This window comes from Frankia sp. CcI49 (assembly GCF_001983215.1).
Taxonomy (GTDB): Bacteria; Actinomycetota; Actinomycetes; order Frankiales; family Frankiaceae; genus Parafrankia; species Parafrankia irregularis.
Window position 1 is genome coordinate 1 of the sequence record NZ_MOWP01000038.1, and the last position, 115,343, is coordinate 115,343.

The 115,343-nt window shown below is 72.2% G+C and carries 95 protein-coding genes, 1 rRNA gene and 2 riboswitches (1 of these 98 running past the window's edge); of the genes, 21 read left to right on the forward strand and 75 right to left on the reverse strand.

Features of this window, described 5'->3' with window-relative positions:
* The 19 genes from CcI49_RS32665 to CcI49_RS40160 form a co-directional block, all read right to left on the reverse strand.
* A 16S ribosomal RNA gene (locus CcI49_RS32665) occupies positions 1 to 110 on the reverse strand; the annotation flags it as partial.
* Between the two features lie 710 nt (positions 111 to 820).
* Complete coding sequence (locus CcI49_RS32670; protein WP_076833112.1) at positions 821 to 1,531, reverse strand: DNA-3-methyladenine glycosylase; 711 nt, start codon at positions 1,529 to 1,531, stop codon at positions 821 to 823.
* Positions 1,516 to 3,054 carry an argininosuccinate lyase gene (gene argH / locus CcI49_RS32675; protein WP_116437563.1) on the reverse strand — a complete coding sequence of 513 codons (1,539 nt, stop codon included), beginning with the start codon at positions 3,052 to 3,054 and terminating at the stop codon, positions 1,516 to 1,518. The genes CcI49_RS32670 and argH overlap by 16 nt, the downstream gene beginning before the upstream one ends.
* Positions 3,051 to 4,253 carry an argininosuccinate synthase gene (locus tag CcI49_RS32680; RefSeq protein ID WP_076833115.1) on the reverse strand — a complete coding sequence of 401 codons (1,203 nt, stop codon included), beginning with the start codon at positions 4,251 to 4,253 and terminating at the stop codon, positions 3,051 to 3,053. Before CcI49_RS32680 ends, argH begins: the two co-directional genes overlap by 4 nt.
* Before the next feature lie 94 nt (positions 4,254 to 4,347).
* On the reverse strand, positions 4,348 to 4,923 hold the full coding sequence (gene argR, locus CcI49_RS32685) for an arginine repressor (protein ID WP_054566652.1): 576 nt from the start codon (positions 4,921 to 4,923) through the stop codon (positions 4,348 to 4,350).
* The gene (gene argF / locus CcI49_RS32690) at positions 4,920 to 5,873 is read right to left on the reverse strand and encodes an ornithine carbamoyltransferase (RefSeq protein ID WP_076833119.1); all 954 of its coding nucleotides are present in this window, start codon (positions 5,871 to 5,873) and stop codon (positions 4,920 to 4,922) included. Before argF ends, argR begins: the two co-directional genes overlap by 4 nt.
* A complete protein-coding gene (locus CcI49_RS32695) occupies positions 5,870 to 7,099 on the reverse strand; it encodes an acetylornithine transaminase (RefSeq protein ID WP_076833122.1) in 1,230 nt (409 codons plus the stop codon). The genes argF and CcI49_RS32695 overlap by 4 nt, the downstream gene beginning before the upstream one ends.
* A complete protein-coding gene (gene argB / locus CcI49_RS32700; RefSeq protein WP_054566649.1) occupies positions 7,096 to 8,067 on the reverse strand; it encodes an acetylglutamate kinase in 972 nt (323 codons plus the stop codon). Before argB ends, CcI49_RS32695 begins: the two co-directional genes overlap by 4 nt.
* A complete protein-coding gene (argJ, locus tag CcI49_RS32705; protein ID WP_054566648.1) occupies positions 8,064 to 9,227 on the reverse strand; it encodes a bifunctional glutamate N-acetyltransferase/amino-acid acetyltransferase ArgJ in 1,164 nt (387 codons plus the stop codon). The genes argB and argJ overlap by 4 nt, the downstream gene beginning before the upstream one ends.
* Before the next feature lie 148 nt (positions 9,228 to 9,375).
* The gene (argC, locus tag CcI49_RS32710) at positions 9,376 to 10,440 is read right to left on the reverse strand and encodes an N-acetyl-gamma-glutamyl-phosphate reductase (RefSeq protein ID WP_076833126.1); all 1,065 of its coding nucleotides are present in this window, start codon (positions 10,438 to 10,440) and stop codon (positions 9,376 to 9,378) included.
* A gap of 337 nt (positions 10,441 to 10,777) precedes the next feature.
* Complete coding sequence (pheT, locus tag CcI49_RS32715) at positions 10,778 to 13,408, reverse strand: phenylalanine--tRNA ligase subunit beta (RefSeq protein ID WP_076833129.1); 2,631 nt, start codon at positions 13,406 to 13,408, stop codon at positions 10,778 to 10,780.
* A 4-nt stretch (positions 13,409 to 13,412) separates the two neighbouring features.
* Positions 13,413 to 14,516 carry a phenylalanine--tRNA ligase subunit alpha gene (gene pheS / locus CcI49_RS32720; RefSeq protein WP_054567214.1) on the reverse strand — a complete coding sequence of 368 codons (1,104 nt, stop codon included), beginning with the start codon at positions 14,514 to 14,516 and terminating at the stop codon, positions 13,413 to 13,415.
* Positions 14,517 to 14,613: 97 nt separating this feature from the next.
* Entirely contained in the window at positions 14,614 to 15,744 is a 1,131-nt protein-coding gene (locus CcI49_RS32725; protein WP_235497965.1) for a HAMP domain-containing sensor histidine kinase, read from the reverse strand.
* Positions 15,745 to 15,749: 5 nt separating this feature from the next.
* Positions 15,750 to 16,598, reverse strand: a complete 849-nt coding sequence (locus tag CcI49_RS32730) for an RNA methyltransferase (protein ID WP_054567213.1) — start codon at positions 16,596 to 16,598, stop codon at positions 15,750 to 15,752.
* 137 nt (positions 16,599 to 16,735) lie between these two features.
* Positions 16,736 to 17,116, reverse strand: a complete 381-nt coding sequence (gene rplT, locus CcI49_RS32735) for a 50S ribosomal protein L20 (protein WP_006540134.1) — start codon at positions 17,114 to 17,116, stop codon at positions 16,736 to 16,738.
* Positions 17,117 to 17,200: 84 nt separating this feature from the next.
* Positions 17,201 to 17,395: a 50S ribosomal protein L35 gene (gene rpmI / locus CcI49_RS32740; protein ID WP_054566644.1), complete on the reverse strand. Its 195-nt coding sequence runs from the start codon at positions 17,393 to 17,395 to the stop codon at positions 17,201 to 17,203.
* A 112-nt stretch (positions 17,396 to 17,507) separates the two neighbouring features.
* Positions 17,508 to 18,062 (reverse strand): translation initiation factor IF-3, encoded by a 555-nt coding sequence (gene infC / locus CcI49_RS32745; protein ID WP_076833136.1) that lies wholly within the window; start codon positions 18,060 to 18,062, stop codon positions 17,508 to 17,510.
* A gap of 587 nt (positions 18,063 to 18,649) precedes the next feature.
* Positions 18,650 to 19,738 (reverse strand): SseB family protein, encoded by a 1,089-nt coding sequence (locus CcI49_RS32750; protein ID WP_076833139.1) that lies wholly within the window; start codon positions 19,736 to 19,738, stop codon positions 18,650 to 18,652.
* A 46-nt stretch (positions 19,739 to 19,784) separates the two neighbouring features.
* Complete coding sequence (locus CcI49_RS40160) at positions 19,785 to 20,615, reverse strand: cellulose synthase operon protein YhjQ/BcsQ (protein WP_083473237.1); 831 nt, start codon at positions 20,613 to 20,615, stop codon at positions 19,785 to 19,787.
* A gap of 44 nt (positions 20,616 to 20,659) precedes the next feature.
* On the opposite strand from CcI49_RS40160, the gene CcI49_RS42830 reads away from it, so the two are divergent.
* Positions 20,660 to 21,127 (forward strand): hypothetical protein, encoded by a 468-nt coding sequence (locus tag CcI49_RS42830; protein ID WP_198955708.1) that lies wholly within the window; start codon positions 20,660 to 20,662, stop codon positions 21,125 to 21,127.
* A gap of 736 nt (positions 21,128 to 21,863) precedes the next feature.
* Here CcI49_RS42830 and ribH read toward each other — a convergent pair.
* From ribH to pyrR, 21 genes are all read right to left on the reverse strand, one after another.
* Entirely contained in the window at positions 21,864 to 22,346 is a 483-nt protein-coding gene (ribH, locus tag CcI49_RS32760) for a 6,7-dimethyl-8-ribityllumazine synthase (protein ID WP_076833142.1), read from the reverse strand.
* Entirely contained in the window at positions 22,343 to 23,872 is a 1,530-nt protein-coding gene (locus CcI49_RS32765) for a bifunctional 3,4-dihydroxy-2-butanone-4-phosphate synthase/GTP cyclohydrolase II (RefSeq protein WP_076833145.1), read from the reverse strand. Before CcI49_RS32765 ends, ribH begins: the two co-directional genes overlap by 4 nt.
* The gene (locus tag CcI49_RS32770; protein ID WP_054566640.1) at positions 23,872 to 24,543 is read right to left on the reverse strand and encodes a riboflavin synthase; all 672 of its coding nucleotides are present in this window, start codon (positions 24,541 to 24,543) and stop codon (positions 23,872 to 23,874) included. The genes CcI49_RS32765 and CcI49_RS32770 overlap by 1 nt, the downstream gene beginning before the upstream one ends.
* Before the next feature lie 132 nt (positions 24,544 to 24,675).
* Positions 24,676 to 24,806: riboswitch (FMN riboswitch) on the reverse strand.
* A gap of 226 nt (positions 24,807 to 25,032) precedes the next feature.
* Positions 25,033 to 25,740, reverse strand: coding sequence for a ribulose-phosphate 3-epimerase (gene rpe / locus CcI49_RS32775; RefSeq protein ID WP_054566639.1), 708 nt, complete (start codon positions 25,738 to 25,740; stop codon positions 25,033 to 25,035).
* Between the two features lie 145 nt (positions 25,741 to 25,885).
* Entirely contained in the window at positions 25,886 to 27,316 is a 1,431-nt protein-coding gene (locus tag CcI49_RS32780) for a transcription antitermination factor NusB (protein ID WP_076833149.1), read from the reverse strand.
* Positions 27,313 to 28,326 (reverse strand): methionyl-tRNA formyltransferase, encoded by a 1,014-nt coding sequence (fmt, locus tag CcI49_RS32785; protein ID WP_076833152.1) that lies wholly within the window; start codon positions 28,324 to 28,326, stop codon positions 27,313 to 27,315. Before fmt ends, CcI49_RS32780 begins: the two co-directional genes overlap by 4 nt.
* Before the next feature lie 15 nt (positions 28,327 to 28,341).
* Positions 28,342 to 28,494 carry a hypothetical protein gene (locus CcI49_RS42835; protein WP_198955709.1) on the reverse strand — a complete coding sequence of 51 codons (153 nt, stop codon included), beginning with the start codon at positions 28,492 to 28,494 and terminating at the stop codon, positions 28,342 to 28,344.
* A gap of 20 nt (positions 28,495 to 28,514) precedes the next feature.
* The gene (gene def / locus CcI49_RS32790) at positions 28,515 to 29,066 is read right to left on the reverse strand and encodes a peptide deformylase (protein ID WP_006540122.1); all 552 of its coding nucleotides are present in this window, start codon (positions 29,064 to 29,066) and stop codon (positions 28,515 to 28,517) included.
* Between the two features lie 174 nt (positions 29,067 to 29,240).
* Positions 29,241 to 31,544, reverse strand: a complete 2,304-nt coding sequence (locus tag CcI49_RS32795; RefSeq protein ID WP_116437564.1) for a primosomal protein N' — start codon at positions 31,542 to 31,544, stop codon at positions 29,241 to 29,243.
* A 652-nt stretch (positions 31,545 to 32,196) separates the two neighbouring features.
* Positions 32,197 to 33,393 (reverse strand): methionine adenosyltransferase, encoded by a 1,197-nt coding sequence (gene metK / locus CcI49_RS32800; RefSeq protein ID WP_054566635.1) that lies wholly within the window; start codon positions 33,391 to 33,393, stop codon positions 32,197 to 32,199.
* An 86-nt stretch (positions 33,394 to 33,479) separates the two neighbouring features.
* Positions 33,480 to 34,679 (reverse strand): bifunctional phosphopantothenoylcysteine decarboxylase/phosphopantothenate--cysteine ligase CoaBC, encoded by a 1,200-nt coding sequence (coaBC, locus tag CcI49_RS32805; protein WP_054566634.1) that lies wholly within the window; start codon positions 34,677 to 34,679, stop codon positions 33,480 to 33,482.
* Between the two features lie 155 nt (positions 34,680 to 34,834).
* Positions 34,835 to 35,119 carry a DNA-directed RNA polymerase subunit omega gene (rpoZ, locus tag CcI49_RS32810; RefSeq protein ID WP_018503033.1) on the reverse strand — a complete coding sequence of 95 codons (285 nt, stop codon included), beginning with the start codon at positions 35,117 to 35,119 and terminating at the stop codon, positions 34,835 to 34,837.
* 152 nt (positions 35,120 to 35,271) lie between these two features.
* Complete coding sequence (gmk, locus tag CcI49_RS32815) at positions 35,272 to 35,823, reverse strand: guanylate kinase (protein ID WP_054566633.1); 552 nt, start codon at positions 35,821 to 35,823, stop codon at positions 35,272 to 35,274.
* 473 nt (positions 35,824 to 36,296) lie between these two features.
* Complete coding sequence (gene mihF, locus CcI49_RS32820) at positions 36,297 to 36,617, reverse strand: integration host factor, actinobacterial type (protein ID WP_006540116.1); 321 nt, start codon at positions 36,615 to 36,617, stop codon at positions 36,297 to 36,299.
* Between the two features lie 245 nt (positions 36,618 to 36,862).
* Entirely contained in the window at positions 36,863 to 37,741 is an 879-nt protein-coding gene (gene pyrF / locus CcI49_RS32825) for an orotidine-5'-phosphate decarboxylase (RefSeq protein ID WP_054565514.1), read from the reverse strand.
* Between the two features lie 91 nt (positions 37,742 to 37,832).
* Complete coding sequence (gene carB, locus CcI49_RS32830) at positions 37,833 to 41,108, reverse strand: carbamoyl-phosphate synthase large subunit (RefSeq protein WP_076833158.1); 3,276 nt, start codon at positions 41,106 to 41,108, stop codon at positions 37,833 to 37,835.
* Complete coding sequence (gene carA, locus CcI49_RS32835; RefSeq protein ID WP_198955710.1) at positions 41,108 to 42,289, reverse strand: glutamine-hydrolyzing carbamoyl-phosphate synthase small subunit; 1,182 nt, start codon at positions 42,287 to 42,289, stop codon at positions 41,108 to 41,110. The genes carB and carA overlap by 1 nt, the downstream gene beginning before the upstream one ends.
* Before the next feature lie 73 nt (positions 42,290 to 42,362).
* Entirely contained in the window at positions 42,363 to 44,009 is a 1,647-nt protein-coding gene (locus tag CcI49_RS32840) for a hypothetical protein (protein WP_076833161.1), read from the reverse strand.
* Positions 44,006 to 45,361, reverse strand: coding sequence for a dihydroorotase (locus tag CcI49_RS32845; protein ID WP_076833164.1), 1,356 nt, complete (start codon positions 45,359 to 45,361; stop codon positions 44,006 to 44,008). Before CcI49_RS32845 ends, CcI49_RS32840 begins: the two co-directional genes overlap by 4 nt.
* Positions 45,358 to 46,287 (reverse strand): aspartate carbamoyltransferase catalytic subunit, encoded by a 930-nt coding sequence (locus tag CcI49_RS32850; protein WP_054566465.1) that lies wholly within the window; start codon positions 46,285 to 46,287, stop codon positions 45,358 to 45,360. The genes CcI49_RS32845 and CcI49_RS32850 overlap by 4 nt, the downstream gene beginning before the upstream one ends.
* A gap of 43 nt (positions 46,288 to 46,330) precedes the next feature.
* Entirely contained in the window at positions 46,331 to 47,038 is a 708-nt protein-coding gene (gene pyrR, locus CcI49_RS32855; protein ID WP_083473084.1) for a bifunctional pyr operon transcriptional regulator/uracil phosphoribosyltransferase PyrR, read from the reverse strand.
* A gap of 463 nt (positions 47,039 to 47,501) precedes the next feature.
* Between pyrR and CcI49_RS32860 the strand changes: the two genes are divergently transcribed.
* Positions 47,502 to 47,999 (forward strand): transcriptional regulator, encoded by a 498-nt coding sequence (locus CcI49_RS32860; RefSeq protein WP_006540108.1) that lies wholly within the window; start codon positions 47,502 to 47,504, stop codon positions 47,997 to 47,999.
* 318 nt (positions 48,000 to 48,317) lie between these two features.
* Here CcI49_RS32860 and nusB read toward each other — a convergent pair whose 3' ends face one another.
* From nusB to CcI49_RS32930, 14 genes are all read right to left on the reverse strand, one after another.
* A complete protein-coding gene (gene nusB / locus CcI49_RS32865; protein WP_076833167.1) occupies positions 48,318 to 48,815 on the reverse strand; it encodes a transcription antitermination factor NusB in 498 nt (165 codons plus the stop codon).
* Complete coding sequence (gene efp, locus CcI49_RS32870) at positions 48,812 to 49,375, reverse strand: elongation factor P (protein WP_054565519.1); 564 nt, start codon at positions 49,373 to 49,375, stop codon at positions 48,812 to 48,814. Before efp ends, nusB begins: the two co-directional genes overlap by 4 nt.
* Positions 49,376 to 49,586: 211 nt before the next feature.
* Positions 49,587 to 50,696, reverse strand: a complete 1,110-nt coding sequence (gene aroB, locus CcI49_RS32875) for a 3-dehydroquinate synthase (protein WP_054565520.1) — start codon at positions 50,694 to 50,696, stop codon at positions 49,587 to 49,589.
* Positions 50,696 to 51,340 carry a shikimate kinase gene (locus CcI49_RS32880; protein WP_083473085.1) on the reverse strand — a complete coding sequence of 215 codons (645 nt, stop codon included), beginning with the start codon at positions 51,338 to 51,340 and terminating at the stop codon, positions 50,696 to 50,698. Before CcI49_RS32880 ends, aroB begins: the two co-directional genes overlap by 1 nt.
* Before the next feature lie 2 nt (positions 51,341 to 51,342).
* Positions 51,343 to 52,527 carry a chorismate synthase gene (aroC, locus tag CcI49_RS32885; protein WP_054565521.1) on the reverse strand — a complete coding sequence of 395 codons (1,185 nt, stop codon included), beginning with the start codon at positions 52,525 to 52,527 and terminating at the stop codon, positions 51,343 to 51,345.
* A 103-nt stretch (positions 52,528 to 52,630) separates the two neighbouring features.
* Positions 52,631 to 53,293 (reverse strand): A24 family peptidase, encoded by a 663-nt coding sequence (locus CcI49_RS32890; protein ID WP_076833307.1) that lies wholly within the window; start codon positions 53,291 to 53,293, stop codon positions 52,631 to 52,633.
* 5 nt (positions 53,294 to 53,298) lie between these two features.
* A complete protein-coding gene (locus tag CcI49_RS32895; RefSeq protein WP_054565523.1) occupies positions 53,299 to 54,303 on the reverse strand; it encodes a shikimate dehydrogenase in 1,005 nt (334 codons plus the stop codon).
* 3 nt (positions 54,304 to 54,306) lie between these two features.
* The gene (gene mltG / locus CcI49_RS32900; RefSeq protein WP_054565524.1) at positions 54,307 to 55,764 is read right to left on the reverse strand and encodes an endolytic transglycosylase MltG; all 1,458 of its coding nucleotides are present in this window, start codon (positions 55,762 to 55,764) and stop codon (positions 54,307 to 54,309) included.
* Positions 55,761 to 56,390, reverse strand: a complete 630-nt coding sequence (gene ruvX, locus CcI49_RS32905) for a Holliday junction resolvase RuvX (RefSeq protein ID WP_241840370.1) — start codon at positions 56,388 to 56,390, stop codon at positions 55,761 to 55,763. Before ruvX ends, mltG begins: the two co-directional genes overlap by 4 nt.
* The gene (alaS, locus tag CcI49_RS32910) at positions 56,387 to 59,029 is read right to left on the reverse strand and encodes an alanine--tRNA ligase (RefSeq protein WP_076833171.1); all 2,643 of its coding nucleotides are present in this window, start codon (positions 59,027 to 59,029) and stop codon (positions 56,387 to 56,389) included. The genes ruvX and alaS overlap by 4 nt, the downstream gene beginning before the upstream one ends.
* A gap of 94 nt (positions 59,030 to 59,123) precedes the next feature.
* Positions 59,124 to 59,465, reverse strand: coding sequence for a DUF6167 family protein (locus CcI49_RS32915; RefSeq protein WP_076833175.1), 342 nt, complete (start codon positions 59,463 to 59,465; stop codon positions 59,124 to 59,126).
* On the reverse strand, positions 59,465 to 59,962 hold the full coding sequence (locus tag CcI49_RS32920; RefSeq protein ID WP_076833313.1) for a DUF948 domain-containing protein: 498 nt from the start codon (positions 59,960 to 59,962) through the stop codon (positions 59,465 to 59,467). The genes CcI49_RS32915 and CcI49_RS32920 overlap by 1 nt, the downstream gene beginning before the upstream one ends.
* 280 nt (positions 59,963 to 60,242) lie before the next feature.
* Positions 60,243 to 61,682: a replication-associated recombination protein A gene (locus tag CcI49_RS32925; protein WP_076833178.1), complete on the reverse strand. Its 1,440-nt coding sequence runs from the start codon at positions 61,680 to 61,682 to the stop codon at positions 60,243 to 60,245.
* Between the two features lie 42 nt (positions 61,683 to 61,724).
* Entirely contained in the window at positions 61,725 to 62,927 is a 1,203-nt protein-coding gene (locus CcI49_RS32930; protein WP_241840371.1) for an MHYT domain-containing protein, read from the reverse strand.
* A gap of 1,177 nt (positions 62,928 to 64,104) precedes the next feature.
* On the opposite strand from CcI49_RS32930, the gene CcI49_RS32935 reads away from it, so the two are divergent.
* Complete coding sequence (locus tag CcI49_RS32935) at positions 64,105 to 64,953, forward strand: FCD domain-containing protein (RefSeq protein ID WP_226931346.1); 849 nt, start codon at positions 64,105 to 64,107, stop codon at positions 64,951 to 64,953.
* A gap of 724 nt (positions 64,954 to 65,677) precedes the next feature.
* On the opposite strand, the gene CcI49_RS32940 is transcribed toward CcI49_RS32935, so the two are convergent.
* Positions 65,678 to 66,580 (reverse strand): PaaX family transcriptional regulator C-terminal domain-containing protein, encoded by a 903-nt coding sequence (locus CcI49_RS32940; RefSeq protein ID WP_054565530.1) that lies wholly within the window; start codon positions 66,578 to 66,580, stop codon positions 65,678 to 65,680.
* A gap of 548 nt (positions 66,581 to 67,128) precedes the next feature.
* Between CcI49_RS32940 and CcI49_RS32945 the strand changes: the two genes are divergently transcribed.
* On the forward strand, positions 67,129 to 68,202 hold the full coding sequence (locus CcI49_RS32945) for a LacI family DNA-binding transcriptional regulator (protein WP_235497775.1): 1,074 nt from the start codon (positions 67,129 to 67,131) through the stop codon (positions 68,200 to 68,202).
* Positions 68,203 to 68,216: 14 nt separating this feature from the next.
* On the opposite strand, the gene CcI49_RS32950 is transcribed toward CcI49_RS32945, so the two are convergent.
* Positions 68,217 to 68,849, reverse strand: coding sequence for a TetR/AcrR family transcriptional regulator (locus tag CcI49_RS32950; RefSeq protein ID WP_076833184.1), 633 nt, complete (start codon positions 68,847 to 68,849; stop codon positions 68,217 to 68,219).
* 455 nt (positions 68,850 to 69,304) lie between these two features.
* Here CcI49_RS32950 and CcI49_RS32955 point away from each other — a divergent pair, with 455 nt between their 5' ends.
* Positions 69,305 to 71,833, forward strand: a complete 2,529-nt coding sequence (locus CcI49_RS32955; protein WP_076833189.1) for an MMPL family transporter — start codon at positions 69,305 to 69,307, stop codon at positions 71,831 to 71,833.
* A gap of 21 nt (positions 71,834 to 71,854) precedes the next feature.
* On the opposite strand, the gene CcI49_RS32960 is transcribed toward CcI49_RS32955, so the two are convergent.
* Both CcI49_RS32960 and CcI49_RS32965 read right to left on the reverse strand, forming a co-directional pair.
* On the reverse strand, positions 71,855 to 74,341 hold the full coding sequence (locus CcI49_RS32960; protein WP_076833193.1) for a heavy metal translocating P-type ATPase: 2,487 nt from the start codon (positions 74,339 to 74,341) through the stop codon (positions 71,855 to 71,857).
* A 42-nt stretch (positions 74,342 to 74,383) separates the two neighbouring features.
* Positions 74,384 to 75,433, reverse strand: a complete 1,050-nt coding sequence (locus CcI49_RS32965) for a hypothetical protein (protein WP_076833196.1) — start codon at positions 75,431 to 75,433, stop codon at positions 74,384 to 74,386.
* A 328-nt stretch (positions 75,434 to 75,761) separates the two neighbouring features.
* Between CcI49_RS32965 and CcI49_RS32970 the strand changes: the two genes are divergently transcribed.
* Positions 75,762 to 76,478: a Crp/Fnr family transcriptional regulator gene (locus CcI49_RS32970; RefSeq protein WP_063793026.1), complete on the forward strand. Its 717-nt coding sequence runs from the start codon at positions 75,762 to 75,764 to the stop codon at positions 76,476 to 76,478.
* 865 nt (positions 76,479 to 77,343) lie between these two features.
* Here CcI49_RS32970 and CcI49_RS32975 read toward each other — a convergent pair.
* Together CcI49_RS32975 and CcI49_RS32980 are read right to left on the reverse strand one after the other, a co-directional pair.
* The gene (locus CcI49_RS32975; protein WP_076833199.1) at positions 77,344 to 78,327 is read right to left on the reverse strand and encodes a UDP-glucuronic acid decarboxylase family protein; all 984 of its coding nucleotides are present in this window, start codon (positions 78,325 to 78,327) and stop codon (positions 77,344 to 77,346) included.
* 120 nt (positions 78,328 to 78,447) lie between these two features.
* Positions 78,448 to 79,683: a glycosyltransferase family 4 protein gene (locus CcI49_RS32980; RefSeq protein WP_054565537.1), complete on the reverse strand. Its 1,236-nt coding sequence runs from the start codon at positions 79,681 to 79,683 to the stop codon at positions 78,448 to 78,450.
* Between the two features lie 536 nt (positions 79,684 to 80,219).
* Here CcI49_RS32980 and CcI49_RS32985 point away from each other — a divergent pair.
* On the forward strand, positions 80,220 to 80,951 hold the full coding sequence (locus CcI49_RS32985; RefSeq protein ID WP_235497777.1) for an XRE family transcriptional regulator: 732 nt from the start codon (positions 80,220 to 80,222) through the stop codon (positions 80,949 to 80,951).
* Here the strand turns inward: CcI49_RS32985 and CcI49_RS32990 are convergent.
* Together CcI49_RS32990 and CcI49_RS32995 are read right to left on the reverse strand one after the other, a co-directional pair.
* Positions 80,925 to 82,940, reverse strand: coding sequence for an ABC transporter ATP-binding protein (locus tag CcI49_RS32990; protein WP_235497779.1), 2,016 nt, complete (start codon positions 82,938 to 82,940; stop codon positions 80,925 to 80,927). The two genes, CcI49_RS32985 and CcI49_RS32990, sit on opposite strands and share 27 nt — an antisense overlap.
* A gap of 117 nt (positions 82,941 to 83,057) precedes the next feature.
* Positions 83,058 to 85,853, reverse strand: a complete 2,796-nt coding sequence (locus CcI49_RS32995) for an alpha/beta fold hydrolase (protein ID WP_076833202.1) — start codon at positions 85,851 to 85,853, stop codon at positions 83,058 to 83,060.
* 204 nt (positions 85,854 to 86,057) lie between these two features.
* Here CcI49_RS32995 and CcI49_RS33000 point away from each other — a divergent pair, with 204 nt between their 5' ends.
* The 3 genes from CcI49_RS33000 to CcI49_RS33010 are packed head-to-tail and all read left to right on the forward strand — an operon-like array spanning position 86,058 to position 89,022.
* On the forward strand, positions 86,058 to 87,158 hold the full coding sequence (locus CcI49_RS33000) for a 3-dehydroquinate synthase family protein (RefSeq protein ID WP_054565539.1): 1,101 nt from the start codon (positions 86,058 to 86,060) through the stop codon (positions 87,156 to 87,158).
* Positions 87,146 to 88,036 (forward strand): shikimate dehydrogenase, encoded by an 891-nt coding sequence (locus tag CcI49_RS33005; protein ID WP_116437565.1) that lies wholly within the window; start codon positions 87,146 to 87,148, stop codon positions 88,034 to 88,036. Before CcI49_RS33000 ends, CcI49_RS33005 begins: the two co-directional genes overlap by 13 nt.
* On the forward strand, positions 88,033 to 89,022 hold the full coding sequence (locus CcI49_RS33010; protein ID WP_054565540.1) for an ROK family protein: 990 nt from the start codon (positions 88,033 to 88,035) through the stop codon (positions 89,020 to 89,022). Before CcI49_RS33005 ends, CcI49_RS33010 begins: the two co-directional genes overlap by 4 nt.
* A 36-nt stretch (positions 89,023 to 89,058) precedes the next feature.
* On the opposite strand, the gene CcI49_RS33015 is transcribed toward CcI49_RS33010, so the two are convergent.
* The 3 genes from CcI49_RS33015 to CcI49_RS33025 are packed head-to-tail and all read right to left on the reverse strand — an operon-like array spanning position 89,059 to position 92,068.
* Positions 89,059 to 89,709, reverse strand: a complete 651-nt coding sequence (locus CcI49_RS33015; RefSeq protein WP_054565541.1) for an HAD-IA family hydrolase — start codon at positions 89,707 to 89,709, stop codon at positions 89,059 to 89,061.
* Positions 89,710 to 89,759: 50 nt separating this feature from the next.
* Positions 89,760 to 90,905, reverse strand: coding sequence for a Gfo/Idh/MocA family oxidoreductase (locus tag CcI49_RS33020; protein WP_235497781.1), 1,146 nt, complete (start codon positions 90,903 to 90,905; stop codon positions 89,760 to 89,762).
* Complete coding sequence (locus tag CcI49_RS33025; protein WP_054565542.1) at positions 90,902 to 92,068, reverse strand: DegT/DnrJ/EryC1/StrS family aminotransferase; 1,167 nt, start codon at positions 92,066 to 92,068, stop codon at positions 90,902 to 90,904. The genes CcI49_RS33020 and CcI49_RS33025 overlap by 4 nt, the downstream gene beginning before the upstream one ends.
* 349 nt (positions 92,069 to 92,417) lie before the next feature.
* On the opposite strand from CcI49_RS33025, the gene CcI49_RS33030 reads away from it, so the two are divergent.
* Positions 92,418 to 92,855 (forward strand): type II 3-dehydroquinate dehydratase, encoded by a 438-nt coding sequence (locus CcI49_RS33030; RefSeq protein WP_076833205.1) that lies wholly within the window; start codon positions 92,418 to 92,420, stop codon positions 92,853 to 92,855.
* A gap of 453 nt (positions 92,856 to 93,308) precedes the next feature.
* Complete coding sequence (locus CcI49_RS33035) at positions 93,309 to 95,288, forward strand: DUF6461 domain-containing protein (protein ID WP_076833208.1); 1,980 nt, start codon at positions 93,309 to 93,311, stop codon at positions 95,286 to 95,288.
* A gap of 14 nt (positions 95,289 to 95,302) precedes the next feature.
* Here the strand turns inward: CcI49_RS33035 and CcI49_RS33040 are convergent, their stop codons facing one another.
* Both CcI49_RS33040 and CcI49_RS33045 read right to left on the reverse strand, forming a co-directional pair.
* Positions 95,303 to 97,177 carry an MFS transporter gene (locus CcI49_RS33040; protein WP_241840372.1) on the reverse strand — a complete coding sequence of 625 codons (1,875 nt, stop codon included), beginning with the start codon at positions 97,175 to 97,177 and terminating at the stop codon, positions 95,303 to 95,305.
* 5 nt (positions 97,178 to 97,182) lie between these two features.
* Positions 97,183 to 97,653 carry a MarR family transcriptional regulator gene (locus tag CcI49_RS33045; protein WP_054565546.1) on the reverse strand — a complete coding sequence of 157 codons (471 nt, stop codon included), beginning with the start codon at positions 97,651 to 97,653 and terminating at the stop codon, positions 97,183 to 97,185.
* A 388-nt stretch (positions 97,654 to 98,041) separates the two neighbouring features.
* Between CcI49_RS33045 and CcI49_RS33050 the strand changes: the two genes are divergently transcribed.
* Positions 98,042 to 98,716 carry an alpha/beta fold hydrolase gene (locus tag CcI49_RS33050; RefSeq protein ID WP_054565547.1) on the forward strand — a complete coding sequence of 225 codons (675 nt, stop codon included), beginning with the start codon at positions 98,042 to 98,044 and terminating at the stop codon, positions 98,714 to 98,716.
* Between the two features lie 93 nt (positions 98,717 to 98,809).
* Here the strand turns inward: CcI49_RS33050 and CcI49_RS33055 are convergent, their stop codons facing one another.
* Positions 98,810 to 99,460 carry a DoxX family membrane protein gene (locus tag CcI49_RS33055; protein WP_076833211.1) on the reverse strand — a complete coding sequence of 217 codons (651 nt, stop codon included), beginning with the start codon at positions 99,458 to 99,460 and terminating at the stop codon, positions 98,810 to 98,812.
* Between the two features lie 172 nt (positions 99,461 to 99,632).
* On the opposite strand from CcI49_RS33055, the gene CcI49_RS33060 reads away from it, so the two are divergent.
* Positions 99,633 to 100,520: a L,D-transpeptidase family protein gene (locus CcI49_RS33060; RefSeq protein ID WP_054565549.1), complete on the forward strand. Its 888-nt coding sequence runs from the start codon at positions 99,633 to 99,635 to the stop codon at positions 100,518 to 100,520.
* Between the two features lie 92 nt (positions 100,521 to 100,612).
* Here the strand turns inward: CcI49_RS33060 and CcI49_RS33065 are convergent, their stop codons facing one another.
* Positions 100,613 to 100,978: a nuclear transport factor 2 family protein gene (locus CcI49_RS33065; protein WP_076833216.1), complete on the reverse strand. Its 366-nt coding sequence runs from the start codon at positions 100,976 to 100,978 to the stop codon at positions 100,613 to 100,615.
* A 232-nt stretch (positions 100,979 to 101,210) separates the two neighbouring features.
* Here CcI49_RS33065 and CcI49_RS33070 point away from each other — a divergent pair, with 232 nt between their 5' ends.
* The 3 genes from CcI49_RS33070 to CcI49_RS33080 are packed head-to-tail and all read left to right on the forward strand — an operon-like array spanning position 101,211 to position 103,080.
* Entirely contained in the window at positions 101,211 to 102,524 is a 1,314-nt protein-coding gene (locus CcI49_RS33070; RefSeq protein WP_054565551.1) for a DUF2252 domain-containing protein, read from the forward strand.
* 59 nt (positions 102,525 to 102,583) lie between these two features.
* A complete protein-coding gene (locus tag CcI49_RS33075; protein ID WP_054565552.1) occupies positions 102,584 to 102,829 on the forward strand; it encodes a type II toxin-antitoxin system Phd/YefM family antitoxin in 246 nt (81 codons plus the stop codon).
* Positions 102,829 to 103,080, forward strand: a complete 252-nt coding sequence (locus tag CcI49_RS33080; RefSeq protein ID WP_054565553.1) for a Txe/YoeB family addiction module toxin — start codon at positions 102,829 to 102,831, stop codon at positions 103,078 to 103,080. The genes CcI49_RS33075 and CcI49_RS33080 overlap by 1 nt, the downstream gene beginning before the upstream one ends.
* Here CcI49_RS33080 and CcI49_RS33085 read toward each other — a convergent pair.
* Complete coding sequence (locus tag CcI49_RS33085; protein ID WP_241840373.1) at positions 102,994 to 104,199, reverse strand: WYL domain-containing protein; 1,206 nt, start codon at positions 104,197 to 104,199, stop codon at positions 102,994 to 102,996. The genes CcI49_RS33080 and CcI49_RS33085 overlap by 87 nt on opposite strands.
* A gap of 199 nt (positions 104,200 to 104,398) precedes the next feature.
* Between CcI49_RS33085 and CcI49_RS33090 the strand changes: the two genes are divergently transcribed.
* From CcI49_RS33090 to CcI49_RS33105, 4 genes are all read left to right on the forward strand, one after another.
* Positions 104,399 to 104,755: a VOC family protein gene (locus tag CcI49_RS33090; RefSeq protein ID WP_083473201.1), complete on the forward strand. Its 357-nt coding sequence runs from the start codon at positions 104,399 to 104,401 to the stop codon at positions 104,753 to 104,755.
* A 518-nt stretch (positions 104,756 to 105,273) separates the two neighbouring features.
* Positions 105,274 to 106,098, forward strand: a complete 825-nt coding sequence (locus tag CcI49_RS33095) for an alpha/beta hydrolase (RefSeq protein ID WP_241840374.1) — start codon at positions 105,274 to 105,276, stop codon at positions 106,096 to 106,098.
* A gap of 221 nt (positions 106,099 to 106,319) precedes the next feature.
* Positions 106,320 to 106,411: riboswitch (S-adenosyl-L-homocysteine riboswitch) on the forward strand.
* A gap of 118 nt (positions 106,412 to 106,529) precedes the next feature.
* Positions 106,530 to 110,264, forward strand: a complete 3,735-nt coding sequence (gene metH / locus CcI49_RS33100; RefSeq protein ID WP_116437566.1) for a methionine synthase — start codon at positions 106,530 to 106,532, stop codon at positions 110,262 to 110,264.
* Between the two features lie 246 nt (positions 110,265 to 110,510).
* Positions 110,511 to 112,205: a DNA polymerase ligase N-terminal domain-containing protein gene (locus CcI49_RS33105; protein WP_076833320.1), complete on the forward strand. Its 1,695-nt coding sequence runs from the start codon at positions 110,511 to 110,513 to the stop codon at positions 112,203 to 112,205.
* A 71-nt stretch (positions 112,206 to 112,276) separates the two neighbouring features.
* Here CcI49_RS33105 and CcI49_RS33110 read toward each other — a convergent pair whose 3' ends face one another.
* The 5 genes from CcI49_RS33110 to CcI49_RS33130 form a co-directional block, all read right to left on the reverse strand.
* Positions 112,277 to 112,567 carry an EthD family reductase gene (locus CcI49_RS33110; RefSeq protein ID WP_054565556.1) on the reverse strand — a complete coding sequence of 97 codons (291 nt, stop codon included), beginning with the start codon at positions 112,565 to 112,567 and terminating at the stop codon, positions 112,277 to 112,279.
* Positions 112,512 to 113,573, reverse strand: a complete 1,062-nt coding sequence (locus CcI49_RS33115; protein WP_235497786.1) for an adenylate cyclase — start codon at positions 113,571 to 113,573, stop codon at positions 112,512 to 112,514. The genes CcI49_RS33110 and CcI49_RS33115 overlap by 56 nt, the downstream gene beginning before the upstream one ends.
* A 142-nt stretch (positions 113,574 to 113,715) precedes the next feature.
* Positions 113,716 to 113,910, reverse strand: coding sequence for a ferredoxin (locus tag CcI49_RS33120; protein ID WP_035952675.1), 195 nt, complete (start codon positions 113,908 to 113,910; stop codon positions 113,716 to 113,718).
* Positions 113,911 to 114,046: 136 nt separating this feature from the next.
* Positions 114,047 to 114,880 carry a TauD/TfdA family dioxygenase gene (locus tag CcI49_RS33125; protein WP_054565558.1) on the reverse strand — a complete coding sequence of 278 codons (834 nt, stop codon included), beginning with the start codon at positions 114,878 to 114,880 and terminating at the stop codon, positions 114,047 to 114,049.
* A 102-nt stretch (positions 114,881 to 114,982) separates the two neighbouring features.
* Positions 114,983 to 115,343, reverse strand: the 3' portion of a protein-coding gene (locus CcI49_RS33130; protein WP_076833227.1) for a carboxymuconolactone decarboxylase family protein. The gene runs 218 nt beyond the window's last position; only the last 361 of its 579 coding nucleotides appear in the window; its start codon lies off the right edge, out of view — the gene reads right to left on this strand; its stop codon occupies positions 114,983 to 114,985.

Consider the following 115,343-nt stretch of genomic DNA (forward strand, 5'->3'; position numbering starts at 1 on the left):
CCCACGTGTTACTCACCCGTTCGCCGCTAGGAGCAAGCTCCTCGCTCGACTTGCATGTGTTAAGCACGCCGCCAGCGTTCGTCCTGAGCCAGGATCAAACTCTCCATCAATGCTTGAAAGAGATGGCCGGGCCGCCAAGCCCAACCGATCCTGGCAAGACAGATCCTCGTAAGATCGTCTGTCATTGCCAAAGGAATTTCCCACCACAACCAGAACATCAGCCCTGGCCATGGACGGGGGTTTAAAACTAAATGGCACTGACTATTCGGTACGCTGTTGAGTTCTCAAGGAGCAGATGCTGCTGGGATCACGCCGCGAAGCGTACATACCCAGGCAATTTGCTTTTCAAAGTTCTTTTCGGTCAGGTGCGTCGCAAATGCCTCGAAGGCTGCGATCCCGCCCGAAGACCCGACCTTGCGGTCCGATCCCGCGTCCCGAGTGGAGCCACCCTGTTCGGTGTCTGCCGTGTCTCGCTGACAGAGAGAACATTACGGGGGGATGTCCGGGGGCGTCAAATCAATCGGGTCTCAAGATGTGTGACGTATGTCACAGCTACCCAATCGGAGCTTGACGGTGCTGTCTGGTATGCGAGGCTTAGGGTTCTGCGCTCGAACAGGTGATCGGCCTCCGGGCCTGCTCCCAGGCCATCCGGCACCGCTCGGGCACCCCCGTCGGCGTGGGCCGCGAAGCTCCGGCGCCGGCAGCGCGCCGCTGCACGGCACCGGGGCCCCGGCATCCGGTCTGGGCATCGGCACCGGAGCATCGGCACCGGGGCATCCGCAGAGTCAGTCATCCCGGGCTTCCGCGCAACGCGCGCAGCTCACCGCTGCACCCGACGCACCGGTGGCACTCGGCTCACCGATGGCTCGCCCAGGAGCCAGAACCGGTTCGGCAGGTGAGCTCCGGCTCTGATCCCGATGCGCGGTCCACGGCCCACCTCCTCATCCGCGACCGGCGTGCCTCGGTGCACGGTCACGGGCCCACCGCCCGTCAGGTCCGTCCCGGTGCACGTGCCGTCGACGCCCAGCACCCGGGCGAAGCGCCCGGGGCCGGAGGCCACCCGCCGGGCCGCGAGGCCGCCGGCGGCCCGCCCGGAACCAGGCCCCCGGTCACCACGGCCCCGATCCGCGGCCGCCAGGCCCACCTCCGGGCCGAACCGCTCCGAACCAGGCGTGACGCCGCCGAGCGCCTGCGGATCGGCACCGGCCGCGCAGACGCTCCCGGCCCGGACGAGAACCGCCGCCGCCGTTCCCTCCGGGCCACACACGACGTTGAAACACCAGTGCATGCCGTACACGAAGTAGACGTAGGCATATCCCGGTGGCCCGAACATCACCGCGCTGCGTGGAGTCGGACCGCGCCGAGCGTGGGAGGCGGGATCATCCGTCCCGCCGTAGGCCTCGACCTCGGTCACCCGCAACGCGACCGGCCCGTGCCGGATCGTCGTCCCGAGCAGATCTCGGGCGACGACCAGCACGGGCCGGTCGTAGAAGTCTCGGTCGAGGACGGGTCCGCTCAGTTCCCCGCCCAGGCCCGGTCACGGTCCAGCACCGGAGCCAGGTCGCGGATCTGGTCCCGCACCCGATCCGGGGCCGTGCCGCCTGGCGCCGAGCGTGCCTCCAGCGCCCCGCGCACCGACAGAACCGAGCGGACGTCCGCGGTGAGCAGCGGGTTGATCGCCGCCAGGTCCTCCGCGGAGACGTCGTCGAGCTCGGCGTCGTGGGCCACGCACCAGGCGACCAGCTGGCCGACCGCCTCATGCGCCTCCCGGAAGACGACGCCGTTGCGAACCAGGTACTCGGCGACGTCGGTCGCGAGCGCGAATCCGTCGGGCGCGGCCCGTTCGAGCCGCTCCCGGCGCACCCGCATCGTGGCGACCATGCCGGTCATCGCGGGCAGCACGACCAGCAGGGTGTCGACCGCGTCGAAGACCGGCTCCTTGTCCTCCTGCAGGTCGCGGTCATACGCGAGCGGCAGACCCTTGAGAGTCGTCAGGAGAGCGGTCAGCGCACCGATGAGCCGGCCGGACTTGCCCCGCGCGAGCTCGGCGATGTCCGGGTTCTTCTTCTGCGGCATGATCGAGCTGCCGGTCGCGAAGGCGTCATCCAGCTCGACCCAGCCGAACTCGCGGGTCGTCCACAGGACGATCTCCTCGCCGAGGCGGGACAGATGCACGCCCGTGAGCGCCGCCGCGAACAGGAACTCCGCCGCGAAGTCCCGATCCGACACCGCGTCCAGCGAGTTCGCGAAGGCCCGGTCGAACCCGAGCTCCGCGGCCACCCCCGCCGGGTCGAGCGGCAGGGAGGAGCCGGCGAGGGCGCCTGCTCCCAGCGCGCTCACCGAGGCCCGGCGGTCCCAGTCACGCAGCCGGTCGACGTCCCGGACGAACGCCTGGACGTGCGCGAGCAGCTGGTGACCGAACGAGATCGGCTGCGCGTGCTGCAGGTGGGTCATTCCCGGTGCCGGGGTGTCGACGTGCTGCTCGGCGAGGGTGACGAGCGCACTCGACAGCTCGGTGAGCCGGCCCGCGACCTGCCGAGCGTGGTCGCGGAGGTAAAGGCGCAGATCGGTGGCGACCTGGTCGTTGCGGCTGCGCCCGGCGCGCAGCTTGCCGCCGAGGGCGCCGAGGTTCTCCAGCAGCCCCCGCTCCAGCGCCGTGTGGACGTCCTCGTCCTCGACGGTGGGACGGAACCGGCCCTGGGTGACGRCATCCGACAGGTCGTCGAGTGCCTTCAGCATCGCAGCCAGCTCGCCGGCGTCGAGCAGCCCCGCCCGGTGCAGCACCCGGGCGTGGGAGCGGGAGGCGAGCAGGTCGTAGGGCGCCAGCCGCCAGTCGAACTGCACGCTGACCGACAGCCGGGCCAGCGCCTCGGCCGGCCCGCCGGCGAACCGCCCGCCCCACAGCCGCAGCGGCGCGGATCCGTCCGCACCGGGCACCGAGCCCACGTCGTTCGTCGGGCCCGCGTCGTCATGCGCCCGTTCGGGATCCATCGTCACTCGCTCCTCGTCGACCGACGGGTACTCCCCCGTCGCCACCGGACCGACCGACGTCATGGGTGCAGCCGCTGCTCGCGGGCCGCCCAGACCTTGGTGGGCAGGCCCCACAGCTCGATGAACCCGCGAGCGTCGCTCTGGTCGAACTGGTCGCCGGCATCGTAGGTCGCCAGCGCGTGGTCGTAGAGGCTCCCCGGGCTGCGACGCCCGACGACCTGGGCCACACCGCCAGACAGCCGGATGCGCACATCACCGGAGACGCCGGCGCTGGACGAGTCCACGAAGGCGTCCAGCGCGGCCTTGAGCGGCGAGTACCACAGCCCGTCGTAGACGATCTCGCCCCAACGCTGGTCGACACCGCGCTTGAACCGGGCGATGTCGCGCTCGAGGGTGAGGTCCTCGAGGTCCCGGTGCGCCGTCAGCAGGGTGATCGCACCCGGGCACTCGTAGATCTCGCGGCTCTTGATACCGACGAGCCGGTCCTCGATCATGTCGATCCGGCCGACCCCCTGAGCCCCGGCCCGGGTGTTGAGCTCGGCGACCAGCTCGACCAGCGACAGGGCACGGCCGTCGAGCGCGGTCGGCACACCGTCGGTGAACGAGATCGTGACCTCGTCGGCCGGGCGCGGGACGGTCGGGTCGGCGGTGTAGACGAAGACGTCCTCCGGCGGCTGCGCCCACGGGTCCTCGAGGATGCCGCACTCGGCCGTGCGGCCGAACAGGTTCTGGTCGATCGAGTACGGCGACTTCTTCGAGACGTCGATCGGCAGGCCGCGCTCCTCCGCGAAGGYGATCGCCTTGTCCCTCGTCATCCCGGAGTCACGGACCGGGGCCAGCACCCGCAGGCCGGGAGCCAGCGCCATCACGCCGACCTCGAAACGGACCTGGTCGTTGCCCTTGCCCGTGCAGCCGTGCGCGATCGCGTCCGCGCCGTGCTGGCGGGCGGCCTCGACGAGGTGCCTGACGATGATCGGCCGCGACAGCGAGGAGATGAGCGGGTAGCGGTCCATGTAGAGCGCGTTCGCCCGGATCGCCGGGGCGACGAAGTCCGCCGCGAACTCCTCGCGTGCATCGACCACGATCGATTCGACGGCGCCGCAGGTGAGGGCACGCTGGCGGATCGCCTCCAGGTCCTCACCGCCCTGGCCGACGTCGACGGCCAGGGCGATGACCTCGGCGCCGGTCTCGGCGCCGATCCAGCCGATGGCCACGGACGTGTCGAGGCCGCCCGAGTAGGCAAGCACGACGCGTTCGGTCACTGGGTATCTCCTTAGTTCTGGCTCAGGTTCTCTGGTACTGGCTGAGGTTCTGGCTCAGGTTTCGTCGACGCGGTTGTCGTGGACACGGGCTGGCTCAGCCCGTGTCGTCATCCGGGCCCGGCGGCTCGCCGACACCGTCCCGGGGCGTCGGTGCGGCGGGCCTGGCCCGGCCGTCGGCAAGGGACAGCAGCCGGCCGGCGAACTCCGGGCCGGCCGACGAGCCGTTGCGCCCCTGCATCGCCCGACAGACCACGAGAATCGTGTCGTCGCCGGCGATGGTCCCCATCACCTCCGGCAGGGCCGCCCGGTCGAGGGCTGAGGCGAACAGTTGCGCGGCGCCCGGCGGAGTCCGCAGCACAACGAGATCACCGTTGGCCTCCGCCGAGACCAGCAGCTCCTCGCAGAGCCTGGTGAGCGGAATGCGCACGGCCTCGGCCGGGGCCTGGTTGACGTCCACCCGGTAGATGAGGACGCCGTCGGGCCCACGGGCCTTCGTCGCGCCGATGTCCTCCAGATCGCGGGACAGGGTGGCCTGGGTGACCTGCACGCCCTCCGCGAGAAGCAGACGCGCCAGCTCCGCCTGTGACCGTACCGACCTGGCCGCGATCAACCCGGCCAGACGCGCCTGCCGGGCGTGTTTCGTCAGGGGGGCCGCCGCGCGGATCGTCATCGGAGGGCGGCCTCCGACGATGCGTCGTCGAGCAGGACCGCCAGCAGTGCCTTCTGGGCGTGCAGCCGGTTCTCCGCCTGGTCGAACACCACCGACCGCGGGCCGTCCAGCACCGCGGCGGAGATCTCCACGTCGCGGTGCGCGGGCAGGCAGTGCATGACGATCGCGTCCGGGCGCGCGGCCTCGACGACCTTCTCGTCCAGGCGGTAGGGCTGGAAGACGAGCGCTCGGGTGTCCGACTCGTCGTCCTGGCCCATCGACGCCCAGACGTCGGTGTAGAGCACGTCCGCGTCGGTCGCGGCCTCCAGCGCGTCGTGCATCACCAACGCCTCGCCGCCGGTGACCGCGCCGATCTCGTTCGCCTGCCGGACGACCTGGTCGAACGGCTCGTAGCCGGGCGGAGACGCCACATGAACCCGCATCCCGGCCATGGCCCCGGCGAGCATCAGCGAGTGCGCGACGTTGTTGCCGTCGCCCAGGTAGGTCAGGGTCAGGCCCGCGAGGCGGCCGCGCAGCTCACGGATGGTCTGCAGGTCGGCGAGCGCCTGGCAGGGATGGGCGTGGTCGGAGAGCGCGTTGATGACGGGCACGGTGGCCGCCGCGGCCATCCGCTCGACCCTTTCCTGCGCGAACGTCCGGATGACGATCGCGTCCACGTAGCGGCTGAGGACGGCGGCTGTGTCCTCGATCGTCTCCCCCCTGCCCAGCTGGGTGGAGGCGGAGTCGATCACGATCGGGTGGCCGCCCAGCTCGGCTACCGCCACGTCGAACGACAGGCGGGTCCGGGTCGACGGCTTCTCGAAGATCAGCGCGACCGATCGGCCCTCGAGTGGACGGGGGGCCGTGCCACGCTCGCGGCGGGTGGCCTTGAGCCGGTCGGCGAGATCCAGCAGTGCGGCCTGCTCGGCCGAGGTCAGGTCCGTGTCGAGCAGGAAGTGTCGGGCCGTCATGGGCTGACCTTAGAGCTTTCGCCCGGCTTCTTCCCGGCCTCGGCCCGGCCACGGCCAGCCAGGACGCCGGCGGTGATTCCGGGCAGCGCCGACACGAACGCGTCCAGGTCGGGCTGGGTGATCACCAGTGGTGGCGCGAGCCGGACGACGTCCGCGGCGACCGCGTTCACCAGGAAACCCGCCTCGCGTGCGGCGGTCTCCAGCTCGGCGGCGTAGGGCCCGTCGAGCTCGATCGCCCGCCACAGCCCGACGCCGCGTATCCCGGTGATGCCGGCGGCACCGGCGGCGAGGATCCCCGCGCGCAACGACTCGCCCAGCGCGGTCGCGTGGTCGAGCAGCCCGTCGGCCACGATCGTGTCCAGCACCGCGAGGGCGGCCGAGCAGACCAGGGGGCCGCCACCGAAGGTGCTGCCGTGGTCCCCGGGCTGCAGCAGGCGCCCGGCGGCGCCGATGCCGATGCAGACCCCGATGGGCAGCCCGCCGCCGAGCCCCTTCGCGAGGGTGATCACGTCGGGGACGACTCCCGCGGTCTGGTGGGCGAACCAGGCGCCGGTGCGCCCGATGCCGCTCTGGACCTCGTCGAGCACCAGCAGCGCACCGTGCTCGTCGCAGGCCGCGCGGGCCGCCGCGAGGTAGCCGGGCGGCGGCGCCACCACGCCACCCTCACCCAGCGTCGGTTCCAGGAAGACCGCGGCCGTGCGCTCGCTGACCGCCTCGGCCAGCGCCTGCGCGTCCCCGTAGGGAACGAAGCGCACCCCGGGCAGCAGCGGCTCGAAGGGCGCCCGCTTCCCGGGCTGGCCGGTGATGGACAGCGCTCCCATGGTCCGCCCGTGGAAGGCGCCCTCGGCCGCGATGATCTCCGACCGGCCGGTCCGACGGCTGATCTTGATGGCGGTCTCGTTCGCCTCGGCGCCCGAGTTGCAGAAGAACGCCCGCCCGTCCACGCCCAGCAGCTCCATCAGCCGCTCGGCCAGCAGCACCTGAGGCGTGTTCACATACAGGTTCGAGGTGTGGCCGAGCGTGTCGAGCTGCGCGACCACAGCGGCCCGCACCGCCGGATGGCAGTGCCCGAGGACGCTCACCGCCACACCGGCGATCAGGTCCACGTACTCGCGGCCGTCGGCGTCCCACACGTGGGCACCGGCGCCACGGGTCAACGCGATCGACGGCCGGCCGTAGGTGGCCATGACGACGGCGTCCCGCCGGTCGAGCAGGTCGGCGTTCACGATTCTCCTTCGGTGATGTCCGTTCCGGGGCCGGCCGTGCCGGGGCCTGCCCCGTCGTCGGCCCGGATCAGGGTGCCGATCCCCTCGTCGGTGAAGACCTCCAGCAGCACGGCATGAGGAACCCGCCCGTCGAGCACGTGGGCCTGGGGAACCCCGCCGGAGACGGCCCGCAGGCAGGCTTCCATCTTCGGGATCATTCCGGACGACAGGGAGGGCAGGAGCCGCTCCAGCTCGCCTACCGTCAGTTCACTGATCACCTCGTCGCTGGCCGGCCAGTCCGCGTAGAGACCTTCGACGTCGGTCAGCACCACGAGCTTCGTCGCTCCCAGCGCCAGGGCCAGCACCGCGGCGGCCGTGTCCGCGTTGACGTTGTACACCCCGCCGTCGAGCCCGCGGGCCACCGAGGCCACGACCGGGACCTTGCCCGAGTCCAGCAGCGCGTTGACGGTCTCGGGCTGGACCTCGACCACGTCACCGACCAGCCCGACGTCCACGGCCTGGCCGTCGACCATCGCCGGGCGGCGACGGGCGGTGAACAGGTTCGCGTCCTCGCCCGAGAGGCCGACCGCGAACGGGCCGTGGTCGTTGACCAGGCCGACGACATCCCGGTTGACCTGGCCGACGAGGACCATCCGGACGACCTCCATCGTCTCGGGCGTGGTCACCCGCAGGCCGCCGACGAACTCCGAGGCCACCCCGAGCCGCTCCAGGTGCGCGGTGATCTGCGGGCCGCCGCCGTGCACGACCACCACCCGGATGCCCGCGTAGCGCAGGAAGACGATGTCGGCCGCGAACGCCTCCCGCAGCTCGGGCCGGGTCATCGCGTTCCCGCCGTACTTAATCACCATCGTCGCCCCGTGGAAGCGGGACAGCCACGGCAGGGCCTCGATGAGGACCTTCGTCTTCGTGAGCGCGGAATGCCCACGTGCCCGCGCGGCCGGGCCGCGCGTCGACGGACTGTCGCTCATGTCGAGTATGCCGAGTTCTCGTAGACGTACCCGTCGGTGAGGTCGTTCGTCCGCACGACCACCTCGGCGGCGCCCGCGTGCAGGTCCGCGACGATGCTGATCTCCCGCCCGGAGAGGTCGACCAGGTCCCGGGACTCACCCGGAGCGCCGGCCCGGCACACCTGGACACCGTTCATGGCCACGTCGAGCTGGTCGGGCTCGAACGCCGCGGCGGTGGTGCCGATCGCCGCGAGCACCCGGCCCCAGTTCGGGTCCTTGCCGTAAAGCGCGCACTTGAGCAGGTTGTTCCGCGCGATCGCCCGGCCGACCTCGAGCGCGTCCGCCTCGGAGGCCGCCCCGGTGACCGTGATGGAGATCGTCTTCGTGGATCCTTCGGCATCGCCGAGCATCTGGCTCGCCAGGTCCTCGCAGACGGCGGTGACCAGCTCGGTCAGCTCGGCCTCGGGCAGCGCCCGCCCCGACGCACCCGACGCGAGCAGCAGCACGGTGTCGTTCGTCGACAGGCAGCCGTCGGAGTCGACCCGCTCGAAGGTCGTGCGGCAGGCCTCCCGCACGGCACGGTCGAGAGTCGCGGCGTCGGCGACGGCGTCGGTCGTGACGACGACGAGCATCGTCGCCAGCGACGGTGCCAGCATGGCCGCGCCCTTGCCCATGCCGCCGACGGTGACGACGCTCCCGCCCTCCCGGCTGTGGCGGACCGCCTCCTTCGCCACGGTGTCGGTGGTGCGGATGGCCTCGGCCGCGGCGCCCCCGCCGCTCGCGGACAGCGCGGCCACCGCCTCGACCACCCCCGGGAGCAGGAGGTCCATGGGCAGCGGGACACCGATCAGGCCGGTCGAGCAGACCGCGACCTCGCCCGCTCCGATGCCGAGCTCGGCGGCGACCCGCTCCGCGGTGGTGTGGGTGTCGGCGAACCCCGCCGGCCCGGTGCAGGCGTTCGCCCCACCGGAGTTGAGCACGACCGCGCGCAGCCGGCCGCCGGTGAGGACCTGGCGGGTCCACAGCACGGGCGCGGCCTGCACCCGGTTGCGGGTGAACACGCCCGCCGCGGCATCGGCGGGACCGTCGTTGACGACGATCGCGACATCTGGACGCCCGGACGGCTTCAGCCCGGCCGCGACTCCGGCGGCCCGGAAGCCCTGGGCTGCGGTGACGCTCATGCCTGTTCCCCTTCCCCACTCACTCCGACTACGGACCGGCTACCCATGGCCCGGCGAGCCGCGACCCGGCGAGCCATGACCCGGCGTGCCATGACCCGGCGTGCCATGGCCCCGCGACCCGCGGCCCGGCGACCCGCGGTTGACGCGGTCACGGGGCGAGGCCCTGGGCGCTCAGGCCGGTGCCCTCCGGCTGGCCGAGCATGAGGTTGGCGCACTGGAGCGCCTGGCCCGCGGCGCCCTTCGTGAGGTTGTCGATGGCCGCCACGACGACCACCCGGCCGGCCTCGGCGTCCACCGTCGCCTGCAGGTGCACGCAGTTGCTGCCGAGAGTGGACGAGGTGCGCGGCCACCGGCCCGGCGGCAGCACCCGCACGAACGGCTCGCCGTCGTAGAAGGCTCGCAGGATCCCGGTGACCGTCTCGGCGTCCGCGCCGAGGCCGGTGCCCAGATCGTCACCAGCCGCGAGCTCGGCGGACAGGCGGGCGGTGCAGGTCGCCAGAATGCCGCGCGGCATCGGCGCCAGGACCGGGGTGAACGACAACGACACCGGTGACCGCGCGTACCGGGTGAGGGTCTGGACGATCTCGGGCCGGTGCTGGTGACCACCGACCTTGTAGGCGGTCAGGTCACCCATCACCTCACTGCCGAGGAGGTTGACCTTCGCCGACCGCCCGGCACCGGAGGTGCCGCTCGCGGCGACGACGACCAGGTCGGACGGATCCACCGCGCCGGCCGCGATCAGCGGCACCAGCGCCAGGGTGATCGCGGTCGGGTAGCACCCCGGCGCGGCGACCCGGTTGCTGACCCTGATCTCCTCCCGGGCCCCCGGCAGCTCCGGCATGCCGTAGGTCCAGGCGCCGGCGTGTTCGCCACCGTAGGCCCGCCGCCACACCTGCGGGTCGGCCAGGCGGTGGTCGGCCCCGAGATCGACGACCCGCACGCCGGCCGGCAAGGTGGCCGCGACCGCGCCCGACTGCCCATGCGGGAGCGCGAGGAAGACGATGTCGGCGCTCGTGTTTGCCAGGGCCGCGGTGTCGACGAACACCCGCCCGGCGAGATCGGGCAGGTGCGGATGCACCTCGGTCACGTCCACACCGGCGGACGTGTTGGCCGCCAGGTCACCGATGTCGATGCCGGGGTGGCCGAGCAGCAGCCGAAGCAGCTCCCCGCCGCCGTACCCGCTCGCGCCCGCAACCGCCGCAGTCACACCCATGACTGAAAACTTATACACACCCGCCTATGGAAATTCAAGAGGCTGGTCACGCGACCGCACCGGCGACAACCTCCAGAGCGGGGGCACCTATTACCGATTCGTTACGTGAAAGTAAAGGACAGAGCCGACGCCGCCGGGGCACACTTCTACAAAGACCACTCCGGGACAACGAGGTACCGGGGTGGGAAACGGGTCGGGGTGGGTGCCAGCAGCACCCACCCCGACTCATCACCCCGGCATCCGAACCCGGGCATCCGACTCACCCAGCATCCGACGCCTCCGCACCCGCACCCGATCTCCGCCGGGTATGCGCGCGGACGCGGCGGGTCAGCCGCGCTCAGCCACGCAGCACCGCTCCCGTGCGGCTCGCGGCCTCGGCCACCGCCGCGTCGCGGATGTCGTTCGCCTCCCCGGCGGTCAGCGTGCGGTCGGCGGCACGCAGCCGGAGACCGAACGCGAGCGAACGCCGACCGGGGCCGACCTGACCGCCCTCGTAGACGTCGAACAGCGACAGCGACTCCAGCAGCTCCCCGGCGCCGGCCCTCAGCGCCTCGGTCACCGCGGCGACGGGCACCTCGGCACCGGTCACCAGCGCGACATCCCGGTCAGCCGGCGGGAAGGTGGAGATCGCCGGCGCGGCGACCGCCGGCCGTTCGAGCGCCACGGCGATCAGCGCGTCGAGGTCGAGCTCCATGGCGCACGAGCGGGCCGGCAGCCCGGCGGCGCCCAGCACCCGCGGGTGCAGCTCCCCCGCGTGCCCGACGACCCGGCCGTCGACCGACAGCTCGGCGCAGCGGCCGGGATGCCACGGCAGTACGTCACCGGCACCGACCGTGAGCTCCACCCCGACCGCCGCCGCGACGCTGTGCGCGCCGGCGACCGCGTCGCCCCAGTCGGCGGCCCGGCCCGGGCCCCACCAGCCGGCCGGCTCGCGCAGACCCGTGAGGATGACCGCCACGTGCCGCGGCTGGTCGGGCAGGGCACTGTCCAGCGCGCGGATCTCGGCCTCGTTGGGCCGGCGGTCGACGGGCGGCGTGGCGACCGCGACGGCACCCCCTGCCGGCTCGCGGAAGACCAGTCCGCTCTCGAAGAGGGCGAGATCCGTCTGGCCGCGGCCGAGGTTGCGGCCAGCGGCCTCGATCAGCCCGGACAGCAGCGTCGTGCGCAGGAACGAGGCGTCCTGCGCGATCGGGTTGGTCACCCGGACGGCGGCCCGGCGCGGGTCGCCGTCGGGCAGGCTCAGGACGTCCGCGGCGTCCGCACCGACGAACGGCAGGGTCAGCACCTCGACGAAGCCGTCGGCGGCCAGCGCCCGCCCGACCGCCCGACGCAGCCGCTGCGCCTCGGTCAGCCCGCGGCCCGCGGGAACCAGCGGCAGGGTGACCGGGATCGTGTCGTAGCCCTCCAGGCGCACGACCTCCTCGACGAGGTCCGCCGGGCGCGCCAGGTCGGGACGCCACGAGGGCACCGTGACCTCGACCGTGCCCGAAGCGGCAGCACCCGACGCCGCGACATCCGAGGCCGCGGCATCCCAGGCGGGGCCGGAGACGACGGCGCCGATGTCGGCCAGCCGCCGCCGGATCACGTCGACGGGGTAGGGGCGACCGGCGAGCCGCTCCGGCTCACCCAGCGGGAAGGCGATCGTCACCGGTGCCGGCCGGTGGTCGACGTCGGTGCCGCCTGGCTCGGCGCTGGCACCGGCCAGCTCGCCCAGCAGGTCGACGGCACGCTGCGCGGCCACCGGGGCGAGCGCCGGGTCCACGCCGCGCTCGAACCGCCGTGACGCCTCGGAACCGAGGCGGTGGCGGCGGGCGGTCCGGGCGACCACGATGGCGTCGAAATGCGCCGACTCCAGCACGATGTCGGTCGTCGTCGCGGAGATCTCCGTCGCCGCGCCGCCCATCACGCCGGCGAGCGCGATCGGGCCGGAGTCGTCGGCGATCACCAGGTCCTCGGGGTCGAGCACCCGGTCGACCCCGTCAAGGGTGAGCAGACGCTCGCCGGCCCGGGCCCGACGGACGACGATCGGCCCGGAGAGCTTGGCCCGGTCGAAGGCGTGCAGCGGCTGGCCCAGCCCGAGCATCACGATGTTGGTGACGTCGACCGGGGCGGAGATCGGCCGCATCCCGGCCAGCGACAGCCGCCGGGCCCAGCCCAGCGGGGTGGGGGCGTTCGGGTCGACGCCACTGACGACGCGCGCGACGTACCGGTCGCAGGCGGCCGTGTCCTCCACCCGGACCGGGTAGCCGGCCGCACCGGCTTCCCCGCCATCGCCGGTGTCACCGGGCAGCGGGCCGGCGTCCGACGCCAGGCCACCCCACTGGCCGGGATCCCCGAAGGGCAGCCCGAACGCGGTCGCCGTCTCCCGGGCGATACCGCGCACCGACAGCCCGTACCCACGGTCGGGCGTGACGGCGATGTCGAGCACCTCGTCGCTGACGGCGAGCAGCTCGGCGACATGCGCGCCGATCGGCGTGTCCGGCGGCAGCACCAGGATCCCGCTGTGGTCCTCGCCCAGCCCGAGCTCACGAGCGGAGCAGATCATGCCGTCGCTGACATGCCCGTACGTCTTTCGCGAGCTGATCTCGAAGCCCCCGGGCAGGACGGACCCGGGCAGTGCCACCGGAACCCGGTCACCGACCTCGAAGTTGAACGCGCCGCAGATGACGCCGCGCACGCCCGGCTCGGAGACCTCGGCACCCGCCGCACCAGACGCATCCGGCGCACCAGACGCGTCCGCCGCGCCCAGCTCCGCGACGCGGACCTGGCACCAGCGGACGTCCTTCTTCTTCGTCGGCACGACCTCGATGGAGACCACCTCGCCGACCACAACCCCGGCCAGGTCCGAACCGACGGTCTCCAGCCCCTCGACCTCGAACCCGGCGCGGATCAGTGCCTCCGCGACCGCCTTCGCCGGCGGCAGCGGGGCGCCGACCACCTCACGCAGCCAGGACATCACGATTCTCACCGGGTCAGCCCTCGATTCCGAACGGCAGGCCGAAGCGGACGTCGCCGTCGACGAAGTCCCGGATCTCACGGACGTCATGCCTGGTCATCGCCGCGCGCTCCAGGCCCATCCCGAACGCGAAGCCGCTGTAGCGGGTGGGGTCGACGCCGCAGGCACGCAGCACGTTCGGGTCGACCATGCCGCAGCCGCCGGCCTCGATCCAGCCCTCGTCCGAACAGACCCGGCACGGCTGGCGGCCCGCGTCGCCACGGCAGGCGAAGCACTGGACGTCCAGCTCGGCGGAGGGCTCGGTGAACGGGAAGAACGACGGCCGCAGCCGGGTGGACAGGCCCGAACCGAACAGGGCCTGGGCGAACACCTCCAGGGTGCCCCGCAGGTCGGCCATGGTGATGCCCTCGTCGACGGCGAGGCACTCCAGCTGGCCGAAGACCGGCGAGTGCGTCGCGTCGATCGTGTCGTTGCGGTAGGTGCGCCCCGGGCACACCACGTACACCGGCAGCGGACGGGACAGCAGCGAGCGGATCTGCACCGGCGAGGTGTGCGTGCGCAGCAGCCGACCCGACGCGGCGGGCTCGACGTAGAGGGTGTCGTGCTCGCTGCGCGCCGGGTGGTCGGGCGCCATGTTGAGCGCCTCGAAGTTGAACCAGTCGTGCTCGACCTCGGGCCCCTCCGCGACCTCGTAGCCCATGGCCACGAAGACGTCGGTGAGCCGGTCGGAGAGCAGGCTCAGCGGGTGGCGTGCGCCGTGGCGCCGGCGGTCGACGGGGAGGGTCACGTCGACGCGCTCGGCGATCAGGATCTCGGCGTCGCGGCGCGCCGTGAGCTCGGTCAGCCGGGACTCGTAGGCGGTGCGGACGGCGGCGGTGGCGGCGTTGTGCGCCCGGCCGGCCGGCGCGCGCCGCTCGCGCGGCAGCGCGCCGAGCTGGCGCCGGGCCAGCGCGAGCGGCGCGGACTGGCCGTCGACGTGCGCGGAACGCACGGCGGACAGCGCGTCCAGGCCGTCGGCCGCGGCGATGGCCGCGAGCGCGGCGGCCACGTCGGCGTCCAGCCTGTTCTGGTCCAGGGCACCGAGATCCACAGGATCAGCGGTCTCGTTGGGGGCGGGCACGATGATCATCCTCATCGGTGGGCGGCGGGCCTGCGCGGCCCGCCGAACGAATGGGTCGGTTCTCCCGGGGCGCCCGCCGGTGGTGCGTCGTGCGGCCTCAGCCGAACACGGGCCCACCAGCGGGCACGGAAAATCGGAACTCCGCCCCGCCGCCCGGCGCCTTGCCGACCGAGATCGTCCCGCCGTGTGCCTCGATCAGCGCCTTGGCGATGTACAGCCCGAGACCCGTGCCGTTGCCACGGCTCGCACCGCGCCAGAACTTGGCGAACACCCGGCTGGCGTTGGCTTCCGGCACACCCTCGCCCTCGTCCGCGACGGTCACCTCGGCACCTGTAGATGTTCCGCTGAGCACGACGGTCACAGTACCCGCGCCGTGGCGCAACGCGTTGTCGATGAGGTTGTGGAGAACCTGGTCGATCTTGTCCGGGTCGACCCACATCTCGGGCAGCTCACCGGTGAACCGGACGTCGAACCGTTCCGCCGGGGCCGAGCCGGCCGCGATCTTGCCTTCGACGACGCGCCGGACGGCCGCACGCATGTCGACGATCTGCTTGCGGATCTGGACCCGGCCGGCGTCGATGCGGGAGACGTCCAACAGCTCGGTCAGCAGCCGGGTGACGCGGTCGGCGTCGGTGTTGACCGTGTTGAGCATCAGTTTCTTCTGCTCGTCGGTGAACCTGTCCCAACGGGCGAGAAGCGTGGCGGTGAAGCCCTTCACGCTGGTCAGCGGCGAGCGCAGCTCATGGGCGACGGTGGCGATGAGGTCCGCGCGGTTGCGTTCGATCCGCTCCCTGCTGACCGTGTCCCGCAGGCAGACCGCCACCCGCACAAGCACCCCGTCGACCCGGGTGAAGCGGGCGGTCACGTTGAAGTCGTGGTCGGAGTCCGGGCCGGCGTAGGTCAGGCGACGTTCCGGCTGCCCGGTGACCCGGGGCAGGTCACGGCTCGGTTGCGAGCACTCCCACCAGTCGTTGCCCCGTTCGTCGAGCAGCGGAAGGACCTCGGTGAGATGACGCCCCACCGCCTTGCCCTGCGGCAGGCCGGTCACCTTCGAGGCGGCGCTGTTGAACATCTCCACGACACCCGACGCGTCGGTGACGACCACCGGATCGGGCAGCAGGTCGAGGGTCGCCGGAGTACGCAGGTCCACCGACTCCTCCGCGGTATCGGGACCGGGACCGGGAACCTCGTTCCCGGAGAAGTCCGGCCCGGGAGCGGAAGCGACGATGCGTGTCAACGCGCCCCACCTCCACTGGCACCGGACGTAGCTGACCGCACCGCTCTCTGCGCCCGCGCCGACGCATACATACACAGCGCCGACGCAACCGCAAGATTCAGTGACTCGGCCTGACCGTACACCGGCACCCTCACCGCCGTGTCCGCGGAGGCCGCCGTCGCGGCCGTGAGGCCTCTCGCCTCGTTGCCGAAGACCCACGCGGTGGGGCCGGCAAGCACTCCCGCGGCGGCGAGTTCGTCGAGATCGCGGTCCGCGTGACCGGACGTCGCCAGGACCTGGCAGCCGAGCTCACGCAGCTCCCGCACGACCGTGGGCGCGTCGGCGGCCACGATCACCGGGAGGTGGAACAGGCTGCCCGCGGACGAGCGCACGCACTTGCCGCCGAACGGGTCGACACTGTCACCGACGAACACGACGGCATCGGCGCCGGCCGCGTCCGCCGAGCGGATCACCGTGCCGGCGTTACCCGGATCGTTCGCGCCCTCGCACACCGCGACCAGGCGCGGCCGCCCCAGATCCGCCAGCCGGTGCCCGGGCAGCTCGGCGACGCCGACGAGCCCCTGCGGGGTCACCGTCTCCGAGAGGGCTGCCGCGGCGGCATCGGTCACGAACCGGACCGGCACGCCGGTTCCGGCCATCAGCTGGCCGTGCCGCGCCAGGGCCGACTCACCGACGAACAGCTCGACCAGCGCGTCGGCCTGCAGCGCCGCGGTAACGGCCTGGGCCCCCTCGACGAGGAACAGGCCCTCCTCACGGCGCGCCGCCGCACGCCGCAGCCGCCGGGCGGCGGCGACGTGGGCGGAGCGAAGCCCGTCGAACCGGTCGGGCAACGGGCCGGCGTTCAGAACGCCCCCACCCGTGGACGGGCCGGTGGACGAAGCTTCCGACAGCCCGGTGGACGACCCCGTGAACGACGTCGACCGGCCCGCGGAGGGGCGCTGCGGGCGGCGAGACGACACCGGCGGAGGACGGCGGCGGGCTCTCAGGCGGCCGAGGCCTCGGCGGCCACGGGCAGCGCGGCGCGGGCGACCTCGACGAGCGCCGCGAAGGCGGCCGCGTCGTTGACCGCGAGATCGGCCAGGATCTTGCGGTCGACCTCGACACCGGCCAGGCGCAGGCCCTGCACGAAGCGGTTGTAGGTGAGACCGTTCGCCCGGGCGGCGGCGTTGATACGAGTGATCCACAGCTGCCGGAAGTCGCCCTTGCGCGCGCGACGATCCCGGTAGGAGTAGGTCATCGAGTGGAGCATCTGCTCCTTGGCCTTGCGGTAGAGCCGCGAACGCTGGCCCCGGTATCCGCTGGCGGCCTCGAGGACCTCGCGGCGCTTCTTCTGGGCGTTGACTGCCCGCTTCACGCGTGCCATGAGGGCACCTGTCTCCTTCGTTCGTTCACGTTCGTTCGCGTCCGGTCCGGTCGGCCGCCCTGCACGGCCACCAGACCGGAGATGTCAGCGGCCCAGCAGACGCTTGATGCGGCGGTCGTCCGCGGAGGTCAGCACAACCTCGTCGTAGAGCCGGCGGGTGCGGCGGCTCGACTTGTGCTCGAGGAGGTGGGCGCGGTTGGCGCGACGGCGCATCACCTTGCCGGTGCCGGTGACACGGAACCGCTTGCCGGCACCGGTATGGGTCTTCATCTTGGGCATGATCGCGTCCCTGTGGTGGATTTCGGATGCTCGTCTGGGCGCGCCCGTCTGGTGCCCGTGTTCATGCGCGCCTGGGCCGGTACGACGTCTGGCGACGCCGACCGGTGGTAGCTCACCCCTGGGTCGCGGACTCCGGGACTCGCTGGGGCTTGGCGGGGCCCTTGTGCGGGGCCATGACCATCGTCATGTTCCGCCCGTCCTGCTTGGGCTGGGCCTCGACGTAACCGAGATCGGCGACGTCGGTGGACAGCCGCTGCAGCAGCCGGATGCCGAGCTCGGGCCGTGACTGCTCACGCCCACGGAACATGATGGTGATCTTTACCTTGTCGCCGGCCTTGAGGAAGCGCACGACGTGACCCTTCTTGGTCTCGTAGTCGTGCGGATCGATCTTCGGTCGGAGCTTCATCTCCTTGATGACCGTCTGGACCTGGTTCTTACGAGCCTCACGACGCTTCTGGTCGGACTCGTACTTGAACTTGCCATAGTCCATCAGCTTGCAGACCGGCGGACGGGCGGTCGGCGCCACCTCGACGAGGTCGAGATCCGCCTCCTGCGCGAGGCGCATGGCCTCCCCGATGGAGACGATGCCGATCTGCTCGCCCTCCGCTCCCACGAGGCGAACCTCCGGGACGCGGATCCGGTCGTTGATGCGTGACTCTGTGCTGATGTGCGTTCCTCCGTGGCTCGACGCGCGGGCACGACCTCACCGCAGCGGAGCACCAAGCCCGGGGCAACCCAGGCTCCCGGCCGACATGCCGTGGCAACGGCTCGACCGACCGGCGACCCGGCCACCGCGCCAGCCGGCGGGCTGGCGACCGGCCGGATCATCTCCGACGGCGGCGACGGGTGGAGGGCGAACCCCCGCTTTGACCTGGTGACGCGGGCACGACGTATGCGACTGCGCCGAAGTGGGACAGTCTGGGTGCGACTGCCGGACACGGCGACCGAAGCATGGCGTCAGTACCTGCCACCAGGTGGTCTGCAGCCCAGCGTAGCAGAGCCCGCGGCGAGGGACGATCAACAAGGGCTTCCGTCCCGATCCGCCCCACGCGCCCGGCCAGGCCAGGCCAGGGGCGACAGCCCCGCTCCGGATCCCGGTCGGTCACCGGCCGGCGTACCGCCACGATCAACGCCGAGCCATTTCCAACCCACCTCTGTCGGACACTGTCTCGGCAGGTCAGAGCCGACAACGGAACAGGTCGGAGTCAGCGACCGAAAGGCCCACTCCTGCTGGTGGCGCCGCCGGCATCCCGGTCACGACCGGGGCCGCGCGCCCAGCAGCCGAAAGCCCCGGCGCCCCGGTGGACGAACCCCCCGCCCGAGATGCGCCCGCACCGCCGGCACCTCGGTGGGGTCGACCACGAGCACCGCGGCCGCCATCTCGTCCGGGCCCTGACCTCCGCCGGTGCCGACGATCGTCGGTGCGGACGGGTCCTCCATGGCCTCCCGCAGCCGGCGCACGATCTCGGTGACCATCGCGTCGAGCTCGGCCTCCGTGTCGCTGCCACCGGCCGCACCGCCGGACCCCCCGGCCTGCGCGCCACCGGCCCGCGTGCCGGCGCCGGCACGGGCCACACCGTGCACCGCCACGGCGAGCACCGGACGTGCCTGGTGATCCGGCCCGACCGACTGCGCGAGCTCCGCCGGCCACACCTCGGTACCGGCGGGCAGACCGGCCAGCGCCGCGCGAATCCGCCGCCGGCCCCGCGCGCCCAGCGGCACCGGGCGCGGGCGCAGCAGCCCGCCGCCGCCGTCGTCAGCCACGATCACCTCGTCGCGCCGGTCGGAAGCAGCCCCGCCAGCACCCCCGCCAGTGGCCTGCGCGGCCCCGTTCGCCGCACCACCGCCGGCGCTCGCCGCCCCGGAGGAGATCCACATGCCCTCGCCGGCCCCGAACGGCCGCGGACCACGCCAGGCGGCACCCCGGGCACCGTCCTCGGTGGACGGGCGCACGTCCAGGGTGACCGGCGCCGGCCCACCGAGATCGATCACCACCGCGGCCAGACCCATGCGGACGGCCTCGGCGCAGGCATCCGGCAGCGTCACCGGCACCGGACGCACGGACGGACGCCAGGCGGCCATGACGTCGACCGAGCTGAAGACCGGCAGCGCACCAGAACCGGACGGCGTGCGCAGGGTCACCAGAACCATGTCGCTCTTCTTGTCCGCGCCGGTCACGGCATCGGTCGCGAGCGCCCTCGCCTCCACCCCGACGAACACCCGGGCCCCCGGCAGCGCCGCCGTCAGCGCGGCCCGGTCGCCAGAGCGCAGGGCGGCCAACAGCGCGGAGTCGGCAAGCCCGTCGTCACCCTGCCCGGGTGGCGTCAGCAGGTCGGGAGGCATCACACCGACTGTAGTGCCTCAATCGGCCCGTCCGGCACGGCGGCTGTCACTGATCGGCGGGGTCGGCCGCCGCGGCCAGCTCCTCGAAGGCCGCCCGGGTCCGCCGGCGCAGCCGGTACCAGTCGACGGGCCGGCAGTCCGTCAGCCCCGGGTCGAAGGGGACGGTGACCAACCGGCGAGCCCGAGCCTCGAGATCRCCCAGGCGTTGACGTGCCACCCGGGTGAGCCGGGTCGGGTAGGTCTCCACGACCGCGACCAGCACCGAGGCCTGCAGATCCGCCCGCCCGGCGGCGGCCAGCGCGGTCAGCGCATGACCCGCCGCGGCCAGCTCCGCCTCACCCGCGCGGCATGAGAGGACGACCTGGTCGCCGCGGGCGAGCAGCGTCGCGGACACCGGCTGGCTCCAGCCCGGCGGGCCATCCGCGATCACCACCTGGAACCAGCGGCCGAGCAGGTTCAGCGCGGCGGCCAGCTCGTGCGCGGTCAGCCCGGGCGCGGTGAGGTCGTGCACCCCGGGAAGCACCTCGAGACCACCGGGGCCGTCCGCCCTCAGGTAAAGCCGCAGCTCCGTGAGCGACTCGACCGGAGGCTGGGCGGTGACCAGCTCCCGCACCCCGCTGGTCCCGGAGCCCAGGCCGACCCGGTGCGTCAGCATCCCGTACTGGTCAGGGCAGGCATCCACGGCGACGACGCGCGCACCGCCGCGGGCCGCGAGCGCCAGGCCGAGCCCGGCGGCGACCGTCGTTCGGCCGCCACCGCCGCCGAATCCCCCGACCAGGACACAGCGGGTTCGGACCGCGGCGCCACGGAAGGGCGCGGGAACGATCTCTGCCCCGGGGCGCGACGGCACCGCGGGCAGGGACGCGCGGGGGGGCACGGTCCCGATCGGGGACGCCGACGGGCGCGGCAACGACAAGGCGGATGCTCGCGTTCCCAGCTGCGGGGACGGTGGCGGTGATGCCGGTGCCGGTGGCGGCGGAGGCGGCGGAGGCGGCGGAGGCGGCGGAGGCGGCGGAGGCGGCGGAGGCGGCGGAGGCGGCGGAGGCGGAGGCGGAGGCGGCGGTGGCACCGGTTGTGGTTGCGGCTGCGCCGTCGGATGCGGCCTCGGTACCGGTGGGAGCGGCGGCAACGGCGCACGCTGACCGAAACCGGGAGCGAGTGCCGGTGGCACCCCGGCCGCGGCGTTCGGGGCTACGACCTGCGGCACCCAGCCGCCCCCCGCGGCGGGCTCGTGAGCACTCGCCGGAGCCGCCGGACCCGCCGACCCGTGGTCAGGTGGCCCGTGGCCAGGTGACCCATGGTCAGGTGGCCCGTGGTCAGGCCGCACCTGGTCGGGGTTCGTGGGAGAAGCCGGGCCGGGCGACACCGGCGGACCCGCGTACGCGGTGACCGGCGGTGGGGCCGCGTGCGGCGCCGGCGCTGGATTGGTCGCCGTGGCCGGCGGGTTCGTCGCCGTGGCACCGCGTTCCGGCTCGGGTCGAGGCGCCCGCGGACGACCCCGGCCCGCGCGGCGGCCGACGGTGGCCAGACCGGGCTGGGAGTCCTGCGTCATCCGCATGCCCAGCAGGGACACCGGGCGGGCATCGCCCTCGGCGTCGTCGCCGGTGTCTCCCGGGCCCGTACCGCCCGCGCCGGCTCCCGGATCCGTGCCGGAGCCGGCGCCGTACCGCTCCCGACCTGCTCCGCCGGGCTCGGACCCCTCGGAGTCGGATCGTGGTGGGAACGTCCCGCCGCCCCCGTCACGTTCGGATCCGCGGCCCGTCTCGTGCATCTGCCCCACCCCATGTGTGTCGACCGTCCGAAAGGCCGGCGCCGGTGGCGGGCCCCCCGCCCACCACCGAACCGGCCTGTCGTACCGGAACCCCGCATGAGGCGACGCGTACGCGGCAGGCCCCCCTCGAACCCGCCACCGCGACCACCGTGCGGCCACGGTACGCCCCCGGCCGCCGCGTGCCTGCGTGGACCCCGCAGCACGCGAGGTCACCGATACGGTTCGAAAACACACTCTCGCGGAAGGTGCGTCCCCACAAGTGTGACGGGCCGACACCATCGTGACGGACCGTCCACACCCGATGACAGGCCACCGACATCCCACAGGGACATGGAGTCGGGCGAGCCGGAGGTGCTACGCGAGCGCCGCGATCCCGCGCAGGACGACAGCCGTGTCCAGCGCGGCCAGCGTGGCCTCGCGCCCCTTGTCCTCCACCGACCCGGGCAGGCCGGCCCGGTCGCGCGCCTGCGCCACGGTGTCGCAGGTCAGCAGGCCGAAGCCGACCGGTACCCCGGAGTCGAGGGTGACCCGGGCCAGGCCGTCGGTGACGAACCGGCAGACATAGTCGAAGTGCGGTGTACCACCACGGATCACCGCACCCAGCGCCACCACCGCGTCGTGGCGGGAGGCCAGCGCGGCCGCCACCACCGGCAGCTCCACCGCGCCGGACACCCTGACCACGGTCGGGCCGACCGCCACCCCCGCGTCCTTGGCGGCCCGCAGCGCGCCGCCGAGCAGCGAGTCGGTGATCTCCGTGTGCCAGCGGGTCGCGACGATCGCCAGCCTGACGTCGCCGGCGTCGGGCAGTTCCTCAGCAGGTGCACCTGCGCCGCTCATCGTGCCTCCTCACACGCTCGGCCCGACCAGTCAACGCCGGCCGGCCCCGTCTTCGACCAGTGGTTCGTCTCGTGAGCGGAGGCCACGGCCTCGTCCGCGCCGACAGCCAGCGGCAGGCCCGGCAGCTCATGGCCCATCCGGTCCCGCTTCGTCGTCAGATAGCGCAGGTTCTCCGGGGTGTGCGCCACCGGCAGCCCGATCTGCTCGACGACCCGCAGGCCGTGCCGCTCCAGCCCCACCCGCTTCGTCGGGTTGTTGGTCAGCAGCCGCAGGCTGCGGACGCCCAGGTCGAGCAGCATCTGGGCGCCGGTGCCGTACTCGCGCGCGTCGGCGGGCAGACCGAGCGCGAGGTTCGCGTCGACGGTGTCATGGCCGATGTCCTGCAGCTGGTAGGCACGCAGCTTGTCGAGCAGGCCGATGCCACGCCCTTCGTGCCCGCGCACATACAGCACGACCCCGCGGCCTTCGGTCGCGACCGCGCGCAGCGACGCGTCCAGCTGGTTGCCGCAGTCGCAGCGCCGCGATCCGAAGACGTCCCCCGTCAGGCATTCGCTGTGCACTCTGACCAGGACGTTCTCTCCCGTCCCGAGATCGCCGCGGACCAGCGCGATGTGCTCGATGCCGTCACGGGTGTCCCGGAAGCCCACGGCCTGGAACAGGCCGTAGCGGGTCGGGATCTGGGCCTCGGCCAGCCGCTCGACCTGCTTCTCCGTCCGGCGGCGATAGTCGATGAGCGCCTCGATCGAGATCAGGGCCAGATTGTGCTCGCGGGCGAACACCGTCAGCTCGGGCAGCCGGGCCATGGTGCCGTCGTCGTTGACGATCTCGCAGATCGCCCCGGCCGGGCGCAGGCCGGCCAGCCGAGCGAGGTCGACCGCGGCCTCGGTGTGCCCGGGCCGGCGCAGCACGCCGCCCTCGCGGGCACGCAGCGGGAAGATGTGCCCGGGCCGGGTGAGGTCGCCGGGCTCGGTGGTCGGGTCGGCCAGCAGGCGGATGGTGCGGGCGCGGTCCGCGGCGGAGATGCCGGTCGTGACGCCGGTACGCGCGTCGACCGTGACCGTGAACGCCGTGCGCATCCGGTCGGTGTTCTGCGGGACCATCTGGTCGAGCTCCAGCCGGTCGACCTCGGCCGGGTCGAGCGGGACGCAGACCACGCCGGCGGTGTGGCGGATCATGAAGGCGAGCAGCTCGGGCGTGGCGGCCTCGGCCGCGAAGATCAGGTCGCCCTCGTTCTCACGGTCCTCGTCATCGACGACGACCACGGGGCGGCCGGCCGCGATCTCGGCGATCGCCGTCTCGATCGTCGCGAACGGCGACCCTGCGTCGTCCGCGGGCCGAACCGTCTCACCGGCGGGGCGGGCGTGCTCGCCGGCCGCCGCCGGAGCTGCCTGCGTGGCTGCCTGCGCGGCTTCACCGACGGGCCGGCGGGCCACGGGCGCCGCCGCGTCGGGCGTTCCCGCGCCCGACAGGTGGGTGCCGGTCGGCTGGAAGGGGGCCGCGGAGTCGCCGGCCAGGTATGTGGTCATCAGTGTGATCCGTTCAGATCCGCATGCAGCTTTTCGACGTATTTGGCCAGGACGTCGACCTCTATGTTGACCTTGTCGCCGACCGCGCGGACACCCAGCGTGGTGTCGGCGAGAGTGGTCGGGATGAGGCTTACCGTGAAGCTCGCGGGCTCGTCGCCAGCCGCCGGGCGCACGTCGACCACAGTCAGGCTGACACCGTCGACGGTGACCGAGCCCTTCTCCACCAGGTAGCGGTCCAGCCGCGGCGGCAGGGCGATCCGGACGACGTCCCAGTGCTCGGCGGGCGCCCGCTCCAGGACGACGCCGACCCCGTCGACATGGCCCTGCACGAGATGCCCACCGAGGCGGTCGGACAGCCGTACCGGGCGTTCCAGGTTCACCCGGTCACCGACGGACAGCGCGCCGAGCGAGGACCTGCGCAGCGTCTCCAGCATCACGTCGGCGGTGAACACACCGGCCGGGTCCGCGGCGGGCTCGGCCGTGCCGGCGCCCTCCGCGTCCGGAGGACGGGCATAGGAGGTCACGGTGAGACATACGCCGTTGACCGCCACCGAGGCACCATGCGCCACATCGCTCAGGACGTTTCGACACTCGATGGTCAAGGACGCGGCGTCCTGCCGCGGCTCGATCGCGGTAACCACGCCGAGTTCCTCGACGATGCCGGTGAACATCCGATCCCCGCGCCTTCCCGGTCCCGGCACCACGTCCCGAGAACACAGAAAGATCACGCGGGTCAAAGCCGACGCGGCAGCGCCGACCCAACGCCGCGACGACCACACGCATGGTCGGCACGGCGGTGCCCCGCGCGCGTCCTCCCATCCGGACTTTCACCGTCGGTCCCGGAATTCCACCAGGTCCACCGGCCACCACACGGGTGGACGGGTCGCGGACTATCACCGCCGGCTCGGAATTTCACCGACCCCGGAGCGCGCGTGCTGTTGTCAGTACGCGGTCAAGTCTGACATACGACGGCCTCGGACGCTCGGGCCCACGAGCGTAATTCACGTCATTCTCCGAGGGCCCACAATCGGTACGGAGCGGCACCAACGGGCGGTCGACACGCGACCGTCGACATCGTGGCGCGACCATACGGACGCCCACCGTGAAAATCGATCAATCACTCTCGGCGTACTTTACTGAAAGTGATTAATCGATTCCGATCAGAATCCGGTCGCGGTGACGGGAGCAGGGGCGGTGAGTCGCGGGGCGGCGGCAAGCGCGAGCGCTCGCAGCGACTCGACGGCCGCGGCGGGATCCTCGAGGCCGAACACCGCCGTGCCGGCCACGAACACGTCGACACCCGCCTCGGCGGACCGTTCGATGGTCTCCCGGTTGACACCACCGTCGATCTGAAGCCACAGATCCAGCCCCCGGTCGTCGATCAGCCGACGCGCCGCGGCGATCTTCGGCAGGACCTCGTCCATGAACTTCTGACCGCCGAAGCCCGGCTCGATCGTCATCAACAGCAGCAGGTCGAACCGGTGCAGGTCGTCGAGGTAGTGCTCGACCGGGGTCGCCGGCTTCACCGCGAGCCCGGTGCGGGCCCCGGCGGCGCGGATCGCGTCGGTGGTGCGGGCGATGTCGTCGACGGCCTCGGCGTGGATCGTCACGTTCGCCGCGCCACGCTCGGCGAAGCCCGGCGCCCAGCGGTCCGGATCGTCGATCATCAGGTGGCAGTCGAGCGGAGTGTCGGTCACCCGGCGCAGCGCGTCGACGGTGTCGGGCGAGAACGCCAGGTTGGGCACGAAGTGGTAGTCCATGACGTCGACATGCAGCCAGTCCGCGTGCCCGGCCACGGCGCGCGCCGCATCGGCGATTCGCCCGAAGTCGGCGGCGAGCATGCTGGGATAGATCTGCGCGGTTGCCACGCGAGCGAGCGTATCCACTGCGGTCCACCGCTGAACCAGCGCTGTGAGGAGGACCTGATTCCTCCTCGTGCCGGATCAGTGAGCATCTGCCGTCTCGCGCCATGGCCGCCGGATACCGCGAGTCGGAATCGACGGCGGAAAAGGCTCAGTCGCTCCGGCGCCGCAGCAGTGCCAGGAACATCGCGTCGGTCCCGTGCAGATGTGGCCAGAGCTGGACGAACGGGCCCGAGCCGAGGCTGTCCGCCGGCACGTCGGCGAAGGCCGGCGAGCGACGCGCGTCGAGCGTGACGACGTCCGCCCGCTGCCCGACGACGGCGCTGACCACCTCGGACGTCTCCTCCCGGTGCGGTGAGCAGGTCACGTAGGCGACGACCCCACCGGGGCGGACGAGATCCAGCGCGCTGACGAGAAGCTGTCGTTGCAGCGGCGCCAGCACCGCGATGTCGGCGGGGGTGCGCCGCCACCGCGCCTCGGGCCGGCGCCGCAACGCGCCCAGCCCGGAGCAGGGGACGTCCACCAGCACCCGATCCGCGGTACCCGGGCGCACCGGTGGCATCCGGCCGTCCGCACGCACGACGTGGGCGGCCGGGAAACCGGCGAGAGACGCCGCGACCAGCCCGGCACGGGCGGCACGGGGCTCGAGCGCCAGCAGCCCCTCCCCTGGCGACCGCTCGGCGGCGAGAACGGCCGCGAGCAGAGCGGCCTTGCCGCCCGGGCCGGCGCACAGGTCCACGGTCAGCCCGCTGCTCCGGCCTACCATCGGCACCGCGGCGAGAGCGAGGGCCATGAGCTGGCTGCCCTCGTCCTGCACCGCGGCATCGCCGGCCACGACGGCGCCGAGCGCCCCCGGATCACCGCCTTCGAGGTGGACGGCGTACGGCGAACAGGCCCCGCGGTGGGCCTGCAGACCGGCCGCCGTCGCCTGTGCCACCAGCTCGTCGACTCCGATCCGGCCGGGCCGGGCGACGAGATGAACCCCTGGCCGCTGGTCGTTGGCCGCCAGCGCCGCCTGGGCGCCGGCCACGTCGCCGTCCAGCGCCTCCAGCACAACCTCGACGATCCACCGCGGATGCGCCGAGACCACCGAGAGATGACCGACCGGGTCCACGGAGACGTCCGGTGCGGACAGCAGGACCGCCACGTCGCCCGCGGTCTCCTCGACCCGGGCCGCGACCCGGCGCAGCACCGCGTTCGCGAACCGCACCGGGCGCTCCCCGCAGGTGGCGCGGACCAGCTCGACCGTCGACGCGACGGCCGCCCGGGCCGGCACCCGTGTCGAGAGCAGCTGATAGGTGCCCAGGCGCAGCGCGTCCCGCACCGGTGGGTCCACGGTGTCCACCGGGCGGCTCGTCACCGTGCCGAGCACACCGTCGAGCGTGCCCTGCGCGCGCAGCGAGCCGTAGGTCAGCTCGGTCGCGAACCCACGGTCGCGCGGGGAGAGCCGGCGCCGGTTCAGCAGCGCGGGCAGCATGAGGTTCGCGTAGGCGCCACGCTCGTCGACGGCGCGCAGCACCTCCCAGGCGAGCAGGCGGGCCGGATCGGCCGCCCCGCCGCGCCGCGGCGCCGACGTGTTCATGAGAAGGCCTCCTCCAAGCTGGGGCGCAGGCCGCGGATCCAGTCCGCGGCGGGCATCGCGCCCCGCCCTTCGGGACGGACCTCGCCGAGAACCACCGGAACGGTTCCCGTGCCCACGAGCACGGCACCGTTCCCGGCCATCACGATCCGCCCGGGCGGCAACGACCCGTCGTCGCCCGCGGCGCCGCCGTTCGGGATGCCACCGTTCGGGGTCCCGGGATTCGGGCTGCCGGTGTTCGGGCTGCCGGTGTTCGGGCTGCCGAGCCGCACCGGGCCGAGCTTCACCCGCCGGTCCCGCAGCGTCGTCCAGGCCCCCGGCGCCGGGGTCGCCGCGCGCACCAGCCGGTCGATCGCCACCGCGGGCTGCGACCAGTCGACCCGGACGTCGTCGACCGTGAGCTTCGGGGCCAGCGAGACCCCGTCGGCGGGCTGCGGACGTGCCTCGACCGAACCGTCCTCGATGCCGTCGAGCACTGCCACCAGCAGCCGGGCGCCGGCGATCGCCAGCCGCTCCAGCAGGTCACCGGAGGTGTCGCTGGGACGGATGCGCTCGGTCAGCACCCCGTAGACCGGGCCGGTGTCCATGGCCGGCTCGATCTGGAAGACGCTCGCACCGGTGAGGTCGTCGCCGGCGAGCACGGAACGCTGGACCGGCGCCGCTCCCCGGTAGGCGGGCAGCAGCGAGAAGTGCAGGTTCACCCAGCCGTGCTTGGGGATCTCCAGTGCCGGGGCGGGCAGCAGTGCTCCGTAGGCGACGACCGGGCAGCAGTCCGGGGCGATCTCGCCGAGCCGGCCGAGGAACTCCGGATCCCCGGCCCGGGCCGGGGAGAGCACCTCCAGCCCACGTTCGCCCGCCAGCTCATGCACGGGCGACGGGCGGACACGCCGGCCACGGCCAGCCGGGCGGTCGGGCCGCGTCACCACGGCGACGACCTGGTGGCGCGGGCTGTCCAGCAGCGCGCGCAGGCTCGGGATCGCCACGTCGGGAGTGCCCGCGAAGACAAGACGCATGACCGCAGCAGCTCCTCAGCGCCGGTCCCGGGGCGGATCCGCAGCAGCCGCCGATCCGATCGTCCCCACCATCATCACGATCATCGAACTCGCGGTGGACCCGATCGTGGAACCGATCACCGTGCCCACCACCGAACCACTCGCCGTCGCCGCCAGCAGCGCGGCCATTATGATCTTCGCGTGGAAGCTCAGCGCCCGCGGCCGAACAGCGGGTGCGGCGAGACCTTCACGGTGGGCTTCGGCTCGTTCGCCCACTCCGCCTCGCGGATGGCCTTCATCGCCGCCCGCTTCGTCTCCTTGTCGAGGCGGTCGATGAAGAGGATCCCGTCGAGGTGATCGGTCTCGTGTTGCAGGCACCGGGACAGGATGCCACTGCCCTCGATCGTCACCGGGTCACCGTGAACGTTCTGCCCCACCGCGAGGACGCGTTCCGGGCGACGGAGATCGAACGACAGCCCGGGAAGGGACAGACATCCCTCCTCACCGTCCATCATCTCCTCGCTGAACGGCCCCAGCACCGGGTTGACCAGGTGGCCCACCTCGTCGGAGTCGTCCAGATAGGTGAAGACACGCAGGGAAACCCCGAGCTGTGGGGCGGCGAGCCCGACACCACCGGCCTCGTTCATGGTCTCGGCCAGGTCGTCGACCAGACGGCGCAGCTCCCGGTCGAAGGTCGCCACCGGGTCGGCGACCGTGCGCAGCACCGGATCCCCCAGCAGGCGGATGTCACGGACGGACACGGCCACTCCCTGAATGTCGTCAACTGAACGTCGTCAACTCGCTGGGCAGGGCCACTGGCACCGGCGCCGCCAGGCGCCCGAACCGGGCTCACCCGGATGACACCGGACAGCGATCGCCGCCGGATCAGTGAGATCGGACAGCCTCATGCTACGGGGTCGGCCATCGACCGCGGATCAGCCGATCATCAGCGGATCGAGCTGGACCCGCACCCGGTCCGCGCGGCGGGCGTCAAGTGTGCCGCGGGCCGCCCGCAACGCCCGGGCCAGCTCAGCGCCCTGATGCCGCCGGACCCGGATGATCAGGCGCTCGACCTCCTCGCCCGGTTCCAGATCGTGCGCGGCGACCGTGTGCTGTTCCTCGGCCGCACCGCCCTCCACCGCGCCACCGCCTTCCACCCGATCCGGCCCGGTCTGGCGGCCGGGGCGCGCGGGATGCGCGGGGCGGGCGGGCCGGGTGCCGCCGGAGACCCGGCGCGGTACCGGAACCGGTACCGGGCCGAGCACGTCCGCGCCGGCCGGCAGCCTGGCCGCGGCGAGCAGCTCGCCAAGCGCGGCCGGGGTGCCCTCGACGGCCGCGACCCGGCTGGCGGGCGGAAAACCCAGCTCGGCACGTTCATCGGCCTCACGCCCGACGAACTGAGCGGGATCCCACCGCACCAGCGCCTGGACCGGGCCGAGGCCGAGATCGGCCGCGACCACCACGAGACCACCGGCCTCGGCGGGCCGGGCCAGCGCGGCGGCCGCCAGCCATCTGCGCAGGCTCTCCTCCCCCGCGCGCAGATCGGGCCGGCCCAGCAACGCCCAGCCGTCCAGCAGGAGGACGGCCCCGTAGCCGCCGGCCGCGACCGGCTCGGCGCCCGGCGTCGCGATGACCAGCATGGGCTCCCCCGGCACCGTGGCCAGCACGGCTTCCCGCCCCGAGGTGCGAACCGGCACTCCGGGAAACGCCCGGCCCAGCTCCTCCGCCGTGCGGCGATCACCGACGACCGAGGCTCGCAGCTGGTCGCCGCCGCAGTTCCCGCACCGCCAGCCGCCCGTGGGCCGCCCCGCCTGCCCCGCCCGGGTGGGGTCGGCCGGCCGAGGAACCGGCCGGCCGCACCAGCGGCACGCCAGCGCGGCCGCGGACGAGGTACGCCCGAGTGGCCCCGAGCAGGCCCGGCAGCGGGCTGGGCGACGGCAGCGCGCGCAGGCGATCGACGGCTGGTAGCCGCGCCGGGGCACCTGGACGAGCGCCGGCACGCCCGCGGCGAGGGCGGCCCGCACCGCCCGGACCGCGAGCGACGGCAGGCGGGCGGCCCTGGCCGCCGGGTCGATCGACGCCTCGAAGTCGGAGCCGACCGGCTCGACGCGCGGAGCGAGCCGCCGCAGGGCGTCTCGGCCGGGCCCGAGCCGGCCCGCCCAGCCGACCCGGACCAGTGCCTCGGCCTCCACCGACGGGGAGAAGCCGCCGACGAGAACCGCGCAGCCTTCCTCCCGGGCACGCAGGACCGCGACGTCCCGGGTGTGCGGGTAGGGGGCACGCGGCTCGGCGTGCAGGTCATCGCCGTCGTCCCACACCACCAGCAGGCCGAGGTCCACCACCGGCGCGAAGATCGCCGCCCGGGTACCCACCACCACCCGCGCCTGGCCGCGGCGGACGGCGAGGAAACGCCGGTACCGCTCCTCGGGACCGAGGTCGGCCCGCAGCACCAGCGGTGGTGACGGGTCGACGGCCGAAACGCCCGTCGACACCGAGCCCACCGACGACGAGCCCACCGACACCGAGCCCATCGACGACGAGGCCAGCGAGTCGGCCAGGGCCGCGGCGACCCGGTCGACATCCCGATGGTCCGGGACGACGACGAGCGCGCCACGGCCGGACGCAGCGGTCGCCGCGACGGCCGAGGCGATCATCTCCGGCCAGGACGGGCCGGGGGGCGCCCACCACACGGCGCGCGGCGAGGCGCCGCTCGCGAGCGCGCGCAGGAAGGCGGGGCCGTCCGGGCAGATCGACCAGTCCGCCCGGCCGGGCTCGGGAACGGATTGGGTCACCGCCGGCGGATCCTGCCGGCCAGCCGAACCACCGGCCTGTCCACCGGCCGAACCGTCGGCATGGGACGCGACGGCTCCGCCATCCCGCGGCGGGCCCGCCGTCTCGGCCCGGGCGTGCCGAGGCGGGACCGCCAGCCGCAGCACGTCGGCCATCGTTCCCGCGTATCGGTCGGCGACAGACCGGGCCAGCCTCGCGATCGGCGGCGACAACACGGACACCGGGGACACCGATCGGGCGATCGGAGCCAGCCGCCCCTCGTGGTCGGAGCTGGCGCACCGCTCCAGCACGATTCCGTCCACCAGACGCCCGGCGAACCGGACCCGCACCCGTGAGCCCGCCACCACCGCGGCGGCCAGCGAGGCCGGGACCAGGTAGTCGAACGGCCGGTCGAGATGGACCAGCGGGGTGTCGATCACGACACGGGCGACCGGCAGCTCGTCAGCCACCGCGACGGGGCCCTGCTTACCTTTGGCCGTTCGTCCGCCTGTGCCCGCTCGTGCTCCGCGCCCGGCTCCGGTCGGCCTGGCGGACCGATCCGCGCCCGCGGCGCTGGCAGTGCCCGTGGAACCACCAGTGCCCGTGGAACCACCAGCGCCCGTGGAGCCACCAGTGCTCGGGCCTTCGAGGCCCGGGATCACCGCGCTCCCGTCGTCCACCAAGCATTCGTACCAGCCGGGCCCCACGGAACCAGAGCGCGGCCGGGCCACTTCAGCGACGGATCACCGAACGGCCACGGATCATCGCGCAGCGGGCACACGCATCGCTGAACGCCACCCGCGCGCACCCGAACGCCGCCGGGCCACCCACCACACAACGCCGTCAATCCACCAACAACAAGGGTGCAGAGTCACCTGGCAGTCCGCAAGACTTGAGGATTTTGGTCGTTCTCATAGCCAAAATCCTCAAGTCTTACTCGGCAGCGACCTTGAGGGGGCGGCGGCAACGACGGCGACGAGGGTGGTAGCCCGGGCCACCGCGCTTGTGCCGGAGCCGCCGGTCCGCATCCTGGTAGCCGCGGACCACAGGTCACAACAGCCCGGGGCAGGTCCTGGCCGGCTGGCCCAGGACCCGCCCCGGGGACTTACGAAAGCGTGCTGGTCAGCCCTTGACGGCCGCGGCCAGGGAGTCGGCACGCGAGGTCGACTCCCAGGTGAAGTCGAGCTCGGGACGGCCGAAGTGGCCGTAGGCCGCCGTCTGCGCGTAGATCGGGCGGAGCAGGTCGAGGTCACGGACGATGGCGGCCGGGCGAAGGTCGAAGACCGCGGTGACGGCGTCCTGGATCTGGGCGTCCGGCACCTTGCCCGTCCCGAAGGTCTCCACGAACAGACCGACCGGGTGGGCCTTTCCGATCGCGTAGGCGACCTGCACCTCGCAGCGGCTCGCGAGGCCCGCGGCCACCACGTTCTTGGCGACCCAGCGCATGGCGTAGGCGGCCGACCGGTCGACCTTGGACGGGTCCTTGCCGGAGAACGCGCCGCCACCGTGCCGGGCGTAGCCGCCGTAGGTGTCGACGATGATCTTGCGCCCGGTGAGGCCGGCGTCGCCCATCGGGCCACCGATCTCGAAACGCCCGGTTGGGTTCACCAGCAGCCGGCGGCCCTCGGTGGCGATCTCCAGCAGCGCCAGCTCGGGCTCGACGACGTACTCGGCGACGTCGGGCGCGAGCAGCGTGTCGAGGTCGATGTCCGCGGCGTGCTGCGAGGAGACGACGACCGTGTCGAGCCGGACCGGCTTGCCGTCCTCGTACTCGATGGTCACCTGGGTCTTGCCGTCCGGACGCAGGTAGCCGACCTGACCGTCCTTGCGGACCGCCGACAGCCGACGAGCGAGGCGGTGCGCCAGCGCGATCGGCAGCGGCATCAGCTCGGGCGTCTCGTCGCAGGCGAAGCCGAACATCAGGCCCTGGTCGCCGGCACCCTGACGGTCGAGGTCGTCCTCGGTCGAGCCACCGACCCGCGCCTCGTGCGCCGTGTCGACACCCTGGGCGATGTCGGGCGACTGGGCGCCGATGGAGACGCTCACGCCGCAGGACGCGCCGTCGAAGCCCTTCTTGGAGGAGTCGTAGCCGATCTCCAGGATCCGCTCACGAACCACCGAGGCGATGTCGACGTAGGTCTTGGTGGTCACCTCACCGGCGACATGCACCTGGCCGGTGGTGATCAGGGTCTCCACGGCGACCCGGCTCTTCGGGTCGTCCTTGAGCATGGCATCGAGAATCGAGTCGCTGATCTGGTCAGCGATCTTGTCCGGGTGCCCCTCCGTGACGGACTCGGACGTGAAAAGGCGCGTCGCCACTGGAATTACCCCCTGGGAGATCAGGACTGATACCGACGCAGTTTACCGAGGTTGAATCAGTAGTAGGCGCACCACCCACGGCGGGCTCATCCGAGCATACCGACAACATGATCGAAAATGCGGTGCGCGAGCAGGTCCTTGCTCATCAGCGGGACGTCCGTCGCTGTGCCGGCCCGGTCCAGCAGCACAGCGCTGTTGTGCTCGACCTCGAAGCCGAGCCCGGCGCCCACCTGGTTGACCACCAGGAGGTCCACCGGTTTGCGGGCGAGCTTGGCCCGGGCGAGCTCCAGCACCCCGCCGTCGGGGCCGCCGGTCTCCGCCGCGAACCCCACCAGGACCTGGCCCGGCCGCCGGTCGCGGACGAGCTCCGCGAGCACGTCGGGATTACGGGTCAGCTCGATGCTCTCCGGCGCCCCGGCATCCTTTTTGATCTTGTACTGATGCTCCGCCGCGGGCCGGAAGTCGGCGACCGCGGCCGCCATGATCACCACATCGGCGCCCGGCGCGCGCTCATGCACCGCGGTCCGCAGCTGCTCCGCCGAACCGACCCGCAGGATGGACGCACCCGCGACGTCGGACAGCGCCACGTTCGCCGCGACGACGGTGACCTCCGCCCCGCGGGCCACCGCGGCCCGGGCCAGCGCGTACCCCTGCCGGCCGCTGGAGGCGTTCCCGAGGAAACGCACGGGGTCGAGGTACTCACGGGTGCCGCCGGCGCTGATGAGAACGCGCCGGCCGGCGAGATCGGGCCGGGCGCCGCCGGCACCACGGGCGAGGACCGCCCGGGCGACCGCGGCGATCTCCACCGGGTCCGGCAGCCGGCCCGGGCCGGAGTCCGCTCCGGTCAGCCGCCCGACCGCCGGCTCCAGCACCAGGACGCCCCGCTCCCGCAGGAGCGCCACGTTCGCCCGGGTCGCCGGGTGCTGCCACATCTCGGTGTGCATCGCCGGAGCGAAGATCACCGGGCAGGTCGCGGTCAGGAGGGTGCCGGTGAGCAGGTCGTCGGCGCGGCCGGCCGCGGCACGTGCCATCAGGTCGGCGGTGGCCGGCACGACCAGCACGAGGTCGGCCTCCCGGCCGACCCGGACATGCGCGACGTCCTCGGCATCGGTGAACAGGTCGGTGCTGACCGGCTGCCCGGACAGCGCCGCCCAGGTGACCTCGCCGACGAACCGCAGTGCGGCCGCCGTCGGGACGACGCGCACCTGGTGCCCGGTCTCGGTCAGCTGGCGCAGAACCTCGACGGCCTTGTACGAGGCGATCCCACCGGACACTCCGAGGACCACCCTGGGCCGCCGGCCGGCGTCACCCGAGGGCACCTCCCCGGGGGGCGGTGTGGGTGACACGGGCGGTGTGGGTGACACCGGCGTGTCACCCACCGAGTGCCGCGGGCCGGTGCACGGCCCCGGTCGTCACGGCGAACACCGGCGAGGCTGCCCGGTCAGGAGACCGGAGGCAGCGGGTCGGTGATCGTCTCGTGGGTGAGCAGGCCCGAGTTGATCTCGCGAAGCGCGATCGACAGCGGCTTCTCCTGCGCACTCGTCGTCTCGACGAGGGGGCCGACATACTCCAGGAGGCCCTCACCGAGCTGGGAGTAGTAGGCGTTGATCTGACGAGCCCGCTTGGCGGCGTAGATCACGAGGCTGTACTTGGAGTCGGTGGCCTCGAGCAGCTCGTCGATCGGCGGGTTGGTGATGCCCTCAGGCTGGGCGACGGTACCGGACACGGTGTCCTTCCGGGTGGGGCGATGGGAGGCCGCGCCACGGCGGGCGCGGGCCGGGCCCTTGGGTACAGCGATGCCGTGGGTACAGCGGTGTCGTACGTGCACGCGGTGCCACACGTACACAGCGCCGGATGTACACAGCGTCGCTCGTCACACTAGTGTGACGAGCTGGTCATCAAGCCTACCAACCGCTCCGCGGCGGCTGTGACCTCGTCGTTCACGATGACCTCGTCGAACTCCGTCTCGGCGGCGAGCTCGATGCGGGCTCGGTCGAGACGCCGCCTGATGACGTCGTCCCCCTCCGTGCCCCGCCCGGTGAGACGACGGACGAGCTCGTCCCACGTGGGCGGGGCGAGGAAGACGAAACGGGCCTGCGGCATGGCGGACCTGACCTGCCGTGCGCCCTGCAGCTCGATCTCCAGCAGGCAGGGCGCACCGGCGGCGATCCGCTCCTCCAGTGGCCCGCGGGGGGTGCCGTAGGCGTGCCCGGCGAACATCGCGTGCTCGACGAACTCACCCACCTTGACCATGTGGGCGAACTCCTCGGCGTCGACGAAGTGGTACTCGACGCCGTCGGTCTCACCCGGTCGCGGCGCGCGTGTCGTCACGCTGACGGACACCCAGACCTCCGGGTGCAGCCGGCGGACAGCGGCAACGATCGTGCCCTTGCCCACTCCCGACGGCCCCGACAACACGGTGAGTCCCATTCCGACACCTTAGAGCCCGCCCACCGGGCGGCGCAGGTTCGGTGGTGGGCACGTCGGCGCCCCGGCCGTGGCCGGGGCGCGGCGCCGGCGAACATCCACCGCCGCCCTGCCGTCAGCAGACGGAGGATCGTCATCTAGATGCCATCAAAGTACGGGTTCCCGCACTCACCTCAGTGGTATGCGAGCCCAAAGGGTTCCCGGTCGGGTAGCCCAACGGATGGCACCCGACCGGCGCGCCTAACGGATGCGAGCGTCATCAGCATGCCGGGGGCTTTGGGTCCCGGCATTCGATGAGAACGCATCGGCGTCCCGCCGGCGATTGAGCAACCGAAGCGATTGACGCAACGCAATGAACTGCCGTGACACCGGAACGTGTCGACGCCTCGCGGCATCAACACCAACAGGTGAAGACCGTCACGGGCCGTTACCGGTGTTCCCGGGAACGCAGGTCCATCACGCCGCGCCACGGTCACTCATGCGCCGGCGCCGAACTCCTCCAGGAGCGCGGCACGCTGCTTGGCCCCGAGCCCGCGCAGGCGGCGGGTGGGGCTGATTCCAAGTCGCTCCCGGATCTTCTGGGCCCGAACTCGGCCCACCCCGGGAAGCGACTCCAAGACCGCGGAAACCTTCATCTTGCCGACGACCTCATCGCCATCCGCGAGCTCGAGAACCGCGGCAAGACTGATCTCCCCCTTCTTCAACCGCTCCTTGAGTTCGGCGCGCTGCTTACGAGCCAGCGCAGCTTTCTCGAGGGCGGCGGCCCTCTGCTCGGGCGTCAGGGGCGGCAGGGTCACGGGTACGCCTCCTCAATGTGGTGATCGCGCCGCGCAAACTAGCGAGGAAGAGGCTCCTCGGTCCAGCCGAGCTGCATCACTCCGATCGCCGGGCATTGTCCCCACAAGACACAGCCTTTGATCGGATGAATGCCCTGTGTCGCATGCGCAGGACGCTTTCGGACCTTGGCGGCCCCACCGTACCGGCCGACGGACACCAAGAGCGCCCCGACCTGCACCGAGTGGCGTTTCCGCAGGTCAACGACCTACCGGAGTGGAGTAACCCTGGCGGCGAGAGTGGCGGCGGCCACGGCCCGATCGCTCGCGGAGGTGATCGGACGACCGATCACCAGAAGGTCCGAACCGTCCGCGAGCGCCCGTTCCGGGGTTGCGACACGTGCCTGGTCGGCCTGCTCCGAGCCCTCCGGACGGACCCCAGGTGTGATGAGAGTCACAGTTTCGCCGAGCTCTCCGCGGACCAAGGAGGCCTCTTTCGGGCTGCAGACGAGAGCCCTCGCGCCGGCCTCCACGGCAAGCACGGCGAGTCTGCGAACGGCGTCCGAGGGCGGTCCCGACAGGCCGATGGAGGCGAGCGCGGCGGCATCCAGAGAGGTGAGAACCGTGACCGCGGTCACGTGGACCTCGGGCGCCGCCTCGACCGCGGCCCTGATCATCGCGGCCCCTCCGGCCGCGTGCACCGTCACGAACCGAGGCGCCAGGACGGCCAGCGAACGCATCCCGCCGGCGACCGTCGCCGGGATGTCGTGCAGCTTCAGATCGAGGAAGAGCTCCGGTGCGGATCCGGCCGGCCCGGCCGGATCGGCCGGACTCGACAGTGCGGAGTGGTCACCCTCCGTCAGGGATCCGAGGGTGTGGCCCGCCCCGGCAGACCCCACCGAACCCGCCTGAACCAGCAGACCTTCGTCACGCAGCGCATTCACCACCGCGCCACCCTCCCGAAGGAAGAGCTCCAGGCCGATCTTCAGGACGGCGCAGTGTGGCGCGACCGCGCGAGCCCAGTCCAGCGCGGTGGCCCCGTCCGGGGCGTCCAGCGCGACCGCGATCGGCGGCCGGCCGGCCGGTGGCACCCACAACCGGCCCGACCATGAATGGCTCTGTGACGTCACCGGTCGGCCCCCTGTCATCCATCCACCACCCATCCGAGCCAGCGCCGGTCCGGCCCGGCACCCATCCGAGCCGGTGCCCGCACGGGCGGCACCCGTGCGGGCACCGCCGTCACTTCTCCCAGGCCGCCCGCAGCGCGGCGTGGTAGTCCTGCAGCGGTCGCACCCCGAGCTCACCCCGAACGAGGGACTCGATACCCTGCACGCACGCGGCAGCCGCCTGGATGGTCGTGATGCAGGGAACCCCGGCGCTGACGCAGGCGGTGCGGATCTCGTAGCCGTCCAGCCGCGGTCCGACACCCCAGGGTGTGTTGATGACCAGATCGATCTGGCCAGAGGTGATCATTTCAACGCAGTCGATGAGGTCCTCGCTGGGAGCCCGATGCTTGCCCAGGACCACGGCCTTGACCCCGTTGCGTCGCAGCACGTCCGCCGTCCCGGCTGTCGCGTAGACGACGAAACCGAGATCCGCCAGCCGCTTGATCGGGAAGATCATCGCCCGCTTGTCGCGGTTCGCCACCGAGACGAACACCCGTCCGAAGGTCGGCAGCGACGCGTACGCGGCGGCCTGCGACTTGGCGTAGGCCGTCCCGAAGCCGTCATCGATGCCCATCACCTCACCGGTGGAACGCATCTCCGGGCCGAGCACGGTGTCCACTCCGTGGCCTCCCGCGTCGCGGAAGCGACCGAAGGGCAGCACGGCCTCCTTGACGGAGATGTGCGAGTCCAGCGGCAGTGTCGCGCCGTCACCATGCGCCGGCAGCAGGCCCTCGGCCCGCAGCTCGGGCACCGTCGCGCCGAGCATCACCCGGGCCGCGGCCTTGGCCAGCGGGACCGCCGTCGCCTTGGAGACGAACGGCACGGTCCGCGAGGCCCGCGGGTTGGCCTCCAGGACGTACAGGACGTCGGACTGCAGGGCGTACTGCACGTTGAGCAGCCCGCGCACGCCGACGCCCTCGGCGATCAGCCGGGTCGACTCGCGGATCCGGTCGAGCTCCGAACGCCCGAGGGTGATCGGGGGCAGCGCGCAGGCGGAGTCACCGGAGTGCACCCCGGCCTCCTCGATGTGCTCCATCACTCCGGCGAGGTACAGCTCGGAGCCGTCGTAGAGCGCGTCGACGTCGATCTCGATCGCGTCGTCGAGGAAGCGGTCGACCAGCACCGGGTGCTCGGGCGAGATCTGCGTCGCCCGCTCGATGTAGTCGCGCAGCATGGCGTCGTCGTAGACGATCTCCATCCCGCGCCCGCCCAGCACGTAGGACGGCCGTACCAGCACCGGGTAACCGATCCGGTCGGCGACGGTTCGTRCCTCCGCGTACGAGGTGGCCACGCCGTGCGGCGGCGAGGGCAGGTTCGCCTTGTCGAGCACCTGGCCGAACTGGCCGCGGTCCTCGGCGAGGTGGATGGCCTTCGGCGGAGTGCCGGCGATCGGCACGCCCGCGTCGGCCAGCGCGGCGGCGATGCCGAGCGGGGTCTGGCCGCCCAGCGAAACGACCACTCCGGCCAGCGGGCCCGCCTGCGACTCGGCGTGGATGACCTCCAGCACGTCCTCGACGGTCAGCGGCTCGACGTAGAGGCGGTCGGCGGTGTCGTAGTCGGTGGAGACCGTCTCCGGGTTGCAGTTGACCATCACCGCCTCGTAGCCGGCCTCGGACAGCGCCATCACCGCGTGGCAGCAGGCGTAGTCGAACTCGATGCCCTGGCCGATGCGGTTGGGCCCGCTGCCGAGCACGATCACCCGCGGGCGGTCGCTGGGCGCGACCTCGGTCTCCTCGTCATACGACGAGTAGTGATAAGGCGTCTCGGACGCGAACTCGGCGGCACAGGTGTCGACCGTCTTGTAGACGGGACGGATCCCGGCCCGATGCCGGAACGACCGGACCACGTCCTCCTTGGTGCCCAGCAGGGCCGCGAGCTGGGCGTCGGAGAAGCCGGCCCGCTTCGCCCGGCGGATCCCCTCCGGGTCACGGGTCAGCGACGCGGCGATCTCGTTGAGGTAGACGATCTGGTCGACGAACCAGGGGTCGATGCCGGTCTGCGCGGTCACCTCGGCCGGCTCGGCACCGGCGAGCAGCGCCTGCTGCACGCAGCGCAGCCGCCCGTCGTGCGGGACACGTGCCTCGGCGAGCAGGTCCTCGACGGACTCGGTCGGCGTGGTGAAGCTGAACGCGAGGCCGGGCTGCTCCATCGACCGCAGCGCCTTCTGCAGCGCCTCGGCGAAGCTGCGGCCGACCCCCATCGCCTCGCCGACGGACTTCATCGTCGTGGTCAGCGTCGTGTCCGCCCCCGGGAACTTCTCGAAGGCGAACCGCGGCACCTTCACGACCACGTAGTCGAGAGTCGGCTCGAAGGCGGCCGGGGTCGTGCGCGTGATGTCGTTGGGGATCTCGTCGAGGGTGTAGCCGAGCGCCAGCTTCGCCGAGATCTTGGCGATCGGGAAGCCCGTCGCCTTCGACGCCAGCGCGGAGGAGCGGGACACCCGGGGGTTCATCTCGATCACGACCTGGCGGCCGGTGGCCGGGTCGACCGCGAACTGGATGTTGCACCCGCCCGCGTCCACCCCGACCGCGCGCATGACCGCGATCGACATGTCGCGCATGCGCTGGTACTCGCGGTCGGTCAGGGTCAGTGCCGGCGCCACCGTCACCGAGTCGCCGGTGTGCACGCCCATCGGGTCGATGTTCTCGATCGAGCAGACGACGACCACGTTGTCGGCGCGGTCACGCATGAGCTCGAGCTCGAACTCCTTCCAGCCGAGCACGGACTCCTCGACGAGCACCTCGGTGGACGGGCTCGCCGCCAGGCCGAAGGCGGCCATCCGGCGCAGTTCCTCGACATCGTGCGCGAAGCCGCTGCCGGCGCCGCCGAGGGTGTAGCTCGGACGGATCACGACGGGGTAGGAGAACTCGTCCGCGGCGGCGAGGCACTCCTCGACCGTGGTGCAGATCGCGCTGCGGGCGGTCTCACCGTCCACCGAGGCGACGATGTCCTTGAACGCCTGCCGGTCCTCTCCGGAGCGGATGGCGTCGATGTTGGCGCCGATCAGGAGCACCCCGTACTGCTCCAGCACCCCGGCGTCGTGCAGGGCGACCGCGGTGTTGAGCGCGGTCTGGCCGCCCATCGTCGCCAGGATCGCGTCGGGGCGCTCCCGTTCGATGATCTTCGTGACGATCTCGGTGGTGATCGGCTCGATGTAGGTCGCGTCGGCGATCTCCGGGTCAGTCATGATCGTCGCCGGGTTGCTGTTGACCAGGATCACCCGCAGGCCCTCGGCCCGCAGCACCCGACAGGCCTGGGTGCCGGAATAGTCGAACTCGCACGCCTGGCCGATGACGATCGGCCCGGAGCCGATCACCAGCACGGACCTCAGGTCCTCGCGCCTGGGCATCAGGCTTCTCCCCGCTTCCGCCTGCCGGCAGCCATGAGGCCGCAGAACCGGTCGAACAGTCCGTGGGCGTCGTGCGGGCCAGGCGCCGCCTCCGGATGGAACTGGACGCTGAATGCCGGTACGTCCAGGCAGGTCAGACCCTCGACCACGTCATCGTTGAGGGCCACATGACTCACCGCCACGCGCCCGTAGGGCGTGTCGGTGGTCCCCGTGAGCGGTGCGCGCACCGCGAAGCCGTGGTTGTGGCTGGTCACGGCGATCCGGCCGGTCCGGGTGTCGGCGACCGGCTGGTTGACGCCCCGGTGGCCGTAGGTCAGCTTGTACGTCTCGAACCCCAGCGCCCGGGCGAGCACCTGGTTGCCGAAGCAGATCCCGAAGACCGGGACGCCCGCGTCGAGCACGCCGGTGAGCGTCTCGACCGCGTAGTCGGCACTGGCCGGGTCACCAGGCCCGTTCGAGAGGAAGACGCCGTCGGGCGAGAGCGCCAGCAGCTCCTGGGCGGTGCTGCGGGCCGGCAGGACGTGCACCTCGCAGCCCAGTGCGGCCATGGAGACGGGCGTGTTGCGCTTGATGCCCAGGTCGAGGGCCGCGATCCGGAAGACCGGCAGGCCCGACCGCGCCTCGACGACATACGGAGTGGTGGTGCTGACCTCCGGTGCGAGGTCGGCACCCACCATCTCGGGCGAGGCCTGAACCCGTTCCAGCAGCGAGTCGAGATCGGTGTCGGTGCTGCTGATCCCGCAGCGCATCGCGCCCCGCTCACGCAGGTGGCGGGTGAGCGCCCGGGTGTCGATCCCGCTGATCCCGACCACGCCGGCGTTCTCGAGCTCCTCGTCGAGGGTGCGCTGCGCCCGCCAGTTCGACGCGAGCCGGCTCGGGTCGCGCACCACGAAGCCCGCGACCTGGATGCGCTCGGACTCGTAGTCCAGGTCGTTCACACCGGTGTTGCCGATGTGCGGCGCCGTCATGATGACGATCTGCCGGTGATATGACGGATCGGTGATCGTCTCCTGGTATCCGGTCATTCCGGTGGAGAAGACCGCCTCACCGAACGCCTCGCCGACCGACCCGAAGGCCTCCCCGGCGAAGCTCCGGCCGTCCTCCAGCATGAGCACCGCCTGCCGGCCCGTTCCCGGCCGCCCGCCGTCCGGCGGGGCAGGCTGCCTGTCGAAGCCGCTCACCGGCTCACCTCTGCCCTGTTCCTGCCACTCGTGCCGGTGATGTCGCTTGTCACCCGTCTGGTGGTCATCGTCGTTACTCCCATCCCGGCACCCGCTCGCCCGTCGGCGACGACGGCGGCGGGGGTACAGCGAACGCGTCGCGATCCGGGTCAGGGGACCAGCCCGCGGCCGGAGCGCCGGCCCACGGCTGGCGCGCGGCATCGGCGGGCTGACCGCCGTGATAGCCGGCCGCACCCGGCCCGGAATACTGCCCCGGCCGCTCCCGCTCGGGAAGGCGCCCCACCTCGTAGGCACCGGTGTCGTAGCCGCGGGTACCGGGCGGCACGGCGCTGTGGCCGGCCGTTCCATAGGCACCCGTGTCAAACCCGCCCTGGTCGAACCCGGCGGTGTCGTAGCCGGCGGTGTGGTAACCGCCCGTGTCGTACCCCTGCGTCTCATACGCGCCCGTGCTGTGCGCGCCCGTCGCAAACCCGTGCGCGCCCGTCGCATGCCCGCCGGCCACCGGGACGCCCCCCGTCTGCGCACCTGCGGGGTAGCCCCCGGTCGGATAGCCCCCGGTGGCCGGATAGCCACCTGTGGGGTATCCGCCTGTGCCGGGCACCGCCGTCTCCTGGGTGCCGCCGCCGGCGAGCGAACCGCCGTAGGAGACCACGCCGTGGGCCCCCGTACGCCGGATGCCGGTGGTGTGGGCCTCCACCTCGTGCGATCCCGTGTGGGCCGCGCTGGTCGGAACGGGTCCCGTCGGGACAGGTCCCGTCGAGACCGGACGGGTCGGGACGGGACCGGTCGGCATGGAACCGGTCGGGACGGGCGACGTGCTGGTCGGCCCGCCCAGGTGGGGTGTCCCCACCGGATGGCCGGCCGTGCCGTTCGCGGGCAGCCTCGGCTGGTTCCCCGGCAGCGGATTCCCGCTCCGCCGGCGGGGCTGGCGACCGATCACCGGAATCGGCATCGTGGCGGGACCGGGACCGGGACCGGGAACGCGGCGGCCGGCCGCACCGGCACCAGCCGCCTCGGGACTCACCGCCCCGGGAGTGGGCGTCGGACGCGGCGTCGTGACGCGCGGCCTCAACCTGGCCCGAACCCGCGGCACCGCATGCGGCGAGGTGATGTCCCCGGGCAGTGGCGCCGTCGGCATCGGCCCGATCAGGTCGTGGACGGATCGCACGACCCGGGGCTGGCGCGCCCTGTCCTCGCCGCGGAACCCGGTCTCCAGCTCCCGGCCGTCAAAGGACCAGGCGACGACCACGAGCCGGCTCGGCGCGGCGACCTTCCCCGCATGCCCACGCTCGAGCCGGGCGCCACGCACGGCCTCGCGGGGAATCCAGAAGGCATGGCCGTCGCGGTCGACCCGGACGCCCTGCTCGTAGACGGCGATGTAGTCGCCGTCGTGCCCGGCGAGCCCGCGGGCCGCGATCCACTCCCGCCAGTGCCCCGCGTCGACGGTGCCGAGATACCTTCCGCGCAGCGGCGCGGCCAGCACGTTCCCGGTCTGCTCCGGCGGTTCGGGCAGGTCCGGCAGGTCCTCCTCCTGCTCCTGCGCCCGGCCGCTCCAGGCCCGTCGCATCGCGCCGACGAAGGCCACCGCGAGCAGCAGCAACCCGAAGGCGAGCAGGAGGTGCAGGGCCGCGCCACTCGGTCTGCCGACCGCGACGACCGGCCCGGCCAGGGCGAATGGCGCCATCCCCAAGGCGGGGGCTCCGCGGGACGTCAAGCTCATACGATCTTCCCGTCGAGCACGGTGGGACGGCCCCGGAGGAAGGTCGCGCGGATCACCCCGGGGAGCGTGCGGCCACGGTACGGAGTGTTCGTGCTCCGGCTGGCGAAGGCAGCAGGGTCGATCACCCGCTGCGCCTGCGGATCGAGCAGTGTGAGCGTCGCGGACGTACCCACCTGCGCGAACTGCGCGACGTCCAGCACGGTGTCGGCCACCCCGCCGATCCGCGCGGGCGCGGCTGCCATGCGGTCGGCCACATCGGACCAGTCGAGATGCCCGGTCGTGACSATCGTCTCGATCACCACCGACAGCGCCGTCTCGAGCCCGAGCATCCCCGGCCGAGCGGCGGCCCACTCGGTTTCCTTGTCCTCTGGTGCATGCGGGGCGTGATCAGTTGCCACACAGTCGATCGTGCCGTCCGCCAGCCCGGCTCGCAGTGCCTCTGTGTCGGCTTTGGTGCGCAACGGCGGATTGACCTTGTACACCGGGTCGTACGAAGCCACCAGATCTTCGGTGAGCAACAGGTGGTGCGGGGTCACCTCGGCGGTGACCCGCCACCCCTTCGCCTTCGCCCACCGGATGATCTCGACCGAGCCGGCCGTGGAGACGTGACAGACGTGCAGACGCGAGTCGACATGGCCGGCGAGCAGCGCGTCACGCGCGATGATCGCCTCCTCGGCGACCGCGGGCCAGCCGGGCAGGCCGAGGCAGGCGGCCATCGCGCCCTCGTTCATCTGCGCCCCGGCGGTGAGCCGAGGCTCCTCCGCGTGCTGCGCGACCACGCCGTCGAACGCCTTGACGTACTCCAGCGCGCGGCGCATGAGCAGCGCGTCGGACACGCAGTGCCCGTCGTCGGAGAACATCCGCACCGCAGCCGCGGACGTCGCCATGGCTCCCAGCTCGGCGAGCTGGGAGCCGGCGAGCCCCTTGGTCACGGCACCGACCGGACGCACCTCGCAGTGCCCGGCGTCCTGGCCGAGCCGCCACACCTGCTCCACCACTCCGGCGGTGTCCGCGACCGGGTCGGTGTTCGCCATCGCGAACACCGCCGTGTAACCACCCAGCGCCGCGGCCCGGGTGCCCGACTCGACGGTCTCGGCATCCTCGCGCCCGGGCTCGCGCAGATGTGTGTGCAGGTCGACGAACCCGGGCAGTGCGATGAGGCCCGCGCCGTCGACGATCAGCGGGCCGCGCCGGGTTCCGCCGGCCGCACCGTCGGCGGCGTCCGCGACGACGCTGGTGTGCTCACCGCCGCCGGGCGGCGTGACCGCGGCGATCCGCCCGCCCGCGATCACCAGGTCTCGGGGGTCGCCCCCCAGGGGACTGACGCCACGCAGCACGATCACCGATGTCATGTGGTCTCCCGGTCGGTGCCGCCACCCAGCAGCAGATAGAGGACGGCCATCCGGACGCTCACCCCGTTGGCGACCTGGTCGACCACCGTCGACCGCGGTGAGTCCGCCACGGAGGAGGCGATCTCCATGCCCCGGACCATCGGCCCGGGATGCATCACCAGCGCGTGCTCCGGCATGAGCGCGGCACGGTCCGCGTCGAGGCCGTAACGCCGGCTGTACTCCCGCTCGCTGGGGAAGAACGCCGCGGACATCCGTTCCCGTTGCACGCGCAACATCATCACGACGTCGGTCTTGGGCAGCACCGCGTCGAGGTCGTAGGAGACCCCGACCGGCCACCCGTCGATGCCCAGCGGGAGCAGGGTCGGCGGCGCGACCACGGTGACCTGCGCACCCAGCGTCGTCAGCAGCCAGATGTTCGACCGCGCGACCCGGGAGTGCAGGACGTCCCCGACGATCGTGACGGCGAGCCCGTCCAGCCGGCCGAGCCGGCGGCGGATCGTGAAGGCGTCGAGCAGGGCCTGGGTCGGATGCTCATGCGTCCCATCCCCCGCGTTCACCACGCTGCCGTGCACCCAGGATGCGAGCCGGTGCGGCGCGCCACTGGCCGAATGGCGACAGACCACCGCATCCGCCCCCATGGCCTCCAGGGTCTGCGCCGTGTCCTTCAGGCTCTCGCCCTTCGACACGCTTGACCCTCGCGCCGAAAAATTGATCACATCGGCCGAGAGTCTCTTGGCGGCGACTTCGAAGGAGGTGCGGGTGCGGGTGGAATCCTCGAAGAAGAGGTTGACGACGGTCCGGCCGCGAAGTGTCGGCAGCTTGCGGACCGGCGCGTCGGCGACCCGCGCCATCCGGTCCGCCGTGTCGAGCACGAGCAGCGCGTCGTCCAGCAGCAGGTCAGCGGTGGAGAGCAGGTGGCGTTTCACACCCACCGCCGAGGTCCGCTGCGGCGCCTGCTCGCGGGCGCGGTCACAGCGCGTCCGCGGAGACGATGAGCACGGCGTCCGCGCCGTCGACCTCACGCAGCCGAACGGCGACCGACTCGCGTCGCGAGGTGGGCATGTTCTTCCCCACGTAGTCAGCTCGGATCGGGAGCTCGCGGTGGCCTCGATCGACCAGCACGGCGAGCTGGACCGCACGCGGCCGGCCATAGGCCGAGAGCGCGTCGAGYGCGGCCCGGACGGTGCGGCCCGAGTACAGGACGTCATCGACGAGAACGACGACCATTCCGTCCACTCCGCATTCCGGGATCTCGGTCACCTCGAGCGGGCGAACCCCGCGCAGCCGCAGGTCGTCCCGGTACATCGTCGGGTCGAGCGAACCGACCGGCAGATTCACGCCTTCGACCGCGGCCACTCTGCGCGCCAGCCGCTGCGCGAGCGGAACACCACGGGTCGGGATGCCGAGCAGGAGCACACCGTCACCGCCCGAGGTCTTCTCCAGTACCTGGTGCGCCATCCGGCTCACAACCCGGTTCATATCGGCGGCGGAGAGCACAGTACGGCTCAATCCAGGCCGGTCGGCACGCCCGCGCGGCCCGGCCACGGCGTCATCGTCGCTGGTCCGGCCCACCACGTCCACCGCGCCGTCGGAGTCCTCGGCAGGTGGGCGCGAGGTGGCCCCGGGCATGTTTCCGGGTGTGTTACGGGCAGGATCGCCTTGCGCGGCCGCAGCCACGAGGTGTCCCTCCTTCCCCGCCTCACTGGACGGTCCTTAAAGGAGCGGTCTCCGCGACCGTACCAGCCAGGTCAGGAGCTGCGTAGCCGGTCAGTGCGGCATGGGGGGCGGCGGCGGGGAACACGTCGTCCTCACACGGACGGGTCCCGCACACGACTTCACAAACCTCGGCGAGCCGTTGCCGAGAGTGACGTGAATCACGATGCTCCGTATACCGAGGACTTCAATCGTCACTACACGTCACCGTAGGCAGACGACGAGCACAGATCCTCACCGTAGCCGGGAAGTGCCGACAGCGCTAATGCCGGCCGCAACCGGAAGGCTACAGAAAGTGGTACAAAGAAAGAGGCGACACGACCCCCCGGGTGTCGAGTCTCAACCCGGCGGGCACTACTATCGGTAACCGCCGGCGGCAAGAGCCCTCGGTTCCAACTGATCGACCACGACAGGAGTGGGCACTTCGATGTCCGACTATGCGAAGGCGCTCGGTGCTCGGCTGCGCGCGATACGCACCCAGCAGGGGCTCTCGCTCCATGGCGTCGAGGAGAAGTCGCACGGTCGGTGGAAGGCCGTCGTGGTGGGCTCCTACGAGCGGGGGGACCGCGCGGTAACCGTCCAGCGGCTCTCTGAGCTGGCCGAGTTCTACGGCGTTCCGGTCGGCGAGCTTCTCCCCGAGGGCTCGACCGTGGCGCCGCTGGAGCAGTCGCCGCGCATCGTCCTCGACCTGGAGCGTCTCGCGCAGGTTCCCAAGGAGCAGGGCGGTCCGCTGGCCCGGTACGCGGCCACGATCCAGAGCCAGCGCGGCGACTACAACGGGCGCGTGCTCTCTATCCGTTACGAGGACCTGCGCTCCCTCGCGGTGATCTACGACACCTCGCCGAGCAAGCTCACCGAGCAGCTCGTGTCGTGGGGCGTGCTTTCACCCGAGCAGGGCAGCGAGCCGGCCGCGTCCGACGCCTAGGTCCAGGTCCGGCACCTGAACCGGGCGCACCAGAACGTCGCACCGCCAGAACATCGCACGACTCGCACGAGGGGCAGCTGGTTCCGGGGGGTACCGGCCGCTCAGCACCGAAACAGCAGGCGAACCAGCACACGTACGCCAGCACCAGTAGTGATCTTCTCTGGGGGAAGACCCGGTACGTCACAGCGGTGACGTACCGGGACACCACGGCTTCCGGGCCCGCCAGCCGGATCGAACCGTCACCCGGCTCGTAACCATCACCCGCGAGCGGACTCCCGCTCCGATCAGCTCACCGTCGGCTGATCAGCTCTCGGCCGGTCAGCTCTCGGCCGGCTCCGTGCGCGTCGCACCTTCGGCCCGCGCCACATCCTCGCCAGCCTCCGCCGGCTCGGCCGATTCAGTGCCCTCCCGCAGCAGCTCGGGCTTCTCCTGCAGCAGGCTGGCCAGCAGACCGTTCACGAACGCGGGCGACCGCTCGGTGGAGATGGTCTTCGCCAGCCGCACCGCCTCGTCGATCACGACGCCGTCCGGCACGTCGGTCCGCCAGAACAGTTCGAGCACCGCGATCCGCAGGATGTTGCGATCGACCGGAGGCATCCGGTCGATCGCCCACCCCTGCGCATGGCTGGCGATATGGCGGTCGATGTCGCCAAGATGCGCGACCACGCCCTCGACCAGGTCGGAGGCGTAGTCAGGCACCGGGGGGTCGGACTGCGCACGGCGGGCGGCCAGGGTCTCCATCGGCCGCAACGACCGCATGTCCGCCTCGTAGAGAATGTCGAGCGCGCGCTTTCGCGCCTTGGACCTGGCGCTCAGTTCGTCACCCGACCGAGGTACCGACCATCGCGGGTGTCGACCTTGACCTTCTCACCCTTGGCGATGAACAGCGGAACCTGGATGTTCGCGCCCGTCTCGACGGTCGCGGGCTTGGTCCCGCCGGTCGACCGGTCACCCTGGACACCCGGGTCGGTCTCCGAGATGATCAGCTCGACGCTGGCCGGCAGCTCCACGTACAGCGGTGCGTCGTCGTGCAGCGCCACCGTCGCCGTCGTGTTCTCGAGCATGTAGTCCGCGGCGGTGCCCACCACGTCCGGCGGGACCGGAATCTGCTCGTAGGACTCACTGTCCATGAACACGAAATCCGCGCCATCCCGGTACAGATAGGTCATCTCGCGACGGTCCACCGTCGCTACCTCGACCTTGACGCCGGCGTTGAAGGTCCGGTCGACGACTTTGCCGGAAAGCACGTTCTTCAGCGTCGTCCGGACGAACGCCCCGCCCTTGCCCGGCTTGACGTGCTGGAATCCGACGACGTTCCACAACACCCCGTCGATGTCGAGCGTCATGCCGTTCTTCAGGTCGTTCGTTGTCGCCACTGCGCGTGTCTCTCCGTTCCGGTCGCCGCCCGGTCGATCGATCCGTACTCGATCGCCAGCCTGTCGCTCGTCACCGTTTCTGGCCGCGGCAAAGTCTACAGATCCGGATCGCCACTGCCGCACAGGCCAACTGGTGGCGCTTCGAGAGCTGGCGGCCGGTTCGCCCGCCGGACCGCTCGCTCCCAGTCCGCTCGCCGTCAGTCCGCTCGCGTCAGGCCTCCACCACGGGCGCGCTTCCCGCCGCGACGGCCCGATACGCTGCGATCAGGTGCTCCGGCTCCGGATCGTCGAACGACCGTGCCCGKCCCAGTGCCTCCAGCACGACGAAACGCAGGCGGCGCCCGCGTGCCTTCTTGTCGACCCGCATCGCGTCGAGCAGGCTCGGCCAGCGGTCCCCGCGGTACTCCACCGGCAACCCGATCTCCCGCAGCAGCTCACGGTGGCGCGCGGCGGTGGTGTCATCAAGGCCCGCGACCCGCCGGGAGAGCTCCGCGGCGAACACCATCCCGACCGAGACCGCGGCGCCGTGACGCCAGGTGAAGTTCTCGATCTTCTCGATGGCGTGCGCGAGGGTGTGACCGTAGTTGAGGATCTCCCTGCCCCCGGCCTCCCGGGGGTCCCCGGACACCACCGCCGCCTTGACCCGGATCGAACGCTCCACCAGCTCGGGCAGATGCGCCGCCCCGGTCGGATCGGCCTCCAGCAGCTCGAGGATGCGCGGGTCCGCGATGAAACCCGCCTTGACGACCTCGGCCAGGCCGGCCTGGACCTCCACCGCGGGCAGCGTCGTCAGCGTCGTGAGATCGCAGAGGACACGCAGCGGCTGGTGGAACGCACCGACCAGGTTCTTGCCCGCATCGATGTCGATACCGGTCTTGCCACCCACCGCGGCGTCGACCATCCCGAGCACCGTCGTCGGCACCTGGACCACGTCGACACCGCGCAGCCAGCCCGCGGCCACGAATCCGGCCAGATCGGTGGTCGCCCCACCGCCGAGGCCGACGACGAGGTCGTCCCTGGTGAAGCCGAGGCGCCCGAGGGTGTCCCAGCACTCACCGGCGACCCGGAGCTGCTTGGCCTCCTCGCCGTCGGGCACCTCCACCGCGTGCGCCTCCGCACCCGCCTGCGCGCGCAGCGCGGCGACAACGGTCGTGGCGGTGGCCCGCAACGCACGTGGGTGGATGACCGCGACCCTGGTCCGCCCCGCGGCGACCACATCCAGCTCGCCGAGCACCCCTTCGCCGAGCACCACCTCGTAGGAGCGGTCGCCGGCCGGGGCGACCTCGATCCGGACCACATCAGAGACCTTCGTCGCCGGCATCAGCGGCTCATCCTCCCCGCGAGTTCGACCAGGATCGCCGCCACGACGTCCTCGACCTCGAGGGCGCCGGTGTCAACCGTGAGGGCGGCCACCTCCTCGTAGAGCGGGCGCCGGGCCTTCAGCAACGCGGCCAGCCGGGTACGCGGACCCTCGACGAGAAGAGGCCGGTCACGGGCGAGCCCCACCCTCCTGGCCGCGGCGGAGGCGCTGACATCGAGGTAGACGACCCAGTGCCCGGCCAGCTCGGCGCGGACGTCGGCGTCGAGCACCGCCCCGCCGCCGAGCGCCAGCACGCCGGTGTGCTCCGCCAGGGCCGCAAGCACCGCGGACCGCTCGGCCGCGCGAAAGTACTCCTCGCCGTGCTCGACGAACACGTCGGAGACACTCATCCCGAGGTTGGACTCGACGTCCAGGTCGGTGTCACGGAACTCCACGCCGACCCGCCGCGCGAGCGCCACCCCGACCGTGCTCTTCCCCGCGCCCGGCGCGCCGACCAGGACCGCGAGCGGACCCGGACGAACCTGCTCCGTGGAGCCCACGGCCGCACCCGCCGCCGCCCCGCTGCCGGCCACCTCGCTACCCGCCTCCCCACTGCCGGCCACCGCGCTGTCCGTGGCCGCCGGGGCCTCGTGCCCGGTTCGCATCGTCAGCGCACCGCCAACGACTTCAGGTAGCCCTCGCAGTTGCGCCGGGTCTCCTCCACGGAGTCCCCACCGAACTTCTCCAGGGCCGCGTCGGCCAGCACCAGCGCCACCATCGCCTCCGCGACCACCGCAGCCGCGGGCACGGCGCAGACGTCGGACCGCTGGGCGATGGCCACCGCGGGCTCGCCGGTGGCCACGTCGATCGTTGCCAGTGGCCGCGACAGCGTCGAGATCGGCTTCATCGCCGCGCGAACCCGCAGTGGATCGCCGGTCGTCATCCCGCCCTCGACCCCGCCGGCCCGGTCGCTGGCCCGCCGCACCCGCAGGCCGGGCCCCTCGACCGGCTCGATCTCGTCGTGCGCGACCGACCCACGCCGCCGGGCGGTGCGGAACCCGTCACCGAACTCGACGCCCTTGATGGCCTGAATGCCCATGAGCTCGGCCGCGAGCCGCGCGTCAAGCCGGCGGTCACCGTGGACATAGCTCCCCAGCCCCGGCGGGCAGCCATAGGCGAGCACCTCGACGATGCCGCCGAGCGTGTCCGCGTCGCGGTGCGCGGCGTCGATCTCGGCGACCATGCGCTCGCTGGTGGCCGGGTCCGCGCAGCGCACCGGGTCGGCGTCGACCACGCCGAGCGAGACCGGCGGCGGCGTGCCCGGCGGGACCTCCACCGCGCCGATCGCCACGACGTGCGAGACGATCTCGATGCCATATGCCTGGCGCAGCAGCGCCTTGGCGACCGTGCCCAGCGCCACCCGCGCCGCGGTCTCCCGCGCGCTGGCGCGCTCCAGCACCGGCCGCGCGTCGTCGAAACCGTACTTCTGCATGCCGGCGAGATCGGCGTGACCCGGCCGCGGGCGGGTCAGCGGCGCGTTGCGGCCCAGACCCGCCAGCTCCTCCGGGTCGATCGGGTCGGGCGACATCACCTGCTGCCACTTCGGCCACTCGGTGTTGCGAACGACAATGCTGACCGGCCCACCGAGGCTGACCCCGTGGCGAATGCCACCGAGCATCTCGACCTCGTCACGCTCGAACTTCATCCGCGCGCCACGGCCGTGGCCGAGCCGGCGGCGGGCGAGCTCGTCTCCGATCTCCGCGCTGGACACGCGGATCCCCGCGGGCAGCCCCTCCACTGTCGCGACCAGAGCGGGGCCGTGGGACTCCCCCGCCGTCAACCAGCGCACCATGGGACCAGTCTTTCACGGCGCTCAGCCGAGGGACGACCGCCCGATACCGCACATAGCCGGACTGACCAGGTAAATCACACAGACCAATCCGTCGGGGCACCCGTCAGCCTGCCGGGCCCCAGCCCGTGCCGAGCACCGCGGCCAGCGCCCCGATCAGCAGAAACGGCCCATAGGCAATCGGATCACGCCGGGACACCCGCCGCAGGATCAGCAGGGTCAGCGCGGTGATCCCCGCGGACATCGTGGCCGCGACCAGCCAGAGCGCGACCGCCGGCCAGCCCAGCCAGCCCAGCGCGAGCCCGAGCAGACCAGCCGTCTTCACATCCCCGCGACCGAGCCCGCTTCCCGGCAGCAGGTACAGCACCCCGTACGCCAGCCAGGCCGCGAAGCCCGCGAGCAGCGCCCGTGACAGGCGGTCCGGGGAGCCCTCCGCCACCGTGGGAACGACGAGCAGTGCCGCCAGCACCGCGTACGACGGCAGGACGATCCGGTCGGGCAGGCGATGGACCCGCAGGTCGACCGCGGCCAGCACGACGCCGACGACCGCCAGGTACAGATAGGCGGGCAGCCGGCCCGTGTGCGGATAGACGGCCGCGCCGACCGCCGCGAGCACCGCGACGGTGACCACCCCGAGCGCGAGCCGGTCGGGCACCGCTCGCCGCGGCGGCACACCGTCCACCGGCCCGAAGGCACCGACGACCGACGGAAGCACGGGCACCGGCAGTGCCGCGCAGACGACGGCCGCAGCGGTCACCGCGGCCGTCATCGCACTCATCCGCCAGAACCCGGACCGGCGGCCACCGGATCACCCGCCGGACCGGCCGCCGCACGGTCCGCGTCCGTCCCCGCGGCCAGATCCGTCCCCGCGGCCAGATCCGTTCCCACCGCCGGGCCGGCGTTGCGCGCGGACAGGGCGGCGAGGCCGGCGGCGAGCAGAACACCCTCATCCACCGCGCAGCCGGTGAAATGTCGCACCTGGCCGACCGCCTGACCGGCCAGAACCTCCAGGCCGCCGATGACCCGGGCACCGGAGCGGTACGCCGACGCGGCCAGCGCTGTCGGCCAGGGGTGGTAAAGCAGCTCCAGCAGCGGGCAGGTCACCGGCCACGCCTGGCGGGCCAGGGTGTCGGTCACACCGGCCGGAGTCGTCGAGATCACCAGATCCGGGCCGGGCGGCACGCCGCCCGAGAGGATTCCCCAGGGCAGCGGCGTCACCGCGACTCCGAGCCGGGCACCGATCCCGACGAGCTCCGCGACCGCACCCGGGCGGCGGGCCACGATGGCGACCCGGGGTGTCCCCGCCCGCGCGAGCGCGGCGACGACCGCACGGGCGGTCCCGCCCGCCCCGAGCATCAGCGGCTGGAGCGGAACCGCCCGGCCCAGGAGCCGACGCAACGCGTACCCGACCCCGTCGACGTCGGTGTTGAACCCGGCCAGGTGGCCGTTCGACCGCACGACCACGGTGTTCACCGCGCCCAGCAGCGCGGCGGTGGGATCGACCTCGTCGAGCAGCTCGACCGCCGCCGTCTTCAGCGGCATGGTCAGCGAGACACCGGCCCAGCCGGGCTCGTCGCGCAGGCGCCCGAGCATGGCCGGCAGGCCGGCCTCGTCACATTCGATCGCGGTATAGGTCAGATCGAGACCGAGACGGGTGTAGGCGGCCATGTGCAGCGTCGGCGAGAGGGAGTGCCCCACCGGCGCACCGAGCACCGCCGCGCGGCGAGCGACCGGGCCCACCCCGATGGGCGCCGCGCGGTCGCCTGAGCTGATCGCCACGGTCTACTCCGATCCTCCCTGGCGGCGGTACTCCGCCATCGCCTCGTCGAACTCCGCCTGGGTGGCGGCGAACCTGGTCTCGTGGGTCTGGGGCATCGAGACGAAGTAGAACCAGGGCCCGTCCGCCGGCTTCAGCGCCGACTCCAGTGCCCAGGTGCTGGGGCTGGCGATCGCTCCGGGCGGGAGCCCCTGGACGGCCCGGGTGTTGTACGGGTTGTTGCTGCGCAGCTGCTCCTGGGTGAGCCTGCCCTCGTACTCGTTCAGTGCGTACCGGGTGGTCGAGTCCATGTCGAGCCGCCGGAAGCCGCCGGATTCGTCCGCCAGCCGGTTGTAGATGACCCGGGCGACCTTGGGACCCTCGTCCTTGTTCGCGACCTCCTTCTCGATGATGGAGGCGATGATGACGATGTCGTGCGGCGTCTCACCCAGCGCCCTGGCCTGGGCGACGAGATCGGTCTTCTGCGCGTAGGCGTTGAACCGGGCGACGGCGTCCTTGAGCACGTCGATCGGGTCGGTGCCCGGGGCCACGTCGTACGTGGACGGGAAGAGGTAGCCCTCCAGCGAGTTGCTCGCGTAGTCGGGCAGCCCCAGCGAGCTGGGATCCTTGGCCAGCGCCTCCAGCTCGGCCATCGGCCGGCCGGTCCGCGCGGAGAGCTCCTGGAGGACCTTCCGGACCGTGTCCCCAGGGTTGATGGTGTAGCGGAACAGCGCCGAGGACGCGTCGTCCAGCAGCGCGTCCAGTGCCGAGGCCGCGCTCATCTTCTCGCGCAGCCGGTAGGTGCCCGGCTGGATCGACAGGGCTCGGCTGTCCTGGGTCGCCACGTTCACGAAGGCCTGCCGGCTCGCCACCACATCTGCCTTGACGAGCGTCGCGGCGATTTCGGACGAGGTGGCACCCGCGGGGATCTGGATGACGACGATGCCCTCACCGCCGCCGGCGTAGTCCGCGGCGGGCTCGCCGCCGATCCGGCCGATGACCTTGCCGACACCGATGATCCCCGCTCCGAGAAGCACGGCGACCACGACCAGGACGCCGATGAGCCGCGGCAGCGCGCTGCCCGACCGGCGCTCCCGGGCGCCGTCCGGCCCACCGCGACGGCGGCGGCCGGAGCCGCGACCGTCGCCGGACGGGTCGTCGTCGTAGCCGTTCTCACCGTCGTAGGACCCGTCATCGTCGTAGTCGTCGCCGTCGTAGCCCTCAGCGCCGTCGTAGCCGTCGTAGGGCCCGTCGTCATAGCCGTCGACGTCGTCGTAGGGCCCGTCGCCGCGGACGCCCCGGCCACCGGCGGCGGCTGACGCGGCCTGCGGGCCGGTTCCCGGCGCCGGCCGACGCTGACCGGGCCCGGACGCCGCACCGGCGCGCCGGCGCCCCTCGCGGCGCCGGAGCTCCTCGAAGTCGTCGTACTCGTCGCCAGCGGCGCCGCCGAACAGGCCGTCGAATCCGTCCGCGCCGCGGCTCACACCGAATCCTGCGGCCGCGCGGCACCGTCCGGCGCGGCCCGGCTGGCCGCTTCCCGGGCCCGGCGGATGTCCAGGTGGTGCTGGAGGATCTGCACCGCTGCCTCCTGATCCACAAGCTCACGACGGGCCCGCGATCGCAGTCCGCGCTCAGCCATGCGGCGATGAGCCACGACCGTGGTGAGCCGCTCGTCAACGAGACGGACCGGTACGGGCGCGACACGCGTCGACAGCACCTCGGCGTACTGCCGTGCGCGGCGGACCGCCTCACCCTCCTCACCGGAGAGCTGACGCGGCAGACCGACGACAACCTCGACAGCGTGCCTGTCCCGAACGATGTCGGCAAGCTCGTCGACGTCCTTGTGACGACGACCTGACGCATCCCGACGCAGCGTGGTGACCGGCACGGCCAGCAGACCGTCCGGATCACTCGCCGCGACCCCTACCCGCACGGAACCGACATCGACGCCGATCCGGACGCCTCGGCCGGGTTCCTCGGCGCGGGGCGGCGCCTGGTCTGCCTCCCGCGCCGCGCCGGGGCCAGCCTCAACCCCGGCACCGGCGCCGGCACCAGCGCCGGAGTCGGGCGCGGCAGCGGAGTCAGGCCCGGGCACCGGGGTGTCGCTCACGCGCCCTGGTCGGCGACCAGCTCGCGGATCCGGGCGAAGACCTTCGGGATCATGGAGGCGTCGCCCCGGCCGCCCTGCGCGACATCGGGCTTGCCGCCGCCCTTGCCCCCGAGCGCCGCCCAGGACTGGCGGATCAGGTCGCCGGCGCGCAGCCCGCGCCCACGCGCGGCGTCATCGGTCGCCACCACGATGGCGGCCCCGTCGGCCTCGGTGACCACGACCACCGCCGGGCGCCCGGCCAGCCGGCCCCGGACATCCAGCGCCAGCAGCCGGACGTCGTCCGCGGGTGTGCCGGCCGGCACCTGGGCCGTCACGAGCGCGACCTCACCGACGGCCTCCGCACCGGCGGCGAGCGCCGCGGCACCGGCCAGCACGGCCTGCGCCCGCAGCCGCTCCAGCTCCCGCTCCGCGTCACGCAGCCGGCCCACGATGTCGGCGACCCGGTCGGTGAGCTCGTCCGGGCGGGCCTTCAGCGCGGTCGAAAGCTGCGAGACGAGCACGTGCTCGCGGGCGAGGAACCGGAAGGCGTCGATACCGACCAGCGCCTCCACCCGGCGTGTCCCGGCGGAGATGGACGCCTCGGACAGGAGCTTGATCGCGCCCAGCTGGGCGGAACTGGACACGTGCGTACCACCGCACAGTTCGCGGGCGTAGTCGCCGACGTCCACCACCCGGACCTGGTCGCCGTACTTCTCGCCGAACAGCGCCATCGCCCCCAACCGGCGGGCCTCCGCCTGGGTGGTGACGTACCAGCGAACCTCCAGGTCGCGCAGCGCGACCTCGTTGACCTCGTCCTCGACGTCGGCGAGGACCGAGTCGGGCACCGCGCCGAGCGCGTGGAAGTCGAAGCGCAGCCGGCCCGGCGAGTTCAGCGAGCCCGCCTGGGTCGCCGACTCGCCCAGCGCGCGGCGGAACGCGGTGTGGACGAGGTGCGTGGCGGTGTGCGAGCGGGAAACGGCCCGCCGCCGCTCCACGTCGACCTCGACGGCGACGTCCGCACCGACCCGCAGCTCCCCGCGCAGCACCTTCACCCGGTGCATGACCAGGTCGGGCACCGGCCGCTGGACGTCGAGGACCTCGCACTCACCGCCGTCGAAGCGGATCACACCGAGGTCCGCCTCCTGGCCACCGCCCTCGGCGTAGAAGGGCGTCGTGTCCAGGACGATGCCGACCTCCTCGCCCTCGCCGACCGCGACGCGGCTGCTGCCGTCACCGATGCCGACGATGCCGACGACGCCGGACTCCCGCACCAGCTCGGTGTAGCCGGTGAAGGTGGTGGGCCCGGAGGCGGCCAGAATCGGGCGGAAGGCCGACAGGTCGAGGTTCCCGATACGCCGGGACGCCCGGTCCGCCTTCGCCGCCTGGCGCTGGCGTTCCATCAGCCGGCGGAAGCCGGCCTCGTCGACGGTGAGCCCCGCGTCGGCGGCCATGTCGATGGTCAGGTCGATGGGGAACCCGTAGGTGTCATGCAGCCGGAACGCGGACTCGCCGCTGAGCTGCGCCGACCCGCTGGAGCGGGCCTGGGTCACCGCGGTGTCGAACAGGGTGGTCCCGGTCCGCAGCGTCTCCAGGAAGGCGGTCTCCTCCGCGACCGCGACCGCGGTGATCGCCTCGGCCTGGTCGACCAGCTCCGGGTAGATCGGCCCCATCGCCTGGCGGACCTCGGCGAGCAGTTCCGCCATCACCGGCTCGCGGGCCCCCAGCAGGCGGGCGTCACGAACCGCCCGGCGCAGCATCCGGCGCAGCACGTAGCCGCGGCCCTCGTTGGACGGGGAGACCCCGTCCGAGATGAGCATCGCGGCGGTGCGCGTGTGGTCGGCGACGACCCGCAGGCGGACGTCCGCGGCCGGGTCCGCGCCGTAGCGGGCGCCGGTGAGCCGGCCGGCGGCGTCCAGCACCGGGCGGGAGATGTCGATCTCGTAGAGGTTCTCGACGCCCTGCAGGATCGTCGCCATCCGCTCGAGGCCCATGCCGGTGTCGATGTTGCGGGCCGGCAGGTCCCCGACGATCTCGTAGCCGTACTCGCTGCCCTCACCTCGCGCGTACTGCATGAACACGAGGTTCCAGATCTCCAGGTAGCGGTCCTCGTCCGCCTCCGGCCCGCCGTCGCGCCCGTATTCGGGCCCGCGGTCGAAGTAGATCTCGCTGCACGGGCCGCAGGGGCCCGGCACGCCCATCGACCAGAAGTTGTCCTTCTTGCCCCGGCGCTGGATCCGCTCGGCGGGCAGCAGGGTGCGCCAGATCGACTCGGCCTCGTCGTCGTCGAGGTAGACGGTGGCCCACAGGTCGTCGGGGTTGAAGCCGTACCCCTCGGTGACGAGCTCGAAGGCGAACGGGATCGCCTCGGCCTTGAAGTAGTCACCGAAGGAGAAGTTCCCGCACATCTGGAAGAACGAGGCGTGCCGGGCGGTGCGCCCGACGTTCTCGATGTCCACGGTCCGCACGCACTTCTGCACGCTGGTCGCGCGGCTCCACGGCGGGGTGAGGTCGCCGACGAAATAGGGCTTGAACGGCACCATGCCGGCGTTGACCAGCAGCAGCGTCGGGTCCTGCGCCACCAGGGACGCGCTCGGGACCACGGTGTGACCCCGCTCGGAGAAGTGGTTCAGAAAGCGGCGGCGGATCTCGGCCGTGTCCATCGGTTCACGTCGTCCAGGGTTGTCGGGATGTGTCGGCCGGCCAGGCGGCCGGCGCCGGCTCCGCAGCCGGGATCGGCCGCCGCCGGATGGGAGATCAGGGCCTGCGTGCCCCCGGCACCAGGCGCATCGTCTGCTCCGGATCAAAGCCCACGGGCGCCGGAGCGGCGAGGTGCTGACCGCTTCCGGACGGCTCGCCACCAGCCAGATCGCCCGGCTCCCCGGACGCCTCGAGCTCGTCGAGACCCAACGCGGAGCGGATCTCCTCCTCCCGTTCGGCCATGGCCTGGGCCACGTCGGCGGCGAACTCCCGCATCGACTCTACGAGAGACCCCGCCAGGCTCGTCGGCGTGAGCGCCGACACGGCGCGTGCCACCTGGCGCACCACGAGCACACCGGTGGCCGCGCCCAGCGCGACGTAGAAGACCCGGGTGACCATCAGCGCCCACCGCCTCGGCCGTCAGCGCCGACCGCGGTGGCCTCGGGCGAGCGCCGGGCGGACCGCCGCTGTGCCTTCTCCGCCTTCATCTGAGCGGAGACCCGAGCCGTGACGTCCGCCTTCGTCCGCTTGGCGACCGCCTGTCGCACGCCGTAGCTGAACGCGGCCACCCGTACGACGGGACCGCCCAGCGTCGCGGCGAAGATCGACGTCAGGGACGAGACGTTGGTGGTCACCGTCTGCACGTTCGCCGTGATCGCGTCGATCCGTTCCAGTTCCTTGTTCACGTGCGCGAGCGCGACGTTCACCTCGTCAACGGTCGCACCCGCCTGCCGCACCCGGGCGGTGCCCTCGTCGATGACTACACCGGTCTGCCGCACCCGGGCAGCGGCCTCGTCGAAGATCTTGCCTAGCTTGAACAGGACATAACAGGCGAAGAGCACGAGCACCGCGAACGCCCCCGAGGCGATCAGGCCCGCGACCGCACCACCGGACATGTGCTTCGCCTCCATTGTTTTCTGTAACGCCTTGCCCAGACGACACCCGCCATCTGGATGACGCCTGGCCGTGCCCCGCCGAATCACACCGCTCGCGGGTGACGTCGAGGTGACCGCCCACCCGCCCTCAGGCGCGCCTGCGGCCGGACGGGTCCGACCGGCGTGCCGATGCTGCTCGTCAGTGACCTTACCGACCAGGACGCGCAGACCTCCGGTAACCCCCGGGCCGTCCGTGTCCGTCCCGGACCGGGCGGGGTCCGGGCGGGGGCCACGCCCCGATTCAGCCCGCCGGGTCCGCCGGCGGCTCGGGAGGGCGTCCGCGCAGGACGCCGCGCAGGAACTCGACCCGCTCGGTGGCCCGCCGCTCGAAGCCGTGCCCGGTCGGCCGGTAGTAGTCCGACCCGGCGAGGACGTCCGGTGCGTACTGCTGACGGACCACCCCGTCCGGGTGATCGTGCGGATACCGGTAGCCCGCGCCGTGGCCCAGTCGGGAGGCACCGCGGTAGTGGGCGTCACGCAGATGCGGCGGAACGGGACCGAGCCGACCCGCCCGCACGTCGGCCGTGGCGGCGTCGATCGCGGTGATGACCGTGTTCGACTTCGGCGCGAGCGTCAGGTGGATCACCGCCTGGGCCAGCGCGAGACGGGCCTCCGGCAGCCCGACCAGCTCCAGGGCCTGGGCGGCCGAGACCGCGACACCCAGGGCACCCGGGTCGGCCATACCGACGTCCTCACTGGCCAGGATGATCATGCGGCGGGCCACGAACCGCGGATCCTCACCCGCTTCGAGCATCCTGGCCAGATAGTGCAGTGCCGCGTCGACGTCGCCGCCACGCATCGACTTGATGAACGCACTCACCACGTCGTAGTGCTGATCGCCCTCCCGGTCGTACCGGACCGCCGACCGGTCGACCGCCCGTTCCAACAGCTCCAACCGGAGCGGGACCGCTTCTCCAGCGCTGTCACCACCACCGGTCGTGTCGATGTCGGCGTCGGAGTCGGCGTCGGCGTCGGCGGCACCGCCGGTGTCGGCGTCGCGGGCCGCGGCCAGAGCAGCCTCCGCTCCCGCCTCCAGCGCGGTGAGCGCGCGCCGGCCGTCACCGCCCGACAGCCGCACCAGGTGGTCACGGGCTTCCTCGGTGAGCGTGAGGCGACCGCCGTACCCGCGCGGATCGGCGACGGCACGCTCGACCAGATCCGCGATGTCCGCGTCGGACAACGGTTCGAGCGTGAGCAGCAGCGACCGGGACAGCAGCGGCGCGACGACACTGAAGAACGGATTCTCCGTTGTCGCGGCGACAAGGGTCACCCAGCCCTTCTCCACCGACGGGAGGAGGGCGTCCTGCTGGGTCCGGGTGAAGCGGTGCACCTCGTCGATGAACAGGACGGTCCGCACACCCGACATGAACAGCGTGTCCCGGGCCTCGTCGATCACGGCCCGGACATCCTTGACGCCCGCGGTGACGGCGGACAGCTCCCGGAACCGGCGGCGGGTGGCCCGGGAGACGATGTGCGCCAACGTGGTCTTGCCCGTCCCAGGCGGCCCCCACAGCACGACCGACGTCGTGCCACCGCCCTCGACCAGACGACGCAGCGGGCTGCCCTCCGCGAGCAGGTGGCGCTGCCCGACGACCTCGTCGAGACTGCGCGGACGCAGCCGGGCGGCGAGCGGGCCCGACGCGGCCAGCGTGTCCGTCACGTCGGCGTCGAAGAGGCTCACTCACGTACCGTACGGCCCGCCAGCCCGCCGCTCGTTCGGCGATCAGGAACCGGATGGGTAGGCGCCGGCCGTGCCGGTCCATTCCGTCGACGGCCGCACACCGGCCGGATCGACTCCCTGCGACCAGTCGGGCCGATCCGGCCAGGCCGGCTGCCCCTGTGCGCTCGGCTGTACCGGTGCGCTCGGCTGCCCCTGTGAACTCGGCTGTACCGGTGCACTCGGCTGCACCGCGACCTGCGGCGGACCGGGTCGCTCAGCCCAGGCAGCCGGCTCGACTCGACCAGCCGGCTCGGTTCGGCCATGCTGCCCCGCTCGGCCATGCTGCCCCGCTCGACTGTGCTGCCCCGGTCGACCAGGCTGCCCTGCCGAGCCGGACCACGCCGCCGGACCGGACCGCGATGCGCCGGAATCCGCCCAGGACGACGGTGCCGCGTCGGGTGCCGCCGGGGCGGCGGGCCGACCACGGCGATGCTGGCTCTCCCGGTCCGCCCGCGCCCGCGTGAAGGGGTCGGCATATGTCACCCCGCCGAGCGCCGCGAAGATCACGACCGCGAGCACCGAAAAAGCGATCACGCAGACCAGCAGGGCGAGCGTGATCGGGTCCGCACCCGATACTGGTTCGGGAAGGACTGTCGCCGAAACCCGCGTCGCAGCCATGGCCGTGTAGTGCATTCCGCACACCGCCACGGCCATGATCGCTGAAGCGACCACCACATGCCAGGCGGTCACCACCTGGAACGCGATCCACAGCGCCGCGAGCGCGGCACCGATCGCGATGGCGATGGACAGTGCCACCAGCGTGGGCCGATAGGTGACCTCGCTGCCGACGTGCATGGCCGCCATACCGGTGTAGTGCATGGCGGCAACGCCGAGACCCGCGATCACTCCCCCGGCCACCAGGCGCAGCACGCTGTCCGGACGCCGGGCGACCACGGAAAGGCCCACCGCGGAGAAAACTATCGCGATCAACAGCGACAGGCCGGTGAGCGGCATGTCGTAGCGTGGGTCACGATCCGCGACCTGGTAACCGATCATCCCGATGAAGTGCATGGACCACACCGCGCCGCCGCCGAGCGACACCGCGGCCAGCGCGGTCCAGGTAAGCCGGGCACGGCCGACCGCATAGGGCACACGCATCGAGCAGACCAGCGCGGCGAACGAGCCGATCGCGGCGAGCAGCACCGAGACCGCCACAAAGAGCAGGTCCTGGCTCGCATGTTGATGGGCGACCTGCGCCGTGATCAATTGTTCCCCCCATAGGGCAAGCGAAAAGACGCCCATTCCTAACACAGGTTCTCAGATAGCGGCAATGAGTCATCTGATTATGCCCAAGTGGTGCACTTGACTACTTTCCGTGACACCGGTGATCAAATTAGGGACTTCAGTCCTACCGACGACACCCCAGATGACCCTTGCATGGAGATCATCCGTGGCGCGACCCCGAAAATATAGTCACCCAAGGTAGCCATTAACTACTCTTCGCAATCATCGTGCGGTCTGAACTCCGTCTACCGCCAGGGGACGTCGAATGTTTTTCACACGCACCCGGGCAGGGTATTCATAGCAGCATTGTTCAGCGCCACCCGAGCCGCCACGGGCGACGTTCCGTCGACAACCACCGAATCCGGGCCTGAAATGCGCCGCGACCGGGTGCGACAGGCGGTGGGGGTGCGCCCCCGGTCGCGCGTATTGGCCGCCGCGGAGCGGTCGGGGATTTGCGACATGAAGCGACATGTGGGATGCGCCTGGCCCAGAGGTGCCAGCCGCGTCCGCGTTCGCCGATGGGATGGGACACACGTCCAGAAGGACGTCGCACCGAACCGGCCGACCTGCCACGCCTCCCCAAGCGGGCCACCGGGTGCTGGTAGAAGCCAGCATCGCCAGTGGAAACCGCAGAGGTAGGTGCATTCCCTGCTGCGCGTGCATCGTCCGGTGACGCTTCTGGGCCACCATCGCACCGACCGCAGGACCTGCGCAGATGGCAATGAGTCGCCTGCTGCGCCCACACGGGTAGCTGCAATCGGTTGACTGGAGGCCCTTATCTGGAACACGCTGCCGAGGCCGGGGGGCAAAGGCCAGCGCCGGGAACCGGGAACTCTCCGGGGGCGGCGTGGAACACAGCCGGAAAGGAAACTCATCACACTGTGGGTGTCACCTGGCCCCGACCGCGACAGCGCGTCAGCGGCGAGGATGACAGCCCGCCGTCGGAGCAGTCATGGCCGCGTCGGAATGTCCACGCGGGCTAACGAGTACATCCGGAGGAAGAGCAGTGTCTGACGGTCTATCGCCGATCAGCCGGAATGCTGTGCCCGGCGCCCTCCACGGTCCGGTACGAAGCACTCCACGCGGGGGGGCACCAGTATCCGCGACGGGCATCGGTGGGCACGCCACCGGTGGTCGGCCCACCACGAACCGTCGTCCCATGCCCGGGCATCGCCCCGGCGGCCATCACAATGGCGGGCACCTGGACAACGGCCACCACCTCGATGACGGTGCCGTCAGTCTCGCGGTCGGCGGGCCCGGGGAGTTCACCTCCAGGCTGGGCCAGCGCACGCTCGCGTCCAGGCTGGCCCGCACCATCGAGCTGGAGATCATCCGACGCGGCTGGCCGGTCGGGGAGGGCCTCGGCTCGGAGGCCCAGCTCATGGAGCGCTATCAGGTGGGCCGGTCAGTGCTGCGGGAAGCGGTGCGGCTGCTGGAAAGCCGCTGGGTCGCGCGGCCCCGTCCGGGCCCGGGTGGTGGTCTCGTCGTCACCGCCCCCGACCATGACGGTGTCCGTGACGTCGCCCGGGTCTACCTGGACTTCGCCCGGGCCCGGCCTGAGCACCTCTGCGAGACCTGGTCGGCCCTCGAGGCGGTCGCCGTCCGCAGGCTCTCCGAGCAGATCGACACCGCGGGCCTCACCCGGCTGCGTGGCGCGCTGGAGCCCACCGCACCCGGCGCCAGGGCCGCCAGCCCACGGGCCCGCTCCCGATCGGTCGGCGCACGTTCCGGTCCGGTCACCGCGGGAACGCCCGGCGAGGCGTCCGTACTGCTGCACCTGGAAATCGCCCGGCTCGCCGGCAATCCGGCAGCGGAGTTGTTCATCCGGGTGCTTGCTGACCTCGCACACCCGCATGACGAGACCGAGCGGCTCGGGCAGTGGTGGCAGCACCCGCTTCACGCCGAGATCGTCGACGCGATCACCCGCGGGGAGGGCGCTCTCGCCGAGCACCTCGCCCGTTCGTGCATCCGGCGACATGTCGAAGAGGCAACAGCCCACAGGCACTGACATCGATGTCAGGTTCCGATGGCCACGCCATCGGCCCGCTCCCGGACAGGCGTTTTTGCGGACGCCGAATGCAGTTGTCTTCCGATGGCATCGAAGCGTGCCACCCGTCGTGGCCGGCAATGCGGACCACGACGGGTGGCACAGCCGGCCATGGTGCGCGAACGAAGCCCCCGAGCCGCGACGAGTAGTTCGCGGCACGGAGGCTGGTTCGGTGCCACGTGTGACGTGACGCGCCACCGATGTCGCAATCACCGGTGACATCGGTTGCCGGGCGGCGCGCCGGCCGCGGTGAAGCGGCCGTCGCGGCGGACAACCGGTCGTCGGACGACTGTTTTTTCCGACCGGCAGTGTCACCCGGCCGCGGTACCGGCTGCCGGGTATCCACGGTGCATTCACGAGCGGTGCGCCTTTTCCATCTCACGGGCCCGTGGTCCAGGGTTGCCATCGCGAGGCGGGGTGGGGCGGCGCGGCTACGAGTCCGAGGAGCCGAGAATTCTGGCTGTTCCAGCCACCAGAATCCCCAGGCCCTGCCCGACAGCAAACCGCGGGTCGAGGCGAGGCGGGACCATGTGTCCGAGGAGCCGAGAATTCTGGCTGTTCCAGCCACCAGAATCCCCAGATCTTGCCCGGCAGCAAACCGCGGGTCGAGGCGGGGCGGAACGACGAAAGGCCTCAGCTCTTCGAGTCACGACCGTGGTGTGATCAGTGCGTATGCACCAGGCGGTCAGCCGACGGCCCGGTGCACGCGCACCAGATCAGCGAGGTCCGGCGAGACGACGGCGAGCAGCTCGCGGACGCGGCCCGCGGCCGGGGCCGCCAGGCCGTCGTAGACCTCGGCGAAGACAGTCCGAGCCTCGCGCCGCGGCCAGCCACCGGGAAGGAGCTCGATCGGCAGGTCCGGATCGAGGGTGGGGAAACGAGCCCAGGACTCCATCACCGCGGTACGTGCGGCCAACGCCTCGGCACCGTGGACGCCCCCGCTGCGGACTCGTTCCAGCAGCGGCTCGTAGGCGCTGATGAAATCCTCGTAGGCGCGGGCCAGCTCGCTGAGGTCCCAGGCGGCCATGGGCGGGCGCGGGTCCGTACGGCGGGCCTCCGACGTCGTGATCAGAACGGTCGAGGCCGTGACGCCCAGCTCCGCGAACACCCGGCGCGCCGCCTCGCCGACAAGGCGCGGTGTCACCCACATGCCGTCATAGAGCGGGGCGAAGCCGAGCCAGCGCAGCCTCGCTCGCACCGCGTGCCGGACGTCCCGCTGCCCCTCGGGGATCGAGAAGGACGCCACCGTCCAACGCCCATCCCACGGATCGTGGCGAAGGCCGAACGTGAGGATCCGGTTCATCGACACGCGGATGGCCGCGCAGGCGTCCGGAGCCAGACCGTAGTAGGTGTTCCGCCCGATCCTGGAGGACTCGAGGAGACCACGCCGGGACAGCCGACTCAGCGCGGCTCTCGCCCCGACCGTGCTGACCTCGAAATCCGCGAGCAGGCTGACGAGCACGACGGACGGGATGTGCTCGAGACGGTCGACCCAGTAGTCCCCGAGCAGGGTTGTCAGCAGATGCTGTGGCTGCGCTCCGGCCTGCACACGGGGCAGATCGACGAGCTCGGCCGGTGGTACGTGCACCAGACTCTCGCTCGCCAGCTGAAGATGGGGCCCTCGGACAGCGGAGAGCCGGCCACGACCCGGATCGCGGTCGCGACCAGCAAGCCGCGTAGGCGCTGTCACGTCATCAAATTTTACGAGCCCTCCGGGGCGTTCCGTGCCCTTGGTCCGGATCTCCTGTGGTCTCGGTGCCATCGGTCACCGAGAGCGCAGCGCATCGGTGCGTTCCGCGACCGTGTACGGGCTCTGAAGCCGCCTGGTCACCGCCACCGGTGGTGGCCTGATTCGTAGCCTTGTTTGCGGCCCGGTCGTGGCCCGGGTCGTGGTTGGGACGGACCACGACCCGGGCCGGGAACCCGCCGGAGGGTGGGGGGATACCTCCGCCGGGTGGGCCGGGTATGCCGCTCGGACCGACTCCCCGAGGACATCACCGCCGCCCTAAGCGAGCCTTAAGAGCAAGTCAAAAGAGCCTTGGGCCGGCCGGAGCGTCACGCACTGTTGACCTTGCCGATGAGCAGCGTGACCGACGCGACCCTCCGCGTGGGCGACATCGACCTTTAATGGAGTCGATGTCTACCGACCGCTACATCGAGCGCGTTACGTCCCGGGAGGCGACGGTGAAGCGGCCCGCCACGATCCGGGAGGTCGCGGCGCTGGCCGGCGTCAGCGTCAGCACGGTCAGCAACGCCCTGGCGGGCCGCCGGTCGGTGAGCGGCGAATCCAGCGCACGGATCCGGGCGGCCGCACATCGGCTCGGCTATCGGCCGGGCGCAGCAGCCACCGGCGCGGCCCGGACCCAGACCCGACAGGCGATCGGGCTCATCGTCCCCGACGCCCGGAACCCCTTCTTCGCACAGGTCGCGCACGGGGTCGAGACGGTCGCCCAGTCGTTCGGCTGGGCCGTGTTCCTCGCCAGCACCGATCTCGACTCCGCGCGGGAGGCCGACTACCTCGACCGCCTGGCGGGTGCCGCCGACGGTGTCCTGGTCTGTTCGACATCCGGCCAGGCCGATCAGGTCCAGCACCTGGTGGACAGCGGTGTCGCGGTGGTGGTGTGCGACGAGCGCCTGGCCGTGCGGGGCGCTGGCGGGGTCTTCTCCGACGACGAGGAGGCCGGCCGGACAGCGGCCAGGCACATCCTCGACCGCGGAGCGCGCCGCATCGCGATGATCCGCGGCCCGGAGCACCTCGAGACCGCCCGCGCACGCCGGTCCGGCTTCCGGGCCGAGCTGGAGGTCGCGGGGCGTTCCCTGCCCCCCTGGAGGTCCCTCGCGAGCGACTACACGATCGATGGAGGACGCTGGGCCGCCGACCAGATCCTCGCCTCGGATCCGCGGGTCGACGCGATCTTCTGCGCCAACGACCTCCAGGCCGTCGGCGCCGCGCGGGCGATGCGCCACGCGGGCCGCGGGGTACCCGAGGACGTGCTGGTGATCGGCATCGACGGGATCGCCTGGGCCGAGCTCACCGAGCCGTCCATCACCTCGGTGAGCCGCCACCCGCACCAGCTGGGAGCCGAGGCCGCGCGGTTGCTGATCGAGATGGTCGGCGAGGACGCCCACGCCCGCGAACTCATGCTGCCCGTCTCACTCGTCCAACGGGACAGCACGCGCCGAGTCGGCGGGAACGGTCGAACGGGCTAGTCGGCCCAGTCGGCCTAGACGGGCTGTGCGGGCTGTGCGGGCTGTGCGGGCGAGGGTGCGGCGCCCGTGGGCCGGCGCCGAGGCCGGAGGAGGCGGTGGGAGCAGTCCACCAGATGGCGATGGAACTGTTCGTCGTCCAGCGCGGTGACTCGTGGGTCGAGCCCCGCGCCGCGTAAGCCGGCCAGCAGCATCCCCGCCGCCATCAACGCGCCGACGTCCGGACGCGGGCCGGTCAGTAATGTCATGAGGCGCTCCGCCAGTGCGGGATAATCGGAGCGGTCACGCAGAATTGCCGCGCAGGTCGGATCACCCTGCATCAGGCCGTACAACGGCCGATTTTCGATGACCAGATCGGCGAGGCCACCGATCACCGCCTCGACCTGTGCGGATCGTGACCGCTTGCTCTCCGCGACGGCGGCCACCTCCGCCAGCTGATCGAGCGCCGGCCGGACCACCGCGAGCACGATCTCGTCCTTGCTTCTGAAATGGTGGTAGACGGCGGCTTTGGTAACGCCCATCGCGTCCGCGATCATCTGGAGCGAGGTTCCGCTGACGCCTCTGTCGGCAAACAGATCCAACGCCGTGGCGCGCAGCTTCTCCCGACCGGCGCTCACTCCGTCCCTGTGATCGACCAGCTCGACCGCCATGATCTTCCTCTCCCCACCGATCAGGAAATGTGCCCGGCCCGGCCCACTCCCGCCGGCACCGCGACCGATCCCGCAGTTCACGGACCTGTCCAGGCGAGATCGGCGGGGCCCATTGTGGCGTACCACCTGCCTTTCCGGGGCCACACCCGCAGATAGAGCCCATTGCCGGACCAGGCACCGCGTGGGACGGCCGGCCGTGATCCGGGCCGATCGATCGACAATGYGCGGCGCCCACCGGCCAGCCCGATCGACCTGACCGACCGGTCGGCTGGTTCAACGCGCTTCAGGTCGGTTCCGGCCCGTTCTGGCGAGCGCCTGAACCGATTACGGGGACACCCGAAGCCACCATCAGGCACCGCCAGAGGGTCATCAGCGGGTGCCTATCCGAGGGTCCGGCCGGCCGACCGCGTGAAATCCGCGACGAACGCGGGCGATCCGCCGCGAGGAGATGAATTGTGGGCACCGTTCTCTACCGCCTCGGCCGGTCCTGCCACCGGCATGGACGGACCGTTCTGGGGCTGTGGCTCGCTCTGCTCGCGCTGGCCGGCGCTGGCACCGCGGTGTCCGGCGGCTCGCTCGACCAGTCATTTCCACTGCGAACGGAGCAGGCGACACAGGCCGCGCTGACCGGGGCGGCGGCGCTGCCCGGAACAGACTCCCGGCGCGGGGCGGACCTGCTGCTGCAACGCCGGGCCCCGACCCGGGCCGACGCCGCGACCGCCCGGATCGTCTTCAGCCTGGACGAGCGAGCCGAGGCAGACGCGGCCGCCGGGGCAGACGCAGCAGCGAAGGCAGGCGCAGCCGCGGCGCTGACCGACTCCCCCTATCGAGCGGTGATCAGCAGGGTCGTCGCCGCGCTGGGCCGGGCTCCGCTGGTGGCACACGTCGGCGACCCGTTCGCCGCCACCAGCGCCGAGGCCGCGCAGGCCGGCCTCTCCGGTGATGGCCGGACCGCCTACGCCCTCGTCATCTACCGCGTCACCAGCCCCGAACTGACGGCGCAGGCACGCGACGCGCTGCTGACCGCGGCCGAGCCCGCACGGGCGGCCGGCATCACGGTCGATGTCGCGGGCACCGCGGTGGCAGGGCACCATCCGCTGCTGGACACCCGGCCCTCCGGGCTGATCGGAGCGGCGGTCGTGCTCCTGCTCCTCACCGGCGTTCTCCTCGCGTTCACCCGGACCGGCGCGGCGCTGGCCACCGGGCTCCCGCTGGCCGCGGGCCTGCTCGGCCTCGTCGTCAGCCTGGGCGGGATCGGGCTGGCAGTCGGCCTGGCCGGCCTCGGCCCGACGGCCGCCATGCCGGCGTTGGCAGTCGGTCTGGCCACCTCGGTCGGCTGCTCGTCGTACGTCCTGGCCAGGCTGAGACAGGAACTCGCCGCCGGGCACTCGGGCGCCGAGGCGGCGGGACGGACCCTGCGGACCGCCGGGTCGGACGTGATCCTCGTGGGCCTGTTCGCGATGCTCACCTCGAGCACACTCGTCCTGCCCCGGGTACCGGTCCTGACCGCCCTGGCACTGTCGACGGCCGGCGCGGTGGCCCTCTCCGTCTGCGTCGCGCTCACCCTCCCGACGGCCCTGCACGGAGCCGGCAGGGCCGGCCGCGCCGGGAGAGTCGGCCACGCCGGGAACGCCCAGGTGGCCCACGACACCCACCGCGATCACGGCGTGAGCGGGGAACACGGCGGGGGCAGCGCTCGGGTGATGGTCCGCCGGCCGCTGCCAGCGCTGCTGGGAAGCCTGGTCGTGCTCGCCGTCCTCGCGCTCGCGGTGCCCGGGCTGCGGCCGGGCCCGGCCGATGACGGTTCCGCCGGGCCGACGAGCACGCAGCGTCGCGCCCACGACCGGATCAGCACGGCCTTCGGGCCCGGGTTCAACGGCCCGCTGCTCATGGTGATCGAGGCGACGGGCGGGGCCGACCCCGTCGCGGCGGCCGGCCGGATCCGCCCGACGATCGCCGCGCTGACGGCGGTCGCCCTGGTCGACGAGCCACAGAAGCTGCCCGGAACCGACCTCGCGACGATGACCGTGATCCCGTTGACCGGCCCGGACGACCCGGCCACCGCGGACCTGCTGCGCGCCGTCCGCGAACACGCGGCGGCCCTCGCCGTCACGACCGGGGCGACGATCACCGTCACCGGCCCGACCGCGATCGGCCTCGACGTCTCCCAGCGGCTCACCGCCGCGGTGCCGCTGTGCCTCGCCCTGCTCGGTGGGCTGACGGTCGCCCTGCTGATGCTGGCGCTGCGCGGTGTCGCGGTGGCGCTGCTGGTGGCGGCGGGTTCGCTGGCGACCGCGGCCGCGGCCCACGGTGCCGCGACCGCGGTGCTCCGGTGGGGCCCGCTCGCCGAGGCACTCGGGCTCAGGCCGGCCGGATCCGTCACCGCGGTCCTGCCGCTCCTCGTGGCCGGGCCGCTGAGCGGCCTCGCGACCGGCCACCTGCTGCTCGGGCTGTACCGCCTCCGGGCCGAGCACCCACGGTCGGGACACCCACAATCACGGCATCCACGGTCGAGACGTCCCCACGACGCCGTCGCCGCCCGGTACCGGGAGGAAGGCCGGGCCGCCCTGGCCGTCGCCGCGGTCGCCGTCGTCGTCTTCGCCGGGCTCGCCCGGTCGACCGATCCGATCATCCGGACGACCGGTCTCGTCCTGGCCTTCGGGCTCCTGGTGAACGCGCTGGTGGTGCGCCTGGTGACCGTTCCGGCTGCGCTTGCCCTGCTCGAGCGCGGCGCCTGGTGGCATCCGCGCCTGCGCGGCCTGCGCGGCCTGCCGGGTTCTCCGGATTCCTCGGATTCTCCGCGAGCGGCGCCGGCGGCACCGGCGGCGCCAGCCGGGGAGACCGAAGGGCACCACGCCTTCGATGAAGCTTCGGACATCCCGGAGGCGGACATCCCGGAGGCAGCCGGCCACCCGGGCGGCATCGGCCAGACCGGCCAGGGCGACCGCACCGGCCAGGCCGCCCAGGAGCTCGTCCGCTCCTGAGCGCCCGGTCAGATCTCCCGGTCAGATCTCCCGGTCGACGGTGAACCGCCGCAGGCGCAGGCTGTTGCCGACGACGAACAGCGAGCTCGCCGCCATCGCCGCGCCAGCCAGCATCGGGTTCAGCAGGCCCGCCGCCGCCAGCGGAAGTGCTGCGACGTTGTAGGCGAAGGCCCAGAACAGGTTGCCCTGGATGGTGGCGAGCGTCCGCCGCGCGAGCCGGATCGCGTCGGCGGCGGCCAGCAGGTCCCCGCTGACCAGCGTCAGGTCGCTCGCCTCGATGGCGACATCGGTGCCGGTGCCCATCGCGAGCCCCAGATCGGCCTGCGCGAGCGCGGCGGCGTCGTTGACGCCATCCCCCACCATGGCGACGACCCGCCTGCTCTCCTGCAGGCGCCGCACGACCTCGATCTTGTCCTCGGGCAGGACCTCGGCGATCACGTCATCGGGCGCGATCCCGACCTGGGCCGCGACGGTCGCGGCCACCGTGGCGTTGTCGCCTGTCAGCAGGATCGGACGCAGCCCCAGGCCACGCAGCTCACGGACGGCAGCGGCGGACGTCGGTCGAACCGCGTCGGCGACCGTGAGCACGCCGCGGGCCCGCCCGTCCCAGGACACCGCGACAGCGGTACGCCCCTCGGCCTCGGCGTCCCGGGCGACCTGGAGCAGCTCGGCCGGCAACGGCTGTGAGCACCCGTTGAGCAGCCTGGGCCGGCCGACCAGCACGGCATGCCCGTCCACCATGCCCCGGACCCCGAGGCCCGCCCGGTTGGCGAACTGGTCGACGGCGGGCAGCTCCTCGTCACGCCGGGCGGCCGCACCCGCCGCGGCCCTGGCGATCGCACGTGCCACCGGATGCTCGGAGGCCCGTTCCAGCGCACCGGCGAGCCGGAGCACCTCGTCGCGGTCCTCCCCCGGGACGGTCACGACGTCCTGCAGGGTCATCTCGCCGGTGGTGACCGTGCCCGTCTTGTCCAGGACGATCGTGTCGGCCCGCAGAGTCGACTCCAGCACCTCCGGCCCGCGGATGAGGATGCCGAGCTGCGCGCCGCGTCCCGTTCCGACCATGAGGGCGGTCGGCGTCGCGAGCCCCAGCGCGCAGGGGCAGGCGATGACGAGCACCGCCACGGCGGCGGTGAAGGCGTAGGTGAGCCCGCTGTCCCGGCCGGCCCAGTAGCCGAAGGTCGCGACGGCCAGGGCGACCACGACGGGGACGAACACACCCGCGACCCGGTCGGCGAGGCGCTGGACCGGTGCCTTGCCGTTCTGCGCCTGCTCCACGAGCCGACCGATCCGCGCGAGCTGGGTGTCGGCTCCGACCCTGGTGGCCCGTACGACGATCCGGCCGCCGGCGTTCACCGTGGCGCCGGTCACGGCGTCCCCGGGGCCGACCTCCACCGGTACCGACTCCCCGGTGAGCATCGAGGCGTCCACCGCGGACGTGCCTTCGACCACATTCCCGTCGGTCGCGATCTTCTCGCCGGGACGGACAACGAACAGATCACCCGCCCGGAGCTGGTCGATACCCACCCGTGACTCCCGGCCGTCGCGGAGAACGGCGACGTCACGGGCCCCGAGCGTCAGCAGGGCGCGCAGGGCCGAACCGGCTGCCCGCTTCGCCCTGGCCTCCAGGTACCGGCCGGTGAGGATGAAGGCGGTGACGCCGGACGCCACCTCCAGGTAGATGTTGCCCCCACCGCCCCCGTGGGTCACGGTGACACTGAATCCGTGGGTCATTCCGGGCTCGCCCGCGTCTCCGACGAACAACGCGTACAACGACCATCCGAACGCGGCCAGTGTGCCCATCGACACGAGCGTGTCCATCGTCGTCGTGCCGTGGCGCAGGTTGGTCCAGGCGGCCCGGTGGAAGGGCCAGGCGCCCCACAGCACGACGGGTGCGGCCAGCGTCAGCGACAGCCACTGCCAGTAGTCGAACTGCAGGGCCGGGATCATGGCGAGCGCCACCACCGGCACGGTCAGCGCGCCGACGACGATCAGCCGCTCGCGCAGCGCACGCACCCGGGCCTCGGCGGCACTGTCCCGCAGCTGGACGGCGCTCGGAGCCGGCGGGGCACCGTTCCCACCGACAGCAGGAGCACCACCGGTGTCCGCCGCGCCGCCCGCCGCCGCCGTGCCACCCGCGTCCGGCACGGCGCCGGCGTCCGCCGCGCCTTCGGCCGGACCCGGTTCGGCGGCTACGAGCTCAGGCGGGACCGATCCGGGCGTGGATCCGGCGTCAGCCTGCGGTGGCACCGGGTGTGGGGGTGGGGGCTGGACGGGCACCGGCGGCAACGCGGCCGCGTACCCGGCCGCCTCGACCTGGGCGACCAGGCGCTCGGCGGGCAACGCGGCCGGGAAGCTGACCTTCGCGATCTCCGTCGCGTAGTTGACCGTCGCCGTGACGCCCTCGATCTTGTTCAGCCTCCGCTCGACACGGGCCGCGCAGGACGCACAGGTCATCCCGCCGATGACCAGGTCGACCTCACGTCGTTCGGTGGCCAGCGGGCTCATCGGATCTCCCAAAGGGACATGGAGTGGGGGGCAGGGTCAGGGTCAGTGCACGTGCGCTGGGGTGGCGGTTCCCGCGGGCCGGGTCGGGCTGGTGGTCCGGGTCGGGCTGGTGGTCCGGCCCGCCGCGACGTCCATCGTGATCTCGGCGGTACGTACCTGCCCGCCATGCTTGAAGTCGAGGTAGAGCCGGTAGGAGCCGGCCGACGGAAACCGCGTCGCGAAGGACAGCTCCGGGCTTTCGTCCGCCGCGACCGACGCACCGTCGGTGTGGACATGGCCGTCGCCGTCGTTGTCGCCGCCCCCGTCGCCCGGATGGACGTGYAGGTAGGCGAGATCGCCCTGGCGGATCACCACCAGATGACCGAGCGCGCCGAGGTACTGCTCGAGATCGGTGACCGGCCGCCCGTTGTGCGCGACCGTGAAGGTGAGGGTGCTCGATTCACCCGGCTCCGCCCGCCCCTGCATCGTCACGCTGTAACCGCCCGTCAGCGTCACATTACGTGTCGGCTCGGGAAGTACGGCGGGACGAAGGTCGCCGGCCACAGTGAGGTCGGTACCCAGTGTGATCCCGTTCGTCGCTTCGGCGTGACTCCCGGTTCCCGTCGACGCCGGGACGAAGTCCACGAACACCCGGTAGACGCCCGCCGCGGCCAGCCGGAGCGGGACGCTCCACGTTCCGGCGGCGTCACGGGTCGGGTGCAGGTGCTGGTAGCCGGTGAGATCCCGCCGGACGACGATCAGGTGGAGGTCGGCGTCGTGGGCGCGGGTGAAGGCCGTCACGGGTCGGCCGTCGGCACCGAGGATGCGGAAGGTGTAGGCGCTCGAGCGCCCGGCGGGCCAGGTGAGCTCAGCGGGATCGAGCGTGTAGCCGCCGGCGGAGATGGCCAGGCCACCCACGGCGGCCGCACCGTCGCCGGTGCCGCCTGTACCTGCCGCGCCGCCCCCCGCTCCGGCGGAGATCCCCTGCCCGGCGCCGCCGGCTGGCCCCGCCGAGTCCTGCGACGGTCCGATCGTCGTCCCGACCACATAGGAGACACCGAAGAGCACAGCCAACGCGAGGCCGAACCCGCCGATCCGGGTCATAGCGTTCATCGTGCGTCCCTTCGCGCGGGCTATCGAACTACTCGTCCGTACGGTACATACCCCCAGGGGGTATAGGTCAACGATACGGGCGGATCGGTGGCGGCACTCTCACACCTTCGGACAGCGCCTCACGCGCTCTGGCCGCCATGCCCGCCGGGCGGTCCGGGCGGGCCGGGCTGCGCCGGAAGTGGCCTCGCGGCAGGATCCGGACGGCAGGGAAAGGACAACGCACTGTCCCGCTCGGTACTAACACAGGACGCCCGGGGCCCCGGCGAACGACAATAGGAACCTCCGACGTTCCGGGCACGGAGGCCCGGGGTGAAAGGAGGGCATTCCTTTGCCTGAGGATTCTCGACCCTTTCCGCCGGGCACCCTGCCCGCCCGGCTGAACCCGGCGCTGCGCCAGCAGCTTCTCGCCCTCGGGGGGATACGCCACTACCCACACGGTGAGATGCTGATGCGGGAGGCCGAGCCATACGGCGAGGTCATCCTGCTTCTGGACGGCTTCGTGAAGATCACCGCCAACGGCGAGGAGAACAGGCTCGCCTTCCTGGTCATCAGGTCACGGGGTGACATCCTGGGCGAGATCAGCGCGATGGAGCAGGACACTCACACCGGAACCGCCACGGCAGCCGGCCCCGTGGTGGGCCGGGCGATGAGCGCCGCGGCCTTTCGATCGTTCCTCGAACAGAATCCGCCCGCCGCTTTCGCGGTCGCCGAGCTGGTCGCGAACAAGCTGCGCAACTCGATCCGGCGCAGGGTGGAGCATGTCGACGGCTCCGTTCGTGGCCGACTCGCCCGGGTCCTCATCGAGCTGGCCACGCTTTGGGGCCGGCCAGCCGCCCGCGGGGTGCAGCTCGCCGTCGGTCTGAGCCAGCCCGAGCTCGCGGCACTGGTCGCCGCCGACGAGCGATCGGTCAACCGCGCTCTCGCCGAGCTACGGAACATGCAGGTCGTGGACGTCGGCTACCGACGGGTCATCGTCCTGGACCTCGAGGGCCTCGAACGAGTGGCTTTCGGAAACAACAATCGACCGGGCGGGTCCAGCAGCTGAAGACGTAGAAAACATCTGGCAAAGAGAACCACGGAAAACCCACCACCTGGAGTACCCAGGGCGTTCACATGATCGCTTTTTGCCCGGAGGTCGTCGGATTGGCCTGGATGGCCGGCCGGCCGGTCCGCGTGACGGGGGATGTCGCGCGGGCCCTGGAGATTACGCGCGGGCGGTTGCGGCCCTGTGGGCGAGGGCCCGCGGCGCGGCGGTGGGGGCCCGCGGCGCGGAGCTTGTCGCACGGCGGCATGGTGACCCGCGGGTCCGCATGGTCCGGGGCAGACTGCTTCCACGCTGGGGCCGGCGGCCGGGTCCGACGTTCGCCCGACCGGCCGACCACGATTCTCTCCATCGCCGCGCGTGGCCGAAGCGGCCGGTCTCACTCCTGCGGAACGGCACCGAGCAAGATCATTTAATCGTTCATGCGGGTGAGGCTCCCGCGGCTCGCGCTCCACGAACGCGGCTGGGCCTGAGCGCGGCGGCCCGGGTGGGCGAGTCCGCAAGAGTGAAGGATTTTGGTCGTTCCGACAACCAAGATCCTTCACTCTTGCGGATTACCAAGCGGCCCCGCATCCCTTTTGCGCCACTTGTGGCGATTCCTGGTGCTGCGTGGCGGTGCGGGATACCCGGTGGGTGGCCGGGTGACGGGTCCGGCCAGGCAGCCGGCCGGCGCTGACGACACCGGTCGACTGCCTACCCGTTCAGCCGCCCCTGGGCCAGGCGGCCCCAGCACTCGGACCGGGTGGCCACGGTTACTGGTCGGCAACCGTCACTGGTTGGCAACCACCACCAGCCGGCCCGGCCCCGGCGAACCCGACCCCGGCGAGCCTGGCGACCCCGGCGAGCCCGCCGTTCGAAAGGCCTCGGCTCAGGCCACAGGCGCCACAGCGGCACCGGCAGCGGCCCCCGGAACGGGGCCGGCGCCGAGCTCACTCGCGAACCATTCGATGGTCCGCAGCAGCCCGTCACGCACGTCGATCACCGGCTCCCAGTCGAGCTGGCGTCGCGCGAGGGTGATGTCCGGCCGACGCACCATGGGGTCGTCTCCCGGCCGGGGAATGAACTCGATGGGCACGTCGGCGCCGATGAGCTCGACCACGAGCCGAGCGGTGTCGATGATGGACATCTCGTGCGGGTTACCGAGGTTCACGGGGCCGGACAGGCCGCTGCGCAGCATCCGCACGATGCCTTCGACGAGGTCGTCGACGTAACAGACCGAACGAGTCTGCAGACCGTCCCCGGCCACCGTGACGGGCTCGCCGCGCAGGGCCTGCGAGACGAACGCGGGAATGGCCCGGCCGTCATCGGTCCGCATCCGCGGGCCGTAGGTGTTGAAAATACGGATGATCGCCGTGTCGATCCCGTRCCGGTTGCGGTACGCGGTGGTCAGGGCCTCGGCGAAACGCTTCGCCTCGTCGTACATGCTGCGCGGCCCGATCGGGTTGACGTGCCCCCAGTAGGACTCCTCCTGCGGGTGCACCAACGGGTCGCCGTAGACCTCCGAGGTGGAGGCGAGCAGGAAACGCGCGCCCTTGCTGCGAGCGAGGTCCAGGGCGTGGAGGGTGCCGTGCGAACCCGCCTTCAGCGTCTCGATGGGATATCTCGCGTAGTCGAGCGGCGACGCCGGCGACGCGAACTCCAGGATTGCGTCGACCGTACCCGGCACGGTCATCTGCTCAGAGACATCCTGCTCAAGCAGCTCGAAGCCGGGCCGGCCGAGCAGGTGCTCGATGTTGTTCTTCCTGCCGGTCAGGTAGTTGTCGACGCAGACGACTTCCTCACCGTCGTCAAGCAGCCGATCACACAGATGACTTCCGAGAAAGCCCGCGCCTCCCGCGACGACGACACGCATAGCCGAAAACCCCCAGTACTGTCTACTCAAACAAATTCCGACGGACTGCCTGGCGCCTACTGCCAGTCACCAGTCAGCCACAGCAGCGGGGCGTCCGGTGGGCCCGAACCACGAGACGATCTAGCCGCGGCCCCGGGCTGGACCGTGAACCTGGTGACGTGCGATCGCCTTGAGGTATACCTCCTCGCGGCGTGCCGCGATGACGTCGGGGTTGAGTTCGGCGGTGCCCGCCCGGCCGCGCAGACCGACCGTGGCCGCGTGAGCTGCGTCTGTCAGGAACGGCTCCAACGCATCGGCCATCGCGTCCGGATTCTCCGGCGGCACGACGGCGCCGCCGTTCCAGCGCGCAACCCAGGCCGAGACGCCGGTCGTCGCGGTGGCGACCACCGGGCGCGCGGAGGCCATTCCCTCCAGCCCCGCGATGGAGAAGCTCTCGAACCGGCTCGGCACCACGACCACACGCGCCTCCCCGTAGAGGCCGGGGAGATCGGTGCGCGCCACGTGGCCGTCGAAGCGGACCGGAACGCCCAGCTCGGCCGCCCTGCGCTCCAGCCAGGTCCCGGTCTCGACACCGTCGACCCGGCCGGACGACTTCCCGACGAAGATGACCTTGGCGTCGATTCCCCGCTTCTGCAGGCGGGACGTCGCGTCGAGCAGCACGTCGAGGCCCTTGCGCCATTCCAGGCGGCCCACGACCACGAGGTTGGGCCCGGTGTGCTCCGCCGTCGGAACCTCGGCGAACGACGCGTTCTCGAACGGGTACGGGATCACGTCGACGTCGGTGTCCGGCCGCAGCCAGTCGAGGTCGCGCAGCGTGTCGACGAGAAGCTGCGACGGCGAGGTCCGCGCGTCGGCGCGCAGCGCCGAGAACCGGTCGACCTTGTCCGCGATCTCACCCTTGCGGGTCAGCTCCGGATCACGCATCCGGACGTCCATCATCGTGGGCGTGTGGAGGTGGATCACCAGCGGAGTACGCCGGCCGAGCGCGGTGAACAGGCCGCGCGTCTCGCCGTCCTGGGTCTCGATGACGTCGGGCCTGATACCGCTCTGGCGCAGCCAGAACCCGTATGACACCGCCAGTGAGGCCCGCAGCGACAACGAATCCCGCGGGTGGTCCCGACCGGTGATCAGTTTTGCGGCGGGCCCTAGGTAGCGCGTTACCGGCGCCCGCAGCAACGGACGGCGGTGAACGTGCACGCCGTCGAAGACATCATCACGAACAGCGCGCCCCTGCGTGCACAGCACATGAACCTCGTGCCCCCGCCGCGCCAACGCGTGCGCGATGTCGTGCGTGTACACGCCAGCACCATCCCAGATGACTGGTGGGTACTGTTCGCACAAAAAAGCAATCCGCATGCACAACTCCAGGCGACCGTCAGGCCATGTATCTCCGGGAGGCACATGGTAGTACCGATGCCTGGGCTACCGATCGGCACCCACCACCAATCCCACGTCAATACCCTGACGTTAGGGACGGGTACATCTACTCGCCTGTAGAAGGTCCGGAGGACTTCCCTGGAAATTCTCCGCTCCGTATTCGAAACAAGCCTGGACGCACCCATTGCAGCGCCGGGGGAACAAGCCGCCACAAGGAAGAACGACGCAGCGCGGCGCCGTGTTCGGCGGCCCCACCGGACCGCCGGGAGCGCCRCATCCGACCGGGGGCCGAACCATTCCCCCAGCCACCGAAGGGCCGTCACAGGGACCACCGGAAAACACTATCCGCTACCTGTCACACACCCTCGGCTCCCACCGGGCCGCGCCGCGGCGGCCGGGGCACCTGGGCGCCACCACGCATCGTGATCCGCGCCACGTCGGCGGCCGAGGAACACCGGGCCGGCCGCGCGGGATCGCGGCCGCTTCGCGCACCTCGCCCGCGGGCAGAATGGGGTGTGCCCCCCGAGAGCCCGGACCCGGAACAGGAACAGGATGTGAACCTGGTCCTCGCCGCCGTGGGGCCACGCCTGCGCGCGCTGCGCAGGCAGCGCGGCCGGACACTCCCCGAGGTGTCACGCAGCACCGGCATCTCGGTCAGCACGCTGTCCCGTCTGGAGTCCGGCCAGCGCCGGCTCACCTTGGAACTGCTGCTTCCGCTTGCCCGGGCCTACCAGACCCCGCTGGACGAACTGGTCGGGTTGCGTCCCGCCGCGGACCCCCGGGTGCTCCCCCGGCCGGTCGAGCGAGCCGGGCTCGCCTTCGTCCCGCTGACCAGGCGACCCGGCGGGCTGCAGGCGTTCAAGATGATCATTCCGGCGGGGTGGCCCCTCTGCGCGGAGGAGCCGCAGAGCCACGAGGGATACGAGTGGGTCTATGTGCTCGCCGGGCGGCTGCGGCTGACTCTGGGCAGCCAGACCGTGGTGCTGACGGCCGGTGAGGTGGCCGAGTTCGACACCCACCTCCCGCATGCTTTCAGCAATCCGGGGCCCGGCCCGGTGGAGGCGATCAGCATCTTCGGGCCGCAGGGCGAGCGCCTGCACGTCCGGGCCCGGCCGGCGAGGGCTTCCGCTGCCCGCGGCGAGCCGGCCCACGGCGCGCCAGCCCACAGCGCGCCAGCCCCGGACAGGTCGGCCAGGCCAGACAGGCCAGCACAGGGCGAGTCAGCCGGCGCCGACCGCTCCGTATAGCCGCGAGTAGGCGCCGCCGTCGGCGAGCAGCCCACCGTGGGTGCCTTCCTCGACGACCTGCCCGTGGTCCATGACGTAGATGCGGTCGGCGTCGCGGACCGTGGAGAGGCGGTGCGCGATCACCAGGCAGGTCCGGCCGATGGCAAGCCGGTCGAGCGCGGCCCGCACGGCCGCCTCGGAGACGGTGTCCAGCGCGGAGGTGGCCTCGTCGAGCACCAGCACCCGCGGTGCTTGAAGCAGCACCCGGGCGATGGCGAGCCGTTGCCGCTCCCCTCCGGAAAGCCGGTAGCCGCGGGCACCGACCCGGGTCGCGAGGCCCTCGGGAAGGCGGTCGAGCAGTGCCGAGAGATGCGCCGCGTCCAGAGCCTCGCGCAGCTCGTCATCGGTGGCGTCGAGCCTGCCGTAGCGCAGGTTGGCGGCGATGGTGTCATGGAACAGGTGCGGGTCCTGCGGGACGACGCCGACCAGCGCGTGCAGCTCGGCGGCGGGCATCTCGGCCAGATCCCGCCCGCCGAGCCGGACGGTTCCGCGCTGGGGCCGGTGAATGCCGCTCGCGAGATAGGTGATGGTCGTCTTGCCGGCACCGCTCGCACCGACGACGGCCGTGGTCGTGCCCGCCGCCGCCCGCAACGTGACACCCCGAAGGTTCCACGCCTCGTCCTCGGACGCCTGACCGGGCACAGCGCGGCCGGGAGCAGCGCGGCCGGGAGCAGCGCCGTCGGGGTCCGGCGTCGCCCGGTCGTAGGAGAACCAGACGTCGTCCAGGCTGAGGTCAAGGGCCTGGGCCCGCGTCCGCGGCCCCGCCGGCTCAGGCCCACGGGCGCCGACCCGGGCCACCGTTCCCTCCCGCGGCACCGCCCGGGCGGTGGGCGCTCCACCGACGGGACGGCTGCCGGCGGGAGGGCTGCCCGTGTGAAGGCCGCCGCTGTGACCACTGCCGGCGGGCTCGCCGTCGGTGGGGAGGTCGAGCAGGGCGAAGATCCGCCGGAACGAGGCTCCGGCCGACGACAGCTCCGACTTCAGCTCGACCGCCGACGCCAGCGGCCCGAAGGAGACCAGCAGGGCACCGCCGAGCGCCGCGACGGTGCCGAGCGTGGTGCGTCCGGTCGACACCAGCCAGGCACCCAGCGCAACGACGACGATCATCGTCACGACGATGCCGAGGTTGACCACGAGCCGTACCCGGGAGGTCAGCCGGGCCTGCTCCCGGGCCGCTGCCAGCAGTGCCTCGCCAGCCTCCTCGAACCGGGCGCACTCGTAGTCGGCCCGGTCGAACAGCCGGACGTGCAGGGCACCCGATACGGACGAGGTGTCCGCCACCTGGGCCATCAGCTGGCCGTCGAGCTCACGCTGGCGCTGGGACAGCACCGCGAGACGCCGCCGGCCCGCCTTCATGATCAGCAAGGTGGCCGGGGCGAACACCATCACCGCGAGGCTGAGACGCCAGTCGAGCACGAACACGACGGTCAGTCCGACGGCGATGTCCGCCACCCGGCAGACGACCGCCTGCACGATCGCCGAGATCGCGTACTGCGCGGAGACCACATCGGTGGACATCACCGTCATGACCTCGCCCTGCTGGCTGCGCGGGAAGAAGCCGAACGGCAGGTGCTGCAGGCGTGCGTTGACGGCCTGCCGCATCCGCACCGTGATCACCGCGCCGAGCCTGGCGATCAGCGCCATCCGGGTCGCCAGTACCGCCGACTCGAACACCAGCAGCGCGCACAGCAGCAGCACCGGGGCGACCAGGTCCTCGATCCGGCCGGTGGGCAGGGACCGGTCGATCAGGTGGCGCAGCAGGAACGGGCCCGCCGCGACCGCCACCGAGCCGATGACCGACAGACCGACCAGGGCGGTGACGACCCGGCCCTGGTCGGCGAAGAACGCCAGGCTCCGCGCGGCTTCCCCGGTGCCGGTCAGCCGAGCGACCACCTGGGCGTGCAGCCTGGTCACCCGGGTGGGCGGAACGGACCGTTGCGAAGGAAGCACGACGCCAGACACCACGACGCCAGACACTATGCCGCCCACGCCGTCCCATCGCCGCCTCCCCCGCCCGGTCCACGGGCTCCCCCACCCAGCCCGGGCAGAGGTGGTGATCAGGTCAGGTCAGGTCGGCATCGGCGTGAGGCGGGCGTGCAGGTCCGCGGCGAGGGCCGCGGCGTGTGGCTCGTTGAGCATCGTGTGGTGCTCGCCGGGGACCGTGACGACGGTGGTGTCACCGGTCAGGTGGCGGCTCCATCCGTCCCGTGCCGTGTCGTTGTTGTCCTCGGCGAGGTAGAGCAGGGTGCGGCCGGCGTAAGGGCGCACCTGGTAGGAACGGCTGACGACCCGGGCATGGTCGAAGAACGCGTCGAACTGGGAGAGGCCGGAGAAGCGGACGAGACCGGTGAGCGGCAGACGGGCTGCCTTGCGGACCTTCGACACGCTGGGCAGCAGCCGCTTCCACGGCGCCGGGGAGCGATCGGGACTGCGGGTGCCGGGCACGGTGCCGACCGCAGCGCCCCCTGGGGAGCGGGCACCGGAGCGGGCACCGGCCGCGGGCGCGTTCGCGTCGGCTGCGGCGGCCGCATCGGCGCCGGCCCCGCGTGCTGCCGGGGGCAGCCGGCTGTCGAGCAGCGCCAGCAGGGCGACCTCGGCCCCGGCGTCGGTGAGCAGGTGGGCCATCTCCAGCGCGACGAGGCCACCGAAGGAGAATCCGACGAGGTGGTAGGGCCCGTCGGGCTGGACCAGCCGGAGCACCTCGAGGTGGCGGCGGGCATGACGCTCGACGCTCCAGTCGGGGAACGCCCGGTTCTCCAGGCCCTGGGCCTGAAAGCCGTAGACGCGGCGGCCGGCGCCGAGACGGCGGGCGAGCGCGACGAAGTTGATGGCGAGGCCTCCGGCACCCGCGACGCAGAACAACGGCGGCCCGGACCCCTCGGTGCTCAGCGGGACGCAGGTCGGATGGGTGGGCAGCGCCCGGTGGGCCGCCGCGACCCGCGCGGCCAGGGCCTCGACGGTGGGTGCCTGCGCCAGGGTGGAGGTCGGCAGGCGCACTCCCAGCCGGGCCGAGATGTCGCTCAGCAGCTGTTGGGCCAGCAGCGAGTCACCGCCGAGCTCGACGAAGTCGTCGTCGAGACCGACATCGTCAACCTTGAGGGTCTGCGCGAACAGGTCGCGCACGGCGATCTCCCAATGGCTGCGGTCGGTCGGCGCGCGGCCCGGCGCCCGCGGTGGCGGCTCGGGCAGCGACGTCCGGTCGATCTTGCCTCGCTCGTTGCGGGGCAGCTCGTTGAGCAGCACCACCGAGGCGGGCACCATGTAGGCGGGCAGCTTCTCCCGCAGCAGGCCGCGGACCATGACCGCGGCTGCCTTGACCGTGCCGGCGCACACCACGTAGGCGACCAGCCGCGGGGGCTGGTCCGCCGGGCGCCGGGCCACGACCACGGCCTCCACGATGTCCGGCGAGGTCAGCAGCGCGGCTTCGATCTCGGCCGGCTCGACCAGGTAGCCGCGGATCTTCACCGCGGTGTCGGCGCGGCCCAGCAGCTCGATGCACCCGTCGGGACGTCGCCGCGCGAGATCACCGGCCCGGTAGGTGACCATCGGCCCGGCCGCGCCGGAATCGAGATCGCCGCGGGCGGGACGGAAACGGTCGGCGGTCATCCCGGCCGCGTTCCAGTAGCCGCCGGAAAGGTAGCGGGAGGTGACCGACATCTGCCCGCTGGCGCCGTCGGGCAGCGATTCACCGGCCTCGTCGACGATGTCGATGTCCTTGCCGTCGACGGCCCATCCCGCCGGCAGCGGCCCGGTGGGAATCTCGTCATCGGACCGCACCGGAAAGAACGCCAGGGACGCGGTCTCCGTCGAGCCGGACCAGTTGTAGAACGTGCACGTTGCGGGCAGATGCGCGCGCAGCGCGGCCACCTCGCGGCCGTAGACGGCCTCGCCGGAGCTGGTCACCGCGCGCAGGCTGCCCAGGACACACCCGGGCTCCGCGGCGCCGGTCAGGGCCCGGATGAGTGACGGGGTGAGATGCAGGGTGGAGATTCCGCGGTCGAGCAGCCATCCGGGCAGCGCCGCGATCCCCCGGGTGCGCGGGTCGAGCGCGTGCAGGGTGGCGCCGACCAGCAGCCCCCAGAACATGACGGTGATGCCGGCCGCGAACGCGACCGGCAGGACCAGCGCGACCTGGTCCGTGGCGTTCATGCCGACCACGTCGATCCCGGCGCGCAGCTCGTGCAGCACCGTCTGGTTCCGCCAGACGACCCCTTTGGGGACACCGGTGGACCCGGAGCTGAAGACGACGAAGGCCGGATCCGCGGGCAGTGCGAACCACCCCGGCAGCGGATCCTCCGACACCGCCCCCGAATCCGCCGCCGAGTCGCCCGCGGCGGGAACCGGGCCGGACGCAGCTCCCTGCTCGCAGACGGCTCCGGCGGGGTCGAGGAGCACGGCCTGGACCGGTCCGGCCGCGGCGAGAAGACCCTGGTGCCGGGTGTCGGTCAGGCAGGTGGTGACGCCGGCGAGCTCGAGGATCTGCCCGAGCCGGGCCGGCGGCAGCACCGGGTCCAGCGGGACGAACGGCCGGCCGGCCTTCAGCACGCCGAGCATCGCGACCGTCGCGGGAACACCCTGCTCCAGCAGGATGCCGACCGGGCTCGCGACGCCATCCACGCCATCCACGCCGTTGACGCCTTTGACGCCTTTGACGCCTTCCATGCGGCCACCGGAGCCGACCAGCAGCCGGGCCAGCGCGGACGAGCGCCAGTCCAGGTCGGCATAGGTCAACGCGGTCGCGTCATCACATATCGCAAGCACGTCCGTACGGGCCGCGACGATTCGCGAGAATCGAGCCACGATCGACGGGTAGGGCGCCTCGAGACCGGCTGCCGGGATGACCAAGGGCTGTGTGCCCACCATTTCTCAGCTTCCCCGCCCATCTGCTCTGTTCACGGCCATTCGAAGCATCGCCGATCGTACGACCCGGATACATCCACGCCCACCCACTGGTGCCACCATCGACGCACCTGTCCGGCCCTTTCGTGAATATTCGCGGTGGCCAGCCGGGGCCTGTCAGATCCAGGACAGTCCGCATCTGGACGATCGAGCATCGGGAGGACGACCATGACGGAACCGCCCATGACCCACCGGGTCTGGGTCGACCTGGGTGAGCGCGGATATCCGGTCGAGATCGGCCCCGGTGTCCGGCGGCTTCTGCCGGACGTCGTGGGTCGGATCGGAGCGGCGCGGGTCGCGGTCGTTTCGGCCCGTCCCGACCTTGACGCGGTTCCCGATCCCGGGGTACCGGCATTGCGGATCACCGCACGGGACGGCGAACACGGAAAGACCCTCGCCAATGTCCAGGAACTCTGCGAAGGATTCGCTTCCTTCGGTCTTACCCGCTCAGATGCTGTGGTCTCCTGCGGCGGCGGCACGACCACCGATGTCGTGGGCCTCGCGGCTGCTCTTTACCACCGCGGAATCGCGGTTATCCACCTGCCGACGTCCTTGCTGGCGCAGGTCGACGCGAGTGTCGGCGGCAAGACGGCGGTGAACCTGCCCGCCGGCAAGAACCTGGTGGGTGCCTACTGGCAGCCGAGCGCGGTGCTGTGCGACACCGACCACCTGCGCACGCTGCCCGCCCGGGAATGGACCAACGGCTACGGCGAGATCGCGCGGGCCCACTTCATCGGCGCGGGTGACCTGCGCGGACTCCCGGTCGCGGAGCAGATCGCCCGCAGCGTCGCGCTCAAGGCCTCGATCGTCGCCCGCGACGAACGCGACGGCGGGCTGCGCCACATCCTCAACTACGGGCACACGCTCGGACACGCGCTGGAGATCGTCACCGGCTTCGAGATGCGGCACGGCGAGGGCGTCGCCGTCGGGACGGTCTTCGCCGGCCGGCTGGCCGCCGCACTCGGCCTGATCGACGAGGCGCGCGCCGCCGAACACCTGGACGTGGTCGCGCACTACGGGCTCCCGACCGCGCTGCCAGCGGATGTGGACATCGCCGATCTCGTCACGGCCATGCGGCGCGACAAGAAGTCGACCAACACGGGCCTGACCTTCGTCCTGGACTCGCCGGAGGGGCCCCGGCTGGTTCCCGACGTCCCGCCGGACGTGGTGGTCAGCACCCTGGAGGCGATGGACCGCGACGAGGACCGGGACCATCACGGGGCCAGGGACAGGGCCCGCGACGGGGAGAGCGAACGATGCACGGTGTGACGACCCAGACCACCCCCGTGGCCCAGCCCGCCCACGCACCTGCGGCCGACCGGCTCCCGCGGACGATCACCGGGGCGACCCGGCTGTTCGTCGTCGTCGGTGACCCGGTCGTCCAGGTCCAGGCACCGATGCTGATGAACCCCGTCTTCGCCGAGGTGGGCCTGGACGCCGTCCTCGTCCCGGTGCACGCCCGACCGGAGGACTTTCCCGCCGTGCTGGCCGGGCTGCGTGCGATGGCCAACCTGGACGGCATCCTGATCACGATTCCGCACAAGGTGGCCGCGGCGGCGCTGGCGGACCTGCGCTCCCCCGCGGCCGCGATCAGCGGCAGCGCCAACGTGCTGCGGCGCGAGCCCGACGGGCGGTGGCTCGCCGACAACTTCGACGGCTCCRGATTCGTCCGGGGCCTTCGGCGGGCGGGGCACCGCGTCGCGGGCGCGAACGTGCGCCTGATCGGTGCGGGCGGGGCCGGCAGCGCCATCGCCGTCGCGCTGCTCGAAGCCGGCTGCGCCGGCCTGGCCGTCGTCGACCCCGACCGGGCCCGGCTCGCCGAGCTGCTGGGCCGGCTCGAGCCGCACTGGCCCGGTCAGGTCACCGCGGCACCACCCGAAGGGCCGGGCGCGCCGGGCACCGCGAGCGTGATCGATCTGATCGTGAACGCCACACCGCTGGGCCTGCGCCCGCAGGACCCGCTGCCGTTCGACCCGACGACGCTGCCAGCGGCCTGTGTCGTGGCGGACATCATCATGAAGCCGGCCCGGACCCGGCTGCTGCAGGCGGCGGACGAACGCGGCCTGCCGACCCATCCGGGCATCCACATGCTGGCGGAGCAGGTCGACCTCTACCGGGCCTTCTTCGACCTGCCCGGTGCCCGGTGACCGGCCGGCTTGGCATCGACGTCGGTGGCACCAAGGTGGCTCTGCGGCTCGAGGTCGCCGGCCAGCCACCGCGCGAGACGATGTTGCGCTGGGCGGCCGGGGCCACCGCCGAAGCGGACCTGCGCGCCCTGGGCGAGGCGGTCACCGGGCTGTGCTCCGGATGGGGCGAGCCGGTCGGCGCGATCGGCGTGGCAATGCCGGCAACAGTCGATCATGAGGGACGGGTCACGGCCTGGCCGAGCCGGCCGTCCTGGACCGGCCTGGACCTCGGGCCGGCGCTGCGGAACCTCGTTCCCGGCGCGGCGGTGGCCCTCGCCGACGACGGCGATCTCGCCGCGCTGGCCGAGGCGGAGCACGCGGGCGCGGCGAACCTGGTCTACCTCGGGGTCGGCACGGGCATCGGCGGCGGTCTCGTGCTGGACGGGCGCCTGTGCCCCGGGCCGGCCCGGGGCTCCTGCGAGATCGGGCATCTGATCATCGCCCTGGACGGACCGCTGTGCCGATGCGGACGTCGCGGCTGCCTGCAGGCCATCGCCTCCGGACCCGCCACGCTGCGCCGTGCCGGTGACCTGCGCGCGGGCAACCGGCGCCCGACCGACGGCGCCGAAACCGGCACCGGCACCGGCACCGCAGCCTCCGAGACCGCAGACGCCAGCACCGCAGACGCCGAGGTGGACTATCCGGAGCTGCGGGAGGCCTGGGGAGCGGGTTCGGACTGGGCCCGTACCGCGGTCGGGATGACCGCGGCGGCGCTGGCAGCCGCGGTGGCCGGTCTGACCGAGCTGGTGCGGCCCGACCTCGCGGTCATCGGCGGCGGCTTCGCCGACGGGCTGGCGGGATTCGTCGACGAGGTCGCCGCGCGGACCCAGGCCCTGTCCCGGCCCGGTCACCCCCCGGTACCGGTCCAGGCCGCCCAGCTGGGCGGCCTGTCGTCGCTGGCGGGCGCGTTGCTGCTGGCCCGCACCCTGGACGCGACGTCCGGCTGACAGGTCGGGCCGCGGAGTGCGGGCGGGGACTGGGCCTCAGACGGGCTGGTAGGGCCGCGCTGTGAGCAGGCCGAGTAGTTGCGCCGGGGTGTGGGTCACCCAGTCCGGGGCTGCTGCCAGCAGTTCGTCCTGGTCGGTCTCTCCCCACATCGCGGCGATGGCACGGACCCCGGCCGCTCGGGCGCTGCGGATGTCGGTGACGGCGTCGCCGACCATCACGGCCTGCGTCGGTGCGACGTTCAGGGTGTCGAGGGCGAGCTGGACGATGTCGGGTGCCGGTTTGGGGTGGGCGACCTCGTCGGAACCGATGACCCGTACGAAGCAGTCGAGGATGCCGAGCTGGGCGAGCAGGTCACGGGCCCGTGGGCCGGCCTTGCCGGTCGCGACGGCGAGGCGTGTCCCGCGGTCGAGCAGGCCGGTGAGCAGTTCACGGACGCCGTCGAAGAGCACGACCTGGGACGAGAGCCGGTAGCTTTCCCGGACGAAGGGGCCTTCCATCTCCAGGGGCAGCCCCATGATCTTCATGATGTCGGGGAAGTAGCGGCCGAGGTGCCGGTTGTACTCCTCGAACGGGGCCGGGCCCGGGCCGACGACCTCGGCGTAGGCGAGGGTGAAGGCCTGCCGCATGACGGCGTGGCTGTCGACGATCACGCCGTCGAGGTCGAACACGACAGCTTGGATGTCCATCAGGTGCTCTCTCCGGGCTTGGTCAGGACGGATTACGCCAGTCGTCCCGGTCAGGGCGCGACGGCGAACTGCGCCGGGTGCGCGTTCGCGGGCTGCCGGCTCCGCGCCGAGTCATAGATCCGTTCGATGGCGGCGATCGTCGACCGGGCCTGCGCCAGCGCGAGTCCGTGCCGGTCCGGGTCGCGTAGCAGCCCGGGGAGCTCGTCGAGCTGGCGGCGGTACTCGGTCCCGACCGGTTCGGTCGCGACGTCCACCGGGGTCGTGGTGCCGGCCCGGGTCCAGGACAGCGACGACGCGGGGCGGCGGTTCGGGCTGAACCCGAACGTGCAGTGCAGCTCGGCGGAGCCGGCGCTGCCCTCGACCCGGATCACCGTGGCGTCGAGGGGTTCATGCGACGCCCAGCTCGCCCGCAGGCTCACCGACACCCCACCGGCACTGACGAGGAACGCCCGGGCGGTGTCCTCGACATCACCACCCGAGCGGGTGGCCGCGCCGGCGGGCTGACGCCACACGGCGCCCCAGGCGGCGTCCGCGACGAAGTCACCGGAGATCGTTCCCACCGCCTCGACGAACCCTCCCGGCCCGGCCAGGGGCACGACCGCGTCCAGCAGATGCCAGCCCAGGTCGACCAGCGCCCCGCCACCGGCCAGGTCACGCCGGGTGAACCAGCCCCCCGCATCAGGAACCCCGTGCGCACGCACCCAGGACACATCCACATGGCGGAGGGTCCCGAGCTGCCCGGCCAGCGCGTAGAGCGCCCGCAGGTCGGCCCGCAGGCAGGCCGCGCTCCCGGCGAGCAGCACCGCACCACCGGCCCGTTCCGCCGCGGCGAGCCGGTCCGCCTCGGCGGTGCTCAGGCAGACCGGCTTCTCCACGAACACGGGGATCCCGGCCTGCAGCAGCCCCGCGGCGATCGGGCAGTGCAGATGGTTGGGCACCGCGACGACGGCGAGATCGACGTCGTGCCGGCTCAGCTGGTCGGGATGAGCGAACACGGCGACCGGCCCGGTGCTGTCGAGTTCGGCGCGGATGGCCGGGTCGGGATCGACCAGCGCGGCCACCTCGTACCCCGGATGCTCCCGCAGCCGGGGCAGCCAGATCGACCGGCCCGCCCAACCCAGCCCGACCACCGCCACCCGGATACGCCCAACCCCAGTCTCACGTTCACGTTCCGGTTCGGGGGACGTCGGGCTCACGCGGCGGCCAGGGCCTGCGCCAGGATCTCCGCGATCGCGTGCATCTGCTCCTCGGTCCCGAGCAGCGTGCGATGGTGCAGCCAGATACCGTCCGCGCCGATCGCCTCCACGTTCGGGCACCGCCCGGCGATCTGATCGACGGTCTCCTGCGGCGCCCCGGTCTCCCAGAAACCGGCAGACCGGTAGATCGCACGGAACGCCGCGAACGCGGGCAGCCCACGCTCCACCAGGTCATCCACCAGCGCGTTACGCCGATCCTCGTCGAACCCGGGCAGCCGGAACATCGCCATGTAGTGCGGATTGCGGTCGCAACGCGGGTCCCGGCCCTGCGGGACGACCCCGGGGATCTGCCCGAGCAGACCGGCGAGAAGCGGCCACCGCTGCTCCCGGAGGTCGATCTGCCCCCCGAGCCGGGCGAGCTGGGCCCGCAGCACCGACGCGGAGAACTCGTTCATCCGGAAGTTCGACCCCGACGTCTGGTGCAGGTACCGACGGTCGGTCCGCGGCCGGCCGCAGCTGTGACGCAGGAACGCCTGCTCGAACTGGTCCGGGTCGCAGAACGTCACCGCGCCGCCCTCACCGGCGGTCATCAGCTTGCCGTTCTGGAAGCTGAACGCCGCGATGCCTCCGTGCTCACCGACCCGGCGGCCCTGCCAGGTAGCCCCGTGCGCATGGGCTGCGTCCTGGATCAGCGGCACACCGGTGTTCGCGGAGATCTTGCCGAGCGCGTCCATGTCACAGAAATGACCAGCCATATGCACCGGCATGATCGCCGCGGTGCGAGGAGTGATCGCGGCCTCCACCGCGGCCGGGTCCAGGCAGTACGTGTCGGGATCGACGTCGACGGGCACCGCCACCGCACCCAGGCGCTGCGCCGCCTGCGACGACGAGATGAACGTGAAACCAGGCACGATCACCTCGGTACCCGGACCGACCCCGAGCACCTGCAACGCCAGCTCCAGAGCATGCGTGCCGTTCGTGACCGCCAACGCGTACGGCGCACCGTGGTACTCGGCGAACTCCCGCTCGAACGCGTCGACCTCACCACCACCCATCCGCCACCACTGACCCTGATCCAGCGCACGGACCAGCCCAGCACGCTCCGCGTCATCGAACTGCGGCCAGACCGGGAAGTCAGGAGCCGTCCGTGGGCTGTCGCTCATCGAGCCACCTCTTGTTGATGTGTACGGATGGATACCGGTCGGCGGTGCTGTCAGCCGCCCTGCCTGCCACGTCGACGCCCGCAATCAGGGCGGCACGATACAGGGCAATTCTTCCGGAACGTCAGACAACCAGTCCGAACTACCGGGCAACAGGAATGTTGCCGCGAAAGCCGACCACTGGCGCTGTCGCGATGTCGACACGGCCGGCCGCCAACACCAAGGAGCTTGCGGAGGTGGTCAGAACGGAGTAGAAGCGGTATCGCCCAGGCTCAGGTCCGGAACCGGCGGAAGCGCGTCCTGTTATAAACACCGTGCCCGGACCACGTGCCACACACCTGTAGAGGTCATCGTGAGCAGTCTTCTTCTCCTGAACGGCCCGAACCTGGGGATTCTAGGCCGGCGCCAGCCCGAGATCTACGGGACGGCCACCCTGGCCGACATCGAGGCCGCCGTCACCGCTCGGGTGGCCGACCGGGGTTGGAAGGTCGTCTCGATCCAGCGCGAGTCCGAGGGCGAGCTGATCCACGCCATCCAGGACAACTACGACTCGGTCGGCGCGATCGTGAACCCAGGTGCGCTGATGGTCGCCGGCTGGAGCCTGCGGGACGCACTCGCCAGCTACCCGCGGCCGTGGATCGAGGTCCACCTGTCGAACGTGTGGGCACGGGAGGCGTTCCGCCACGAATCAGTGATCTCCCCGCTGGCCGCGGGGGTCATCGCCGGGCTCGGCCCGCTCGGCTACGAGCTGGCCGCCGACGCCCTGCTGCGGCTCGCCCCGGAGTCCTGAGAACGGGCGTTCCAGGATTCGGCCCGCACAGCGCCGGCGGCGGTCACCCGATGGTGTCGCGGGCCCGAGTCGGCGGAGAAACGTCCGGAGGACCAACCCGGCACCGGGACACCACGCGGAGACGGGCACAGCGGGCCAGATCGCCGACCTCCGGTCCGGCGCGACGGCCGGAAAGACCGGTGCCGGACCGGGCGGTCGACCAGCCCAGGGCGGGCACCGGACCGGCCCGGCGCCGGCACCGGGCCAGGACAGGCGCCCACATCAACCGGCCGCCGGCCGGCCCGCCGGCGGCGACCGGCCCAGCGCCGCGGGCCCGGCCGCGACCGCCTGCGTCAGAATTCGTGCGCGCACCGCAAACGCACCAACATCGGCACGAATGTGTGTTGCCGGATCGTCACGCTCAGGAAGTACGGATCGCGCCGAAATGAGACGGTCGCCAGTAAAGTTTCGTGAGTGTTTCGACCGGACCTGGAAAGCCGTCAGATTTCCCTGCCCGAGCCCACCGTCGAGCTCCCGGCGGACCTCCTGGATCCGCTCGCGAACGTCATCGCGGAGGTTTTTCCCCAGCTGGTGGCACGGATTCCGCCCACGCCCGCGGCCGAGCTCGGTCGGATCGGCGCGGCGGAGCGGCCCACGGACCGCCCCGGAGCCCCGGTTCTCACCGCGCTGCGCTCGGTCGGACCACGCCTGCCCGAACGCCTGCTCGGTGCCCTTGAGCTGGTGGTCGACGAGATTCCGCTGCACGCCCCGCGCGGCCTGACCGCGGCGCTGGCGGGTGCCCCACCACGGCCCGCAACCGCGGCGGCCACCCGGGCACTGACTCCCGCGGACGAGCCCGAGGCGGTCACCGCCGTCGCGCAGCTCGACCGGATCAGCCCCGGTGCCTGTGCGCTCATCCATTCCTACCTGCACCGCCTGCTCGACCATCCGGAGATCGCCCCACTGCTGGTCGTGGACGACCGCGTGTTCGACGTCGACGACACCGCGGGCTGCGCGGGCGACCGGTTCGGCGTCGCCCGCGACAGCGCCCGCGACGACGACGAGGAGGTCGGGCTGGCCGGCGACGAGGCGGCCGACGGGCCCGCCGACGAGGCGACCCTCGCCGCCCGCCACGGTGCCGCCCACCTCGCGCTCGCGGTGGCCGTCGCCACCGCCGTCCTGCGCGAGCTGGCCCCGCCGTCGCTGGGTGCCGAGGCCCCGGTCGTCGTCGGCACCGCGGTCGGCTGCGCCGTGCTGGTGCTGCGGGGACGTCCCATGCCGGACGCCTACCCGGCGGCGCTGCTCATGCGCAGGCGCGCGGACTACCGGCTGCCCCGCCAGGTGATCGGCTGCGTGCACGTCGAGGGCCACACCTTCGGCCTCGTCGAGGACATCGTCGAGCCCGCAGCCGAGCCCGCGGCCAAGGCCGCCGTGGAGGACGCGGGCCGCGCGCGGCCGGCGCCGGACTTCCACCGCAACGGGCTCGTGGACGTCGTCGCCGGAGGGGCCCGCGTGCGCACCGGTGTGGGCACGGGCCGGGTGAACGTGTCCCTGCGGGTGCTGGCCGCGCCGCCCGGGACGCCCACGCCCGCCGAGGCCGCCGCGTGGGACGAGATCGTCGAGGTCAGCTGGACGGCCGGCGCCGGCGCCGCGTCGGTGGTGGGGGCCGTGACCAGCCGGGCGGCGGCACCGCCGGACGCGCGTTCCCTGTTCCACCAGACACCGCCCTGGCCCGGGGACTACCGCCTGCGCGTCTGTGCCCGCGGCCGGGACGGTGCCGGCGAGGACGAGACGTACGAGCTGGCGCTGTGGGGCGCACCCGCCGCGCCGGAGGTCGTCCACCAGCGCGGTGACCAGTTGGGCCACCGGCTGCGGGGCGAGGAGCTCCCGCCGGTCACCTCCCAGCCGGAGACCCGGTACCGGTGGGTACGCCGGCGCAGCGAGTTCCGCGAGGCCGCCACGTTCACCGTGGTCGTCGGAGCGACGCCGCAGGATGTCGTGCGCTACTTCGACGCCGACCCCGACGCCCCGTGCTCGCTGGCGCGGCTGCGCGCCGAGGGGCGCACCGACCCGTACCTGCTGGTCCTTCCGCTCGCGGGCGCCGAGCGCGCGGTGCTCGCCGTGGAGGCGAACGGCCTGCAGGGCTCGCGGCACGCGGTGCTGTCCTCGGTGTCCCGCCAGGGCCTGGCCGCGAGCATGTTCTGGAACATCAACGCGCTAACCCGGCTGTCACTGGCTCAGGGCGGCGAGGTGCTGGCCGCGTTCGAGCCCGGCCCGGACGCCGTTCCCGACGTCGTCCTCCCGCTCCTGCGCGACCTCGACCTGACCGGAGCGACCGACCGGGTCGCCAAGGGGCTCGTCGTCGTGGAACGGTTCACCGGCCACGAGATCCGCCCGGAGCAGGTGCAGCAGATGATCGACAACGACGTGGCCTATCTGATCAACCAGCCCTGACCCTTCAGAGCGGCTCAGTCGTCGTCCGGTGCCGGTCTCGGCACCAGCGGAAGGTCGTCCTCAACCGCTGGGCTGGGGCCGGGCACCGGCGACTCGACCTGAGCCGCGGTCCCACCGACCCGCGGCGGGCCGACCGGTTGCGGGCCCGCGGTGGCGAGCGCGCCGGGCTGGGGCTGATGGGCGCCGCGCTGGGGCTGGTGGGCGCCCGGCTGGGGCTGATGGGCGCCGCGCAGCACCGACGCCACCGCGGCGATCAGCCCGAGCGCCGCGGACACGCCGAACACGACCACCAGGCCGTCCTGGAACGGGGCGGAGATCAGGTGCGGGAAGAACTCCCGCCCGGTGATCGTCGCCTGGTGCTCGGGAGCGAGCAGGTCCAGCGAGCCGGTTCCGGCCAGCAGATGCTCCACCGGATTCAGACCGAGCACGGCGGCGAACAGCGACGCGACCGGCGGCAGCGCACCGACCTGCTGCGCGACGTCCGCGGGCACCCCCTCGGCGCTCAGCCCCGAGGAGAAGGCACCGGGCAGGCTGCCCGCGAGCCCGGCGATCATCAGGGAGAAGAAGACACCGATCGACAGCGCGCCGCCGGCGTTCTGGAACGTCGTGCGCATGCCCGAGCCGACGCCCCGCACGGCTGCCGGGACGCTGCTCATGATGGACGCCGAGTTCGGCGCGGCGAACATCCCCGAACCGACGCCGATGGTGGCGATCAGCAGGGCGAACGTCCAGTAGGTGAAGTCGACCGGCAGCAGCATCAGGCCGACGTAGCCGCCGACGGTCACCAGCGCACCGGACGTCGACAGCCCCCGGGCCCCGAAACGGTCGGACAGGAAGCCCGACAGCGGGCCGGCGACGAGGATTCCCGCTGTCAGCGGGAGCAGGTAGATGCCGGCCCACAACGGCGTGTCCTCGAAGTCGTAGCCGTGCAGCGGCAGCCAGATGCCCTGCAGCCAGATGATCAGGACGAACTGCAGGCCGCCGCGGGCGATCGACACCGCGAGCCCGGCGATGTTGCCCGCGGTGAACGCCCGCAGCCGGAACAGCGCGAGCTCGAACATCGGCGCGGTGAACCGTCTCTCGATCACGACGAACGCGACGAGCAGCGCGGTGCCGCCGATCAGCATCGCGAGCACCGTGGGTTTCGTCCAGCCCATGGTGTGCCCGCGGTAGGGCTGCAGCCCCTCGGTCACGGCGACCAGGATCGCGCCGAGGCCGACGGCGAAGGTGATGTTGCCCCACCAGTCGAACGGCGCCCGCTCCGGCTGTTCCCGGCGGGCCGGCTCCCGCAGCTTGAGGTAGGCCCAGATGGTGCCGAAGACCCCGACGGGAACGTTCACCCAGAAGACGGCCCGCCAGTCCCAGACGGCGAGGACGCCGCCGGCGACCAGGCCGATGAACTGCCCGGCGATCGCCGCGACCTGGTTGATGCCGAGCGCGAGGCCGCGCTGGTCGGCGGGGAAGACGTCGGTGAGGATCGCCGCCGAGTTCGCCGCCAGCATGGAGCCGCCGACCGCCTGCAGCACCCGCCAGCCGATCAGCCACATCGCCGCCGACCCCCCGCGCAGCGGGTCGAAGGACAGCAGGATGGAGGCGACGGTGAAGACCACGAAGCCGGCGTTGTAGATCCTGACCCGGCCGAACATGTCGCCGAGCCGGCCCAGCGGCACCACGAGCACCGCCTGCACCAGCCGGTAGCCCATGATCATCCAGAGCAGGTAGCTGACGTTGCCCGGGGCGAGCGGGTCCAGGTCGATACCCAGGAAGATCGGCGGCAGCGCGATGAGGATGATCGACCCGTCCAGCGCGGCCATGAACACCGCCGCGGTGGTGTTCGCCAGGACGACCCACTTGTACCGGGAGTCGACCGGAGCACTGGCGGCCGCCATCGCCCTCACAGGGCGTGAGCCAGTCGCTCCAGCAGGGGCGCCGCGGCTTTCAGGCAGGCCAGCTCGGCGTCACTGAAACCGTCGGTGAGCGCCCGCGCGAGCTGCTCGATGCGAGCATTGCGCCGCTCCAGCAGCGCGTCGCGACCGGCATCCGCCAGCGACAGGATGACCCGCCGCCCGTCACCCGGATCGGGCCGCCGCTCGATGAGGCCGCGCACCTCCAGACCGCTCAGGATCGCTCCCATCGACTGTGGGCTGATCGCCTCCTGCTTCGCGAGTGCCGCGGCCGTCGCCGGCCCGCCACGCTCCAGCCGGACGAGAGCCGCCGTCTCCCCCGCCGTCAGCTCGCCGGGTGGCCGCGTGATCCGCAGCCTGCGCACCAGCAGGCTGAGGCTCAGCCGGAGCTCGGAGGCGGTCTGGAGCACCTCGGCCGCGGCAGCGTCCGCACCGGAACCCGATCTGTCGCCGTCAGCCATATAGACAGTATGAACTTATAAGTTCTAGCTGACCAGCAGTGAACCTCAGCAGTCCGTCGGGACGTCGCCGGGGTTGATGTTGCCTCCGGCGCACTCCACGAACGCCGCCGGACCTCCGAGCGCCCGGCGGCTCGGCGGCCCGGCGGCTCGGTAGCCCGGCGGCTCGGTAGCCCGGTTTGACGAGTCGCAAGAGTGAACGATTCTGGTCGTTGCGACGACCAGAATCGTTCACTCTTGCGGGCCACCAAGCGGCCCTGCGCCCTTTTTATCCCTTTTAAGCCGCTGCGCGGCGGTGCGAGATCCTCGATGGGTGGCCGTGCGGGTGCACCTGTGCCGATCGGGATGGATCGGGAGCGCCTGCCAGCAGCATCGGCATACGGTGCGAAGCATGTCTGACAACCCACCGGTCGTCCTGGTCCACGGCCTCGGCTCGTCGAGCGAGCACGGCTGGCGCGGCGCCGGCTGGATCGACATGCTGCAGGAGGCCGGCCGCGAGGTCCTCCTCGTCGACCTCCCGGGGCACGGCACCTCCCGCCGGGACACCGACCCGGAGTCCTACGCGGACGCCGCCGCCGAGATCGCCGAGGCCTTCGCCGGGCGCGGCCCCGTCGACGCGGTCGGCTTCTCCGCCGGTGCGCACCTGCTGCTGGAGTCGGCGGTGCGCGGGCTCGCGTCCTTCAACCGGCTCGCCCTGATCGGGCTCGGCCCGCGCATGCTGGAGTTCCGTCCCGAGCAGGGCCGTGCCTTCACCCCGGACGCCTCGGACGGCACCGACGTCCTGGCCCGGGTGATCAAGGGGCTCGCCCGCCGCGCCGGCAACGACATCGACGCCGTGCTCGCGTTCGCCCGCCGGCCGACTGCCCCGCTGACCGCCGCCGGCCTGGCCACGGTCGCCTGCGAGGTGCTGGTCGTCATCGGCGAGCGGGACACCGCCGGCTCCCCCGACGAGTTCGCCGCCCTGTTCCCGAAGGCCACCGGACGGACCATCGACGGCGCCGACCACTACTCCGTGCAGGCCCACCCCCGAGCGATGAGCGCCGTCTTCGACTTCCTGGGCGTCTGAGGCCGGACGCGGTGGCGCGGCCGAGGAGGCGGAGCAAGCCGACTCGCCGTCGTCCGACCGCTGGCCACACCGGCGCGAAGAGGCGGCGCGGCGTCAGCTGACCGCCAGGACGATGGCGGCGCCGAGGCCTCCGAGGCCGACAGCGAACGCCATCTCGGGCAGCCCACCGTCGCGCCGACGGAAGAAGCGGTCGAGCGCAAGCCGCCCCGCGCCGATCGCCGCCACCGCGGTCGCGACCACCGCGATGCACAGCGGATACTCCATGCCGCCGCTGGTTTCCCACAGCCCGTGCGGCACGGTCACGATCATCGCATTGATCATCACACCGATCACGGCCGCCGCCGCCAACGGGGTCAGCAGGCCCGCGGCCAGGCCGAGACCACCGAGGAGCTCGCCCGCACCGGCCATTCCGGCGAAGAACGTGCCGGGGTGGTAGCCGAGCTGGGCGAACCCTCTGCCGGTCGCGCTGAGCCCCTCGCCGCCGAACAGGCCGAAGAGCTTCTGTGCGCCGTGCCCGGCAAGCAGCAGGCCGAAGGTCAACCGCAGGAGCAGCAGCCCGAGGTCGGCGGCGGACACGGCCGCGGGCCGCGAGACGCGGCGGGCCCCGAGGGTTGCGGCCGGGGTCGCCGGCCGAGCCGGGAAAGCGGCCGGGGCCGGGGTGGGGGGTCGGGCCGGGGTGGCAGGCCGGGCCGCCGTGACAGGTGGCGGATGGTGAGGCGTCCGGTGCCGCTCGAGAAGCTTCATGTCGAGACCTCGATTCTTCAGGCACACATGGCGATGCTCCGGTCACTGGGATGTTGCCCCGGGACCGGGGCGGTACCACCGCACCGCGTGGCACACCCGGTGGGACGAGCGCCACCTGGCTGTTCGGCTGCCGCGGAAGCCCGTCTGTGAATAAATCAGCGACATGTCTGCCATGTGCAGATCCCGTGTCACCCGATGGTTGACCATCCCGCCGATGCTGGTGGGGCTGGTGCTGGTGGGGGCCTGCGGATCAGATGGCCCGGCCGCCTCCGGCCCCGCGCCGTCGGCGCCCTCGTCGGCGACGACTCCGAGCGGCCCGGCCTCCCCGGCGGACACTCCGCCCGCGCCAACGACCGCGGCGGCGACATCCCCGACGTCCTCGGCCCCGGCGGCGACATCCACAGCAGCGACATCCCCGGCGGCGACGTCGTCCGGGACAGCGACGGCGACGCCGACCGGCCCGCCGATCCTGCGGCCCGGCGCGACCGGCCCGGAGATCCTGGAGCTGCAGCGGCAGCTGATGGCCGCCGGCTACTGGCTGGGCACCCCGGACGGCACGTTCGGCCTGCTCACCCAGCAGGCGGTGCTCGCCGTGCAGAAGACCGCCGGCATCGGGCTGGACGGGCTCGTCGGGCCGGCGACCCGAGCCGCGATCGCCCGCGGCGTGCGGCCGGACGCACGCAGCACGCAGGGCTTCGTCCTGGAGGTCGACAAGGGCCGGCAGCTGCTGAAGATCGTGCGGGACGGCCACGTCGAGACCACGCTCAACACCTCGACCGGCACCGAGCAGATCTACTACCACGACGGCGTCCAGTACCTGGCCGACACACCTCCCGGCACCTGGCGGATGTTCCGCCAGGTCAACGGGGTCGACCACGGCAGCCTCGGCGACCTCTACCGGCCGAAGTACTTCCACGCCGACGGCATCGCCATCCACGGGTACGCCTCGGTTCCGGCCCGGGCCGCCTCGCACGGCTGTGTCCGGGTGACCAATGCCGCGATGGACTGGCTGTGGTCATCGGGCAACGCCGAGATCGGCACCACCGTCCTGGTCTACTGACGGCCCGAGGCGGCGAGGGGCAGCCGGTGCGTGGTCGAGCGACCTGCCGCTCAGGTGGACAGGCCCGCCGCTCAGGTAGACAGGCCCGCCGCTCAGGTGGGCAGGCAGGTGTAGTGGGYGACGACCTTGGTGATCAGGCCGTCGGCGTCGACGAACAGGACGTCGGCGACGAGCCGGCCACCGACGCCCCGCATGTAGATCAGGATGCTGTCGAGGCCACGCATGACGTCGACGATCTCGAACCGCAGGCCGGGGTTCGCGGCGAGGGCGGTCTCGAAATAGGTGCGTGCCTCGCCCCGGCCCCGCACCAGGTTGCTGCCGACGAGCTTCTCGGCGAGCGGGGAGACGAATTCGACGTCCGCGCTGTATAGGGCGAGGATCCGGTCGAGATCATGCGTGTTCCAGACCGCGATGTGGTGCTCGGCGAACTCGACTGCGCTCTTCTCCGTCCACGGCATGCCGGCAGTCTCCCCTGTTTCGCACCGCGGCGGTCCGCGGTCCGCGGTCCGCGTCCGGCGATCTCGGCGGAGGTGTCGTGTGGGGCGCGGGTCATGGCGGGCCCTGGGCCAGCGCACGTGCCGGCGGGCGCTGGCATGCTGGGACGGGCGACGCGCGGCCACCACGCGCGGCCCACGCCGGAAGTCGTGCGACGACGCGATGACGCGATCAGGTGAGAAGGAGCCACAGCGAATGACGACGTCCGCTGCCGGTGCCGACCGTGCCCAGGTGATCGGGGACGTGTTCGGGGCGGCCTTCGGTGAGCTGATGGCCGCGGAGCCCGGTGCCTTCCGCCGCAAGTTCCGGAAGATGGCGGCCTCGCCGTTCGCCTTCTACCGGGGTTCGGCCGCGCTGTTCTACACCGATATCAACGGCCTGGACGACCCGTTCCTGAACGAGCGGACGAGCCGGGTCTGGATTCACGGTGATCTGCATGCGGAGAACTTCGGCACCTACATGAGCAGCAACGGCGTGCTCGTGTTCAACGTCAACGACTTCGACGAGGCGTACGTCGGGCCGTTCACCTGGGACCTGCGCCGCCTGGTGGCGAGCCTCGCCCTGCTCGGCCGGGCGAAGGCGCTCAGCGACGCCGTCATCACCGACCTGGTCGAGGCGTGCGTCGGCGCCTACCAGGAGAAGATCCGCGCCCTCGCCGAGGGCGGCTCGTCGGCCGACCTGCTGACCCGGACGTCCACCGAGGGTGTGGTGCACGCCTTCCTGCAGACCGCGCGGCGTGCCACCCGGGTCGCCCTGCTCGACGAGCTGACCGTGGTCGAGAACTACGACCGCCGTTTCGCCCACGTCGACGGCGTCAGCGCGGTGGACGACGAGACCCGCGCGAAGGTCATCGCCGCCTTCGACCGCTACCTGGCGACGGTGCCGCCGGGCCGGCGCACCCGCCCGGTGGAGCTGACGGTGAAGGATGTCGTGCTGCGGCGCGGGGTGGGTATCGGCAGTGCCGGGCTGCCGTCCTACAGCATCCTCGTCGAGGGGCACACCGAGGCACTGGACAACGACGTCGTGCTGTACATGAAGCAGGCACAGAGCCCGGCGGTAAGCAGGTTCGTCCCCGACGAGCGGATCGCCGGCTACTTCCACCACCAGGGGCACCGCACCGCGGTGTCACAGCGGGCGCTGCAGGCCGACAGCGACTCCTGGCTGGGCTACTCCGAGCTGGACGGGATCGGTCAGCTCGTCGCCGAGGTCTCCCCGTACGCCCAGGACCTCGACTGGTCCGAGGTCAACGAGCGCGACGAGATGCTGGGCCTGGTCGCCGACCTCGGCCGGTCGACCGCCCGGATGCACGCGGTCGCCGACGACGAGAGCGACCACGACCTGGTGAGCTTCTCCACCGAGGACGCCATCCACGAGGCGATCTCGGCGGACCCGAAGGGGTTCACCCTCGCCATGGTCGAGTTCGCCCACGACTACGGAGCCCAGGTCCACCGCGACCACGCCCTGTTCGTCGACATGTTCCGCAACGGCCAGCTCATCGACGTCGACTGAGCCTGCACCCCAGGACCTAGTGGTACCGTTTCCTGTACCACTAGGTCCTGGGAGTTGCCATGGCTGTCACCGCCAGCGAGGCCCGCAAGCGCCTGTTCCCACTGATCGAGCAGGTCAACGCGGACCAGGAGCCGGTTGAGATCGTCTCCAGGCACGGCACGGCCTTCCTGGTGTCCGAGCAGCAGTTCCGGTCCATGCAGGAGACCGCCTACCTGCAGCGCTCACCCGCCAACGCCGCACGCCTGGCCGCCAGCATCGCCGAGGCGGCGGCCGGTGCCGTGGAGGAACACGAGCTACGGGACTGATGCGGGTCGTTTTCACGTCCCAGGCCTGGGACGACTACACATCGTGGGCGGACGACCGGAAGATGCTGCGCCGCATCAATCGCCTGATCGAGGAGTCCGCGCGCGACCCGGCGATCGGCATCGGCAAGCCGGAGCCGCTGACGCAGAACCTGTCAGGCTTCTGGTCACGACGGATCACAGACGAGCACCGTCTGGTCTACCAGGTGCGCGGTGACGACCTGATCATCATCCAGGTCCGCTACCGCTACTGATCCTTCTCCCTCTCTCGCCGGGCGGGCGTAGAGGGCCGTGAGGGCCGCCGCGGCCATGGTCATCGCCTCGCGCAACTCCGGTGGCTCCAGGACCTCCACCTCGGCGCCGAGAACGAGCAGGTCTCCACGGGCGTGCCGGATCGACTCGATCGGCAGCCGCGCGCGGACCCATCCGTCCGCGTCCGGCGTCTGCGCCGTGCTCCGCAGGGCCCTCATCACGGCGGGTGCGAGCCGGAAAGGCGCCATCCGCAGGCCTTCCGGGGAGAACCGCACGGTGGCCGTCGCCCGGTAGACATCCGCCTCGTAACGAGCCGTCCACCCGGCCCAGAATGCAGCCAGATCGAAATCGTCCGGACGCGGGAACGTGCCCGGCAGCGTCTCCAGGTGGTGGATCTTCCCGACCCGGTAGACCCGGACGGCATCCCCGGCGACGGCACCGGCACCGGCACCGGCCTTGGCTGCAGTCGCAGTCGCAGTCGCAGTCGCAGTCGCAGTCGCAGTCGCAGTCGCAGTCGCAGTCGCAGTCGCAGTCGCAGTCGCAGTCGCAGTCGCAGTCGCAGCGACCAGGTACCAGGTACCGCTCTTGAGGACAACGCCGAGCGGCTCCACGTCCCGCACCACCTCCTGGGGGGAGCGCCAGCGCAGGTAGGTGAGCCGCAGCGGGCGGCACTCCCAGACCGCCCCGGCCACCTCGGCCAGGTGCGGCACGGGTTCGACGTCCCGGAACCAGCCCGGCGCGTCGAGGTGGAACAGTCGTCGGGCGTGCTGGGCCCGCTGCCGGTTACCGGACGGGAGCGCGGCGAGCAGTTTGCGTTCGACGGCGGCCGCGCCCGGGCCGAAGCCGAGCGCCTCGGCCGCGGCGGGGAGCCCGGCCAGCGGCAGCGAGTCCGACTCGCCCGCGGTCAGGCCCGTCAGGCTGGTGCGATAGCCGCCCAGCAGCCGGTAGCCGCCCGTCGACCCGCGCTCGGCCACCACCGGGATACCGGCCCCGGCCAGCGACTCCACATCCCGGTAGACGGTGCGGACCGACACCGCCAGCTCGTCGGCGATCTCCCGGGCCGTCAGCCGCCCCCGTGCCTGCAGCAGGAGCAGGACCGAGAGCAGGCGATCTGCGCGCACCGGCCCATCATCCGCCGCGATACCTGACAGAGGAAGTCAGATATCGCCGTCAGGATGGGACGGCGGCGGTGCTCCTGGTAGTGGCACCGGCGCGTTCCGACACCGTTGAGCAGAGACGAGCAGAGGTGGACCAGTGAGCGAAGCGACTGGACCGGTGGGAACAAAAGCGACGAGCACGGGCGTGAGCTGGCTCGGGCTGATGCTGGACTGCCCCGACGCGAAAGCCCTGGCGGAGTTCTACGGCGAGTTGACCGGCTGGGGTGTGGGCGGTGCTGACGAAGCGGGTGCCTGGGCGTATCTGACACCTCCGGGTACCGAGATCATGTTCGGGTTCCAGCGGGTGGAGGGCTACCAGCCGCCCCGCTGGCCGGACCAGTCCGCCCCGCAGCAGTTCCATCTCGACTTCCGGGTCACGGATCTGGCGGCCTCGCTTGAGCTGGCCGAGAAGCTCGGCGCGACGCAGGCCGAGTTCCAGCCGGGCGGGGACCGCTGGCGGGTGCTGCTCGACCCGGTCGGTCACCCGTTCTGCCTCTGCCCCCCGGCGCCTTCGGCCTGACCCCGAGCCCCACCGCCACTGCCGCCGACCGAGGCCGCCGCTCCCGAGCAAGAAGGGAGGACTATGGCTGCGACAGCAACCGAAATCCTCCCTTCTTGCGGCTTATCAAGCGACTCCGCGTTCCCTTTGTCGCTATTGGCGTGGATTGCGCGCGCAGCGCCGTGACGCGGGATCCCCGGCGGTCGGCGGGCGGCGGGTGGGCACGGACCACCAGGTCAGGTTTCGGTGGCCTGGGCTCCCGCCACTCCTCGGGGATCTCGCGACGCACTCCGGAACGACGAAGATCGCCCGCCCTTTCCTTTGTTTCCCATGTTTCCCATGCGCCGTGCCCCCCGTGTTTCCCGGGCCCCTGTTTCCCGTGCCGCGTGCCCCGTGCGCCATGGCCTCGTCAGGCCCGGGCCGGACTCGATCGGAGCCTCCGCGCCCGCGTGAACGGCTAACGTCCACGATGAAACGGTCGGGTCGGGAATCGGGCCGGGATGCCGCGGCGGCGCTCGGAGCGGATGCGGGGGATGTGGGTGTCGGTACAGGCAGCGGGACCACGGGCCGGGGCGGCTCGGGCTTCGGCGGCGCGCACGGTGACGGTCGGCGTCGGCGGTGCGTCCAACGAGGTCATCGTGGTCGGGGATGGGGAGCCCGTGGTCCTGGTCGCGCATGCCTGGGGCGCGTCGGCGCGGGTCATGCTGCCGACCGCGCTGGGCCTGCCCGGGACGAAGGTCGTCGTCAACTTCCGCGGCTACGGCGGCTCGTCACCGCGGCCCAACGGCTGGACGTACCCGGAGCTCGCCGACGAGCTGGCCGCTGTCGCCGCCGAGTTCGGGGCGACGGCCGCCGTCGGGCAGAGCATGGGGGCGGGGGCGCTGCTGGCGCTGGCCGCCCGGGAGCCGGGACTGTTCACGACGCTGGCGCTGCTGCTTCCACCGGCGCTGGACGAACCGATCCCGCCGGACGTCCTGGAGATCTTCCGGCGGATCCACCTCGCCCGGCACGGCGGTGACGAGGACGAGCTGCGCGCCGAGATCGCCACCTCCATGACCTCGCAGCTGCACGGAGTGCGGGGCTTCGACGTGTACCTGCGCGCCTACGCGCTGATGCTGACGGCATGCTCGCCGCCGACGGAGCTGCCGGGGAACGCCCCGCTCGCCGACCGCGCGGCGCTGGCCCGGGTGGGCGCGCGGGCGCTGGTCGTCGGGCAGGACGGCGATCTCATCCACCGCACCGAGGTCGTGGGCGAGGTCGCGGCTGCCCTCCCGCACGCCCGGACGCACGTCTTCCCGGCGACCGCGCCGATGTGGAGCGACCGCCGAGCCCTGCGCGCTCTGCTGACCGCACACTTCGGCTGACCGCACACTTCGGCTGACCGCGCACTTCGGCTGACCGCGCACTTCGGCTGACCGCGCACTTCGCCACCGGGCCAGCGGACCGCTGACACCACCCCCGGCTGCCCTCGCAGCCTGCCCTCCCACCACGGCGAGGTCCGCCGGCCTGGGGCCGGTATGTGCCGATGTGGCCGCCGTCAGCCAGGTTCCGCAGGCCCCAAAGGGCACCGTGTAGGGTCTTGTGTCAGGTCGAGGGGCGCTGCAACGGACGGGTTCCGCAACGGGCCAAGGTCCGCCACGCTCGGCTGGAACCTCTCCGTAAGGGCGCCTCCCCCCACAGGGAGGTGTGTGTCTTGGCGGTGTCCGGAACCCTCGACAACCTGGTGAGCGGTGCCAGCGCGGATTCCCCCGGTACCGGCCCCTCCGGCACACCCGGTGCACCCGGCGCGGGTGCCATCACCGCGAGTGAGCGGGCACTGCGGGAGCTGCTCGGGCAGCGGGTCGCCGTCCTCGACGGGGCCTGGGGCACGATGCTGCAGAACGCCGGCCTCACCCCCGCCGACTACCGCACCGAGCGGTTCGCGGACCATCCGAAGGACGTCACCGGCGACCCGGACCTGCTGAACCTGACCCGGCCGGACGTCATCCTCGACGTGCACCGGCAGTACCTGGCCGCGGGCGCGGACATCACGACCACGAACACGTTCACCGCCACCAGCATCGGGCAGGCCGACTACGGCCTGGAGTCGCTGGTGCGGGAGATGAACGTGCAGGGGGCGCGGCTGGCCCGCCAGGCCGCCGACGAGGCGGCGCAGATGTCCGGTACCCGGCGGTTCGTCGCCGGGTCGATCGGGCCGCTGAACGTCACCCTGTCGCTGTCGCCGCGGGTGGAGGACCCGGCCTACCGGGCGGTGACCTTCGATCAGGTGAAGGCCTCCTACGCCGAGCAGATCGCGGCGCTGGCCGAGGGCGGCGTCGACCTGCTCCTCATCGAGACGATCTTCGACACGCTGAACGCGAAGGCGGCGATCGCGGCGGCCCGCGAGGTCGCCCCGCAGCTGCCGCTGTGGATCTCCGTGACGATCGTCGACATGAGCGGGCGGACGCTGTCCGGGCAGACCGTCGAGGCGTTCTGGAGCTCGATCGCGCACGCCGAGCCGCTGGTCGTCGGGGTGAACTGCTCGCTCGGCGCCGAGGAGATGCGCCCGCACGTCGCCGACCTGGCCCGCCTCGCCGGCACGTTCACCGCCTGCCACCCGAACGCCGGCCTGCCGAACGCGTTCGGCGGCTACGACCAGACCCCGGAGGAGGCGGGCCGGCTCATCGGCGGGTTCGCCGCCGAGGGCCTGGTCAACGTGGTCGGCGGCTGCTGCGGAACGACGCCCGCGCACATCGCGCGGATCGCCGAGTCGGTGCGGGGCACCGCGCCGCGCGCGCTGCCGGAGCTGCCGGCGACAACCCGGTTCAGCGGCCTGGAGCCGTTCGAGATCGGCCCGGACACCGGCTTCGTCATGATCGGCGAGCGGACCAACGTGACCGGTTCGGCGCGGTTCCGCCGGCTGATCGAGGCCGACGACTACCAGGCCGCGATCGACGTGGCGCTGGAGCAGGTGCGCGGCGGGGCGAACCTGCTGGACGTCAACATGGACGCCGACCTGCTCGACAGCGAGCGGGCGATGACCACGTTCCTGAACCTGCTGGCCACCGAGCCGGAGGCCGCCCGCCTTCCCATCATGATCGACAGCTCGCGCTGGAGCGTGCTCGAGGCGGGGCTGCGCTGCGTGCAGGGCAAGGGCGTCGTCAACTCGATCAGCCTCAAGGAGGGCGAGGAGCCCTTCCTGGCGCAGGCGCGGCGCATCCGCGACTTCGGCGCCGGCGTGGTCGTGATGGCCTTCGACGAGCAGGGCCAGGCCGACACCACCGAGCGCAAGGTCGCGATCTGCGCCCGCGCCTACGACCTGCTCACGCAGAAGGTCGGCTTCCCGGCGACGGACATCATCTTCGACCCGAACGTGCTCGCGGTGGCCACCGGCATCGCCGAGCACAACGGCTACGCCAAGGCGTTCATCGACGCGCTGCCGCAGATCAAGCAGCGCTGCCCCGGGGTGCGCATCTCCGGCGGCATCTCGAACCTGTCGTTCTCCTTCCGCGGCAACGACGTCGTCCGCGAGGCGATGCACTCGGCGTTCCTGCTGCACGCGGTGCGCGCCGGCCTCGACATGGGCATCGTCAACGCCGGTCAGCTCGCGGTGTACGCGGACATCCCCGCCGACCTGCTGGAGCTGGTCGAGGACGTCCTGTTCGACCGCCGCGACGACGCCACCGACCGCCTCGTCGCGTTCGCCGAGACGGTGAGCGGCAGCGGCACGAAGCGCGTCGTGGACCTCTCCTGGCGCGAGGCACCGGTCGCGCAGCGGCTCTCGCACGCGCTCGTGCACGGCATCGTCGACTTCATCGAGGCCGACACGGAGGAGGCCCGCGCGGTGGCGGCCCGCCCCCTCGACGTGATCGAGGGCCCGTTGATGGACGGGATGAAGATCGTCGGCGACCTGTTCGGCTCCGGGAAGATGTTCCTGCCGCAGGTGGTCAAGTCCGCCCGGGTGATGAAGCGCTCCGTCGCCTACCTGGAGCCGTTCATGGAGGCGGAGAAGCAGGCGCTGCTCGCCGCCGGCGGTTCCGTGGACGCCGACGCGGGCCGCCGCGGCAACGGCCGGGTGGTGATGGCGACCGTCAAGGGCGACGTCCACGACATCGGCAAGAACATCGTCGGCGTGGTGCTGGGCTGCAACAACTACGAGGTCATCGACCTGGGCGTGATGGTCCCGGCGAAGGTCATCCTCGACACGGCGGTGGCCGAGGGCGCGGACGCGATCGGCCTGTCCGGGCTGATCACCCCGTCGCTGGACGAGATGGTCGCGGTGGCCGCCGAGATGCAGCGCCGCGGGCTGAAGCTGCCGCTGCTGATCGGCGGTGCGACCACGTCCCGCCAGCACACCGCGGTGCGCATCGCGCCCGCCTACGACGGCACGACCGTCCACGTGCTGGACGCCTCCCGGGTCGTCGGTGTGGTCTCCGACCTGCTGGACGACGACCGGGCCGCCGAGCTCGCCATCCGCAACCGCGCCGAGCAGCAGGAGCTGCGTGAGGCGCACGAGCGGCGCCAGCAGCAGCCGCTGCTCACCCTGGCCCAGGCCCGGGCGAACCGTGAGCAGGTCTCGTTCGACGACCTGCCCGTGCCCGCGTTCACCGGGCTGCGGGTCGTGCGCCCGGGGCTCGCCGAGCTGCGCGCGATGATCGACTGGCAGTTCTTCTTCCTCGCCTGGGAGGTCAAGGGCAAGTACCCGGCGATCCTGGAGCAGCCGGTCGCCCGCGAGCTGTACGACGACGGGAACGCGCTGCTCGACCAGATCATCGCGGACGGCAGCCTGCGGGCCGAGGGCGTGTACGGCTTCTGGCCGGCCGTCGCCGACGGCGACGACCTCCTCGTCGACGTCGCCACGGCCGGCGCTGGCACATCGGGCACTGGCACATCGGGCGCTGGCGCGGCCGGCGCCGCCGCCACGGTCGAGCCGACCGTCTCGGCCACCGACGGCCGGCTTCGGCTGGCGATGCTGCGCCAGCAGACGGCCAAGCCGGCCGGCCGGCCCAACCGCAGCCTCGCCGACTACGTGGCTCCGGCCGGCGACCACCTCGGCGCGTTCGCGGTGGCCATCCACGGCGCGGACGTCCTCGCCGCCGAGTACGAGGCCCGCCAGGACGACTACCGGTCGATCATGGTGAAGGCGCTGGCCGACCGGCTGGCGGAGGCGTTCGCCGAGTACGTCCACCTCGAGGCCCGGCGGGCCTGGTTCGAGCCGGGCTCCGAGCCCGCGCTGGAGGACCTGCACGCCGAGCGGTTCCGCGGCATCCGGCCCGCGTTCGGCTACCCGGCGAGCCCGGACCACAGCGAGAAGCGGCCACTGTTCGACCTGGTCGGCGCGGACCAGGTCGGCATGGGGCTGACCGAGTCGTTCGCGATGACCCCCGCCTCCGCCGTCAGCGGCATCATCTTCGCGAACCCGGCGGCGCGCTACTTCACCGTCGGGCGCATCGGCCGCGACCAGGTCGAGGACTACGCCACCCGGCGCGGCATGAGCATCACCGAGGTCGAGAAGTGGCTGCGCCCCAACCTCGCCTACGACCCGCAGTAGTAGTCGGTCGTCGCACCGCGCTGCCGCGGGTCGTTGCGCCTGGCCGCTGCCATGGTGTGGGATCCGCGGTGGCGGGGTGGTCCGGGTGCCGGGGGCGGCCCGCGCCGGGCCCCTCCGGGCGGGAGGCGCCAGGTGGGCAGGTCGTCCGGACCGAACGAGCGGTCCGGCGGATCCCGGCGGCCGGGGCGCTCCGACCCGCCGGAGCCACCGGAGCAGGCGGAGCCCGCGGAGCAGGCGCCCGATCGGCTGGGACACTACCGGCGCAGGCGGGACTTCCAGGCCACCCCGGAGCCCACCGGCGACGGTGCGGGCCCCGGCCCTGACGGCGCGGCACGCTTCGTCGTGCAGCGGCACCGTGCCCGCAGGCTGCACTACGACCTGCGGTTCGAGATGGGCGGGGTGCTTGCCAGCTGGGCGGTCCCCCGCGGCCCGACCCTGGATCCCGCGGTGCGGCGGATGGCCGTGCACGTCGAGGACCATCCCGTCGAGTACCTGGACTTCGAAGGGGTGATCCCGGCCGGGCAGTACGGCTCCGGCGATGTGATCGTGTGGGACATCGGCAGCTGGGTCCCGCACGGGACGGATGATCCGGTCGCGGCGGTCGCCGCGGGGGAACTGCACGCGGATGTGTTCGGGCGGAAGCTGCGGGGCCGGCTCGTGCTGATCCGTCAGCAGGAGCCGCGGTGGCTGCTGCTGCACAAGCGGGACGCACAGGCGGTGCCCGGCTGGAACCCGGAGCAGCACCCGCGGTCGGTGCTCAGCGGTCGTACCAATGACGAGGTCCGCGCCGTGCCTGACCGGATCTGGCGTTCCGGTGCATCCACGGCGCAGGCCACCGAGCGGACCCGCGCACCCGCGCCCGGACGCGCCGCCGACGCCACCATCACCACCACCGACGGCACCGCCACCCACGCCGACGCCGCCACCGACGCGACGGATGGTTCAGGGACAGCGGGCGGCGCCGGGGCCGGTGCGGCGCCGCCCGCGGTGCGCCCCCCGGGGGACGACGAGCTGCGGGCGCTCGACGACCTGGGGGCGAACGGTGTCTGGGAGGTCTTCGGCCGGCCGCTGCGCCTCACCAATCTCGACAAGGTGCTGTTCCCGGCGGGAACGGAACGGCCTGCGGCCACCAAACGGGATCTCGTGCGCTACGCGGCCCTGATCGCGCCGACCGTGCTGCCGTACCTCACCGGCCGGGCTCTGAACATGCACCGTTTCCCGAGCGGGGCGCAGGCTCCCGGTTTCTGGCACAAGCAGGTCCCGGCGCACGCGCCCGACTGGGTCACCCGCTGGCATCCCCCCGGGGCCACCGCCGGCCGGACCACCGAGCACCTGGTCGTGGACTCACCGGCGACGCTGGTCTGGGCGGCCAACTTCGGGGCGCTGGAATGGCACGCCTGGACGGCGCCGGTGACCGCCGCGGAGCAGCCGTCCTACGCGCTCATCGACCTGGACCCGGGGACGGGCACAGCCTGGGAGGACGTCCTGGTGCTGGCCCGGCTGCACCGCACAGCGCTCGCGCACCTCGCCGTGCGGGCCGGGGTCAAGGTCACCGGACGCCGGGGCCTGCAGATCTGGGTTCCCGTCGCGCCCGGGCCGGGCTTCGAGCAGACCCGGGACTGGGTCGAGCGGCTCTCCCGGGCGGTCGGCGCCGTCGTCCCCGAGCTGGTGAGCTGGAAGTGGGAGGTGCGCGAGCGGGCCGGGCGTGCCCGGCTCGACTACACGCAGAACGCGCGGAACAAGACGCTGGTCGCCCCGTACAGCCCGCGCGCCGCCGCGGGTGCGCCGGTGTCGGCGCCGATCGACTGGGACGAGCTCGACGACCCGACGCTTCGCCCCGACAGCTTCACGATCCGCACGGTACTGGCTCGTCTCGCCGAGCGCGGCGACCCCTTCCGCGTCGTGCTCGACGGCGGTCAGCCGCTGCCACCGGTGGCCTGATTCACGCAGGCCAAGCAAGCAGACCCAGGCACAGGCACAGGCGGCTGCACCGGAACCTCAGCCCGGGTCGCTCAGTCGTCGCCCTCGATCTGGCTGATCTGCATGACCGGGGTGATCGTGGTGTAGTTCGACAGGTCGGAGGCGATCGCGGTGCTGTCGGCCTTCATCGCCGTGCTGAGGGCGTCCATCGAGTCGAAGCGGAAGTGCGCCGCCGCCACGTAGGGCCCGCGGATGCCCCGGTCGACCTCCACCTGGGTCAGCCCCCACATCCTGCAGGCCATCGGGATGTGCTTGTTCAGGTAGTAGTCATGGTCGAACGTCGCGCCCTCGGTCTTCGGGTACAGCACGCTGAGCCGGATCACGGCGATGGCCTCCTCGCTCGCGGCGCGCGCCGGATGCGTCGCCTTTTTCCCAGCTTCCCGCAGATCCCCCGATCGGCGCATCTTTCGTGGCAGACCGGGCCCGCCCGGCGGCCGCGAAGTAGTCCAGCGTGGCGCGCGTCTTGGTCTGCTGCGGGCCAGTGAGGTCCACCCCGTGCCGGCGCAGGACGTCGGCGGTGCGGGCGGCGACCCGCAGGGCCTCGGTGGGGGCGCAGCGGGTCGACAGCTCGACGATGCGGGAGCCGTCGGGGTAGGTCCACCGCTCGACGAGCAGGCGGCGACCCAGCCCGTCCGGGCGGATCTTGGCCCGGCGCACGTCCACCGGGCCGAACACCCGCAGCTGGTCGAGGTCGAGACCGGTGGGCAGGCGGGCGCTGAGCAGGCGCAGCTGCGGGCGGGTGAACAGGCGGTGCAGGCCCCGGCCCTGGGCCATCACCCGTTCGACGTCGTCGGCGCCGAGGCGGGCCCGCAGCGCGCCGGAGCAGACGTAGTAGCCGGGCATTCCGTCGACCTCGACGACGAAGTCCTTCGATCGGCGCAGCCGCCGGGAGACGTCGCCGGGAACCATCGGACGCAGCTTGACCACCGCGTCGTCCGGGCCGCCGACGATGCTGCGGACCCGGGCGACCGCGCCGTTGCGGTGCAGGGCGCGGTCCGCGGTGTCGAGGTAGAAGACCCGCTGCCGACGGCCTCGGGTGAAGTCGACACCGAGCGCCGCGCAACAGCTGTCGTGGGCGTCCACCGGGACGACCAGCTTCAGCTCGACCCGGTCCACCTCGCTGGCGAGCTCCAGCAGCCGATCGAGCTCCTTGTCGGGCAGCTGCCAGAACCGCTGGGCGGCCAGCCGCCGCCGAGCCGACCGGGCTCCGCTCGCCGCCATGGACCCGGCCTGCGCCCGACCGCGGGAAGGGCCACGCGACAGGCCGGGCAGGCCGGACGCGCGGGACACCCGCAGCACGCGCAGAGCGCCGGGACGGTGAGGTTTCATTGTGAATGATCGTAGAGAAGCGGGCGGCAATTCACCCAGCAAAGGGGCTCATTTTTCTTTCAGCCTGGGCTTGACAGGAGGAAATACGTGCACGGGCGGACGTGCCGCCCGTGGTCCCGGTCAGCTCCCCCGCGGATCGGGCTCAGTCGTCGGCGAGGCTGATGGCCTGCTTCGGGCAGGCCGCGACGGCCGCCTTCAGGTCGGCGCGCAGGTCCTCGCCGGGCTCCTCGTCCAGGATCACCAGATAGTCGTTGTCGTCCAGCTCGAACACCGACGGCGCGATGCCCACGCACAGCGCGTTGCTCTCACACAGCTTGAAATCGACTACTACTCGCATGCTGACCTCCGTCAGACAGACAGTCCGGACCCGGATGACGCCCGCTGTCCCCCCGGCGCCGGCTTCCGCCGCCGCCAGGGCGTCCGATGGACGCCATCCTCGTCATCCTTGCGCGCACCTGCTCGGTGTGCGGAGGTCAGGCTACGACCTCTTCGCCTACGAGGGTGGTTCGGTGCATCAGTCTGCGGGACGTAGCGGTGTACGGAATCGCCCGGTGCAGCATGCCGGTGTTGTCCCAGATGACCAGGTCACCCGGGCGCCAGTGGTGGCGCAGGACGAACCGGGGCTCCGTCGACCAGGCCAGCAGCCGGTCGAGCAGGGCCCTGCTCTCCTCCTCCGGCCAGCCGACGACGTGGCTGGCGGTGACCCCGACCAGCAGGGACTTGCGGCCACTGCGGCGGGTCCAGACCAGCGGGTGCTCCCGGCTGGGCACCCGGGCCCACAGCGCCCGGGTCCTCTCCGACGCGTCCGGCTCGGCGAGGCGCTGGGAGGCCGCGAAGCTGTGCACGACGCGCAGCGTGGCGAACTGGGCCTTCTCCTCGTCGGTCAGGGCGTCGTAGGCGGCGTAGGTGTTCGCGAACTCGGTGTCGCCGCCCTCGTCGGAGACCTGGCGCGCCGTCAGCAGGGTGGCCTTCTGCGGCAGCTCGTCGTTCGCGCCGTCGATGTGCCAGAAGAACGTGCCCCTGCGGTACGCGGCGAGCACGCTCTCGGCCGGGTCAAGGGTGATCTTCGAGACCTCGGGGAGCCCGTCGATCCCGCCCGTCGGCGCGACCACGACGGTGCCGAGCAGGCGGCTGAAGGCGACCAGATCGGCGTCGTCGATGTTCAGCTCGCGGTAGACCACCACGCCGTGCTTCTCCAGCAGCGCCTGGCACTGGGCCGCCGCCACCGGATCGACGAGCTGGTGACCCGCCAGGCCGGCGACCTCGACGCCGACCTCGGGGCTGATCGCGGACACGGTCGCGGCCATGGCAACTCCTACTCGGATCGTGCTGTCTGGATCGTCCGTGCGGTACCGCCCCGGCCGGGCGCCGGGGCGGCGGGCCGTTCTCGGCGATGGCTCGCGACGCGCTCAGTCGTGGCTCTCGTGGAGGTCGTCGTCGAGCGGCAGGTCGAACGAGCTCATCATCATCGCCAGCATGTCGTAGGTGCCGGTCGTGAAGATGATGTCGAGCAGCTGCTGGACGTCGAGCTTGCCGGCGAGGAACTCCCACGTCGTCGCGCTGATCCCGCCGTCAATGATCAGCTCGTCGACGGCACGGAGCAGCGCCGCGTCCAGCGGGTCCAGGAAGGGGGCGTCCGGGCCCCACGCGATACGCGCGATCTCGGCGTCGGTGAGGCCGAGATCGCGGGCCATGATCACATGCTGGGCCCACTCGTAGGCGACCTTGCGCACCGTCGCCACCCGCAGAACGATCATCTCCCGCTGGCGC

Excerpts from the sequence above, each read along its gene's own strand:
- CcI49_RS33075 (WP_054565552.1), top strand. The coding sequence starts at position 102,584 with ATGGCTGTCACCGCCAGCGAGGCCCGCAAGCGCCTGTTCCCACTGATC.
- CcI49_RS32995 (WP_076833202.1), bottom strand. The coding sequence starts at position 85,853 with ATGGTGGGCACACAGCCCTTGGTCATCCCGGCAGCCGGTCTCGAGGCG.
- ribH (WP_076833142.1), bottom strand. The coding sequence starts at position 22,346 with ATGAGCGGCGCAGGTGCACCTGCTGAGGAACTGCCCGACGCCGGCGAC.
- CcI49_RS33040 (WP_241840372.1), bottom strand. The coding sequence starts at position 97,177 with ATGGCGGCCGCCAGTGCTCCGGTCGACTCCCGGTACAAGTGGGTCGTC.
- CcI49_RS42835 (WP_198955709.1), bottom strand. The coding sequence starts at position 28,494 with ATGGCCGCGCTGCTGGCGGCGACGGCGAGTGGTTCGGTGGTGGGCACG.
- rpmI (WP_054566644.1), bottom strand. The coding sequence starts at position 17,395 with ATGCCCAAGATGAAGACCCATACCGGTGCCGGCAAGCGGTTCCGTGTC.
- aroC (WP_054565521.1), bottom strand. The coding sequence starts at position 52,527 with ATGGTGCGCTGGTTGACGGCGGGGGAGTCCCACGGCCCCGCTCTGGTC.
- CcI49_RS32765 (WP_076833145.1), bottom strand. The coding sequence starts at position 23,872 with ATGACCACATACCTGGCCGGCGACTCCGCGGCCCCCTTCCAGCCGACC.
- CcI49_RS32880 (WP_083473085.1), bottom strand. The coding sequence starts at position 51,340 with ATGCGAACCGGGCACGAGGCCCCGGCGGCCACGGACAGCGCGGTGGCC.
- CcI49_RS32960 (WP_076833193.1), bottom strand. The coding sequence starts at position 74,341 with ATGAGCCCGCTGGCCACCGAACGACGTGAGGTCGACCTGGTCATCGGC.
- CcI49_RS32945 (WP_235497775.1), top strand. The coding sequence starts at position 67,129 with ATGTCTACCGACCGCTACATCGAGCGCGTTACGTCCCGGGAGGCGACG.
- argR (WP_054566652.1), bottom strand. The coding sequence starts at position 4,923 with ATGACGATCCGCGCGGCGGCCCCCCTGACGAAACACGCCCGGCAGGCG.
- CcI49_RS33090 (WP_083473201.1), top strand. The coding sequence starts at position 104,399 with ATGCTGGACTGCCCCGACGCGAAAGCCCTGGCGGAGTTCTACGGCGAG.
- CcI49_RS32950 (WP_076833184.1), bottom strand. The coding sequence starts at position 68,849 with ATGGCGGTCGAGCTGGTCGATCACAGGGACGGAGTGAGCGCCGGTCGG.
- argB (WP_054566649.1), bottom strand. The coding sequence starts at position 8,067 with ATGAGCGACAGTCCGTCGACGCGCGGCCCGGCCGCGCGGGCACGTGGG.
- CcI49_RS33025 (WP_054565542.1), bottom strand. The coding sequence starts at position 92,068 with ATGAGCGACAGCCCACGGACGGCTCCTGACTTCCCGGTCTGGCCGCAG.
- CcI49_RS33125 (WP_054565558.1), bottom strand. The coding sequence starts at position 114,880 with ATGGCCGCGACCGTGTCCGCGATCAGCCCCGAGGTCGGCGTCGAGGTC.
- CcI49_RS32780 (WP_076833149.1), bottom strand. The coding sequence starts at position 27,316 with ATGAACACGTCGGCGCCGCGGCGCGGCGGGGCGGCCGATCCGGCCCGC.
- CcI49_RS33070 (WP_054565551.1), top strand. The coding sequence starts at position 101,211 with ATGACGACGTCCGCTGCCGGTGCCGACCGTGCCCAGGTGATCGGGGAC.
- CcI49_RS32890 (WP_076833307.1), bottom strand. The coding sequence starts at position 53,293 with ATGACGGCCGCGGTGACCGCTGCGGCCGTCGTCTGCGCGGCACTGCCG.
- CcI49_RS32980 (WP_054565537.1), bottom strand. The coding sequence starts at position 79,683 with ATGCGGATTGCTTTTTTGTGCGAACAGTACCCACCAGTCATCTGGGAT.
- argC (WP_076833126.1), bottom strand. The coding sequence starts at position 10,440 with ATGGGTGTGACTGCGGCGGTTGCGGGCGCGAGCGGGTACGGCGGCGGG.
- gmk (WP_054566633.1), bottom strand. The coding sequence starts at position 35,823 with ATGGGACTCACCGTGTTGTCGGGGCCGTCGGGAGTGGGCAAGGGCACG.
- CcI49_RS33080 (WP_054565553.1), top strand. The coding sequence starts at position 102,829 with ATGCGGGTCGTTTTCACGTCCCAGGCCTGGGACGACTACACATCGTGG.
- CcI49_RS32915 (WP_076833175.1), bottom strand. The coding sequence starts at position 59,465 with ATGGTCACCCGGGTCTTCTACGTCGCGCTGGGCGCGGCCACCGGTGTG.
- pyrF (WP_054565514.1), bottom strand. The coding sequence starts at position 37,741 with ATGACAGGGGGCCGACCGGTGACGTCACAGAGCCATTCATGGTCGGGC.
- CcI49_RS32770 (WP_054566640.1), bottom strand. The coding sequence starts at position 24,543 with ATGTTCACCGGCATCGTCGAGGAACTCGGCGTGGTTACCGCGATCGAG.
- CcI49_RS42830 (WP_198955708.1), top strand. The coding sequence starts at position 20,660 with ATGCTCGCGTTCCCAGCTGCGGGGACGGTGGCGGTGATGCCGGTGCCG.
- CcI49_RS33050 (WP_054565547.1), top strand. The coding sequence starts at position 98,042 with ATGTCTGACAACCCACCGGTCGTCCTGGTCCACGGCCTCGGCTCGTCG.
- CcI49_RS33015 (WP_054565541.1), bottom strand. The coding sequence starts at position 89,709 with ATGGACATCCAAGCTGTCGTGTTCGACCTCGACGGCGTGATCGTCGAC.
- CcI49_RS32840 (WP_076833161.1), bottom strand. The coding sequence starts at position 44,009 with ATGAGCTTGACGTCCCGCGGAGCCCCCGCCTTGGGGATGGCGCCATTC.
- CcI49_RS33045 (WP_054565546.1), bottom strand. The coding sequence starts at position 97,653 with ATGGCTGACGGCGACAGATCGGGTTCCGGTGCGGACGCTGCCGCGGCC.
- CcI49_RS32750 (WP_076833139.1), bottom strand. The coding sequence starts at position 19,738 with ATGCCTCCCGACCTGCTGACGCCACCCGGGCAGGGTGACGACGGGCTT.
- CcI49_RS33115 (WP_235497786.1), bottom strand. The coding sequence starts at position 113,573 with ATGAAACCTCACCGTCCCGGCGCTCTGCGCGTGCTGCGGGTGTCCCGC.
- CcI49_RS32920 (WP_076833313.1), bottom strand. The coding sequence starts at position 59,962 with ATGTCCGGTGGTGCGGTCGCGGGCCTGATCGCCTCGGGGGCGTTCGCG.
- CcI49_RS33060 (WP_054565549.1), top strand. The coding sequence starts at position 99,633 with ATGTGCAGATCCCGTGTCACCCGATGGTTGACCATCCCGCCGATGCTG.
- alaS (WP_076833171.1), bottom strand. The coding sequence starts at position 59,029 with ATGGACACGGCCGAGATCCGCCGCCGCTTTCTGAACCACTTCTCCGAG.
- CcI49_RS32860 (WP_006540108.1), top strand. The coding sequence starts at position 47,502 with ATGTCCGACTATGCGAAGGCGCTCGGTGCTCGGCTGCGCGCGATACGC.
- argF (WP_076833119.1), bottom strand. The coding sequence starts at position 5,873 with ATGACGGCCCGACACTTCCTGCTCGACACGGACCTGACCTCGGCCGAG.
- CcI49_RS33120 (WP_035952675.1), bottom strand. The coding sequence starts at position 113,910 with ATGCGAGTAGTAGTCGATTTCAAGCTGTGTGAGAGCAACGCGCTGTGC.
- CcI49_RS32935 (WP_226931346.1), top strand. The coding sequence starts at position 64,105 with ATGCCCGGGCATCGCCCCGGCGGCCATCACAATGGCGGGCACCTGGAC.
- fmt (WP_076833152.1), bottom strand. The coding sequence starts at position 28,326 with ATGCGTCTTGTCTTCGCGGGCACTCCCGACGTGGCGATCCCGAGCCTG.
- CcI49_RS33055 (WP_076833211.1), bottom strand. The coding sequence starts at position 99,460 with ATGAAGCTTCTCGAGCGGCACCGGACGCCTCACCATCCGCCACCTGTC.
- rplT (WP_006540134.1), bottom strand. The coding sequence starts at position 17,116 with ATGGCACGCGTGAAGCGGGCAGTCAACGCCCAGAAGAAGCGCCGCGAG.
- CcI49_RS33000 (WP_054565539.1), top strand. The coding sequence starts at position 86,058 with ATGACGGAACCGCCCATGACCCACCGGGTCTGGGTCGACCTGGGTGAG.
- argJ (WP_054566648.1), bottom strand. The coding sequence starts at position 9,227 with ATGAGCGTCACCGCAGCCCAGGGCTTCCGGGCCGCCGGAGTCGCGGCC.